At 41.1% G+C, this 115,343-nt stretch carries 95 protein-coding genes, 7 tRNA genes and 1 rRNA gene (2 of these 103 cut by a window edge); 13 read left to right on the top strand and 90 right to left on the bottom strand.

From position 1 onward, the window contains the following. Positions 1-506: the 3' portion of a M48 family metallopeptidase gene (locus tag FXV78_RS06790; RefSeq protein ID WP_004842770.1), read on the top strand. It extends 43 nt beyond the left edge of the window; 506 of the gene's 549 nt are visible here — the last part of the coding sequence; its start codon lies off the left edge, out of view; the stop codon is at positions 504-506. Positions 507-703: 197 nt separating this feature from the next. Here the strand turns inward: FXV78_RS06790 and FXV78_RS06785 are convergent, their stop codons facing one another. Both FXV78_RS06785 and FXV78_RS06780 read right to left on the bottom strand, forming a co-directional pair. Beyond that, complete coding sequence (locus FXV78_RS06785) at positions 704-895, bottom strand: DUF6472 family protein (protein ID WP_009245703.1); 192 nt, start codon at positions 893-895, stop codon at positions 704-706. A gap of 1 nt (position 896) precedes the next feature. Then, positions 897-1,478: a Maf family protein gene (locus tag FXV78_RS06780; RefSeq protein WP_004842774.1), complete on the bottom strand. Its 582-nt coding sequence runs from the start codon at positions 1,476-1,478 to the stop codon at positions 897-899. 148 nt (positions 1,479-1,626) lie between these two features. Here FXV78_RS06780 and FXV78_RS06775 point away from each other — a divergent pair, with 148 nt between their 5' ends. Together FXV78_RS06775 and yaaA are read left to right on the top strand one after the other, a co-directional pair. Continuing rightward, positions 1,627-2,214: an HD domain-containing protein gene (locus FXV78_RS06775; protein WP_004842776.1), complete on the top strand. Its 588-nt coding sequence runs from the start codon at positions 1,627-1,629 to the stop codon at positions 2,212-2,214. Beyond that, positions 2,211-2,990 (top strand): peroxide stress protein YaaA, encoded by a 780-nt coding sequence (gene yaaA, locus FXV78_RS06770; protein WP_004842777.1) that lies wholly within the window; start codon positions 2,211-2,213, stop codon positions 2,988-2,990. Before FXV78_RS06775 ends, yaaA begins: the two co-directional genes overlap by 4 nt. Before the next feature lie 7 nt (positions 2,991-2,997). On the opposite strand, the gene FXV78_RS06765 is transcribed toward yaaA, so the two are convergent. Together FXV78_RS06765 and FXV78_RS18610 are read right to left on the bottom strand one after the other, a co-directional pair. Beyond that, on the bottom strand, positions 2,998-3,456 hold the full coding sequence (locus tag FXV78_RS06765; protein WP_004842778.1) for a superoxide dismutase family protein: 459 nt from the start codon (positions 3,454-3,456) through the stop codon (positions 2,998-3,000). 43 nt (positions 3,457-3,499) lie between these two features. Beyond that, positions 3,500-5,608, bottom strand: a complete 2,109-nt coding sequence (locus FXV78_RS18610; protein WP_004842779.1) for an amidohydrolase — start codon at positions 5,606-5,608, stop codon at positions 3,500-3,502. 192 nt (positions 5,609-5,800) lie between these two features. Here FXV78_RS18610 and FXV78_RS06755 point away from each other — a divergent pair, with 192 nt between their 5' ends. Together FXV78_RS06755 and glgD are read left to right on the top strand one after the other, a co-directional pair. Continuing rightward, positions 5,801-6,940 (top strand): glucose-1-phosphate adenylyltransferase, encoded by a 1,140-nt coding sequence (locus FXV78_RS06755; RefSeq protein WP_004842783.1) that lies wholly within the window; start codon positions 5,801-5,803, stop codon positions 6,938-6,940. Position 6,941: 1 nt separating this feature from the next. Further along, positions 6,942-8,057 (top strand): glucose-1-phosphate adenylyltransferase subunit GlgD, encoded by a 1,116-nt coding sequence (gene glgD, locus FXV78_RS06750; RefSeq protein WP_004842785.1) that lies wholly within the window; start codon positions 6,942-6,944, stop codon positions 8,055-8,057. 161 nt (positions 8,058-8,218) lie between these two features. On the opposite strand, the gene FXV78_RS06745 is transcribed toward glgD, so the two are convergent. The 45 genes from FXV78_RS06745 to FXV78_RS06525 all read right to left on the bottom strand — a co-directional run bounded on the left by FXV78_RS06745 (position 8,219) and on the right by FXV78_RS06525 (position 68,335). Further along, positions 8,219-9,268: an aldose epimerase family protein gene (locus FXV78_RS06745; protein ID WP_004842787.1), complete on the bottom strand. Its 1,050-nt coding sequence runs from the start codon at positions 9,266-9,268 to the stop codon at positions 8,219-8,221. A gap of 93 nt (positions 9,269-9,361) precedes the next feature. Beyond that, the gene (locus tag FXV78_RS06740) at positions 9,362-10,675 is read right to left on the bottom strand and encodes a sensor histidine kinase (RefSeq protein ID WP_004842788.1); all 1,314 of its coding nucleotides are present in this window, start codon (positions 10,673-10,675) and stop codon (positions 9,362-9,364) included. Beyond that, on the bottom strand, positions 10,676-11,398 hold the full coding sequence (locus FXV78_RS06735) for a LytR/AlgR family response regulator transcription factor (RefSeq protein ID WP_004842789.1): 723 nt from the start codon (positions 11,396-11,398) through the stop codon (positions 10,676-10,678). A 110-nt stretch (positions 11,399-11,508) separates the two neighbouring features. Continuing rightward, on the bottom strand, positions 11,509-11,946 hold the full coding sequence (locus FXV78_RS06730; protein WP_039959656.1) for a hypothetical protein: 438 nt from the start codon (positions 11,944-11,946) through the stop codon (positions 11,509-11,511). Positions 11,947-11,959: 13 nt separating this feature from the next. Next, positions 11,960-15,070 carry a glycoside hydrolase family 3 C-terminal domain-containing protein gene (locus tag FXV78_RS06725; RefSeq protein ID WP_004842791.1) on the bottom strand — a complete coding sequence of 1,037 codons (3,111 nt, stop codon included), beginning with the start codon at positions 15,068-15,070 and terminating at the stop codon, positions 11,960-11,962. Positions 15,071-15,092: 22 nt separating this feature from the next. Then, positions 15,093-16,802 carry an MFS transporter gene (locus FXV78_RS06720; protein ID WP_023924461.1) on the bottom strand — a complete coding sequence of 570 codons (1,710 nt, stop codon included), beginning with the start codon at positions 16,800-16,802 and terminating at the stop codon, positions 15,093-15,095. Next, on the bottom strand, positions 16,780-19,365 hold the full coding sequence (locus FXV78_RS06715; RefSeq protein WP_004842793.1) for a family 78 glycoside hydrolase catalytic domain: 2,586 nt from the start codon (positions 19,363-19,365) through the stop codon (positions 16,780-16,782). Before FXV78_RS06715 ends, FXV78_RS06720 begins: the two co-directional genes overlap by 23 nt. Next, the gene (locus FXV78_RS06710; RefSeq protein WP_004842794.1) at positions 19,359-21,776 is read right to left on the bottom strand and encodes a glycoside hydrolase family 2 TIM barrel-domain containing protein; all 2,418 of its coding nucleotides are present in this window, start codon (positions 21,774-21,776) and stop codon (positions 19,359-19,361) included. Before FXV78_RS06710 ends, FXV78_RS06715 begins: the two co-directional genes overlap by 7 nt. Before the next feature lie 407 nt (positions 21,777-22,183). Next, positions 22,184-22,867, bottom strand: coding sequence for an RloB family protein (locus tag FXV78_RS06705; RefSeq protein WP_004842796.1), 684 nt, complete (start codon positions 22,865-22,867; stop codon positions 22,184-22,186). Continuing rightward, positions 22,858-24,066: an AAA family ATPase gene (locus FXV78_RS06700; RefSeq protein ID WP_004842797.1), complete on the bottom strand. Its 1,209-nt coding sequence runs from the start codon at positions 24,064-24,066 to the stop codon at positions 22,858-22,860. Before FXV78_RS06700 ends, FXV78_RS06705 begins: the two co-directional genes overlap by 10 nt. 206 nt (positions 24,067-24,272) lie before the next feature. Then, on the bottom strand, positions 24,273-26,198 hold the full coding sequence (glgB, locus tag FXV78_RS06695; RefSeq protein WP_004842798.1) for a 1,4-alpha-glucan branching protein GlgB: 1,926 nt from the start codon (positions 26,196-26,198) through the stop codon (positions 24,273-24,275). A gap of 148 nt (positions 26,199-26,346) precedes the next feature. Beyond that, the gene (locus tag FXV78_RS06690; protein ID WP_004842799.1) at positions 26,347-27,045 is read right to left on the bottom strand and encodes a polysaccharide biosynthesis tyrosine autokinase; all 699 of its coding nucleotides are present in this window, start codon (positions 27,043-27,045) and stop codon (positions 26,347-26,349) included. After that, complete coding sequence (locus FXV78_RS06685) at positions 27,042-27,791, bottom strand: CpsB/CapC family capsule biosynthesis tyrosine phosphatase (protein ID WP_004842800.1); 750 nt, start codon at positions 27,789-27,791, stop codon at positions 27,042-27,044. The genes FXV78_RS06690 and FXV78_RS06685 overlap by 4 nt, the downstream gene beginning before the upstream one ends. 99 nt (positions 27,792-27,890) lie before the next feature. Further along, the gene (locus tag FXV78_RS06680; protein ID WP_118048081.1) at positions 27,891-28,493 is read right to left on the bottom strand and encodes a hypothetical protein; all 603 of its coding nucleotides are present in this window, start codon (positions 28,491-28,493) and stop codon (positions 27,891-27,893) included. A gap of 49 nt (positions 28,494-28,542) precedes the next feature. Then, positions 28,543-29,082, bottom strand: a complete 540-nt coding sequence (locus tag FXV78_RS06675; RefSeq protein ID WP_004842802.1) for a VanZ family protein — start codon at positions 29,080-29,082, stop codon at positions 28,543-28,545. Between the two features lie 9 nt (positions 29,083-29,091). After that, entirely contained in the window at positions 29,092-30,090 is a 999-nt protein-coding gene (locus FXV78_RS06670) for an LCP family protein (protein WP_004842803.1), read from the bottom strand. Further along, complete coding sequence (gene srtB, locus FXV78_RS06665; protein WP_004842804.1) at positions 30,077-30,841, bottom strand: class B sortase; 765 nt, start codon at positions 30,839-30,841, stop codon at positions 30,077-30,079. Before srtB ends, FXV78_RS06670 begins: the two co-directional genes overlap by 14 nt. Positions 30,842-30,935: 94 nt before the next feature. After that, complete coding sequence (locus FXV78_RS06660) at positions 30,936-31,664, bottom strand: YveK family protein (RefSeq protein WP_004842805.1); 729 nt, start codon at positions 31,662-31,664, stop codon at positions 30,936-30,938. Positions 31,665-31,965: 301 nt separating this feature from the next. Then, positions 31,966-34,776 carry an AAA family ATPase gene (locus FXV78_RS18510; RefSeq protein ID WP_004842806.1) on the bottom strand — a complete coding sequence of 937 codons (2,811 nt, stop codon included), beginning with the start codon at positions 34,774-34,776 and terminating at the stop codon, positions 31,966-31,968. A gap of 245 nt (positions 34,777-35,021) precedes the next feature. Next, entirely contained in the window at positions 35,022-35,909 is an 888-nt protein-coding gene (locus FXV78_RS06650) for an Rpn family recombination-promoting nuclease/putative transposase (RefSeq protein WP_004842807.1), read from the bottom strand. Between the two features lie 231 nt (positions 35,910-36,140). Further along, positions 36,141-37,310, bottom strand: coding sequence for a non-hydrolyzing UDP-N-acetylglucosamine 2-epimerase (gene wecB / locus FXV78_RS06645; RefSeq protein ID WP_039959660.1), 1,170 nt, complete (start codon positions 37,308-37,310; stop codon positions 36,141-36,143). 11 nt (positions 37,311-37,321) lie between these two features. Continuing rightward, positions 37,322-37,837 carry an acetyltransferase gene (locus tag FXV78_RS06640; RefSeq protein ID WP_004842809.1) on the bottom strand — a complete coding sequence of 172 codons (516 nt, stop codon included), beginning with the start codon at positions 37,835-37,837 and terminating at the stop codon, positions 37,322-37,324. Beyond that, on the bottom strand, positions 37,837-39,039 hold the full coding sequence (locus FXV78_RS06635; protein WP_004842810.1) for a capsular polysaccharide biosynthesis protein CapF: 1,203 nt from the start codon (positions 39,037-39,039) through the stop codon (positions 37,837-37,839). The genes FXV78_RS06640 and FXV78_RS06635 overlap by 1 nt, the downstream gene beginning before the upstream one ends. Then, positions 39,039-40,085 carry a nucleoside-diphosphate sugar epimerase/dehydratase gene (locus FXV78_RS06630; protein WP_004842811.1) on the bottom strand — a complete coding sequence of 349 codons (1,047 nt, stop codon included), beginning with the start codon at positions 40,083-40,085 and terminating at the stop codon, positions 39,039-39,041. The genes FXV78_RS06635 and FXV78_RS06630 overlap by 1 nt, the downstream gene beginning before the upstream one ends. An 81-nt stretch (positions 40,086-40,166) precedes the next feature. Continuing rightward, the gene (gene neuC, locus FXV78_RS06625) at positions 40,167-41,315 is read right to left on the bottom strand and encodes a UDP-N-acetylglucosamine 2-epimerase (RefSeq protein WP_039959661.1); all 1,149 of its coding nucleotides are present in this window, start codon (positions 41,313-41,315) and stop codon (positions 40,167-40,169) included. Further along, positions 41,312-42,001, bottom strand: coding sequence for an acylneuraminate cytidylyltransferase family protein (locus tag FXV78_RS06620; protein WP_004842813.1), 690 nt, complete (start codon positions 41,999-42,001; stop codon positions 41,312-41,314). The genes neuC and FXV78_RS06620 overlap by 4 nt, the downstream gene beginning before the upstream one ends. Before the next feature lie 79 nt (positions 42,002-42,080). Continuing rightward, a complete protein-coding gene (neuB, locus tag FXV78_RS06615; RefSeq protein ID WP_004842814.1) occupies positions 42,081-43,121 on the bottom strand; it encodes an N-acetylneuraminate synthase in 1,041 nt (346 codons plus the stop codon). Beyond that, complete coding sequence (locus FXV78_RS06610) at positions 43,118-43,750, bottom strand: acetyltransferase (RefSeq protein ID WP_004842815.1); 633 nt, start codon at positions 43,748-43,750, stop codon at positions 43,118-43,120. The genes neuB and FXV78_RS06610 overlap by 4 nt, the downstream gene beginning before the upstream one ends. 27 nt (positions 43,751-43,777) lie before the next feature. Then, on the bottom strand, positions 43,778-45,181 hold the full coding sequence (locus FXV78_RS06605) for a glycosyltransferase family protein (protein ID WP_004842816.1): 1,404 nt from the start codon (positions 45,179-45,181) through the stop codon (positions 43,778-43,780). Positions 45,182-45,359: 178 nt separating this feature from the next. Continuing rightward, positions 45,360-46,421: a glycosyltransferase family 4 protein gene (locus tag FXV78_RS06600; protein WP_004842817.1), complete on the bottom strand. Its 1,062-nt coding sequence runs from the start codon at positions 46,419-46,421 to the stop codon at positions 45,360-45,362. Between the two features lie 7 nt (positions 46,422-46,428). Continuing rightward, a complete protein-coding gene (gene tagD / locus FXV78_RS06595; RefSeq protein WP_004842818.1) occupies positions 46,429-46,827 on the bottom strand; it encodes a glycerol-3-phosphate cytidylyltransferase in 399 nt (132 codons plus the stop codon). A 27-nt stretch (positions 46,828-46,854) separates the two neighbouring features. Further along, the gene (locus FXV78_RS06590; RefSeq protein WP_004842819.1) at positions 46,855-48,414 is read right to left on the bottom strand and encodes a CDP-glycerol glycerophosphotransferase family protein; all 1,560 of its coding nucleotides are present in this window, start codon (positions 48,412-48,414) and stop codon (positions 46,855-46,857) included. 12 nt (positions 48,415-48,426) lie between these two features. Continuing rightward, a complete protein-coding gene (locus FXV78_RS06585; RefSeq protein WP_004842820.1) occupies positions 48,427-49,950 on the bottom strand; it encodes a lipopolysaccharide biosynthesis protein in 1,524 nt (507 codons plus the stop codon). A 244-nt stretch (positions 49,951-50,194) separates the two neighbouring features. Then, positions 50,195-51,367: an O-antigen ligase family protein gene (locus FXV78_RS06580; RefSeq protein WP_004842821.1), complete on the bottom strand. Its 1,173-nt coding sequence runs from the start codon at positions 51,365-51,367 to the stop codon at positions 50,195-50,197. Next, positions 51,364-52,458, bottom strand: a complete 1,095-nt coding sequence (locus FXV78_RS06575; RefSeq protein WP_004842822.1) for a glycosyltransferase family 4 protein — start codon at positions 52,456-52,458, stop codon at positions 51,364-51,366. The genes FXV78_RS06580 and FXV78_RS06575 overlap by 4 nt, the downstream gene beginning before the upstream one ends. A gap of 9 nt (positions 52,459-52,467) precedes the next feature. After that, positions 52,468-53,538 (bottom strand): GNAT family N-acetyltransferase, encoded by a 1,071-nt coding sequence (locus FXV78_RS06570; protein WP_004842823.1) that lies wholly within the window; start codon positions 53,536-53,538, stop codon positions 52,468-52,470. Continuing rightward, positions 53,528-54,688 carry a glycosyltransferase gene (locus tag FXV78_RS06565; protein ID WP_004842824.1) on the bottom strand — a complete coding sequence of 387 codons (1,161 nt, stop codon included), beginning with the start codon at positions 54,686-54,688 and terminating at the stop codon, positions 53,528-53,530. The genes FXV78_RS06570 and FXV78_RS06565 overlap by 11 nt, the downstream gene beginning before the upstream one ends. Before the next feature lie 13 nt (positions 54,689-54,701). Then, on the bottom strand, positions 54,702-55,448 hold the full coding sequence (locus FXV78_RS06560) for a polysaccharide deacetylase family protein (RefSeq protein ID WP_004842825.1): 747 nt from the start codon (positions 55,446-55,448) through the stop codon (positions 54,702-54,704). Beyond that, positions 55,448-56,572: a glycosyltransferase gene (locus tag FXV78_RS06555; protein WP_004842826.1), complete on the bottom strand. Its 1,125-nt coding sequence runs from the start codon at positions 56,570-56,572 to the stop codon at positions 55,448-55,450. The genes FXV78_RS06560 and FXV78_RS06555 overlap by 1 nt, the downstream gene beginning before the upstream one ends. Then, entirely contained in the window at positions 56,569-57,378 is an 810-nt protein-coding gene (locus tag FXV78_RS06550) for a glycosyltransferase family 2 protein (protein ID WP_004842827.1), read from the bottom strand. The genes FXV78_RS06555 and FXV78_RS06550 overlap by 4 nt, the downstream gene beginning before the upstream one ends. Before the next feature lie 32 nt (positions 57,379-57,410). After that, the gene (locus FXV78_RS06545; protein WP_004842828.1) at positions 57,411-58,601 is read right to left on the bottom strand and encodes a glycosyltransferase family 4 protein; all 1,191 of its coding nucleotides are present in this window, start codon (positions 58,599-58,601) and stop codon (positions 57,411-57,413) included. 3 nt (positions 58,602-58,604) lie between these two features. Then, positions 58,605-60,671, bottom strand: coding sequence for a sugar transferase (locus FXV78_RS18445; RefSeq protein ID WP_004842829.1), 2,067 nt, complete (start codon positions 60,669-60,671; stop codon positions 58,605-58,607). A gap of 56 nt (positions 60,672-60,727) precedes the next feature. Beyond that, the gene (locus FXV78_RS06535; RefSeq protein WP_004842830.1) at positions 60,728-62,800 is read right to left on the bottom strand and encodes a polysaccharide biosynthesis protein; all 2,073 of its coding nucleotides are present in this window, start codon (positions 62,798-62,800) and stop codon (positions 60,728-60,730) included. 347 nt (positions 62,801-63,147) lie between these two features. Then, entirely contained in the window at positions 63,148-65,922 is a 2,775-nt protein-coding gene (locus tag FXV78_RS06530) for a P-loop NTPase family protein (protein ID WP_004842832.1), read from the bottom strand. A gap of 1,087 nt (positions 65,923-67,009) precedes the next feature. After that, positions 67,010-68,335, bottom strand: a complete 1,326-nt coding sequence (locus FXV78_RS06525) for an IS1380-like element ISRgn3 family transposase (protein ID WP_004842833.1) — start codon at positions 68,333-68,335, stop codon at positions 67,010-67,012. A gap of 477 nt (positions 68,336-68,812) precedes the next feature. Here FXV78_RS06525 and FXV78_RS06520 point away from each other — a divergent pair, with 477 nt between their 5' ends. Both FXV78_RS06520 and FXV78_RS06515 read left to right on the top strand, forming a co-directional pair. Beyond that, complete coding sequence (locus FXV78_RS06520; protein WP_105084838.1) at positions 68,813-69,604, top strand: RpnC/YadD family protein; 792 nt, start codon at positions 68,813-68,815, stop codon at positions 69,602-69,604. Positions 69,605-69,912: 308 nt separating this feature from the next. Continuing rightward, positions 69,913-70,740, top strand: coding sequence for an RpnC/YadD family protein (locus tag FXV78_RS06515; protein ID WP_105084837.1), 828 nt, complete (start codon positions 69,913-69,915; stop codon positions 70,738-70,740). Between the two features lie 79 nt (positions 70,741-70,819). Here the strand turns inward: FXV78_RS06515 and metG are convergent, their stop codons facing one another. The 8 genes from metG to FXV78_RS06475 form a co-directional block, all read right to left on the bottom strand. Further along, positions 70,820-72,799, bottom strand: a complete 1,980-nt coding sequence (gene metG / locus FXV78_RS06510; protein WP_270188580.1) for a methionine--tRNA ligase — start codon at positions 72,797-72,799, stop codon at positions 70,820-70,822. 331 nt (positions 72,800-73,130) lie between these two features. Continuing rightward, on the bottom strand, positions 73,131-73,652 hold the full coding sequence (locus tag FXV78_RS06505; protein ID WP_004844743.1) for a transcription repressor NadR: 522 nt from the start codon (positions 73,650-73,652) through the stop codon (positions 73,131-73,133). Positions 73,653-73,685: 33 nt separating this feature from the next. Beyond that, positions 73,686-74,540, bottom strand: a complete 855-nt coding sequence (gene nadC, locus FXV78_RS06500) for a carboxylating nicotinate-nucleotide diphosphorylase (RefSeq protein ID WP_004844742.1) — start codon at positions 74,538-74,540, stop codon at positions 73,686-73,688. 36 nt (positions 74,541-74,576) lie between these two features. Then, positions 74,577-75,764, bottom strand: a complete 1,188-nt coding sequence (locus tag FXV78_RS06495; protein WP_004844741.1) for an L-aspartate oxidase — start codon at positions 75,762-75,764, stop codon at positions 74,577-74,579. Positions 75,765-75,811: 47 nt separating this feature from the next. Beyond that, on the bottom strand, positions 75,812-76,717 hold the full coding sequence (gene nadA / locus FXV78_RS06490) for a quinolinate synthase NadA (RefSeq protein WP_004844740.1): 906 nt from the start codon (positions 76,715-76,717) through the stop codon (positions 75,812-75,814). A gap of 145 nt (positions 76,718-76,862) precedes the next feature. Continuing rightward, positions 76,863-77,618 (bottom strand): hypothetical protein, encoded by a 756-nt coding sequence (locus FXV78_RS06485; protein ID WP_004844739.1) that lies wholly within the window; start codon positions 77,616-77,618, stop codon positions 76,863-76,865. A 44-nt stretch (positions 77,619-77,662) separates the two neighbouring features. Beyond that, positions 77,663-78,349: an ABC transporter ATP-binding protein gene (locus tag FXV78_RS06480; protein ID WP_004844738.1), complete on the bottom strand. Its 687-nt coding sequence runs from the start codon at positions 78,347-78,349 to the stop codon at positions 77,663-77,665. Further along, positions 78,346-78,708, bottom strand: a complete 363-nt coding sequence (locus FXV78_RS06475; protein ID WP_004844737.1) for a GntR family transcriptional regulator — start codon at positions 78,706-78,708, stop codon at positions 78,346-78,348. The genes FXV78_RS06480 and FXV78_RS06475 overlap by 4 nt, the downstream gene beginning before the upstream one ends. Positions 78,709-78,934: 226 nt before the next feature. Here FXV78_RS06475 and FXV78_RS06470 point away from each other — a divergent pair, with 226 nt between their 5' ends. Together FXV78_RS06470 and FXV78_RS06465 are read left to right on the top strand one after the other, a co-directional pair. Beyond that, a complete protein-coding gene (locus FXV78_RS06470) occupies positions 78,935-80,239 on the top strand; it encodes an AAA family ATPase (protein ID WP_004844736.1) in 1,305 nt (434 codons plus the stop codon). Then, a complete protein-coding gene (locus FXV78_RS06465; RefSeq protein ID WP_004844735.1) occupies positions 80,239-80,871 on the top strand; it encodes an RloB family protein in 633 nt (210 codons plus the stop codon). The genes FXV78_RS06470 and FXV78_RS06465 overlap by 1 nt, the downstream gene beginning before the upstream one ends. 55 nt (positions 80,872-80,926) lie before the next feature. Here FXV78_RS06465 and FXV78_RS06460 read toward each other — a convergent pair whose 3' ends face one another. The 10 genes from FXV78_RS06460 to FXV78_RS06415 form a co-directional block, all read right to left on the bottom strand. Further along, the gene (locus tag FXV78_RS06460; RefSeq protein ID WP_004844734.1) at positions 80,927-81,889 is read right to left on the bottom strand and encodes an NYN domain-containing protein; all 963 of its coding nucleotides are present in this window, start codon (positions 81,887-81,889) and stop codon (positions 80,927-80,929) included. Beyond that, entirely contained in the window at positions 81,865-82,434 is a 570-nt protein-coding gene (gene yfcE, locus FXV78_RS06455; RefSeq protein WP_004844733.1) for a phosphodiesterase, read from the bottom strand. Before yfcE ends, FXV78_RS06460 begins: the two co-directional genes overlap by 25 nt. A gap of 29 nt (positions 82,435-82,463) precedes the next feature. Continuing rightward, positions 82,464-83,720: a Wadjet anti-phage system protein JetD domain-containing protein gene (locus FXV78_RS06450; RefSeq protein WP_024853612.1), complete on the bottom strand. Its 1,257-nt coding sequence runs from the start codon at positions 83,718-83,720 to the stop codon at positions 82,464-82,466. Next, positions 83,720-87,076, bottom strand: coding sequence for an ATP-binding protein (locus FXV78_RS06445; RefSeq protein ID WP_004844731.1), 3,357 nt, complete (start codon positions 87,074-87,076; stop codon positions 83,720-83,722). Before FXV78_RS06445 ends, FXV78_RS06450 begins: the two co-directional genes overlap by 1 nt. Further along, positions 87,027-87,671, bottom strand: a complete 645-nt coding sequence (locus tag FXV78_RS06440; protein ID WP_004844730.1) for a DUF4194 domain-containing protein — start codon at positions 87,669-87,671, stop codon at positions 87,027-87,029. Before FXV78_RS06440 ends, FXV78_RS06445 begins: the two co-directional genes overlap by 50 nt. Further along, on the bottom strand, positions 87,668-89,032 hold the full coding sequence (locus FXV78_RS06435; RefSeq protein ID WP_039960188.1) for a Wadjet anti-phage system protein JetA family protein: 1,365 nt from the start codon (positions 89,030-89,032) through the stop codon (positions 87,668-87,670). Before FXV78_RS06435 ends, FXV78_RS06440 begins: the two co-directional genes overlap by 4 nt. A gap of 186 nt (positions 89,033-89,218) precedes the next feature. After that, complete coding sequence (locus tag FXV78_RS06430) at positions 89,219-90,778, bottom strand: MFS transporter (RefSeq protein ID WP_009245925.1); 1,560 nt, start codon at positions 90,776-90,778, stop codon at positions 89,219-89,221. A gap of 143 nt (positions 90,779-90,921) precedes the next feature. Further along, positions 90,922-92,859, bottom strand: a complete 1,938-nt coding sequence (locus tag FXV78_RS06425) for a glycoside hydrolase family 2 protein (protein ID WP_009245926.1) — start codon at positions 92,857-92,859, stop codon at positions 90,922-90,924. Between the two features lie 179 nt (positions 92,860-93,038). Continuing rightward, entirely contained in the window at positions 93,039-94,331 is a 1,293-nt protein-coding gene (locus FXV78_RS06420) for an ATP-binding protein (RefSeq protein WP_004844726.1), read from the bottom strand. Positions 94,332-94,355: 24 nt separating this feature from the next. Next, a complete protein-coding gene (locus FXV78_RS06415) occupies positions 94,356-95,054 on the bottom strand; it encodes a LytR/AlgR family response regulator transcription factor (RefSeq protein WP_004844725.1) in 699 nt (232 codons plus the stop codon). A 276-nt stretch (positions 95,055-95,330) separates the two neighbouring features. Here FXV78_RS06415 and FXV78_RS17825 point away from each other — a divergent pair, with 276 nt between their 5' ends. Further along, the gene (locus tag FXV78_RS17825) at positions 95,331-95,489 is read left to right on the top strand and encodes a hypothetical protein (protein ID WP_009245927.1); all 159 of its coding nucleotides are present in this window, start codon (positions 95,331-95,333) and stop codon (positions 95,487-95,489) included. Between the two features lie 149 nt (positions 95,490-95,638). Beyond that, positions 95,639-96,430 (top strand): HD domain-containing protein, encoded by a 792-nt coding sequence (locus FXV78_RS06410; RefSeq protein ID WP_004844796.1) that lies wholly within the window; start codon positions 95,639-95,641, stop codon positions 96,428-96,430. Here FXV78_RS06410 and FXV78_RS06405 read toward each other — a convergent pair. Continuing rightward, positions 96,411-97,022, bottom strand: coding sequence for a nucleoside recognition domain-containing protein (locus tag FXV78_RS06405; RefSeq protein WP_004844795.1), 612 nt, complete (start codon positions 97,020-97,022; stop codon positions 96,411-96,413). The genes FXV78_RS06410 and FXV78_RS06405 overlap by 20 nt on opposite strands. Before the next feature lie 3 nt (positions 97,023-97,025). Further along, the gene (locus FXV78_RS06400) at positions 97,026-98,780 is read right to left on the bottom strand and encodes a DUF885 domain-containing protein (RefSeq protein WP_004844794.1); all 1,755 of its coding nucleotides are present in this window, start codon (positions 98,778-98,780) and stop codon (positions 97,026-97,028) included. 107 nt (positions 98,781-98,887) lie between these two features. On the opposite strand from FXV78_RS06400, the gene FXV78_RS06395 reads away from it, so the two are divergent. Next, complete coding sequence (locus tag FXV78_RS06395) at positions 98,888-99,418, top strand: spore maturation protein (RefSeq protein ID WP_004844793.1); 531 nt, start codon at positions 98,888-98,890, stop codon at positions 99,416-99,418. A gap of 56 nt (positions 99,419-99,474) precedes the next feature. Then, positions 99,475-100,134 carry an ABC transporter ATP-binding protein gene (locus FXV78_RS06390; protein ID WP_004844792.1) on the top strand — a complete coding sequence of 220 codons (660 nt, stop codon included), beginning with the start codon at positions 99,475-99,477 and terminating at the stop codon, positions 100,132-100,134. Between the two features lie 64 nt (positions 100,135-100,198). On the opposite strand, the gene rsmI is transcribed toward FXV78_RS06390, so the two are convergent. From rsmI to FXV78_RS06285, 21 genes are all read right to left on the bottom strand, one after another. Then, complete coding sequence (gene rsmI / locus FXV78_RS06385) at positions 100,199-101,044, bottom strand: 16S rRNA (cytidine(1402)-2'-O)-methyltransferase (RefSeq protein WP_004844791.1); 846 nt, start codon at positions 101,042-101,044, stop codon at positions 100,199-100,201. Positions 101,045-101,065: 21 nt separating this feature from the next. Further along, complete coding sequence (locus FXV78_RS06380) at positions 101,066-101,764, bottom strand: tRNA1(Val) (adenine(37)-N6)-methyltransferase (protein WP_004844790.1); 699 nt, start codon at positions 101,762-101,764, stop codon at positions 101,066-101,068. Then, complete coding sequence (locus tag FXV78_RS06375; RefSeq protein WP_004844789.1) at positions 101,754-102,659, bottom strand: PSP1 domain-containing protein; 906 nt, start codon at positions 102,657-102,659, stop codon at positions 101,754-101,756. Before FXV78_RS06375 ends, FXV78_RS06380 begins: the two co-directional genes overlap by 11 nt. Before the next feature lie 4 nt (positions 102,660-102,663). Further along, complete coding sequence (gene holB / locus FXV78_RS06370) at positions 102,664-103,659, bottom strand: DNA polymerase III subunit delta' (RefSeq protein ID WP_004844788.1); 996 nt, start codon at positions 103,657-103,659, stop codon at positions 102,664-102,666. 131 nt (positions 103,660-103,790) lie between these two features. Continuing rightward, on the bottom strand, positions 103,791-104,876 hold the full coding sequence (locus tag FXV78_RS06365) for an ABC transporter ATP-binding protein (protein ID WP_004844786.1): 1,086 nt from the start codon (positions 104,874-104,876) through the stop codon (positions 103,791-103,793). Between the two features lie 19 nt (positions 104,877-104,895). Next, positions 104,896-105,618: an HAD family hydrolase gene (locus FXV78_RS06360; protein ID WP_004844785.1), complete on the bottom strand. Its 723-nt coding sequence runs from the start codon at positions 105,616-105,618 to the stop codon at positions 104,896-104,898. Then, positions 105,611-107,110, bottom strand: coding sequence for a CehA/McbA family metallohydrolase (locus tag FXV78_RS06355; protein WP_225084493.1), 1,500 nt, complete (start codon positions 107,108-107,110; stop codon positions 105,611-105,613). Before FXV78_RS06355 ends, FXV78_RS06360 begins: the two co-directional genes overlap by 8 nt. Before the next feature lies 1 nt (position 107,111). Beyond that, entirely contained in the window at positions 107,112-108,413 is a 1,302-nt protein-coding gene (locus FXV78_RS06350; protein ID WP_004844783.1) for an ABC transporter substrate-binding protein, read from the bottom strand. Positions 108,414-108,478: 65 nt separating this feature from the next. Further along, positions 108,479-109,315 (bottom strand): carbohydrate ABC transporter permease, encoded by an 837-nt coding sequence (locus tag FXV78_RS06345; RefSeq protein WP_004844782.1) that lies wholly within the window; start codon positions 109,313-109,315, stop codon positions 108,479-108,481. Between the two features lie 15 nt (positions 109,316-109,330). Continuing rightward, a complete protein-coding gene (locus FXV78_RS06340; RefSeq protein WP_004844781.1) occupies positions 109,331-110,212 on the bottom strand; it encodes a carbohydrate ABC transporter permease in 882 nt (293 codons plus the stop codon). Next, on the bottom strand, positions 110,202-111,485 hold the full coding sequence (locus FXV78_RS06335; protein WP_039960210.1) for an MATE family efflux transporter: 1,284 nt from the start codon (positions 111,483-111,485) through the stop codon (positions 110,202-110,204). Before FXV78_RS06335 ends, FXV78_RS06340 begins: the two co-directional genes overlap by 11 nt. A gap of 155 nt (positions 111,486-111,640) precedes the next feature. Then, entirely contained in the window at positions 111,641-112,234 is a 594-nt protein-coding gene (locus tag FXV78_RS06330; RefSeq protein WP_004844779.1) for a nucleoside/nucleotide kinase family protein, read from the bottom strand. Then, on the bottom strand, positions 112,227-113,651 hold the full coding sequence (locus FXV78_RS06325; protein ID WP_004844778.1) for an aminotransferase class I/II-fold pyridoxal phosphate-dependent enzyme: 1,425 nt from the start codon (positions 113,649-113,651) through the stop codon (positions 112,227-112,229). The genes FXV78_RS06330 and FXV78_RS06325 overlap by 8 nt, the downstream gene beginning before the upstream one ends. Positions 113,652-113,902: 251 nt before the next feature. After that, positions 113,903-113,975 (bottom strand) — tRNA-Lys (locus FXV78_RS06320). Positions 113,976-114,010: 35 nt separating this feature from the next. Then, a tRNA-Phe gene (locus FXV78_RS06315) sits at positions 114,011-114,083 on the bottom strand. A 20-nt stretch (positions 114,084-114,103) separates the two neighbouring features. Continuing rightward, positions 114,104-114,177 (bottom strand) — tRNA-Met (locus FXV78_RS06310). A gap of 25 nt (positions 114,178-114,202) precedes the next feature. Further along, positions 114,203-114,275, bottom strand: a tRNA-Thr gene (locus FXV78_RS06305). 29 nt (positions 114,276-114,304) lie between these two features. Further along, a tRNA-Tyr gene (locus tag FXV78_RS06300) sits at positions 114,305-114,386 on the bottom strand. A gap of 12 nt (positions 114,387-114,398) precedes the next feature. Next, a tRNA-Val gene (locus FXV78_RS06295) sits at positions 114,399-114,471 on the bottom strand. An 8-nt stretch (positions 114,472-114,479) separates the two neighbouring features. After that, positions 114,480-114,553 (bottom strand) — tRNA-Asp (locus FXV78_RS06290). A 65-nt stretch (positions 114,554-114,618) separates the two neighbouring features. Beyond that, a 23S ribosomal RNA gene (locus FXV78_RS06285) occupies positions 114,619-115,343 on the bottom strand (it continues 2,167 nt past the right edge of the window).

Here is a 115,343-nt window from a genome sequence, read left to right as displayed (position 1 = left end):
AATCCCTCGCAATTCAGATTACTGCACAGGCGACGGTCCGTGTCCGGGTACCCAAAAACTGTCCTGCCCCGACCATTGATACATTTCTTTACGAAAAGCAAGCCTGGATCCTAAAGCATCTGGACTCGGCATCTCAGCGTCTTGAGCAATCTTCTGAAAAACCTCAGATTTCTGAAAATGACCGGAAACGATACATCCAGCTTGCACGGGATATTTTTACACGCAAGACAGAATATTATGCCCGTATCATGGGCGTCACCTACGGCCGTATCTCCATCCGGGAACAGAAAACCCGCTGGGGAAGCTGCTCCAGCGCCGGAAATTTAAACTATAACTGGCGTCTGATCTTCGCTCCGGAAGAAATCGTGGACTACATCGTTGTACATGAACTCGCCCACCGTCTGGAAATGAATCACTCAAAAGCCTTTTATAATATTGTAGAATCCGTACTGCCCGATTACCGAAAAGCACAGAAATGGCTGCGGGAAAATGGCGGAAGTTTGTGAATATATGTAGCTTTCATAAACAAATCATTGTAGCGCAGCGAGGAAATACACTTGATTTTGGCTGTTAGGCTGTTATATGTGAGCCAATTGGCGAACATATCCAACAGGCGTTACAGCCACTTCAAGGGATTTCTTCGGCGGAGCCTGATTTGTGTTGAAAGCTACATATCTTTTGCGGACTTTTCGCATAAGCTCTCTCACATTTGCTTCCTCACCACCCGGTATTCATCCCCCACCTGATAATACGGGCACTCTCTGAAATCTCCCTGCACAAATCTCACCATCTCATCTTCATCCAGATCCTGCGTACAGACATAGCACTCATAATCGTCATCATATTCATAATTCATGCAGCTTTCGCAGTTTGCCGCTGTTTTTCTGCCTCGCATCTTATACCTCCCCCAGTTCTTTTAACACCTGATATACGTAAGAAACAGGAAGTCCTACGACATTGAAATAGTCCCCTTCGATCTTCTCAATGAATGCGGAAAATCTCCCCTGAATTCCGTAAGCCCCGGCCTTATCCATAGGTTCTTTGCTCTCTATATATTTCTGGATTTCTTCTGTGCTCATCGGATTGACAGAAACTTTTGTTTCCACTGCGTGGCTGATCACCGTTTTTTCTCCGTTTTCATCAAAATCCAGAACCGCAACACCCGTATATACCTGATGTGTATCTCCCTGCAGTGACCGGATCATCTCAAAAGCCTCCTGTTCATCCTTTGGTTTTCCCAGAATTTGTTCTTCATGCACAACGATCGTATCCGCACCGATCACGATCACATTCCTTGCCGGGATCTCGGATGCCACATTTTCCGCTTTCATCAGCGCCAGCTCTTTTACAATCTCCTTTGGAACCGTATTTGTATACACTTCTTCCTTATTGCTGACACGCACTTCAAACGGAACCCCGATCTGTGATAAAAGCTCTTTTCGCCTCGGTGAAGCTGACCCTAAAATTATTTTCTTCATACTAAAAACTCCTTGTTGTACTTTGTTGTTGATAATAACACTTTTCTGCCTGTTATGGTAGACTTTCCATCCGAAAATATCGTATGATAATTATTGTTTACATCAATTATAACCTTTTATTTTGAACTTTTCACAAGGAGGAGATTCTATGGAACATCTCAACGAATACCTGGATTTTATCCGCACCGTAGAGGGGATCAAATCTGTCACCCGCACTGCCTGGACCAAAACAGGACGACAGGAAAGTACGGCAGAACATTCTTTTCGTCTTGCGCTGCTTGCTCTGACTCTGATCGATGAATTTCCGGAGCTGGACGCTAAAAAAGTGCTTTCCATGTGTCTGATCCACGATCTCGGAGAACTCTATGCCGGAGATATTCCTGCAATTTCCAATACGGATCCCCTTGCAAAATCCAAACAGGAATACCTTGATATTTGTCGGATCTTCCAGCTTCTCCCCGAGCCAAAACGGTCAGAATTTCTTTCCCTGTGGAACGAATACAACAACTGCTCCATCCCGGAAGCACATCTGGTAAAGGCACTGGATAAAGCAGAAACGATCCTGCAACACAATCAGGGAAAAAATCCACCGGATTTTGATTATGCATTCAATCTCACTTACGGAGCCTCCTACTTCAAAGGCGATCCGCGGCTGGAGGAATTAAGAAGCATACTGGATGCAGAAACAAACGTTGTCATAGAGCATACACAAGAAAAGGAGAACCACCATTTATGATTCAAATCATCATTTCACCTGCGAAAAAAATGAATATATGCGAAGAATTTCCCGGCACTGCCACCACACCTGTTTTTGCAGAACAGACAGACCTTTTATATCAGACGCTAAAGCAGATGTCATTTGAAGAATTGCAGAAACTTTGGAAATGCAGTGAAAAACTGGCACTTCAAAATACAAAAAAACTGTGCGAATTTACACCGGCTGACGCTGTCACTCCCGCTGTTCTCGCCTATGAAGGGATCCAATACCAATACCTCGCACCGGGCATCTTTTCTGATACACAGTGGGACTACGTAAACCGGCATCTGAACATTCTTTCCGGATTTTATGGTGTCCTGTGCCCTTCAGATGCTGTCATTCCCTATCGTCTGGAGATGCAGACCAAACTGGAAACTGAGAATGCCACTGATTTGTATCATTTCTGGAACAATCAGCTATATCAGGCATTGTACTGTAAATTTGAGAAAGACTCTCCGAAAGAGCTCATCAATCTCGCTTCCGCAGAATACAGCAAAGCAGTACTTCCTTATCTGACAGAAGACGTACACTGCGTCACCTGCGTTTTCGGCGAGTTCGTTCAGGGAAAAGTAAAGGTGAAAGCCACGCTCGCGAAAATGGCGCGGGGAGAAATGGTCCGCTGGATGGCAGAACACCAGATTCAGACTGCAGAAGATCTGAAACAGTTCACCGGACTTGGATTTGCTTTCGAAGAGTCTCTATCTTCCGGGACAGAATATGTGTTCCTAAAAAAGGATATCTGCCCGGAAGATTAGGCTTTTCTTATTCTGCCTTCATTTCCCGGATCTCTCCGCACGCGATCATAGCGCCGGAGTTTCCGGAAGGCTGGGTTGTCATATCATCCGGATGTGCGTGTATGATAACCGCTCTTCCGATCACATCCTCGGGATGAAACCGGTCTGTGTAAAAGATCAAAAATGCATTTCCGTCATTTGCCAGAAGTGAAGGCATATCTCCTGCATGCTGCGGGTGCATGGCATTTGTCGGATTGTAGTGTCCGTCCGCCTGTGCAAAGGATTCCGCTTTTGTTCCCTGACAGGTTCCCTCATGAATATGAAATCCGTGAAACGCATTTCCGTCAGGCAGATTGCGGATATCGGCTGCCACGATCGTTCCATTGTGAACTCCGAAAAAATATACCATTCCCCGGATTTTTGGAAATTCCGGGCTTCCTTTGATCTCTGCAGCGGCATCCGGAATGGTCTGTATCTCTGAAAACATCTTACCACCTCCCGGATTACCATATGCAGTTTTTGAAAAATTGTTATTCCTGATGCGCTCTCCATGCTTCTTTCAGAATCTTTGGATCTTCAAGAAGACCAAGCACCCCTTTCGCCATACATTCTGCCACATACAGCATTCCCTTCTGCCCGATGCTCATTCCGGACTGTGCGGCTGCACTCCAGTGATGCAGCGGTGTACCCTTACACATCGTAGCAGCACTGAGCATCACAGTCGGCACGGTATGACTGACTTCCGACACATCCGTTCCGATCGCCAGCAAAACAGGTTGATCTTCCAACGGTTCCAGACCTCCAAAATAATTTCCGTCATTGATCAATCCCGCTTCTTTTGTGATGGTTTCTGCAAACTGCAGTTCTTCTTTTGTATATTCCGGGAGTGAAGTTTCTGTCATCGCCTGATAAAAGGCTTCTGCCAGCGGACGGTTCACTTTCATTTCCTGATTGCTCGTCACAAGCTCGATCTCCACTCTCGTTCCGGTCATCAAAGCCGCACCCTTCGCACAGTCATCCACTCTGTTCGATGCATCCTCTGTCCTGGAACGTTTGGATGAACGGATAAAGTAATTCGTAGAAGCAAAATCCGGCACGATATTCGCCGGTCCGTCTGTGTTCGTATATGTATAATGAATCCGAACATCATCCGCCACATGTTCCCGTAAATAATTCACTCCCACATTCATCAGTTCTGCCGCATCCAGTGCACTTCTGCCAAGCTCCGGATGTTTGGACGCATGTGCTTTGACTCCGTAAAATTTGTAATTCTTCATGTCCTGCGCCTGCCAGATATCATAACTCACCCGATTCCGGTCAAAAGGATGCCAGGTGATCGCCGCATCCAGATCATCAAACACCCCCGCTTCATTCATCTGGATCTTTCCGATGATGATTTCTTCTGCCGGACAGCCATATACCCGGATTGTTCCGGAAAGCTGCGCTTTTTCCATCCGCTCTTTCAAGGCACAGGCTGCCCCTGCGCAGGCTGTGCCAAGCAGATTGTGTCCGCATCCGTGCCCCGGCGTTTTCAGCGGCTGATACGTGCAGACCGGCTCCTGGCCAAGACCCGGAAGAGCGTCATACTCTGCCAGAAATCCAAGTATCGGTTTTCCTGTTCCCCACTCTGCAACAAATGCGGTCTGAAGCCCTGCGATTCCTTTTGTGATACGAAATCCTTTTTCTTCCAGATAGTCAGAAAGACAGGCTGAAGATACGACTTCTTCTTTGGAAAGTTCTGGATGCCGAAAAATGTAATCTGCTGTGTTAACCAGTTCTTCTGTGTGTTCCTGTATCCATGTGTGAATATGATCTGCTGTATTTGCGTCTTTTTCCTCGCCTGTCCATACCCCAAGTCCGCTCCCAAGCTTCTCCCCGGATAGCAGATATTTTCTGGCTGCTCTCTGCAGGCTGGTGTCCTCTGCATAGTTTCGGGGATCCGTCTCCAATTCTCCGAAAATCCTCTCTTCTGCCTCTCTCCCCTCAAAATCAACCGCAACAATATGAAACAATGTCTGGAGCTGCAAAATATTAGATTCCGGCTTCATAATTTCTTTGAGCCCCGGATATAAAAGCCAGGAATGACAAAGATATACCTGCTTCTCCTTCCAGAATTGTTCTGCCTGACGAAATGAATCCAGACAGGCATCAAGCTCCAGCTTCTCTCCCTGCGGGATATGCACGCTGATCACGGGATCTCCTTTGTGAACCGATATCCCGTCTGTCTGTATCTCCCATAAAGACGGGATCCTCTCAAATTCCAGACGCCCAAGCCGAAACAGACTCATATCCAGATGTCTGCAAAACCAGTCGTACTGCGCAATCCCATATTCTCCATACGCTTTATAACAATTTTCACACCACAATGTCAGATCATAAAACGTATCCCGGTAAACCCGTCTGGAAATCCCCTGTTCACAATACCGATCATAAACCTCACAGGCCATTTTTGAAAAACAATATAAAAATACCAGCCGGAAATCTTCTCTTTTTTTCACTGCTTCATAAAACAAATTCACATCTCTGAGAAATAACTCCCGCAGCTTCTCATATTCCCCTTCTGTGATCTCCAGCTTTTCAAGCTGCCGCACAGCGTCCGGCATCAGGGATATTTCCTCCCAAAATTCCAATAATTTCATTGTGCACCTCCGTTTTTTGTTTTCCTCTGTTGATTCTATCTGTCAGCATACTTCATTCTTGTGGTATTTGCAATTCGTTTTACGTCTTCCCTTTCTCAATCAGATATATATACAACATTTTGCACATAATCATAGAAAAATCTACTAAAAAATTGTATAATATATAAAAGTTTATGAAAGAGAGGATTCACTATGAAGCAAAATAATATGTTAGCAATGATCCTGGCGGGCGGACGAGGCACCCGCCTGCATGACCTGACAAATAAAGTGGCAAAACCCGCGGTTTCATACGGCGGAAAATACCGTATCATCGATTTTCCACTCTCCAACTGCGCCAACAGTGGAATTGATATTGTCGGTGTGCTCACGCAGTATGAATCGATCTTGCTGAACAGCTACGTTGCGGCAGGCAGACGCTGGGGACTGGATGCCAAAGACAGTGGAGTCTATGTACTGCCTCCACGTGAGAAAGCAGATTCCAATCTGGATGTATATCGGGGGACTGCAGATGCGATTTCCCAGAACATCGATTTTATTGACACCTACGCTCCGGAATATATTCTGATCCTGTCCGGTGATCATATTTATAAGATGAATTATGATGCCATGCTAAATTATCACAAAACCTGCGGTGCAGATGCCACGATTGCTGTGATCGAAGTACCGATCAAAGAAGCAAGCCGGTTCGGGATTATGAATACCGATTCTACAGGACGTATCGTAGAGTTCGAAGAAAAACCGGAACACCCAAAAAGTAATCTGGCATCCATGGGGATTTACATTTTTAACTGGAAGCTGCTTCGCAAAATGCTGCTGACAGATATGAAAAATCCGGATTCCAACCACGATTTCGGAAAAGATATCATTCCTACGCTGTTAAATGATGGGAAAGATCTTTATGCCTATAAATTTGAGGGCTACTGGAAAGATGTTGGAACAATCGACTCTCTCTGGGAAGCAAATATGGATCTTCTGGACAAAAATAATGCTTTGGATCTCAACGATCCCGCATGGAAGATCTATACGGAAGATCCGACAACACCTCCTCATTATATCGGACCAAACGCCGATATTAAACGCTCTTTCATTACCCAGGGCTGCATGATCGACGGTGAAGTCAAAAACTCCGTGTTATTTACCAGTGCCAAGATCGATACCGGCGCCAGAGTCATTGACAGTGTACTCATGCCGGGAGTGATTGTCGAAGCAGGAGCTGTCGTACAGCGCGCCCTGGTCGCTGACGGAGTGCGGATCGGGAAAAATGCCGTAGTAGGCAGTCCGGACAGCGAACATATCGAACTTGTTGCAAAACGTGTGAAAGGAGCAGAATAATATGAGCAAGGCATTAGGAATCATCAACTTTTCCGGAAACCACATCTGGGTAAAAGGACTGCAGTCTTACCGTCCGATCGGTGCCATGTCCTTCCTCGGAAGATACCGTGTCATCGATTTTCCGCTTTCCAATATGAGCAACAGCGGCATTGACCAGATTCAGGTGTATATTAATCAAAAGCCCCGTTCTCTTACCGAACATATCGGAACCGGAAGACATTACAATATCAACTCCAAACGTGGAAAAGTCCGAATCCTCTTTTCTGAAAACGGAATTGAAAACAGCATTTATGACAACGAAATTGCAGCTTACATAGAAAACATAGAGTGTATTGAAAATACACCTTGCCCGTACGTGATCATTGCCCCGAGTTACATGGTATACTCCATGAACTTTGATTCACTGTTACAGAGCCATATCGACTCCGAAGCGGATATTACGCTGCTGTATCATTCTGTTGACAATGCAAAGGATCACTTCTTAAACTGTGATCTTCTGAATCTGAACCGCCAGAAAGGTGTTCTCTCGATTGAAAAAAACAGAGGAAATGCAAAAAACAGAAATATCTTCATGGATACTTATGTAATGAAAAAAGAACTGTTTATCGACCTGATCAAAAAAGGGCATGATATGTCCTCTATGTACACACTGCCCCAAGTCATCAATATAGAATGCAGCGAACTGGATATCCGCGGAGTTTCCCACCGTGGCTTCTTTGCCGCCATTACAGATTTGAAAAGCTATTACGAAGCGAATCTTTCCCTGCTCGATTTTAAATCCGCCTTCAGTCTGTTTGATGATAACTGGCCGATCTATACAAAAACGACAGATTCCTGTCCGACTCAATATTTTGAGACTGCAAATGTAAAAACCTCTTTCGTATCCAACGGATGCCTGATCGAAGGCACTGTGGAAAACTCTGTGATCGGACGTGGATGCATGATTAAAAAAGGTGCTGTTGTAAGGAATACCGTTCTCCTTCCGGGCGCTTATGTAGGAGAAGACGTTCATGTGGAAAATCAGGTGGTAGACAAGCGTGCAAAGCTCTTACACGCCAAAGAAATTATTGCAAATGTAGACAATCCGGGATATATCAAGAGGAATGATACCGTATAAAGTAAAGCAGGATGCTTAAGGATTTATTCCTTGTCATCCTGCCTTATTTTTTCTTTTATCAAAAAATAATCTGAATTCCATTCGGTTGTAAAATTAAATCTGCAAGTTTTTCGCTGTCCAGAGAAATATGCAGAAAATTTCTGCCGGGAACTTTTATGTGATTATCTCACTCCAAACTGATATATTGTCGTGGTGTCGTATTTTTCTCCTTTTTTCAGTACCGGTGACGGGAAGCTTTCCTCATTCGCCGCATTCGGATAATACTGTGTCTCCAGACAGAAGCCGGAGTTATCGTGGTAGATCATGTTGCGTTTTCCTCTGACTCCCTCCAGGAAGTTTCCGGTATAGAACTGCACACCCGGAAGATCCGTATATACTTTCATGGTAATTCCGGACTGCTCTCCTTCCACCTCTGCAATCTTGCGCAGTGTCTGATCCCATCCATCGATGACAAAGTTGTGATCATATCCCTTGACCAGACGCATCTGATGATAGTCGGATGCCAGCTCTTCTCCGATCACTTTTCCTTTTGTGAAATCCATCGGTGTACCTTCCACCGGCCAAATCTCTCCTGTCGGAATCGAACCGGTCTCTTTTACCGGTGTAAACGAAGATGCCTGCAGTCTTATCCAGTGACGTCTTACGCTGCCGCAGTTATGTCCATTCAGGTTAAAGTAAGTGTGGTTCGTCATATTCACGATCGTTGTCTGATCAGATTCTCCTTCATAGTGGATCTTCAACTCATTTTGATCTGTCAGGGTATAGGTCACGGTAATCGAGAAGTTCCCCGGATATCCCTGGTCTCCATCCGGGCTGTCCAGATGAAAAGAAACACTGTCTTCCTCCTCTTTCACACAATCCCAGAGGCGGAACGCATAACTGTCCGGTCCACTGTGCAGGTTATTCTCTCCCTCATTTTTCGGAAGGTGATACTCTGTCCCATCCAGCACAAATCCGGCGCCTTCTGTCCGGTTTGCCCCCCGTCCGACTGCTGCCCCGAAGAAAGTTCCGTTCTCTTCATAATCCGATACTTTGTCATATCCAAGCACAATATCCTTGCGCTCTCCCGCAAAATCTTTCATCTCCACGGATACGATTGCCGCTCCGAGACTGCTGATCTTCACACGCATTCCCCGAATGTTGCGCAGCGTATAGGCAGTTACTTCTCTTCCATCTTTTGTGGTTCCAAATATTGTTTTTTCGATACTCATAAGCTCTCCTGTCCGGCATCTTTTCTCTTCCCCAATGCCTGTCCTGTTTACTTCATATTGTAGCTCTGTTTTGCCTGCTCCGCAAACACTTTTTCAGGAAAGTGGAATCAGGATCCGCAGTTCAAACCAGTTCTTTTTCAAATCCGTTGTCACAGAACCTCCGTATTTTGCCGCAGTGCTTTTGATACTCTTCATGCCAAACCCATGAAAGCGCCGGTCTTTCTTTGTAGTGACCGGAATTCCATTTTCAAACTGTAACGACTCCTCACAATAATTTTCACACCGGATCCTGAGAAAATTTTTCTGCTTTGCAACCGACAGATGGATCAGTCTTTTTTCCTGTTCCCTCAACTTTTCCACACTTTCGATCGCATTATCCAAAATATTGCCAAATAACGCACTGATGTCCATATCTTCCATAAAATTTAATACACTTCCATCCGCCACACACGTCAGTCCGATCCCATTATTCTGACAATACAGACTTTTACTTGTCAGAACAGCATCCAACACTTTGTTCCCCGTCTTATTCTGGGCTTCATAAATCTTGATTTCTTTTTCCATCTTCTCCAGATACTCTACCGATTTTCGGCTGCCCGCTTCCGATTTCAAAAGTGCGATCTGATGCTTCAAATCATGATACTTCTGATTGACAATCTCGATGCTCTCCTGAGAAAGCTGATAATTTTTGTACTGCATCTGTAAAATATTCTGCAGCGTGTCCACCTCAAATTTCATCTGCAGCTCCCGCACCTGAATGTGGTACGCATAGAGAACCGCCATTCCACTCATATCTACCAGGGTCCGGATAATAAACATTTCCGCTGCAAACTGACTGCTGAACGGACTGTCCTTATCAATATAACTAAGGTTACTGACTGCAAACACCGCAGCTGTAATAATCAGAACCGTAAACAGCTCCCGACGATTGATATGCATTTCTTTGCCGCCTTTTTGCAAATACTTTTCCAGCAGATATAAAATTCCAAATATGACCGCATACACGATCACAAGGAGCACCCACTGGACACTTTTCACATGATTGATCTGAAATGTCTTCACTGCATAATAATAAATCTGCCAGCCGAAAGATGCGGCAAATTCTCCACTGATAAACGCTCGCGCGCAATAATAGCCAGCCTCGGCAAGTGAAAACTGACAGCATCGGTAAATATAGATCAAAAACAGAGAAACCGACACCAACATACACGGAAGGAACAAACTGGTCCTCACACCATCTGTAATCTCCATAAACCCCACGATTGCTGCCAGAAATATCAAATGTGTCACATATCGTTTTATACCCTGGATTCTCTTCTCATTCGTGCAGGTCACAATGAACGCTGCCAGCCAGTATGCCAGCGAATAATAATATCCCGGAGTATTGATCATTTCCTGCACACTCATCTATTTTCCCACCCCATTCATAAAATCATTGAGCGCATTTAAAAATGCCTTCTTTCTTGCGCGGCTTACCTGAATACAGTCTCCATTCACGGTGATGTCACTCCCCTGAAAATTTTCCACAAAATCCAGATTCACCAGATAACACCGGTTACACCGGAAAAACCGCTCCTCTTTCATACCATCCGCCAGACTTTCCTCTGCATCCCGCATCGTGCCTTTTGTTCTGTAATCCTGCCCGACTGTGTGATAGATCAGATCATGATCCTGCACTTCCACATAGCAAATCTCCGAAAGATCCAACTTCATCATACCGCCCTTCACTGCAATCGTCAGATATTTCTTCTCCCGCTTTTTCAGTCTCGTCAGTGCACGGTCGATCCGCTGCGTAAACGCAAAATAAGAAACTGGTTTTAATACATAGTCCAGGGCATCCACCCGGTATCCCTGTATCGCATACTGCGGCATATTTGTAATAAAAATAATCACAACTTCGGTATCCATCTTCCGGATTTTTTCTGCAGCCGACATGCCGTCCATAAATTTCATTTCCACATCCATAAGGATAATATCGTAGTCTGCCCGATACTCTGTTACAATATCTTCCCCATCCGAAAATGTCTGTACGCTGATCCTCTCTTTACTCTCCTTCTCGTATTCTTTCAAGTAAGAAAGCAGCTGCTCTGCATACGCCGGATCATCTTCTACCAGTGCAATTCGAATCATTGTTTCGTCTCCTCTCAACTGTTTTTATCGGTTGTTTTTTCTTAGTATACCAAGCCTGTTTTCAAACGTCAAAATAAGGGTGCCTGTAATAAGACACCCTTCACTCTTCTCTATTTTTCCTCTCTTACTGTTCTGAAAAATGAAGAGATAATCGTCATGATAACTGCTGCCAGAGTACATCCCATTCCGATGATCGCACTGGACAAATCCGCCATAGTCTGCGCATTTCTTTCAAATGATAAAATAGTCGCAATGCTGTTCACTCTCAGGCGGACAAAAAATACAAATCCTGCCATCAAAAGCACTCCCGCCAGAATCGGAAGAATATCCAGTACCGGCATTTCCGGCGACTTTTCCTGTCCGGCCACAAAAAGAATTTCCAGAACCACTCCTGCCACAAGACATCCTACAACTCCCCAGCTGATTCCAAGATTGGAAAAATATGCCGTGTTGCAGTTGATCACATAAAATACGATTCCTGCTGTTCCGAGAATTAGTGCAAGCAGCATCAGATAAAAGCCTGCAGCCTGTTTTTTGATAAAATTCATAACATACCCTCCCCTAACTGTTTTTACGTCTCTTGGCATCTCTTATATACATCGCAGCTGCTGCCAGTGTAAGCAGAGCCAACACTGCCGATGTTGCTGTCAATGCATTATCATACCATGTACGCACATCCTTAATCTGTGAAGTCTCATTCAATCCATCCATTGCGTTGGAATTTGCAAGCGCATAATTCTGCCACATCATAACATTTTTCAGATCCTGCATCATAGACGCATCTTTGCTGACCGCCTCTGTGGTCCAGTAATTCCATTTTGCTGTTACAGCTTCCATATTACTGTCACCAGTATTGCAAGTCATCGTTACACCACAGTGTACCGCTTCTTTTAACACACTGTAGTTTGCATCCTGGATAAAGTCTTCTGACATCAGCCCCTGGAATCCCCATTCTTTGCGGAGAATATTCATCAGCAGACCATAATGTGCATTCCCTGCAGTACATCCGATTCTGTTAAATGTTGTCATCATACCAAGTGTCTGTGCATCTTCCACACTTGCCTGTGTTCCACGCAGTTCATTCTCACGTGCTTTCTGCTCTGTCATAAATGTTGCAATACCGGAACGGTTGATCTCTGTATCATTGAATGCAAAATGTTTCGGCGCTATGATACATCCGTATTCTTTTCCTGCTGCAATGTAAGCTGCTGCCTGATATGCTGTCAAAATCGCATCTTCAGAATAATACTCATGGTTTCTTGCATTGTAAGGTGTACGGTGAAGGTTCGTTCCTGCACCCCAGAGGATTGGAAGATTTGACCAGATGGAATAATTTCCGGTCACAGCTCCGTACTCTGCAGCCATCTCTTTACTAAATGTCTGCGCAATCACTGTTTCATTACTCATTGTTCCGAATTTGTAATTCAGATTCTTGTCATCCGGATCGATGACATACGGATCTGCGGAATCTGTATCTGTATTTGCGTACTGTCCCAATGTATAAGAATTAAATCCGTTCGGTCCGTCATTCTGTACTGCCTCCGGAGACACGATCGATACAATTGATTTTGTACTGGTTCCACCAAATCCAGTACGGATCATCGCTTCTTCCAGTGTGATCTGATCAATCAAATCTGTCCATTTTTCATTTGTCAAGTCCGTCTCACCTTTCAGGCTTGCAAGTGTCAGCCCATTGTCCTCGCCAAATGTAACTTCATCCGGATTTCCCTGTTCCTTGATCTCTACCAGATTATTTTTCATCACTTCGATCATTTCATCTGTCGCTGTCAGATCCTTGTATGTTTTTGGCCATGTTGCCTTCCAGTCACTTCTTGATAAGTATGTTACTGTATCTGGCATATAGTAGTTCAAATCCATGTCCTGAAGCTGATTTTCTACCGCTGTTCCGTTTTTCGAATACGCAAATGTCTCAGAGTCGAATGTATCCAGTGTCCATTTCTTCACATTTGCTGCATTTCCTGCATCCGTCATTCCGTTCGCCTTTGTCATACCCTGTGCTGCCAGCACATTGTTGACCGCCTCATGAGAACCATTTCCGACTGTAAAATAATAGTCTCCTGCATCCAGGATCCAGTTTCCTTTTGTTCCTGCCGCATTGTCACATGTGCTGTCCCAGCTTGCCATATCCTGCGCATCTGCTGTAATCTCGACAGTAACAGATTCTCCCGGCTGCAGCACACCTGTTTTTTCATAATCCAGAAGCTGTACCGCTGCTTTTTCTACCGCATGTTCTTTATCATATTCCGTATACGGAAGAGACGTATACAACTGTACCACATCTTTTCCTGCCACATCTCCAGTATTTTTTACAGTTACTTTGGCTGTCACTGTCTTATCTTCCAGATTCACATCCAGACTGTCCAGAGTCTGAGAAAATGTTGTATAAGACAGTCCGTATCCAAATGGATACGAAACTTCATCTTCATAGTTCCATGCTTTTCCATTGGAACTTCCGGTCTTGTCAGAAGCATTTCCCTGTCCCAATACTGTATCCGCATATCTTGTCTCGTAATATTTATATCCTGTATAGATCCCTTCTGCTTCTACAATCTCGGAATTGATGGAATATGCAGAATCCGCATTTGTCCACTCATAGTTCCCATAATTCTGCGCTGCAGGAGAGCTTGAGTTATCCACTGCATAAGTATCCGCAAGATGTCCGGACGGATTCACCTCTCCACTGAGTACATCTGCTACACCATAGAAGCCATAACCTCCCGGAAGTCCGACTTCCAAAATCGCATCTACGCCTGTATTGTTTTTGATCTCTTCAATTTCCATGGCACTCGCATTATTCAGCATCACGATCAATTTTCCATTGTTTTCCTTTTTTGCATTGACTGCTTCATCGATGATTGCACGCTCTGTGTCAGAGAGTCCCAGCGGATCCGCCTGATTCAGATCCTGTTCTGGATTCACCCCATCTTCTCCCGGTGTATAGTTGGCATTTTCTCCTGCTGCACGGGCAAGTGTCACAATCATGACATTGTAATCCGTCATACTCTTTTTCCAATTTGGTTCTGCCTCATCCAGCGTTGCTGTCTCAGGTTCCAAACTGGTAAATACTCCAGTTGTAGCCGGTGCTGTTGCACGATAATAGGTTGTCACACCCCATGGAAGAACTGCCTCTGATTTAAATTCTTCCTTTAACCCCTGATACATCTTTTTTAATGTCGGATTCATCTCAAATCCCTTGGATTCAAACGCTTCCAGCATATCTACCGTATCTGCATCCGTTCCCTTATTTTCACTGAGAGTACTTCCAAAATCGCCTCCTTGTACCGGATAATAACTGCTGAATCCAAGTAAAGAGATTTTCTGCGTTTCCTCCTTGGAAAGCGGCAACGCTGCATTCTCATTTTTCAACAAAACAGAGCCCTCTTCATTCATGCGTTCTCCCAGATCTTCAATGGAATCCAGAAGCTCTGTTGTTGAGCTGTAATCCGACTGAAATGTGTAATCCTCTGCACTTACATCTTCAGTCACCATTTTTGTACTCTGAGTGCCCAGAAACTTGTCAATGTCCGTACGAAACCCGTCTATCACCAGAGTCGCTGACATAGACAGCGTCAGTAAAGATGCTGTTGCCGTAGTTACACCGCGCCAGATGCGGCGTTTTGATTTTGTTTGTTTTTCCCGTTTCTCGCTCATAACGTTCCTCCTCTTTGACTCTTTATGAGAACTGGCTTTTTTGTTTTTTTCGAGCCTTCGCTTCTGCTTTTGCTCTCTTCTCTGCCAGTTTCTTCTGATAGCTTGCTTCCTGCATTTCAAAATCCAGGCCTTTTTTCTTACAATATGCTTTGAGTTCTTCGATTCTCGCCTCTTCTGCCATGCGCTCCGCCTCTTCCTGTTCCATGCGAAGTCTTTCTGCTGGTTCGATCCACACTCCTCCGGCTTCTAACACCGCTTTTTTCTGATGCTGCAGAATCGTCTTCTGATCTTCCTCAATATGCTTTTCTACTTTTAAGAAACACATCAGGATTACGATCACCGCATAACAGATGATCTCTGCCCCCAGATAACACAACGCCAGCATGGACTGCACGCCTCCGTTCTGAACTGACGCAGAGGCATCATATCCGGTGGCTGTAAGCAATGCATTGATCAGACCATTCCCCAGTCCTGTCATTCCCACCATGATCGCTCCGTACACAGACATCGTAAATCCATCACTTCGAAATCCATTTTTTGCCTCCAGATGGTCCAGTACATCAGACAAAAGAGCCAGTGTCACATACATTGCAGGAATCGAACCGATTCCTTTTAAGATCACACCAATACATACAATGGTAAAATTGTGAATATCCAGAAAGCTGACCAGACCTCCCACAACCGAAATTGCCAGACCAATAGTCACTGCTTTTTGTTTTCCCAGTTTATTTGCGATCGGCCACGCCAGAACCATTCCGATTGCTGTCGGAAGTCCTCCGATCAGCCCCAGTGTTCCCATTGCCGTTCCCGCAGCCGCTTCACTTGTGATTCCGTCAAACATCCAGCGGGAGTAATAACTCATGGAACCGTTCTTTACCAGACCTCCAAACTGGAACAGCAGAAAATATAAGATAATGATCCACCAGTAACCGTTTGACACACAGGCTTTGAGCTGTTTCATCATCGGAAGCTTTTCTTCTTTGATCGCCAGCTTCATATTTTCTTCTGTCACTCGCTCCCGTGTGAAATAATATTCCAGCAAGATCGCCAGAAATGTCACAACACATAATACGATCATCACGAGCCGCCAGTTCTGATAACTCTGTGCGGTATCAATAGCGCCGTCTTTTTCCACAAAGAGAAAACTCTGCAGCAGCATCGGCACTAAAATACTTGCCCCGATTCCTACAGCAGCCACACCGGATGCATTGGAAAATGTTGCCAACATTCCCCGGTGATCGGAGTTTCTCGTAGACAGGGCCACCATAGAGCTGTGCGCTGTGTAGAAAAACGGATACGCTACTGCATAGTAAAAGTTATAGGACAGCGCGATCCAGATCATCTGAGTCGATGGACTCCCATTTTGAGGTGTTAAAAACAACAGCGCGATCGCAATTGTCACAAGGGGCGCCGACAGCAGCATATACGGTCTCGCCTTCCCCTGAGATGTTCTGGTATTATCAATCAGACGCCCTACCAGAAGATTTCCAAGAATCACAAAAATGACAGAAACCATCGGAAGAACCGCTGAAAAAATCCCAAATTTTGCCGTATCCGTCCATCCAAGCACATCCGAATAGTAGCGGTTTAAATACGCCCCGAAGATTGCATTTGAAATAAATGCGCAAAACGGACCGAGAAAATACCCCAGTATCATTTCTTTCGGCTTTACATTTGCCGAAGTGATTTTTGTCCGCATCAGCGGGTTGTCAAAAAACTGATTCTTTTCCATTTCGGTCATTCCTTTCCCTGATTGCTTCTTTTAACGTATAAGTACCACTTCCCAATACCTTCTGTGTATTTCCCGGCATCACCAGTGTACATGTTGTTCCGACCGGAACCTGCACCTGGATCGTAAACATTCCATCTTCAATCTTCCACTCACTGGAAACTGTTCCATAGGCTGTGTTGACACTTCCCTTTGCCCATTTCAGATTTCCTCCCGTCAGCGGCTGGATCCGGAAAGAGCGGTATCCGCCCTCTGTGGCCTCGATTCCGGCAATCCTGCGGTACAAAAAGTCTCCCACTGCACCACTTGCATAGTGATTGAAGGAAACCATACCTCCGGTCCCGTCATCTTTTCCCGTGTTGCAGGTGCCGTCCTCCCGAAGTGCATCCCATCGTTCCCAGATGGTCGTTCCTCCGACTTTCATCTCATAGAGCCAGGATGGACAGGTATCCGTAAGGAGCATTTTAAATGCCTCTTCCTCATACCCATTGTCTGCCAGCGCAAACAGAACGTACGGCGTTCCCGGAAATCCGGTCGTAATGTGATACCCGTCCTTTTTCACCAGACGCGCCAGATTTGCCGCAGTCTTCTTTTTATCCTCTCCGGAGAGCATCTGATAATACAGAGGCAGCACATATGCTGTCTGAAACTCTTTCTTTACCGTGCAGTCTGCTTTCATCAAAATTTCCCGGTATGCCTCCCCGGTCTCCTGACTGAGTTTCCGGTAATACTTTGCATCCTCTTCCTGCCCCAGAATATCCGCGATCTTTGCCAGAATCCGGCTGGAATTTGCCATACATGCGGTGGCGGTCCATTTTCCTCTTCCCATCCACTCCCACATGCCGACACCCGGTGCACACCAGTCTCCATAATGATGCAGAAGCTTCCAGATCCTGCGGTGTTTTCCCGCAGAAAACAGCTCTGCCCAGAATTTGCATGCCTTCAGATATTTTTTCATCACCGGATACATCCGCTCTAAAAGCCCTCTGTCTCCGCGAACCAGATATTCCGCCCACGGCGCCAGGATACAGACATCGCCCCAGTGATCCACCGCCATCGGGATCATGATCTCCCACTGCAGCGGTACCCGGACAAGCGGCACCGTAACCGGAATCCCGCCGCCTTTATTCTGCTCTGCCTTCACGTCCAACAGCCATTTCTCCAGAAAACGGCTGATATTAAAATTGTAAGCTGCCGTAGGCGCAAACAGTGCAATATCTCCCGTCCATCCCATTCTCTCATCTCTCTGCGGACAGTCTGTCGGGATATCCACAAAATTGGACTTTGCTCCCCAGCGAATACTGTTCTGCAGCTGGTTGATCAGTTCATTGGAGCAGGAAAAGTTTCCGTTGTCTTCCACATCCGAATAGAGTGCCAACGCGGTCAGTTCCAGTTGATCCTCTTCAATTCCACGCACACCCACATAGCGGAAGCCCATATATGTCATTTTCGGAGAATAGGTCTGCTCTCCATCTTTACAAATATAAACCGCTTCTTGCTTTGCAGTTCTTAATGGTTCTGTATACAACTCTCCGTCCATCAGAATCTCCGCGTGACGAAACTCCACTTTTTGTCCCTGTCTGCCACGAATTGCCGCGTGTATCACCCCTGCAAAATTCTGTCCGAAATCATAAATCAGCATACCGCTCTTTGCTCTTGTAATCTGTACCGGACGAAACTCTTCGTGTGCACGTACCGGCGCTCCATACTGTGCCATGATCTTTGGATGAATCTTTACCTGTTCGAAGCTTGCTTTTTTCCAGGAAATTTTCTCCAGATCCACGGTGGCATCATACACTTCCCCGTTGTAAAACTCTGTCTCTTTATAATTTCCTTCTTCCGTTACTTCCCACTCTTCATTTGTCCCGATTGTCTCTCCCGTTCCATCGGTATACAAAATCCGCAGCTCTCCAAGCAGCGCCTGTCGCTTTGCATACACTCTGTTCCGTCTTTTATAGGTGAAAGAGCCAACTGCCCAGCCACCGCCGACCACAGCAAGCAGCTCGTTTCGATCATTCAGCATATCTGTCACATCATAAGTCTGATACTGCAGCTGATTCCGGTAGGACGTAAATCCCGGTGCAAAATAATCCTGTCCGACTTTCTCTCCATTTAACAACAGCTCATAAATTCCCAGCGCCGTTACGTACAGTCTCGCACTGGCAATTTCTTTTTCACAGGAAAACCTGGTTCGAAATGTCATCGTCTTCGGAGAAATCTTCGCCTCCTTAAACCGATACTCTCCGTCCGTAATCCACCGTCCGGACCAGATTGTATCCATACGTCCCGTCTCAAATTCCGTGCTGGCCCAGGCACGCTCTCCCGCGTCATCCTCTGCTTCCACCCGCACCGCATATTTTGTAAACGGCTGTAATCTGCTACCCTCATACGGCACTGCGATCTGGCAGTCTGTTTCTTTCTTCCAGTCTCCTATCGAAATCACTGCTTTTTTCAATGTTACATTTTGTCTGTCACTTTCCAGACAATAGGAAACTCTCGGCTGCGGATTATCCGTCACACATCCTGTTTCCATATTTTCTACTGTCAGTCTGCTTATTTTCAGCATTCTTCCACCTCTTCTTTATTTCTTACCGGAATCTGTAACGTACAGGCATACTTCCCGTCTGACACCTTCAGATCAACCGTGCCAGTCTTTCCGGCCCGAACCACTGCCAGAGCCTCTCCAAAATACGTATCTGTTTTCGAAGTACGATATCCGCGCTCATTGTACGGGCATCCGTTTCCAAGCCCCAGAAGCTCTCCGTTTTCTACATGCACTTCCAGCGTTCCCCGTTTCAACGGTTTGACTGTCCCGGTTTTATCTGTATACTGCAGTCTCACAAAACACAGCTTTCCGGCTTCCGTCTCTTTTTCTTCCGGGATTCCGGTTAAAATCGTTTCCTTCCCCGCTGTATAGAGCACATTTCTCGCAATCTCCCGGTTCTGTGCATCATAAGAAATCGCTTCAATGATTCCTTCCTCATAGATCACATCAAAGGAAGTTCTGCAGTCATTTTTCATCTTCTTACTTCCAACCGACTTTCCATTGATAAACAGCTCGACCCTGTCTGCTCTTGCATACACTTCCACCTGTGCCTTTTTCCCGGAACATCCATCCCAGGACCAGGACTCAATGGCATTGCTCATCTTCCATGCTGATGGCGAGTGCTTCTCCCCGGTGTGATTAACCGGGCAAACCGCGATCACCGGCTTTTCCATCAGTTCAAATGCCGTCTTCGTATAGGCAGCCTCGGCCAGTGGTTTTCCGGTCAGATCGATCCTTCCACTTCCTGCAGTGATCCATCCTGCTCCATGTGAGAAATCCGGCGCATAATCACTGTATTCCCACGCACCGACACCGACTTCTCCCATATAGTCCATTCCTGCCCACACAAAATCTCCGATGATCCTCGGATGTATTTTCGCCATCTCCCAGAAAGCATACGCGTCAGAACAAAATGTCTCGCTTCCCAGGATCAAACGCTTCGGATATTTTTTCAGATCTTTTCCATAGCGGTAGATACCATAGTTGTATCCTGCAATATCCATATTGGCAAAAGCATCTCTTGTTTTTACATCACAGCCGTGAAGCGTTGCTCCGATCTTCATCGTCTTACTTCCAAGAATCCCTGCCAGATTATTGAAAAATTCACTTCCTACTGCCTTTTTCTTCCCGCCCGATCGGCTTGCTTCTTTCTTCGCCTTCTTGTCACTGTAAACGCCGAAGCCAATGGAACTTAAGAAGTTAAAAAAGATATTGATCCCGCAGGTTACCGGTCTTGTTGCATCCAGACTGTGCAGATATTCTGTCATCTGTCCCGTGAGACGGATTCCTCTCTCCTGGGCCGTCTCAGAAACCTCATTTCCTGTAGAATATAAGATCACCGAAGGATGATTGTAATCCTTTTCGACCATATCTTTTAAATCCTGCTTCCACCATTTTGCAAAGTGATTTACATAATCATACTCCGTCTTGTGTATATACCACACATCCACGAATTCATCCATGACCAGCATCCCCCGCCTGTCACAGGCATCCAGAAGTGCTTTGGAACAAGGATTGTGGGCAGAGCGGATGGCATTGTATCCATTTTCCTTTAAAATTCGAATCTTCCGTTCCTCTGCCTCCGGATAACAGCAGGCTCCCAGCACACCGTTGTCATGGTGGATACACGCACCCCTCAGGATCACCCGTTCACCGTTCATCAAAAATCCGTTCTCTGCGCTCCACTCAATCGTACGGATTCCGAATATTTCCTCTGCTTCATCTTCTTCAAACCGCACCCTGCATGTGTATAAAAACGGAAACTCAGTACTCCACAATTTCGCATCCGGAATTTCCAGCTGCATCTGAAAATTTCCATCCGCAGACTTCTTCACGCTTGCGACCGGCTCCTGACCGGATACCAAAGACTCCCCTTCGAAAATTTCCAGTTCCAGTTCTCCCGATGCAGATGTCTCAACCTTTACATCGATCACTGCCGGATGGATACTGACTGTGGAAATCTTTACCCCATTGATGCCGATATGCTTCTTTGGCAGCATATATAACGATACAGGCCGGTATATTCCTGCTCCCGAATACCATCTGCTGTTTGGCTGATCTGCATTGCGGGCAATGACCTGTATCTGATTTTTCATTCCAAAATGAAGAAACTCATTTGCCTCTACGTAAAAATTTGTATATCCATACGGACGAAATCCTGCTCTTTTCCCGTTGAGATACACTTCTGCATTGCGGTAGACTCCCTCAAATTCAAAGACAAGTCTGAAATCCTCATATTCCTGCGGTACAGAAAATTCTTTCTCATACACATAGTCAAATCCTTCAAACCAGCCGATGTTAATGCCTCCCAGGCTCTCCTGCGTCCGCTTTTCATCCAGCATTGCATCATGAGGGATCGTAACCGGTTTTCCCTTTCCCGAATCTCCGGCGTGTCTGCATGTCCAGCCGTCATTAAATGCAATCTTTCTCATTTCTTCTTACGTCCTTTCCTTTTCCATGGCTGAATCATACCATTTTTTCGCGAACAGTAACGATTTCTTACGTGAACGGTCTGTTTTTCATCGTATTTTGCAGCCCTGTTTTTGTCTATTTTTTATAGATTTATCACTTTTTCAAGCTTCTTAACTATTGATTTTTTAGTATATTTCCTTGTTTTTTGTAATTTTTCAACAATTTTAAAGTTGTTTTTCATGGATTTAAGCCCTTATTTTTGTGTATTTTTAATAATTCAAATCAAATAGATATTCTATAGTGGCTCTGTATTGAAGTATGCTTTTTATCTTGCCAGCGTAAAATAAAAATTTTGCGACCGCCAGACACACATAAAAATATCCATGAGCAAATCAAACTAAGATTTCCCCATGGATATTTTCCCTTACTACTCTTCTGCCAAATACGGTTTTAATATTTCAATCAATTCATAAACTTTTGTTCCAGGTGCTGCTTTAGATGGTAATTTTCCCTCATTTGACGCATTCAATCTTTTTGCATTTCCTATTGTATATTCCATATACGGATGTAAGATTTCATACATATCTTTACGATTTTTCTCATACTCACCAGCGCCAATTTGTTTTAAACACTCCGTTAGCTTTGGCCAATATTCTTCTCGATGAATATCTGACTGCATATATGAAAAATGTAATAAAAACCATAATTCTATACACTGATTAGACCAAACGGCATGAAACGTTGTTTCATCATTACTATCTGCATCACAAAATTGCAAAACAGAATCTATATGATCTGCCGGAAAATCATCCGTATCATAAACAATCCAAACATGTTTGTATACATTTGAACTTTCTTCCGCACGAGTTTTCGCTTTCTGAAATAAACTAATCGTATTATCACCTTCACCATATACATCTAACTTTATCTTCTCTGGATATTTCTTATTTATAACATCCTTTATTGAACCAAAATATTCAGGTTCTGTATCTGTTCCTTCTGTTACAATAAGGTGATACTCTGGCTGAATCTTGATAGCTCTATCCAATCTCTTTTTCATCCATTTTTTATCTAAATCACTTTTTTTCGGAGGTTTTAGGCTCAAATCCACTCACCCCCACTCAACATGTTCTGCAAATAAGGATCTGCACCATACCTACCTTCCAAATACTGCTTATCATATGCAGCTGTATTGTTCACTCTTTCATTGTCTTCCCGTCTAATTTCATACAAGGAATAAACTTGGCTGCTATGGTTTTCATCCAAAGCTGCAAACCATATTTCATCTCTTCTGAATACTGTGTTTTTCATTGTAGCAATATCATGAGACGTAAATAAAAGCTGAGCTCCATATTTATTGATTTTTTTATTCTTAAACATAGATATTACGTATCGCAAAAGCTTAGGATGCAGCTTTGCATCTAACTCATCAATAATTACCAGACGTCCTTCCTGTAATGCTACAAGTATAACCGGAAGCGCTGCAATCAACTTTCTTGTTCCATCAGATTCATGATTAAACGGCAATTCATATTTCTTACCCGAAATTGTTCGTACAGTATATAACTGCTCTTCCTTTTCATCATATCTATAATCCTCTACATCAATGCCCATTTCGTTCAGCAACATAATAATCTGATTCTTTGTCTGTTCATTATCAGATACCATAATCTGCAATTCTGCAACAGGGTTCGCATAATTACGAATGATACATGACTCAAACCACTCTTGAACCTCTGTTATCACAGGTATATTATAATTAATTGCCAAAAAAGATAAAAATGGCATTTTCTCATTCACTTTGGTATTTACATTCTCTTTACTTAAAATAGTTCCTAAAGTAAGTTCTTCACCATCACGATAAAAAATACGTGCAGGCTTTTTACCTCCTATTGTTTTTCGATCCAATGTTTCTGCTGATATTTCATCTTTTAAAACAGCTAAATAGTAACGGTACTCATATTTTTCTGTACGAAAGAAAATTTCAAACTCAGTAGGCTCATCTTTCGATTCACTATCAAATAAAAAAGGCTCTGCGACAACCTTTTGCTGCATAATGACCCTCTTTCTAGTACTTCCTAAATCATGAATCGGTCTCACCACTGTTGTAATAAGACAAGATAACGCTCGGATCAAATTCGTCTTTCCGCCGCCATTTGGTCCATAAATAACACTCACAGGCAAAAGATCACTACACTTATCTTTCACAATCAAATTATCTTTGAATTCCGGAATTGCAGTTGCCTGCAAATCAAAAACAGTTTCATCTCTATATGACTTAAAATTCTGAAACGAAAACTGACATAGCATTTTTATCGCCTCCTTTTTACAGCCAGTATAACACTATTTTTTCCATGTTTCAATTTTTATATTCAATTTCATAAAAAATATTTTTTATTTTTAATATAAAATTCGTATTTTAAGATTTTATTTTACTTCCTCAAACAAAATACGACAGAAGAGCTTCTTTTTTCGCTCTCCTGTCGTATTTTATCTCTTTGTGCTCAACGCTATTTTCAAAACTCAAACACTGCCACTCCATATGGCTGCAGCGGATATGCGATCGAATACTTCTGACCATCGCATTCCTGCTTCACCGGCTTATATACCTTCGGACGCTCCACACCGTTTCCACCGTATTTTGGATCATCACTGTCCAAAATCAGCTTCAGCTGCTTTCTGCGCGGCACACCCACCCGGTAATCCGGACGTTCCATCGGCGTAAAGTTGCAGACAAACAACAGATTCTTCTTATTATCTCTGGAGTGTCTCACAAAACTGAAAATACTGCGGAAGGTATCGTCCTTATTGATCCATTCAAACCCTGCCGGATCCGTATCCAGTTCATACAGCGCCTTATTGTGTCTGTACAGGTGAAGCAGATCACGGTACCAGTTCTGGATCTGCTGATGCGGTTCCTCTGCAAGCAGATACCAGTCAAGCTCCCGCTCTTCGCTCCACTCCCGAAGCTGCGCAAACTCCTGTCCCATAAACAGCAGCTTTTTGCCCGGATGTCCCGTCATAAATGCATACGCCGCTTTCAGATTGGCAAACTTGTCAAAGCCAAGTCCCGGCATCTTATTGAGCATCGAGCACTTCAGATGAACCACTTCATCGTGGGACAGCACCAGGATATAATTCTCACTGTACGCATACTCCATGGAAAAGGTCATCTGATAATGCGCCCCTTTCCGGAACAGCGGATCTAATTTCATATATTCGGTAAAATCATGCATCCAGCCCATGTTCCACTTCAGACTGAATCCAAGACCGTCATCCTCCGGCGCACCTGTCACCTTCGGCCACGCGGTAGATTCCTCTGCGATCATCATAGCACCTTGATTTCTTCCCAGAACCACACTGTTCAAATGCTTGAAAAACGCGATCGCTTCCAGATTCTGATTGCCGCCGTACTGGTTCGGCACCCACTGCCCGTCCTGCTTTCCATAGTCCAGATACAGCATTGATGCCACCGCATCCACACGAAGCCCGTCCACATGATAATGCTCGATCCAGAATAATGCATTGGCGATCAGGAAATTCTGCACCTCCGGCTTGCTGTAGTCGAAAATCTTCGTCCCCCAGTCCGGGTGCTCGCCCTTTCTCGGATCTGCATATTCAAATGTCGGCGTTCCGTCAAAGTCCGCCAGCCCATGCGCATCCTTTGGAAAATGCGCCGGTACCCAGTCCAGGATCACGCCGATTCCATTCCTGTGCAGATAATTGATCATATAGGCAAAATCCTGCGGTGTCCCGTAACGGGAAGTCGGCGCATAATATCCTGTCACCTGATACCCCCAGGATCCGTCAAACGGGTGCTCCGCAATCCCCATCAGCTCCACGTGGGTATACCCCATCTTCTTCACATAATCTGTAATCGAATGAGCAAATTCACGATAGGTATAAAATCCCTCATCCTCTGTGCCCGGATGACGCATCCAGGAGCCCATATGTACCTCATAGATCGCCAGCGGATTCTCCTTTTGATCCCACTTTTTCCGCTTCTGCAGCCACTGCTCGTCCGACCACTTCAAATTCGAAATATCGGTCACTCGGGAAGCCGTACCCGGACGCCGCTCCGCATAATTTGCAAACGGATCCGCCTTAAAAATCCGTTCTCCTGTCTGTGTCTCGATACAGAATTTATACAAATCCCCTTCCTGCGCTCCCGGCACAAAACAAGTGTAGATCCCAAGCGGCTCCTGACGATGCATCTCATTCGCCCCAAAATCCCATGCGTTAAATTCACCTACAACGGACACTCTCGCTGCATGCGGCGCCCATACTGCAAAATAGACACCTTCCTGCTTCTTCTGCACGGCCTTGTGCGCTCCCATCTTGCGGAAGATCTCATAGTGCGTGCCCTGTCCGAAAAGATACTGATCTAATTCTCCGATTTCATATGGCTGTAATTTCTTTTGTACGGTTTTCTGTCTTCCCATAATCCCACCTCACAGCTGCTGTTTTTTCGTATAGCTTCATTATACTTTATCTACTTTTAAAAAGAAAGTGAAAAACGACAGAATGCCGAAGAAATTCGTTTAACACGAAATTTCTTCGGCATATTGTACGAAAGATGTCGGATATTGTCTATCCTTCTACTTTCGCAGCTTCCTCATACTTCTCATACTTCTTATAGTATTTTCTATAGTATCCCCTGCTCTTACGCTCCACTTTATTCAGAACAACTCCCAGGATCGGGCATCCTGCTGTTTCCAGCTTTTCTTTTGCCTCAAGAGCCAGCTTTCTCTTTACCGCTCCAGATTCAATCATCATAATTGCAGCATCCGAGCATTTTGCCACAATTGCAGCATCTATAACCATTCCAACGGGAGCGCAGTCAATAAAAATATAATCATAAATGTCACGAAAAGAGTTCAATGTATCTTTAAACAGTTCTCCGGACAACAATTCTGTCGGATTTGGCGGAACCGGACCTGCAAATAAAATATGAAGTCTGGAACTCTCTGTCGCATACACTGCTTCTGATAGACTGCACTGTCCTGACAGATAATGAGACAGCCCTTTGTCTACAGAACCGCTTTCCAACATATTGACCATCACTGATTTTCTCATATCCGCATCAATTAAAAGAACGCGTTTCCCAAGTTCCGCAAGAGATTTTGCCAGCTGATAAGTAATCGTAGACTTTCCTTCTCCGGAGAAACTGCTTGTCATCACTATCACTTTTTTATCTACCCCGGAAAATTGAATATTGGTACGAAGTGTATTCAATTCTTCTGTCATTGCATACGACATTTCTCTTTTCTTTAAAGTTACTCGCTTCATTGATTTCTCCTTTTATCTTGCATTTTTTTACTCTTTTTAATAATCTTGGCTGGGTTTTTAATAAATATCTGTTCTGCCATCTGCTGTCCGTACTTCTTACTCACATACTCTGCACATGGGAGAAGATCCGGCTTCCGGTGCACCTGATCATGAGCATCGGAAGCAATGTAATGTACTTGTTTTTTTTGTATCATCTTGTGGCAAAATTGCTTCTGCCACCATCCGCTTTTTCCCAAAACATTCGCTGACGTAAGCTGTATCTGTGCCCCCATATGCACTAGTTCCTGCACAAGTGCCGGCGTCTTTGTCAGACATGGATATCGCTCCGCATGGGCTATGATCGGTCTGTATCCGGCAGCAAGAAGAGCGTAAACCTGATTCCGAATAATCTGATAATTATGACGTCCGGAAAATTCCACCAAAACATACTCTGTTCCAGCCATTGTGGGACGTAGTCCCTTCTTCAGATCCTCCACCATATGAGCATTCGTATGGTATTCACACCCCAGATATACTCGCATCCCGGAGCGTGATCTTCTGGTCATCTCATCAATTCTTTGAAACTGCCGCTCAACCTCTTTTTGCGGCGTCTCAAACATCCCCGCCCTGTAATGCGGTGTAACGATCACTGACTGTACCTGATTTCTATATTCTAACTGTAATATCTTCGCTGCATCATACAAATCCCGGGCTCCATCATCAACTCCCGGGACGATATGACAATGCATATCAATCAATCCCTGCATCGCTGACTGCCTTTCTTTTGAATGCCAATATTTTCCATAATAAAAAAGAAATCCTCTTCTGACCTGTTATGCAGAAGAGGATTAAACTTCTATGTGTGACTACGCTCTTTTCTTTCTGGATAATCCAACTGCGCCACAAGCTGCTACTACTGCAACTGCTCCAAACAATACAACCATAGAATGTTCTCCTGTCTGAGGAGATGTTGTAGAAGCGGATGTACTCTTATCCACAACAAACGCAACCGGTGATAAAGAATTAAATGTTGCTGTAATAGTTCCCTGTCCTGCTTTGGAATCTACAACTTCCCATGCTTTTTTCTCTGTATCATAGTGAAGTACAGCAACTTTTGTACTCGTTGTCACTCCTGGTACGTTAAATCTGATCGTCACCGGAAATACTGTTCCGTCCGCAACTGTAACATCTTTTACATCTACAACAGACATTGTATCTGTATATGCACTTCCCAAGAGTGCTTTCAGTGTCTCCGGTTTTCTGACATCTGCTACTGCACTCTGATACTCTGCCGGAACTTCTGCCAGGCTTGCTGTAATCGTATTTCCATTTCCATCCACACCATTATCTTTTGTATCAACTGTAACAACTCCGGATATATTTGTCGATGGTGCTGCAAATGCTGTCAAACTTACTGATAACGCCAATACCGCTGCTGCCGCAACGCTCACTAATCTTTTCAATCTCATGATGCTTTCCCCCTTGTCCTGTGGAATCTTTTTATACTTTTTTAGAATATCACTGAAATCTGGATTTGTAAACCCTTTTCCACAATTTCTTTGCAATCTGATATATTCCATATCCTGCCATCATTCCTGCCGCATTTGTAATCAGGTCATCCAGCTGAAACAGGCCTCTTCCCGTCAGCATCTGCAGCGTCTCGATCAGCAGACTCCCTGCGAATCCAAGCAGGAAGCTGCGCTTCCAGTTCCGGATCTGCTTCCACATCCAGGGACATAAAATCCCTGCCGGCAAAAACAATAATACATTTTCGATCAACTGAATCGTATAATCCGAAGATTCCTCCAGAAGACTGAAAAAAGTCAGATCCACCCTGTCTACAATTCCGGATTCCCGCGAAAACAATGTCAGATGTCCGACTACGACCACATAAATGATCATAAGACTGCTGTTTATAATAAAAGAAACTCTGCCATACTTCTTTCTGTTATACAAGATCATGATAAACAGAAACACTACTGCAGCTGCCAGCCCATAAGGAATATAAGCACACGCATCTGCGACATCTCTTTCTACACTCCTTAAAATCGCTTTCATTCATATCCCCTATGATTCTACTTCTTTGTAAAAAATATTGACGATCATCTCCTGCAGACTGGCATCATCCACATGAAATTCGTCGTGTTCTTCTCCTGCCCGAACCTCCCCCGGAACTTTTAAAATCTCAGGATTCATGTCATACGACGCTACCTTTTCCAGCATATCCAGACTTAAATCTGTCGTAATATACGGCTGTCCCACCTGCCAGAACTGACGCAGCATGGAGTTGCCGCCATCTTCCGTAGATTTCACTTTCTCCAGAAGCGCCTGTACAAACTGAGTCTGCCGCTCCATACGCTGTTCATTACTTCCAAGAACAGATGTATCACGGCTTCGAATATATTTCTCTGTAAGCTCCCCATTCAGTGTTATCGTACTTCCCTGGACAAATACAGGATCGATCGCGGTGTAATCTTCCGGAACAGTCATCGTTACTCCGCCGATCTGATCCACGATCGGAACAATTCCTGACATATTCAGCGACAGATAATCATGAATCGGAATATCATAGAGCAGATTGGATACTGCCTCCCTGGTTAGCTGACAGCTTCTTTTTTCTCCGTCCCCATACGCATACTGGGTTGCGATCTGAGCCGTCTCGGTCGCCATATAGTCCCCATCAATACCGTAAATCTTCACATCCGCCATAGAATCTCTTGATATTTCCAAAAGCGTAGTTGTCTTTTTGTCTGTATCTAACACCAACAGGACCAGACAATCAGACTGGCCACTCCGCCCGGTGTTCTCCTTAACTGTCACTACTTCATTTTTATCCACTCCCATAAACAGCATGGTGCGCAGATCTGAATTATACTTATACTTTTTCCCGTTGTATGTGATATAAGAAGAACCGTCCGTACTTTCAGGTTCTGCTGATACCTCTTCTTTTTCCTTATCCGCCTTTTTATTCTGCATCCCGGCATAAACCGCTCCTGCTGCCGCTATAACAGCGATCACTGCCAGAATGATGATCACAATTTTCGCTTTATCTTTAGTCTTCTTCACTGATTAACACTGCCTCCACTAAAAATCGTTTGTCATCCTGTCCCGTCATACAAGTACTAAGTGTCAGAATCCTGCTGTCTGTATTCACAGAAACATCATCCCGGATGACATTGCCCAGATTTCTGGAATTGTAAATAGAATCCAGAAATGCCTGTCTCTGATCTGCAAACGCATAGTCAAAACTATGAAGAATGTGTCTGTCATCATATACAACTGCCGCAAAAATCTGATATGTCAACTTCTTCTCCGGTGTATAGATCACCACATTCGGATGCTGCTGCATATACGACGCATCCGCATAGTTGTGCAGATTTTGAAACATACTTCCATCTTTCATGTCATGCCCGTAGATCACGGTATTAAAATCCGTAAATTCCTTCGTGTTCCAATTCTCTGTATAAATAGATCCCGGATATCCCTCCTGGCCTTCAATCGTATGATTCAGATAATACTCATTGTCCGTAGCACTCTGCGCAACGGGATAATTAATATTCGTCCCGTCAATCTGGATCCATGCATAAATATCCGGATTCTGAGCCTGAAGCTGTGCAAAATCAATCGGGATCTCCACATGTGACTCCTCTGTCTGTGGTTCCTCCTCTTTGCTCTCCTGTTTCACAACCTCTTTCTGAAGTTTCTTGTAAACCTTCTCATTTTTATTCTGCGTAACATAATAGTATCCGATATAAAACACACTTCCAATAATCACACAAATTAAAATACCAATCAGAATCTTTCTGGATTTTTTCATAGACTTTGCCCTTTCTTTAATATATGGAAAAAGAAGCAGTGCAAGTATGTTCTCCCCGGAACACCCTCCTGCAATGCCTCTCCTGTTCTATCTCTTATGCCTCTGATGATGCACGTCTTCTCTTCTTTTCCTTTGGAATTGATGCCAGTGTATTCAGCTGCAGATATCTTCTTACGTCCTCTTCCGACTTGATCGTATCATCCAGTAAGAATAATAGCGTAAATACTCCCACTGCAAGAACTGCTCCGATCAGTCCACCCATGATCATATTCTTCTTTACATTCGGACTGACTGGATAATTTGGCTTTTCTGCCTCTTCCACACTACTTGGCTTATCAATCACCATAACCTCTGAAATACGCTCTGCAACAGCATCTGCCGCCGCATTTGCAATATCTGCCGCAAGCTGTGCATCTGAATTCGTGGCAGTCATCCTCATCAAACTTGTTCCGGACGGATTCTCTATCGTGATCATCCCCTGCAGCTGCTCCACAGAGTAATTCAAATCTTTATACTTATAATCTGCTTTCAGCTTCTCCTCAATCTTGTTCATTACCGGACGGCTCTTCGCCAGTACAGAAAAGTCCGCAGTAAGCTGCTTGCTCAGTGTCAGATCCACACCGGACATACTCACCGAATTACCAAGAACATAAATCGTAGATGTCGCCTGATACTGTGGTGTGACAAACAACTTCGTATACCCTCCGACTGTCACAGCACCAATGACCAGACACAGAAGTATCACCCACGCTTTTTTCAATAATACATGAAATAATTCTATCAGATCGATCTCCATCTCATCATTTCTCATCTGTTCTTCCATCACTTATTCTCCCATAACCACATACTTTGACCTTAATCCGCTTTAGTATAACATATATTTTTTTATTCTGAAACCGTATTATTGAACAAATTTCCAGAAAAAATTTCCAGAAAAAATTTCCATTATCATACATAAAAGCGTAATTTCCGAATATATTATAATCATATCCCAACGCAGAAAGGTCTTATATGGAACGACTTATCACAGGCGGCATTGCCTTACTTCTTATTATCGCAATTGAAATTATACTATACTGCAGACTCGTACGCGCCTCAAAAAAAGAATATCATGACGATTCCCTTTAACACTCTCTCACAATCCGACACATTTCATCAAACTGATCTTCCATCTCCTGCACCAGTCTGAACTGTGTACGGGCACGGACCAGATTGTGCTCCGGATATGCGGTCTTGAAATACGTATCTCCCTGCAGAAAATCCATGAGGAACCGGATTCCGCATTCGAATGTCATCAGTCTTGCACCCCACGGAAGACTCTCTAACTCCTCCGGTGTCAGGACATCTCTTGCCATCTCCAGATACCCTTTCACATACAGTTCATACAGATTGATATCAAAATGGACCTTGTCCAGATCACGTTCATCTTCTTCCGCCGTAGATGCGCCAAAACGGATCGAATCTCCAAAATCATTGGCTGCCAGTCCCGGCATGATCGTATCCAGATCAATAATACACAATCCCTTTCCGGACTCTGCGTCAAATAAAATATTATTCAGTTTTGTATCATTGTGTGTCACACGCAGCGGCAGAACACCTGCTTCCATCCTGCTCATCAGAGCTCCGCAGTCTTTTTCTCTCGCCAGTGCAAATTCAATCTCCGAACGGCACAGACGGGCGCGGTTCTTCACATCTCGCTCTACGGCCTGTGCAAACGCTTCAAATCGTTTTACCGTGTCGTGGAAATTCGGGATCGTCTCATAAAGACTCTCTGCCGGATACTCACCCAGCTGCTTCAAAAAATGACCAAAGCTTCTGGCTGACTGGTAAAACTGCTCCGGACGCTCCACCATCTGATAGCACACAGAATTGGCGATAAAATTCGCACAGCGCCATGGCTGACCTTCATCATCCTCAAAATATGTCTCCCCGCTCTTCGTCTTGATGTAGGCCAGTGTCTCACGATCCGGATCTCCGCCTTCCCGACGGATCACATCCCGTAGAAACTCTGTCACTCCGAAAATATTCTCCATTACCTTACCAGGCTCTTTGAACACATTGATATTGATTCTCTGCAGTACGTATAATGGCTTCTCTGTGCCGTCTTCCATCGGCATATATACTGCGTACGTCTCATTGATGTGCCCTTCCCCAAACGGTTTTACATAACTGCACTGGGGACCGAATCCAAATGCATACAGTGCATCCTCAAGCGCTCTGCTGTCCACACCTTCGATCTTTCTCCTGGTAGAGAAAATGACTTCTCCTGCCTCTACCTTCTTCTCCTGCTCGATCGTACAGTTTGCTTTTACCACACTTCCAAGCCCCACATGCGCTCCGGCGCATACCACCGAATCATGATCCACAACTGCTCCGCTGTTGACAAGCGCCGCCCGATCCACATGGGTATGCGTATTCACTACCGCGCGCTGCATAATAAAACATCCAGGTCCCAAAACCGCACTTGGACTCACAATTGCAGACGGATGCACAATCGATGGCACATCATATCCTGCCTCCAGCAATTTGTCTGTCCAGAATAATCTCGTATGATTATTCCCAAATGCCGCCACTGCCATCTTGTATTCTCCATACTTGGCCGTATAGTCGCAGCACTTTCCAACTACGTCCTTTCCAAACGCCGCATCGTCAAGAAATACGATCTCCTCATACCCCAGCTGGATCGCTGTTTCCTTCACCATCTGCCCGAAGCCACCTGCTCCGAGAATCAATAAACTTTTCATATGTCCCTCTCCTCGCTCTTTTATGATATTACGTTCAAATTCATCCTTCCAATCCATGGTACTAATAGCATTCACATATTCCTTGGAAACCTCTTTGTTTGGAATACTCACTGATTCTAAGATTCCATCATAAGTCAAATATCCTAAATGCACCAATAAAGTCAGAATATCATCTCTGGTAGCAAAAGTAGTCATATCATTACTGAATGTTCCCGTATTAATCCGAATACTCTCTCCTGCCAGCATCCCGACTATCGCATCTTTCAAACCATCCATATTCATCTGAATATAAACTTTTAACGCCTCATAAGTTTCTGTCTGATTCCAATAAGTTCCGAATTTGTGGCGAAGCATTGCTTCCACAACAGATTTTGGACTGTACATAGAATAGCAAATATCTCTGTCCTGTTTGTGCGTAATCAAACCATACCCGTCATACCACGCCTTTGCTTCTTCAAAATCCATTCCATATTCCATGCAAAGATTTTTTACTTCATTTTCTGTAAAACCAAAATACGCAGCCAGCTCCCCCGGTTCTGTCATAGAATATTCCGTAAACATATTCAATGCCGAATGGGAACCATATTTCTTAATTGGCAAAATCCCCGTCATATAAGCAAATGCTACATTATCCTGATCTTTCAGCCACGCACGCAAAAAATCCAGATACTTTTTCTGGGCTTTCTGATCCTGCTGATACTCACGAAACAAACAATCCCATTCATCAATCAAGATTACAAAAGAACGTTTTGTGTGAGAATACACATCCTGCATTGCAAAGACAAGATCCTCCTCCCGTACATATTCCGGATATTTCTGCTTTAAATCAGACAGAATTCTTCTTTGCATTAATGTAAGCATCCCTTCCACATCATCTGATCTGCTTAAAAATTCCTGCATATTAATCTTCAGCACATCATACTGATTCAAATGTTTTCGGTAAGACTTACACTGACTGATGGAAAGTCCTTCAAATAATTCCTCTGTATCATCCCCGCAATCATAATAGGCTGCCAGCATATCTGCTGCCATTGACTTTCCAAAACGCCTCGGACGACTGACACACATAAACCTCTGTTGTGTATTCACATAGCGATTTGTCACATCTAACAGTTCGCTTTTATCAACAAATATTTCGGAATTTAAAGACATTTTAAACCCTGCTGCTCCTGGATTTAAATAAATGCCCATGGCATATCATCCCCTTTCGTCCTCTAAAACCGATTCCTTCCTTTCAGTATTTCCACACTTTCTAACTCTCATTATAACAGATACCATATATTTATGCTAATCATCAAACTACAAAATATAGAATTCCTCTGCTCTTCTTTGAATATCTGCCCGAAACGGCATTGACTTGTTCCTTTTTATCATCAGCCCCGGCCAGAACAGCCACGGCTGATGATATTAGATCGGATATTCTCCGATGTAGATTCTTATTTTATCTTCTTTGCAAATTCTTCCACAGATTTCGATTGGAATGCCATCCTGATCCACTCTTTCAGTACATCCAAATCACCTTGTTCTTCAATTTGATCCGAAAGTACTTTAGGAACCGTTCCAAGATTCTGCAAAAATAAGAGTAACGTATCCTTACTCTCAGAAATTCGCCCCTCTGCAACTCCTTCAGCACGCCCTTTTGCAAATCCGGCAGCCCGTTCTTCTTTCAGCATCTCTTCAAAAATCATAAAGCGTTCCTCCATCTCCCGACTTCCCTTAACGTTGCGGATAAACTTCTGTAACTGCTCCACATATGGGTCGTGAAACTCCTTTTCGCTTCCCTCAAGATCCTCTTTCATGTACTGCAGAAATGTGACCAATTCTCCCGGAACTTCACTTTCGTTCTTTCCACGGGTATTTAAAAACACAGTGGTTCGCCCATCTTCCAAATCCACATTTTCAGATTCCTGACACGTTGTCCGAAAGGTATAGCGATACTGGTCTTTTCCAAATGGATCAAAATCACAGATAAAAATAACATAGGTATTCGGAAGTTCCGTATAATCTTCTCCGGTCAGCAACATCTCCATGTCCATCTGACTCTGATAATAACGGCTTCTCTTTCCAAGTGCCGGCTTTCTCTCCACCTGCATTTCCACGTTATAACGCGTCTGCTTCTCATCTTTTGCATACACATCCAGGCGAACACCTTTATACTCCGGATGATACACTATGCTTTTTTCTTTGCTGACATCCACTCGATCGATCTGTATCTCCAACACTCTTTCTAAAAGACCTTTGCAATTATCTTCGTCCATCATCACTGCGCCGAACATAAAATTATCTTTGATCGTGAGTTCCTTTAATCGTTTTGTTCTTCCCATTTTATTCCTCCATTGGCAGAGGAATTCTATAAGATGATTATAGCAAACCCGGTTATGAAGTCAATACACTTTTCTTAGCTTTGATAAGACGCTCCTCCGGATAAGTGACTTAGTATCCAAACAAAAAATCATCCAAATCCTGAAGTGCTTCTCTCAATTCTTCAATCAGAATTCTTGAGTATTCTTGCATATCGATGATTCTCCTTATATAGTGAACAGTTTTTCACACTCTTAAAACTTTCTCCACACCATTTTATTCACGACTCCTGTATAGCTTTGAATGATCTTCACAACTTTTGTAGACACATTTTCTTCTACATAATCAGGTACCGGGATTCCATAATCTCCATTTTCATTCATCGCTACTGCTGTCTCCACAGCCTGTACCAGTGAATTGCTGTCGATTCCGGCAAGTACAAAGCAGCCTTTATCCAGCGCTTCCGGCCTTTCTGTGGAAGTACGGATGCAAACCGCAGGGAACGGATGACCTACGGATGTAAAGAAACTGCTTTCTTCCGGCAGTGTTCCGCTGTCTGATACTACGGCAAATGCATTCATCTGCAGGCAGTTATAATCGTGGAATCCTAACGGTTCATGCTGAATGACACGTTTATCCAGCTGAAAACCGGATGCTTCCAGTCTCTTTCTGCTTCTTGGGTGACAGGAATATAAGATCGGCATATCGTACTTCTCTGCAATCTTGTTGATTGCCTCAAAGAGAGATAAGAAGTTCTTCTCTGTATCAATATTCTCTTCACGATGTGCAGAGAGCAAGATATATTTTCCCTTTTCCAATCCCAAACGGGCATGTACATCGGATGCTTCGATTTTTTCCAGATTATCATGCAGCACTTCTGCCATTGGAGAGCCTGTCACATAAGTACGTTCTTTCGGCAATCCGCAGTCCGCAAGATAACGGCGGGCATGTTCTGAATATGCCATATTTACATCTGAAATAATGTCTACAATACGGCGGTTTGTCTCTTCCGGAAGACACTCATCTTTACAACGGTTTCCTGCTTCCATATGGAAAATCGGAATATGAAGACGCTTTGCCCCGATCACGCTCAGACAACTGTTCGTATCACCCAGAACCAGTACTGCGTCCGGTTTTATCTCTGCCATCAATTTATAAGATTCGGAAATAATATTTCCCATGGTCTCTCCGAGATCTGCACCCACTGCATTCAGATACACATCCGGATCATCCAACTCCAGATCATGGAAAAATACACCGTTTAAGTTGTAGTCATAGTTCTGTCCGGTATGCGCCAGAATGGTATCAAAATAGTTCCGACACTTTTTGATCACTGCTGCCAGGCGGATAATCTCCGGACGAGTCCCTACAATGATCAATAATTTCAGTTTCCCATTATTCTTAAATGTCACTTCTGTTTTCATTCTATTCTCCCTCACAGCGGGTATGCTCGCAATGGAACCACTTCGCCCGCCTCAATTTTTGTTGCTCTTGGAATCCGATTTTCTGCCTTGATCACAGTCCCCGGAGAAATATGTACGCCTTCTTCGATCACACATCCATGGTCTACAATCGAACCACAATTGATAATACAGCCCGATTGGATCCGACAATCTGTGTTTATGATCGCAAGCGGCAATACAACTGTCCCGGCTTCCACTTCTGCAGTTGGACTTACATAAGCTGTGGCATGTATCAATCGCGGAAGTACAATCTGTGCATCAGATAACTTTTCCATCCAATCCAGGCGCATTTCATTATTTCCAAATGCCGGATACATCTCTGTATTCCCATCGGCAAATTTCAGAAACTCTGCACATGTCCCTAATATCAGATCTGACTTTTCCTGACCGTCATCCAGAAAATAAATCTGCTCATATTTCCCGGACTGCCTTGCAATGTCCGCAACTGTCTTTCCGTATCCACCTGCTCCTAAAATAATCAATCTCATCAATTTTTCACCCTTTCAAAAAATGTATCCGGATGATTCGGATCAAACTGTTCGTTTGCCCACATCACTGTTACAAGGTTTTCTATTTCTGACAGATTGATAATATTGTGCGTATAGCCCGGAAGCATATGGATTGCCTCAATCTTCTCTCCTGACACTTCAAATTCAATCACTTCATCTGTACCAATCTTTCGCTCCTGGATCAATCCATGTCCAGATACTACAATAAAGAATTCCCATTTGCTGTTGTGCCAATGTTCTCCTTTTGTAATTCCCGGCTTCGAAATATTCACAGAAAACTGTCCGCAATTTGCTGTTTTCAACAGCTCTGTAAAACTTCCTCTGTCATCCACATTCATCTTAAGAGGGAAGCTGACTTCCTCTTTTGGCAGATAGGACAAATATGTCGAATATAATTTCTTTGCAAAAGAATTATTTGGAATTTCCGGCATAAGGAGAGATTTCGGCTGATTTTTGAACATTTCCAGTAAATCTACAATTTCTCCCAGTGTTGCCTTGTGGGTTGTCGGCACATAACCGTACTTTCCGGATTCATCTGCCACCGGATCCAGCTCCTGATATTCACAGTGATGTTCTTTTCCTTCCAAAGCATCCAACATCTCTTCCACCAGATCATCAATATAGAGAAGTTCTAATTCTGTCGCTCTGTCATTCACCTGAATCGGAAGATTGTTTGCGATGTTATTGCAGAATGTAGCAACTGCACTGTTGTAATTCGGTCTGCACCATTTTCCAAAAAGGTTCGGGAAACGGTACACCAGCACTTTTGCTCCGCACTCTTTGCCATATTCGAAAAATAACTCTTCTCCTGCCAGCTTGCTCTTTCCATAATCAGACTGTCCATAGCGTCCGATCAGCGTTGCCTGAATGGAACTGGAAAGCATCACCGGACAGGTATTGTGATACTTTTTCAATGTGTCCAACAATTTCGATGCAAATCCAAGATTTCCATCCATAAATTCAGACTGCTCTTTTGGCCGGTTCACCCCCGCAAGATTGAAAACAAAGTCTGCTTTCTCACAATATGTATCTAACAGAGATTCATCTGTATCAATATCATATTCAAAGATCTCTTCGATTGTAAGATCTCGTGTTCTGTTTTTACCATCTTTGATGCAATATAAGTTGGCTGCAAGGTTTTTTCCAACAAAGCCTTTTGCTCCTGTTATAAGAATGTTCATTATCGATTCTCCCACTCCGCTAATTCATCTCTGATATACTGCAGTGTCAACAACTTCTCTTTTACTTGCTCCACATCCAGTAATTCTGTGTTGCTGGAATTGAATTCTGTTAATATGTTTCTCTCCACATCACCTTCTTTGAAATACTTATCGTAATTCAAGTCTCTCTTATCACATGGCACACGGTAGAACTCACCCATATCAATCGCATTAGCACATTCTTCATTTGTAAGTAATGTCTCGTACATTTTTTCACCATGACGAATACCGATCACTTTAATTTCATGTCCCGGTGCAAACAATTCTGTTACTGCCTTTGCTAACACCTCAATCGTACATGCCGGAGCTTTCTGTACTAAAATATCTCCGCTTGTCCCATTTTCAAAAGCAAATAACACTAAGTCTACTGCTTCTTCTAAGCTCATAATAAATCTGGTCATAGAAGGTTCTGTAATTGTGATTGGATTTCCTGCTTTAATCTGTTCGATCCAAAGAGGAATTACAGATCCACGGGAGCACATAACATTTCCGTAACGAGTACAGCAGATTTTTGTTTTTTCCGGATCTACTGTTCTTGATTTGGCTACAATGACTTTTTCCATCATTGCCTTACTTGTTCCCATTGCATTGACAGGGTACGCTGCTTTATCTGTAGAAAGACAGATTACAGATTTTACACCTTCTTCGATTGCTGCAGTCAATACATTTTCTGTACCAAGAACATTTGTCTTTACTGCTTCAATCGGGAAGAACTCACAAGATGGAACCTGTTTTAAAGCTGCTGCATGGAAGATATAATCTACCCCGTGCATTGCATTCTTTACAGAGGCCAAGTCACGAACATCCCCAATAAAGAACTTAATTTTATTTGATGCTTCCGGCATTTTTGCCTGAAATTCATGTCTCATATCATCCTGCTTTTTCTCATCACGTGAGAAAATACGGATTTCTTTGATATCGGTTTCTAAAAATCCATTGAGAACAGCATTTCCGAAAGAACCTGTTCCACCTGTGATCATCAATGTTTTATCTTTAAATACACTCATAATATCTTTTCTCCTAAAAATAAGTAATTATCTAAACCACTTTTGCCAATGCTAATATGCCATACATACACCCAAAATCAACTATATATCATAAAATCTTTTTGGTTCGCTTATATCACTTTCAAGTCCAGATAACAATTCTTTGGTTTTTGTATAATAATGACAAGCTGTATCTTTTTGATAATAAGGATTAACTATCTTTTCTATGTTTGTATTATACGATAGTACATTTTCTATTGCCTCTCCTATATCAGTAGACTCACATTTAATATCAATTACGCTATTTCCACGTACTCTCCCATTCTGTCTGTCTCCAATATTAATCGTATAAATTCCTAAACTTGGTGCTTCAATTATTCCAGAAGAAGAATTTCCTATTAAACAAATTCCTTTTTTTAATAAATAATGGTATGCATCTGGATGAAGGTTTTCAAAATACAATGTATTATCATTTTCTTCAACAAATAATTTAATGGTATTTCTAATTATGTCAGAATGAGTGTCTGCATTTGTTCCAAGAAATACAAATTGATAGTCTTTAAATTTAGAAATCGCACATAAAAGTTCTTTTATCTGCTCCAAAGTGCTTCTATTAGTAAGTGTTTCCGGATGGAATAGTATCACAAAATATTTTCTCTCTGGTAAACATTTCACAAAATCAGGCACATTTTTTTCATCCATATATAAACAATTCTCTGCTCCAAGCGCACCTAAATAAAATACCTTATCCGGCTGTTCTCCAAGCTGAATAACTCTTTTTCTATATTCTTCAGTGGCTGTAAAATGATATAAACTCATTTTTGTTATTGCATGACGAATAAATTCATCATAGTTACCGTATGTAGCTTCTCCTCCATGAATATGTAAAATAGGAAGTTGTTGCATTGCTGCAGCTGTTGCTACTGACAGCATTTCATATCTATCTCCTAAAATAATAAGTAAATCATATCTATTTGTTGCAAAATGGTCTGCAAATCCTTCCATTGTCTGTGCCATAGTGTGAAGGATCATTTTATTTGATGATGAATCTAAATCCACTTTGATTTCTGCTGCAATGTCAAATCCATCTTCATAAATTAGTTTAACTTGATTACCATATGTTTCACTAAGAAGTGCACCAGTAACCAATATTTTCAAATCAATATCGTCATCTTTATTTAATAGATCAAGGTATCGACGTACAATTCCATAATCTGCTCTTGATCCTGTTACAAAAGCTATTTTTTTCATAAGACTTTCTCCTGTAATTTCTTCTTCATACATAAATTTGCAAATTCATAGTCCAAAGAAGTATCAATATCAATTGAATCAAATGTATTCATGATATACGCCATACTTCTAGCGCCAAAAAAATGTTTGTGGTTTAAATATTCCTTGGGTTTACCAATGAAAATTGCACCATTTGGGGAATATTCTTTATATGCCTGCCTCCGGTAATTTGAAAAATCAGTATCAAAATATTTTAAACTTCCATCCTGTTCAATTGGTCTCACGAGAACCGAAGAATGCTCAGCCTCCTTTACTGAAACAAGGAAATCATATTCCTGCATACACTCTTCAAACATTTCACAAGCCTTTTTTATATGTAATTCATCTCTCATCGGGGAAGTAGGCTGTAACAATACAAAATAGTCCACTATTTCTACTTTACTTAACACGTCAGCTATTACCATATAAGATGTTGCTTTATCATTAGATAATGCCTCTCCCCTATATAATACCTCCGCACCATATTGCTCCGCTATTTCTCCATATTTTTTAGAATCTGTTGAAACAATCACTTTATTGAAAACTTTACTTTTAAGCGCTGCTTCTATTGAATATGCAATTAACGGCTTCCCACATAAATCAATTATATTTTTATCTTTCAATCCTTTCGAGCCGGAACGAGCCGGAATAATTGCAATTTTCTTCATGATTAAATAATCTCCTTTTCAAATATCTTGAAGTATGCTATGTCCTTCTTCTGGACAAATGCAGACCATGCCTTACTTTTTAACACTCCTGCCACTCAAATCCGGAAACTGTGATCAACTCATCTTCATTAAAATCTCGTTCTGCAACTTTGCCTAATACCTCATACCAATATAATGGACTAATTCCATTTCCAGGTCTTTTACATGTAATATTATCTTCCGTAAAAATTTCACCCACCGATATTTTCTTCAATGCTACAATAGACTTTCTTGCTACGATTTTATTCTTTCTTTCAGAATCTGTCACAATTTTTTTATCACTTCCCGCCATCACTTCAACTCTTCGAACATTCTGAACTAATTCTTTCAATTCATTCGGTGTTGCTGACGCCTTATGATCTGGTCCTTCGTAATTCTTGTCCAATGTGAAATGTTTCTCTATTAAATCAATTCCTAAAACAGCGGCTCCAATTGCAGCTGTATATCCAACCGAATGATCTGAAAATCCAATTTTAACATTTGGAAAATGCTTCTTTAAATCATTAATTGCTAATATATTCACATCTTTATCTGGTGTAGGATACTCCGTATTGCAATGAAGAAGAATGATATCACATTCTTTTGTTCCTGCATTTACTAAAATCTCAATACAATTTTCTATTTCCTCTATAGTTGCCATACCAGAAGAAAGCATAACTTTTTTTCCTTCCCTCTTAATAGCTCCTATTCGATTCAAATACGGCAAATTTGTAATCTCTCCAGAAGGTATTTTCCATAAATTTTGTCCAATAGAATCTAAAAATTCGACTGATCCAATATCAAACGGAGTAGAAAATACTTCTAAACCTATTTCTTCCGCATAAGCCTTTAATTCTAAAAAGTCTTCATGAGACAATTCTAATTTTGCAGTCATTTCTAACTGTGAATCTGAGGTTCCAGTTGTAATTTTCTGGTATTCTGCTTTTGGTGCATAACAAGATATCAAGTCCTTTGCCTTAAAAGTTTGGAATTTAACAGCATCCACACCACAATCTTTTGCTGATTCTACCATTCTTTTTGCTAATTCTTTACTCCCGTTATGATTACAACCAATTTCCGCTACAATAAATACATGTTTCATCCTAACATTGCTCCTTTATTAATTACTTTTGCTGGAACCCCTGCCACGGTTACACCATTCTCCACATCTTCAATAACTACTGCACCTGCACCAACAGTTGACCACTCTCCGATTTTTAGTTGTCCGATTGTCACCGAACTGCTACCTATAAAGCTTCCTGTCCCAACCTCGACATCACCATTAATTACAGTGTTCGTTGATAAATTCACATGATCTGAAACTAAACATCCATGCTCAACAAGAGCTCTTGTGTTTATAATACAATCATTTCCAACTACAGCTTTACTATTTACCACAGCAAACTTTCCAATAAAACACCCTGTCCCTAAGGTTGCTTTTGATGAAACTATTGCAGATCTGTCTACCACATTAATTAAACGCAACTTTCTCTTTTTTAATGTGTCATACCATCTTTTTCTATTTTTATTATTTCCGATAGCAATAAAATAAACATATTTCTCAGGATTTTTTAATTCATCAATACTGGCTGCTAAAATTGGTATATCCAAATGTCTATTCTCATTTGTATATTCATCAACAAATCCAACCAACTCATAATTAAAATAATCAATCGAATCTATTACTGATTTTGCATATCCACCCGCTCCAATCAGTATTAATTTCTCCATCTTTACTCCTCTTTTCAATTTGACATCTTACATGTACTTCAATGTTTGATCCTTCAAATAAAATAAATATTCTCTATATTTTTCTGTATCAACCAATTCATTTGGCAATATATCATTAGTTATTTTTACATCGAAACCAAAAATTTCTTCTGGTTTATATCCTTGATAAGGTAATAAAACTGTCGGTGTATCAAAAAGTGCAGCTTCATATAGCGTTGTAGAATTCGCAGTCAAATGTAAAAAACTTTTTCCTAACAACTCATATAATGGTGTGGTGTTATCAAAAACTTCACATTCAGGAATACTTTCTTTATATCTATTTTTTATCCCATTGTTTTCTCTCGGATGTAATTTAATAACTAATTGATATTTTCTCCATTTATCATCTGTCTCCAACTGTTTTTGAATGCTCTGCAAAAAAGGGATCATCTCACTATAGTAAGTTGCCCCTTTCACATCCTGCTCAAATGGCTGCGATGTAAATAAAATATACTGCCGCTTTTCGTTATTTTCCCCAAATTCCTGCTTATACTTCAGAATTCTCGGATTTCCTATTACCTCTATTTGTTCTTCAGTAAACACTGATTTTTCCATCAAAAGTTTTTTTGTTGCTTCGCCATAAAGAAGCATTGTTCTATCAAAAAATCGTTTGCACTTTTTATTCGCATCAGAAGGATATATATATCCTGGATGAAATGCTGTAATAATTCCATGTTGTAATTCTATTGCTTCAAATTGCCCTGAAAGAATTGGAATAATATTTTCTCTGGCACTCCCCCAGAAATCAATAGCATATTGTATATTATCATAGTTCTTAAAGAGTTTCGCAAATACTCTTTGAGAAATTGCAGTCGATGCATAAGATACCGGCATTTCACGAAGTAATAATGAAATAACTTTTTTTTCATAAGAATTTTCTGGCTCTTTAGCCCTTGCAAAAAAATGTTTTAACTGCTCTCTGCAGTCATTCTCCAATTTAACAGCTTCCTTTCTATGTAATTTCCCATAAAATTTATATAGTAATATATAAAAATCTAAGGGACAATATCTATCTTTTCTGTCATCTTGAAAATAAGCTATATCATATAAGTCTGTTCTCGATGGCCATTCAAACACCACCCCATCTGGATATTTATCCATTAAGTACTCTGCTGCCAAATTTCTCCCATAATCTCTACGAAACATAGTTGATGTAAAAATTAATGTCTTTGCTTTTTTTAACTTTCTAATTTTCCAAAAACTATCCCAAATACGTCGCAGATAAATTTTCCCTTTTTCCACCTGATATTCTGCTTCATTATTATTTGCTTCTCCTGATAATATCAAAGATACTGAATCACGAAAACATGTATAAACTGGCACACCATTCCATTCTATTTCATATAAAAAAGAATATTTTTTTTCAAAATCATATAGCTTTTCTAATCCCATACATCCTCACTCGGTACTTATTATTAAATATAGTCTTTCGAATCAACATTACTATTTTTTGCTGGAACACCTACAACTGTAATTCCTTGCTCCTCAACACTCTTTGTCACAACAAAATTCGCACCTATTCCCCCTGTATCTGCTACCGTAATATTTCCTACAATCCGTGCTCCAATTACTATAATACTCCCATTTTTTGAGATTTTTCATATATTTTCTCAAAATATTTTTCATATTGCTTAATCACATTTCCCCATGTATATGGCTGAATACTTTCATAAGCAGCTTTAGACATTTTCTGATATGTTGTTGGATCATCTAATAAAAATTGAATCTTCTCCTGCATTGTTTCTAAATCAGATACTGCAAAACCATTAATTCCATCAGTTATAAAATCCACATTATAATTTTCATTAATATAAATACTCGGAAGTCTCATTTGAGCTGCTTCTTGAATAACTTTAGGCAATCCTTCATACTCCGATGTCATAAGTAACAAATCGCATTCTTCCATTTCTTGATACACCTGACTATTAGGAATGCGTCCATAAAATCTAAGATTATTTATATTTTCACTCATACAGATCTTCTTCATATCTTCCAACATATCTCCATCTCCAATCATTTTAAATTGAAGATTTGAAAATGTTTTAGCAATATTCACCAGATATTGTGGACGCTTATTTGCCTTCACATTTCCCACCCAAATAATATTCTTTAATTTGTTTTTTTCATCTACTTTTTTTCCAATCGGTATCGTACCAAGAGGAATTACTTCACTTTGAATCCCCCAATATTTTTTTACACTATCAGCAATACAGTTACTAATTGAAAAAAAACTTGTCATATCTTTTATATAATAATCTTTAAATTGTTCCGTGTTGTTAGTGCTCTCAGTGATTACTCCCTCAACAGATGATATACATATTTTATTTTTATGTTTTTGAGAAAACCTTTTGTCCGTTTTCTCCACTTTAGGTAAATAATAAACATCGTAATTTCCCAAAAGCATTGTTAGATATTTACTCCAATACCATATGAAACGATGATGAATTAATTTATGTAAATGTATATCTTGATCCTTATATACCTTTTTATCGATTGCCTTTTTATTTGTGTACATCGTATGCACTTCAAATTTTTCTTTATCCAAATATCTTGCAATATTATCACAATTCACATTTTGTGCATTAGGGAAATTCACATAGCCGCCTAAAAAAATTTTAATTTTTTTATTCATATTAATTTTATTTACCTTTTTTCTTTAGTTCTTCTTTAATCTGTGTACTGGAAATTTCAGGTGTCCTCGGTAAATATACAACATTACATAAGTCCTTCAAAAAATCAAATTTTCCTTCCCAATCATTCCCAATCACAAATGTATCTACATCATATTTTTTAACATCTAAAATTTTTTGTTCCCAGTTCTCTTCTGGAATCACCAAGTCTACATATCTAACAGCCTCTAAAAGCTTTTTTCTTTGTTCATATGTAAAATAACATTTTTTTCTTTTTTCATCCCAATTAAATTCGTCTGTTGATAAAGCAACTATAAGATAATCTCCATATTCTTTTGCCCTTTTAAGTAAATTAATATGTCCATAATGGAGTAAGTCAAAAGTTCCATATGTAATTACACGCTTCATAATTTATTTTACACACTCTCTTTCTTTTTATAAATAATTAGGCCACTCTTCTCGTTGAGCCTTTACTGCTATAGGTACATGTGTTGTCTTTGAATAAATATGACCAATATCTGTTGCACCCCATAATCTTTTTTGTTCCCTTTTCATATAATATAAATGCTTTTTTGTATTAACTAAAGCACTAAATAAGTAGATAATCCGTTCTTTTATAGTAAGTTTACTATTTGGATATAATATCAAATAATTAATTTTATCAAAGCAGGTAATATTACTGAATCTTTTATTACTACGCTTAGGTATAAATACAAATCGGAAGTTTTTATTTTTTATTTTTTCAGCCATCTTTAAAAGCATTTCATCTGTAGTTAAAAAATCAATAATATATAAATCTACAGGCATTCTTCCTATTGCTTGCTCCGGAAAATTCATTAACAACTGTATAGCTTCTTCTGTGGATTTCAAAGAATCAAATGGACAAAATTGTTTCTTAAATTCTGTATAAATAGTACTCTCTTCCGTTTTTATATATTGCTTTAATTCTTCATATGTAAATGCAATTGGAAATGGCAATTGATTTGCAACCTCACTATACATTCCCCTACTTTTATAATATTGTTCTTGATCATATTGGTATAAAATAATTTTTTGATCTGAATTTGCAAAATCAAAAAACACACTAGAATAGTCCGTAATCAATATATCCATACCATTTAGGAATTCATACACTTCTATATTATCTGGCATATTTAAACAATATTTAAATTTAGCTCCTTCTTTTTGCATGGCAGGATGAAATTTCACAAATACTTTATACGTTTCACCCAGTTCTTTTGCCAGTCTCTCCATTTCACTAACTTGATCTACATCATCAATACCATTGGCAGTTCCTCTCCAAGTTGGCATATAAAAAATAGAAATTTTTCCTTCCAATCCATATCTTTTCTTAATTGATTGTCTTTTATTTTGATCAAAAAATATGGAATTTCTTGGATATCCTTGCTCCTTTATTTGCCCATGCATAATTCCTCTAACCATATAATCATTTTCATAAACATTTCTAGTTAGTTTGTTCGGTGCAAGCAAATAATCACATAGTAAAAAATTTCTTTGAGCATTATTGCATTCAAATGGATCATTTTGTATATTTCTTCCTAAACATTTTAACGGCGTCCCATGCCATGTATTCAAATAAACTTGTTCTGTTTTTTTTATGAAATTCATATTAAAAGATACATTATTAACTAAATACTTACAATGTGATAAAACTCTTCTATATTCGTCTGAATGTATTTTAATAACTTTTACTCTGTTATCATATAATTTAATATTGTTAAGATATTCTTTTAATTTTTCTGGACACTGGTGTGAAATATATAAATCATACTTTTTATATTTATTATTCAAAAAAATTTCTTTAAAGATGTAATATGGATTTCCTTGAAAATTTAAACCACCAAATGATTCAAATAGAATTGATTGCTCCCATACTACTTGATCTTTAAAATAATTGCCATATTCCCAATATCTACTCTTAAAATCTTGTTTGATCCCATTTAATCTGCTATTTATACTTTTCACTATATTCATAATAGTTCCTCTTTACCTTATTCTAATCTTAGCAAAAATTTCTTTTATAAAATTTCTCTCAAAATGGTTCATTGTTACTAAATATATATATATAATATAGCATAATGAAAAGCATATTACTTTCATAAAAAAGCTTACCCAATTATAATCCGTAATATAATAATTAAATACAATTCCCACCAACAAAATCGGAATAGTCTTTATACATTGTCCACCTATGCTTTTCCAATATTGTTTTATATTTAAACCGATCTTTGACTTATAATACCAATTCAAAATCATTCCGCTTGTCAAAAATGTTGTAATTCCTGTACATGCTGCACATCCTAAAGGTCCATATTTTATTCCTGCAGGTATACTCATGCAAACATTCAAAATTGCACATATAAGATACAATATTGCTCTAAATTGGTGCTTGTTCATTGCTTGCATAATTAATACACCTATACTTTGCATATTAGGTATTGCCGCTGGAATAATTAGAACTAAAACTATTGCATACGCTATACTATAATCTTTTCCAGCCCACAAAGCGATAAACTCTCTCCCAAACAATATAAACCCACTAATTAACAACATTACAAAATAGCACTGAATACGCCCAATTTTAATAAGCATATTTGTCATTTCTTGCATGCTCTCACCTTTTACAATTTTTGATGTCACCCTTGGAAAGAATACACTTGAAATTGTCCCTGGCACTTGCTGAATATATGTATTTAACAAATATGCAACTGAATAAACTGCAACTGCCTCTTCTCCAGAAATAATTCCAAGTATCACATTATCTGTATTATTATTTAATTGACTTACTATAGATCCCAAAAAAACAAAAAAAGAATAGCTAAGAACTTCTTTTAAAATATCAAAATTCATTTCTTTTCGTTTTAGATTTATATTAATATGTAATACTTTTTTTACATAAATTACATTTGCTAAATTAAGAAATTGCTGCAACACTAATGTTACTATTGATAAAGCAATCGCTTTATATCCCCAAAGAAGCAACGGGATCATTACTACGGGTTTCAATATTGTATAAATTAAATTTGTAATCTTAATAAAAGAAAATCTTTCATAAGAAGTAATAATCGAACTATATGGTGTCATGGTAAAGGTTAATGCAAGATTTACAACCATAATAATAATAATAATACGAAGTTGTTTATATCCTTCACTTCCTGTACTTACAGTGTAAAATTGATCACAAAAAAGGCATAGTACTCCCCCTATAATCACTATAATAATTGCTAATAGAGAATAAATATACAAAAACAATCCATAAACAGACTCTGCTTTCTTTTCATTTCCTTCTGCCCTGTATTTTGATGAATATCTTATAACTGCATTGCCAAATCCAAATTCTGTTAGACCTAAATAGCTAACTGCGGCTTGTCCCATATTATACAACCCATATTGCTGTGTGCCCAATGAACGAAGTAAAAATGGTGTATAAGTAATAGATACTATTATTCCAGCAAACATCGTTATATATGAAAGAATAATTCCCCATTGCAAATTTTTTTTATTTTCCATCTATATCTCCTTAACAATAAAGTATTTTTCATATCCTAAATGTAAAACATAATTTCTCAACCATAAATAAGTAAATTCAAAAATCATACAAAATTATATTGTTAATTTCATCAATAAGTTAAGATCTTTGCCTTCTTTACTCATTAAAACAACTATTTATACTTTATCTATTAATATTTCATAAATCAAATGACAACATTTCACGAAATAACAGAAGCAACCTCACCTTTCCTGTGATTTCAATCTATATATCAATATCATTATCATATTCATAAAGCCACATAAGTAACCCCCAAAATACAAAGCCTTCCGTACTGCCTAATGATGTCATTGCTGAACCACCAATAAAACATATCAGCATATTAATACATATCCAAATAACAATAAAAACTGTAATATGTTTTGTTTTTCTATATACCTTGATACCGTTACAGATAATAACTACATAATGTAACAAAACAATAACCAATCCAATTATCCCAATTTCAATAATAGTAGACAAATATGAGTTATGAAATGCAAATCCATAATCTCCATATCCCGGAATATTACCTAAATATTTTATCGAATTTAATTCCTGATTTACTCCATATCCCCATCCAAATAATGGTTTTTTCATCCATAGAGAAATTCCAGCTTCCCAAATTGCTCCTCTGCTACTCCCCTCTTCAATTAAGCGCTGAAATCCTGGCAATTGATACAATAAATTCATGATAGATGGTATATTGATACTCGCAAATAGAACAATCGGTAATATCACAAGATATTTTATCTTGCTTTGGAATATCAAAATAAAAAATACTGCAATATTTAACAAAATACACAATGTGTATGTTCTTGAACCAGATGCAATTGCCGTATATACTGACATTATTGCCGTTATACTATATAAAACCTTCCTATTAAAAGTTTTTTCGATTTTTAAATAATAAACAGAAAAAACAAATGCAATATTAGACCATAACCCCAATGAATTAGCATTCCCTGTTATTCCTGTTGCCCGAACTGAATTTCCTATAACGGTTGCAAAAAAATTAGCAATCTCATAAATGACAAACATCTTCCCCAAATACCAGGGAATATTTATAAGCGTATTATTGTATCGCTGACGTTTATAAAACATATAAAAAAAACATGTCATAATTAAATAAGAAATTACTCTTCCAAGTGAATATTTGATATTGATACTATATACTGAAGCAATTAAAAACATGGCTGCAACAGCTGGCCATAATGCACCTTTGGGATATGCTATTTTCCCCATTTCTTTTGAAATAAAAGCTAAAAGAATAATTGGATATACCCACCTCAATAAATGCGCATAGGGAAGGTTAAATGTAGAATCCAATGAGATAAAAATTAGTACAAGAAAAATATAATGGAATTTGTAAGCAATCCCTTTTTTCCCAGTTATCATTCTTGCACCCCCTGTAAAATTTTTATCCAACGTTCTCTATAAACTTTATGATTCCATCTTTCATTAATACTAAAGTCTTTTTCGTTTGAGCTATTATTTAACCAATATTCTAATTTTTGTTCTAACTGTTGGATATTTCCTGATTCAAACACATCTCCATTTGTATTTTTTTGAATCAAATCGTCAACTGCTCCTACTTTATCACTTGCAATAACAGGTGTATAACATGCTAGCGCTTCATTTACAACTAGTCCCCATTGTTCAAATTTTGATGGAAGGACAAATACATCTGCTAAACAATAGTACTCTGCTAATTCTGGCATTAATTTATAATCTTGAAAATACACATTTTCTATATGGCATTCTTTACATTGTTTTTCCAATTTAGATTTAAGCGTTCCTTTTCCAATTAATAAACAACATACATCACTATATTTCTGACTGATTCTACTAACTGCAGATAATAACAACGAGATATTTTTAACATCTTCAAATCTTCCTATATACAGAACTACCCTCTTATCCTTAAATCCATGTTTTTCTTTATAAAATTTTTTATCATGCTGTCTAGCAATTGATAAAAATTGATCCAAATCTACTGTCATTGGCAAAATATATATATTATTTCTTCTCATTCCATAATATTCAAACAATTTCTTTTGTCGTGTACCGCCTGAAAATCCATAAGCATATTTGCCATGAAATATATATTTTAAATAAATATTTTTTATTGTTCTTTTTATATAATTATCTGGTATATGCAGTTGTGTGTCGGTTTCTATTGCATATGGAATTTTCTTACACTTTGCATATTGTATCAAAAAAAATCTAATAGCATCTGAATATCCATTAATCTCAATAAAGTCATACTTTTTATGTAAAAGTATTGATATCAATTGTTTCAATTTGCACATTATACTACCGGATAAAACCTTTGCATTAAATGGCAATTTATCATTTGTTCGATGCCCACTAATGCTTTCAGTACAATATACATAATCACACGAAATAGCTTCACACTTTTCGTAGACATTTCTTATGCGCGCTATATTATAAGATGTAACTTCTACAAATAAAATTAGTACGTTCATTTTTTCCCCTTATTTGCTATGCTGCTTATAAAATTTATATAAAAACTCATTATTATAAACTAAATTTCTTATAAATTTTCTTCCTTTTTGATAACTTGTATATTTCATTTTTTTCCACCATGATGAAAAAACAATCACCTCATAATTACTTGAAACATTACAATCCCATTGTTTTTTGTAATCATATGCACCACGCATCATATCAACTACAACAACATTTTTTTTATATGCTCGTTCTATAAGACAATATCTGACATAGTGACCTAATTGGAATTTTCCAATTTTCTTAAATGCAGTCAACCAAATATAATCATTACCACTAAACTCAAAGAAAATCAAAAAAGATACCCTATTTCCCTCATACTTTAATGTACTAATGTTTAGTAATCCTGCTTGATTTAACGTTTTTACAATAGGCCTTGCCCACTCCAATGTAGACACTCCTATTCTATCACTCTGTCTATCATCATAAATATCAGCAATATCATTCCATAAATCATCATTATACATTTCTATCTGAAATTCTATATCAGCTTTTAAACAAGGCTTTATGGCTTTTTTCCGAAGACTGCTGCTGATAGCTTTAAGGTATCCTTCAAAATTTTGATATTCTTCTAAATTAAGATTAGCTGTATCAACCTGTTTTCTCACTAGGGAATGAGGAATATCTTCGATAATTTCTCTAATAATCCCTAACTGATCACCTTTTTCCGGCAAACATTTTAAAACTATATCTAAACTTCTTTTCTTTGCCAAGTCACAAACATGCTTAAAAAACAATTGAATTATTTCTCTTTTTCTTTCCGCACATATAAAAGCTCCATAGTCAAAATGTTTGTCGCCTATAAATTCAATAGATTTGTTTTTTATCACTAATGGCGCAAATCCAAACACATCTTTTCCTTCAAAAGCCTCCAAAATTAACAATTCACATTCTCTATTCTCTACTAAATACCACCAGTTATAATTCCAATCCCACGTTTGAAATGGAGACTTTACTTTCATATTATTAATAATTGTACCCCAATTTTCTTTTAAATCACAAAATTTTTCCTCTTGATCTATTACTCTAATTTCCATGAATATTCCTCATCACATGTGTATAAATATGTTTTAACCTTCTTGCAGAATCTGACCATGTATAGTGATCTTCAATAGTTCTTCTAGCATTTTCCGATATAATAGAATAATTATTTCCTTCTAACAATAACATCATCTTATCATAAATCTCATGATGACTCCTTCCATGAACTAAATATCCATTAACACTATCTTTTATAATTTCATCTATTCCATTGTCATAGCAACCTATAGTTGGCACCCCGCTTGCCATTGCTTCCAAGTAGACACATCCCAAGGCTTCATACCACGATGGCAAACAAAATAAAAATGCGTTTCTCATTAATTCCGCGACTTTTTCATAGGACACATATCCCAAAAAATCAACCGATTCTATAATGCCCAATTTTTTTGTTAATTCTTTTAATTCTTTCTCTAGTGGACCTCTTCCTGCAATCTTTAATCGAATATCCACGATTCCTGCTTTCTTTAATTCCGCAAAAGCTTTTATTGTATCATCATGACCTTTTAATGCTATTAAGTTTCCTGTAGCAAGAATGTATTTCTCTTCGCTTTTTTTATCTGTTGGATAGAATTTATCTATGTCTACACCATTATAAACTACTTTCCCCTTTTCCCGAATATCAATACGTTTTTGTATACAATCCAACACCTTTTGGCTTACACCTATCACTGCCTCCGCCTGTTTATATACTTTCTTGCAAACTTCTACAATTCTTTGACAATTTGGCGCATCTTTATAACTCTCATCAAAAAAAACATCTAAACCATGTCCATGAACTATAAAAGGAATACCATATTTGTTTGATAACCTTAACGCTGCATCACCTGCTGGCAATGGTGCATCAGCATGGATTATATCATATTTTCTAAAATTAATTCCTGAAAGCAATAATGATACATACAATGATCTTCCAATTTGTTCATATCTTTTCACACCAGGAAATTTGAAAAAACGAATATATTGGATTTCAACACCTTCATAATTCCACGTTCTTTTTTTATATTCCTTATCATAAATTGTCATTGGTACTACTACATCCACATCTACTCCTATTTGTTTCAATGCTTTCACCTGTTCATGACAAAAAATACCTTTCTGCGGATAATCCGGAGTTGGATACATTCCTGAAATATATAATACTTTCATACACTCATATTAATCATTCAATATCATATTGTTTGATTCTTTCTCCTTTTAAATTTGCTATTTTAAGTCTTAATTTTTGGATTGGTCCCTTCCAATTCATTTTGCCTTGAAGCTTCTTTTCAAAAATATCCAAAGAATCTTCATTTGATATTCCTATTCTTGGCAGTAATTTATTTCTTAAGTTCTTTTCTCCAGCATGTCCATAAAAAGATGCAAAGACAAATTTATAGTTCCCATTTTTCTTTAATAGTTTTATGCTCTTTTTATCATATTTCCCATATGGCATGCAAAAGCTATTTACATATACATTTAATCTTGTTTCTAATAATTCTTCACTTTTTCTTATTTGTCTTTTCATAGATGCATCATCTAAAGTACGTATATCTACATGATCATGCGTATGTGCCGCTACAGAAAACTGCCCTGTCTCACATAATCCTTTTAACATTTTCCAAGTCATAAAATGAGGATTCTGCTCTTCTATGTATTTAGTCGGAAGAAATATATTCCCTTTAATGTTATATTTCTGCATAATTGGCACTGCATTTTTATATACCGACTGAAATCCATCATCAAATGTAACTAGAACAGCTTTTTCCGGTAAAAATTTTTCCATATCTTCAAACAATATTGTTTGATATCCATGTTCTTTTAAATATTTCATTTGATTTTCAAAATGCTCTTTTTCTACCTTTTGATAACTATATCCTTTGCCATTTTCTACAATATCATGATAATAAATAATAATTAATTTCTTCATCAATTTCCTCTTAACTCAAAAATTTCACGATACCCTGTCTTCATTTTTGATTGTTCCACTTTATATTTCGCTAACTCTACAGCATGGTCTACCATTTCGTTTTTATCCTCAATACTCATACTCAGATATTCTGTCAAGGCTCTTGAAAAAGCTTCTTGGGTTCTCGATACAACATATCCAGCGTTCCAGGATTCCACTAAACTCCATGGTGTTCTATCACTGATAATTGGGATGCAGCCTACTGATAATGCTTCAAATACTACATGTCCATAATTTTCACTTTTGGTTGGAAGGACAAGAATATCCTGAGTAGACAGCACACTCTGTACTTCTTCTGAAGGCACATCCCCTTTATATGTCCATGATATTTCTATTTGTTTTAATTTTTCCTCACAAGTATTCCAATATTCTTTCTCTTGAATCGGTCCAAAAATCGAAAATTCTATATTGTATCCTTGAATCTGTAAGAGCGCATCTATAAGGATGTCTAATCCCTTATGTTCACAAATTCTTGAAAGAAAACAAATTTTTATTGTCTTTTCCCATTTTTTTGTTCTTCCAGGCACCTGAGTTCTTGGGAGATCCTCTGCTACAATATATTTACTTTTCTCTCCCATTACTCTTTTTACATCTTCTGCTTCTAACTCTGATGTTACAGACCACGTAGTCTGATTGAATAAATGCAACATCTTACATCCCGCAATAAACACATTCTTTTTTAATGATTTTTGGGCTAAGGCTTCCTTTGAGAAAACTCCCATAGATGCGATTACTACAGGGCTTTGGATTTTTTTCTCTTTTTTTAATAATAGTGTTTTATATCCATATTCTGCATAAAAACTCGTCAAATATATAATATCTTTATCTTCCGCCAGATTAAGAAGCAATTTTTTAGTAAAACCACCTGGTTGAACATACCATACCTTTGCTTTTCCAACTTTATTCCAAGTATCTCGTTCAATATCGGTATAAGGTTGCGTCTCTCCTTGATCCCGGTCAAAACATGCGATATAAAACTCATATTCATCACCTAATGCGTCAGTTAAATTAATTAATGTCCTTAGCGGTCCTCCATCTTTATATCCTGGTAAATACCTTCCCGCCAAAATTAGTATTTTTCTCATTTTGACTCCCTTGTATGTTCAATCTCATATAATTTCGCATCTACTATAAATCGATACCAATATGCTTGAAGATAAATGTATATCTTCCCTTCTTTTCCATCCAAAAATCCCAATTGTCCATAATAACGATACCAATAGTAAACTCTTGCTCTCAAAAACATGGGTAATTTATAATAAAACCCTCGTTTCTTTTTCTGTATTACATTTCCACCAGTATCCTCTCGTTGTGTTTCATACATCTTCAATTCCAATTGACTATACCAGATATGTTTATTGAGCCATGCATCCAATCCCTTATAATCATAATGGATTAAATCTCCTGATAATTTTTCTACCTTTCCATCAACCAGAATATGCTCATCCATCAATTTATTCTCTACACGGCCTTTTCCATATCGAAACATTCGCAGAAAATATGGTTTATGTGTCCCACCATGTCGAATCCATCTTCCCATAAAATAAACTCTCCAACGCATTTCATACCCATCTATTCCTTCGGAATGTTTCACTTGTTGTTCTATTTCCTCTGCAAGTTCATGAGATATCCTTTCATCTGCATCTAAACGAAACACCCATTCTGTTTGAATATTACAATGATCTAATGCCCAATTAAATTGATTTGCATGTCCACACCATTCATGATAGTAAGTTTCTGTCCCCAGTTTTTTTGCGATATCAACTGTATTATCATCACTTCCTGAATCTACTATAATAATGCGATCCGCAATTTGCTTTGCTGACTTTATGCTTGCTTTTATATTTTTTTCTTCATTTTTTGTTAATATAATTACAGTGATGTTCGCCATTCCTACTCCCCTTACTTTTTTTAGTCTTTCATTTATCTCAAATACTCTTCCATCTCATCCATAAGCATTTTCTTTTCAAAATTGTCCAAATAGTATCCTCTGGATTTCTTTGCCATCTCTTGTAAATCTTTTTCCTTCATTTTTTCAATAATCTGACACAATCCATCCACATCTCCAATCTCACTGCAAAGACCACACTCTGCTTCTTCTACAACACGCTTTGTCTCTCCAGATGCAGATGCAATAATCGGCATTCCACATGCCATATAAGATTGTAATTTTGCTGGAATTGTTTTCGTGAATAATTCATTATCCATAAAAGAAACAAAAGCTGCATCACAGCAAGCTAAGAACTCTGGTATTTTTTCCTGTGGCTGTCTGTCAATCATTATAAACTTATCTTGTACATCTAACCGATTTATTTCTGCCAAAAAGTTTTCTTTGTTTCTTCCATCACCTACAATTACAAATTTCACATTTTCTAATTTCTGTGCTGCTTTTGGAAGTATTTCCAAACCTTGTGCCTGCCCGATATTTCCAGTAAAAATGATTTTGAACATCTCATCATCTGGAATTTCAGGAGTATATTTCTTTTCTACCGGACAGTAGAATTCTTCTGCGTATTGTGGCCAATAACTCACTTTATTTTTATCCCTGCAGCGCTTTTGTATCTCTTTTACAAAACTTGGAGAAGTCGCAAAAATATGATCACAATGCTCATATATATAATCCACCATTTTTCCGATTGGCTTCAGCACGAGCGGACTATGAATTCCTGTTACAATCTCTACATTTTCTGGCCAAAGATCCTGCACATAAAGATAATGAGGAATTTTATGCTTTTTAGCATACCACACACCTATCAATGCTTGCGTCATAGGTGATACTTCAAATGTAAATACATAATCTGCCTTGATTTCTGTCAGGCACTTCCAAATATAACCTGAAATTACAAATGACAGATAATTGCAGGCAAGACCAATCGAGTTATTTCCTCTCGCAGTCAACGGAATTCGTACAATTTTTACGCCATTCCATTCCTCCGTTCTTTTATGCGCCAAATCATATCCTTCATAATATTTTCCTTGTGGATAATTTGGAATTCCTGTCAGTACCGTTACTTGATATCCTCTTTTTACCCATTCTGAACAAATATCATTGATTCGAAATGGTTCTGGATAAAAATACTGACTTACTACTAAGATGTGCTTTTTCTTAGACATTTTCTATTCCTCCAGATGGGTACCTTCTGTTAAAACAATTGATTTTCTCAGACTGTTCACCCTATAGTTTTCCTTATATTCACTCATACTCATCTCATAGGAAGAATCTCCAAATGCCTTTGTTGTTAATTCTCCAATTTTGCCTGGAACTTTTTCCAATACCTTTACAAACAAATCCACAAAAGGAATCATAATGATTCTATGTCCTTTTACTTCTGCGATCATCTGTACCATATCAGAAGTATTTGTATACTCTCCATTTTGTGGGAAGAAAACACCTGTCTCTTCATTGTCAATCATCAATTTCACAAACTGACATAAGTTATCAATGTGTAACATCGATCTTTGGTTCTTTACAATTGGAAATACAGGTAGCCTAGATGCTAATTTTGCTAACTGTGGATAATTCCCCTTTGACCCTTTTCCATAAATCATTGGTGGGCGTAATACTACCACCTTAAAACCATCTGTTACCATTTCTTGTAATTTTTTATCTGCCTGCAATTTGCTATCACCATAAAAGTTCAATGGTTTTGGTTCTGTTGAAGATGTAATAATGCGTTCTTTACATCCAGAATACACAATCATGGAAGACATAAATATAAATTGTTTCACATTTGATCTTTTTGCTTTCTCCGCTACTTCTAAAGTAAGTTCTGTATTTACTTTATAGTAAAGTTCTTTTTGTTCTTCTGTTATTGCACCTACATCTGCATGAGCAATACCTGCCACATGGAAAATCACGTCATACTCAGAAAAATCCTTATCTCTCCATGAATTATTCAACATATCTAATGTATCTACTTCGTATTGATCACGATCTTTTAATAACCACTGCTCCACCGATTCACCTATATAGCTTCCTTTTCCTGTGATCAGTATCTTTTTTTTACAATTCTCTTGCTTGATTATATCTAATTCTATATCCTGCTCTTCCGAATTATCCTTCACAAAATAGTCTGACATTTTTACTCTGCGTTTTACATTTATAAATATAGTTGCAAAAATTTCAGAAACTCCAAAAAAAATTACAACACGTTTTAATATAGACTTTTTCTTGTCTATTTCTTTTGATTCCTTTTGAAATTTGATTGCCTTTACAAGAAAAACTAATATTCCTGTTGCAATTGCGCTCGCAACTCCTATCACTATCGCTCCAATTTTTATCTGTTCATTCATTTTCTCCGGAGAAACACTTCTATCTGTTTCCATACCAGCTTTACTCATTTCTCCAGTTCCGCCTTCTACTACTCCATCCGAGTTCAATACTGACCCTATTGTTCCAAGAAAACACTTTATATCCATCCAAATTCCAAGTTTTTCCACATACTCTCCGTCCAGCTTGGCCTTTACCGGAATTTCCAGTTCATCTCTTCCGTTGATCTGTGCCCAGCCTGTCAGTCCCGGTTTTACATCATTTGCATTGTATTTCTCACGTTCTGCAATCAGCACATCCTGATTCCAAAGAGCAGGACGAGGACCGATGACAGACATATTTCCAATAAAAATATCCCAAATCTGTGGCAGTTCATCCAAACTGTGTTTTCTCAAAAACTTTCCAACTCTTGTAATATACTGATCCGGATCTCCCAACATATGCGTAGGTACGTCATGTGGAGTACTCATCTTCATACTGCGAAACTTATGTATCTTGAAGAATTCCTTATTCTGACCAACTCTCTTCTGTGTAAAAAGTACCGGTCCTGGATCATCAATTTTAATCGCAATTGCGATTGCTGCATAAACAGGAGACAACAGTACTAAACCACCAAAAGAGAGCACAATATCTATGGCTCTCTTAACGTATCTATCGTAAATTCCCTTACTTTTTTTAGTCTCTCCGACAGCTTCTAAGTGTCCTCTGACTCCATCTGCATTTTCTTCATCATTTTCATCTTCCACAAAAATGACTTTCTTTCCCTCCAAAGGATTCTTCTGTTCCACTTCTTTTTCAAAAACAGAATCTCCTTTTTTCTTTTTTGCAATAATATTTAATCCTATAAAAGCTGTCCCTGTTCCGATTACTGCAATTTTAATAATGTTTCCAATCTTTTTCTTATCGATTGACATATATGCTTACTCCCGTTTACTTCTTCAATTAACTATTCCCTGTTCCTACTATGCTGTTACGCCAACTTCTGCTGAGCTTCACTTTCTTCCCCCAGCAGTCTCTCATACACTTCACCTTTTTTCTCACTTCCATGTTCTCCCGCCGGGTGATAAGTCGTTACAACTTCCGCCACTTTTTCACGGATATCCTCTGCATTTGTATATGCCATATCCATCAGCGTTTGAAGCTCCTTCAAAAACGTTTCGACTTCAAAAGGAATCGGACATCCGATATGGATCAATTCATTTCTTGTTTTCTTCAGCCCTTCCTCTGCCATCAACTTCTCTTCATAAAGCTTCTCTCCCTGTCTCAAACCTGTATATTCCACTTTGATATCAATATCAGGCTTCATACCGGACAGCTTGATCAGGTTTCTTGCCAGTGTATCGATCTTCACCGGACTTCCCATATCCAGCACAAAAATCTCACCGCCGTGGGCATACGTTCCTGCCTGCAGCACCAGACTGACAGCCTCCGGAATCGTCATAAAGTAACGGATAATATCCGGATGTGTAACCGTAACCGGGCCGCCTGCTTCGATCTGCTTTTTAAACAGCGGGATTACAGAGCCATTGCTTCCAAGTACATTTCCAAAACGAACAGCTACAAATTCTGTCTTAAGATTTTTCGGAATCCCCTGTTTTATCATTGACCCGTCTTCATCATCTGCATGCGCATACAGAATCGGCAGCTTTTCCGGTGTACCTTCTTTGATCATGCGGTCAAAAGACTGAATGATCATCTCACACAGCCGCTTACTTGCTCCCATGATATTTGTCGGATTAACCGCCTTATCTGTACTGATCAATACGAATCTCTGACAGCCGTTCATCATGGCTGCGTATGCAGTCTTGTAAGTTCCGATCGCATTATTTTTGATGGATTCGCACGGACTGTCCTCCATCAACGGCACATGCTTATGCGCTGCCGCATGGTACACAACATCCGGTTTATATGTTTCAAACACCGCATTGATCCTTCTGGAATCCCGGATAGAACCGACCAGGACAACCAGATCCAGTTTTGGATACTTTTTCTTCAGCTCCTGCTGAATATCATATGCATTGTTCTCGTAGATATCAAAAACAATGAGCTGCTTCGGATTATATGATGCAATCTGACGGCAGAGCCCGGAACCGATACTTCCGCCCCCTCCTGTCACCATCACTTTCTTCCCATTGATAAACTCGTGGATTTCTTCCATATTGACCTTGATCGGATCACGTCCAAGCAGTTCCTCTACAGCAACATCCCGCAGAGCACTTACTTTTATCTCTCCGGTAAGGAACTGATAAACTCCCGGAAGATTCTTCAGCTCACATCCGGTCTCTTTACAAATATTTAAAATATCGCGCTTCTCCTGTGCCGTAGCACTCGGAATCGCCAGAACGATCTTGTCAATCTTATAGCGCTCGACACAGGACATAATGTCATCCCGTCCTCCAACGATCTGAACACCTTCAATGTATCTGCCCCATTTATTCGGATTGTCGTCAATGATACAACAGACAATATCCTTCAGTTCCTTTGCCGTCTTGATATCACGCAGAATGATCCTGCCGGCCTTTCCGCCTCCGATCAGAAGCACCTTTTTTGCCTTGGCACGCTCTTCTGTCGTTCTGCGCTTGTCCCGTTCCAGCAGGACAAACCGATATGCAAACCGCACTGCCAGTGTCAGTCCGAACTGAACCAGGATTCCAAAGAAATAGTACGATATCGGCATTCTTCCAAAGAAAATGCTCATCCCTGTGCAATGGAATATAAAACTGATGCCTGTTGCAAACACCATTCGTATCAGCTCATTATAGCTTGCAAATCTCCAGATACTGTTGTACAGATGCATACGCCAGAATACAAGCAATGAAAAAATCACATAGATTCCGATAAATTTGACATAGCTGCCCAGATATTCTTTCGGTATCAAAGAATATCTGCAGTCAAACCGGAACCACAGCGCCAGAAAAAATGCAAGAATAATCGCAATCGCATCATAACCTGCCAGCGCCATGGATACGACCTGCCAGTGTTCGATTCTTTTCTTTCTAAACTGAACCGAATCACTTTTCGTTTGATTCAAATTTTTACTCACAAAATCTCCTCCCGTTTCTCTCCATTCTCAACTTTTTCGAATATTTTTCCTTCCCCAAACCCGTAATCTTTATTAAATTTTTATAAAGATACGCTATCGATTTCATTTTATTACAATTTCCGCCATTTTTCAACAGTGCTCGACGTTTTGTACAATAATTTCTCGCTTTTAAGTAACCCTATGCTATATGTAGTACATTTGCATTTGTTTTCTGTAAAAAAATTGTAATAGCACTTTCGTATGATTTCTCTTTCCTGACTATTTTCTTTAAGATTTCCCGATTGTCTCCTCGCTTTTTGTATAAAATCGCAAAAAAAGTGGAAGAAATCGCTCTCTTCCACTTTTCTCTAAATATTAAAATCTTTTTCTGTCAGAATAATTCTGTCTGCATCATCTGTATTCTTTCCAAGAACTCGCTTCACAAGCTTCTTGGCGGATACCTTTTGTGAATGCGACATCGCCTCATCCATAATGTCTTTTACTTCCGCAACTGTCACTGCGTGATCTTCTCTCTGCATCGCATCGATCCGGCTGTACAGTGCCAGGATTCCCATCTCATCGATACGATATCCATTCTCCTGTGCGTAAGTCTGACCAAATGTAACCAGCTCATCATTTACAAAGATCGGCACTTCCAGTCTGCTCGTAAATTTCTTTCTGAATTCTCTGTTTGAGGAAAGTATACGGTCAAGCGGCTTTCTCTGCTCTTCCAGCACGATCAGCATCTCTCCGGTATCTTTTTCCATCGCTTTGTTCAGCTTCGCAACTGTTCTTTCGCTTAATTTTCCTGCTTTTTCAATGATCAGTGCTCCGCCGTACAGCTTAGCAATGATATCACTGATCTTCTTCTTATTCAGTGCTTCTCCAGTGATGATCGCAACTCTTCCCTGACGGATCTTTCTCTGCTTCTGGATCGCCTTGACCACATCAACCGCAAGAACCGTCTTTCCGTTGCCTTTGTTTCCGACGATCAGCAGGTTGCCTGTATTGGATGTACCTCTTCTGTTCGTACAATTGCGGTCCTGCTCCAGAACATCCACCAGCTGCTCGCTCATGCCGCGCACCGGAACAAAGTAGGAGAACAGCTTCTTCTGTTCTTCTGTCAGTCCTGCTCTTTTTGCACCCTGTCCGGACAGATCATAGCGGCTGTGTACCAAAAATCCTGTATCGGAAATCGATAATGCATCTGCAATCTCATCCATCGGAAGTGGTGCAGTCTTTCCTGTCGCGATCAGCTTCGCAGTCTCTTTTCTGCTCAGCGGTGTCGTAGAACTCAGAATATCCGACTCAACAGGCTCTTCATCCGGGATCTCACGATCGTCCGGTTCATCACTCAGCGTCGGCTTGAACTCTTCCTGCAGCCCTGCTGCAATCGATTCGTAATCGTCCTCATAATCATCATCGTAATCCAGTTCTTCTTCGAATTCCTCTTCCAGTTCCTCTGCTGCGTCTTCTGTCAGAAGGTCTTCATAATCTTCTGCACTGTCAACCTCCAGAGTCAGCTCTTCTGATTCCATTCTAAGCTCTTCTGTTGCTGCCTCCTTATTCTCAAGAGGTTCAACAGGAGTACTCGTGTGTACCGGAATCTCCTCACTCTCTTCTTCCGGAATCACACCTTCAATCTCATCGATCATCCTCTGAATATCCGGGGATAAGATCGGGCTCTTTGGCTTGCGCTCGATCTGTTCTATATCCTCTTCGTTCACTTCTGGAACTTCTTCCGGTTCAACACTGCCCTCTGCGGCTTCCCACTCAGCAAGAATATCATCAATATCAAGTATATCGTCAACCGGCTCGTCTATTCTCTCATCCTCTTTGATTTCTGTTTCTTCTAATTTAATAGATTCTTTTTCCATATCTTCCTTCTCAGCCTCTTCTGCTACTTCAGGTTCCTCGATTACTTCCACATCTGCTGCATCTGCCACTTCCGGTTCTGCCAGCTCTTCTAATTCTTTCAGGTCAACTTCCTTAACTTTCGTCTCGATCGTCTCCTCAATAATCTCTTCTACAGGTTCTTCCTCTGTCACTTGATCCAGCAATTCCAGATCTGATAATGACTCAATCTCTTCCAGTGCTTCTGCCAGATCTGAGCAATCATCTTCCCCTGTACTCTCCTCGTCATCACCTTCCACCGGTTCTGCGTCCTCTTCTGCCAATTCTTCGATGTCTTCTTCGTACTCTTCCGCATCCTCTTCTGAAAGTTCCAGCTCTTCCTGCTCCTGCGCTTCTTCTTTTTCTGTATGGAACAAATTCTGAAGCGCCTCGCCAAGCTTCATCGTATCACCCAGCTTCTTCTTCGGCGGCTCCGCTTTTTTCAGCTGCTCTGCCACTTCCTCCTCACTGAGTTCGGCATTCTCCGGCTCTGCGATCTGCTCAGAACGCTCCAGCATATCCTCTGTATAGCGGGCAGCTTCTTCCTGCTCTCTTCTCCGCTTTTCTTCTTCCTCAGCTTTTATTCTGCCCAGATCGATCAGTTTTTCTGCTGCTCTTTCTGAAGATTTTTCTGCTTCTTCCAGCCTTCTGTCATACTTTTCCTGCTGCAGTGGAGTCAATGGCTTGTATCGCATCTTCAGTTCCATGGCCTTGTATACATACTTGCCTTCGCTGAACCACAGAATCAAATCATCACACTCTTCCAGACATTCGGCTGTCATCCCGGCTTCTTCATATCTCTTGGCCAGCTCGTATGCCCACTCTTCGACATACTCTGCTTTTTTGAACTGCTCCAACGCACGGATCTGCTGCTCGATCGGAGCTCTTCGTGCTCTCAACAGGCGGTATCTTAGGATGTACTGATTCGGATCTTTTGGCGCAGCCTGTACGTATTCATCACAATAGTCGATTGCCTCTTCCAGATTTCCAACCTTTATCGCAAGAGTGCACAAGCGATATAATATCTTTCTGCTCCCCTCTGTTCTATGATAGGCAGCTCTCAGAACTCCAAAACTCTTACGGTAATCTCTGATCTTTTCATATATATTGCTGACGTTTAACAGCATATTTACATTTCTGACACGCTTCCAATCAATGCTGTCAGCAATCTCAGCGGCTCTGTTGTATGCACCGTTTTCCATAAGTTTTAGCATCTGTTCTGTCTTCAACTTATATTCATACTTGTCCACTATGCTCACCTCATTATACTTAGTCTGTACCTTACAGGTATCTTTCTCTTCATTGCCTAGTTTGTTCTAGTTTACCATATGACTCCCGTAATGTCAAAAAAATGCACCCTCAATTGACATTGAAGATGCATTTTACATTTTATTCAAATTTTTCATATTCTATTTTATAAATCGAAGGAACTTCTCAATTCTGTTCCTGCAAGACCTCTACCTATGTTAATTGATATAGCAGTCTGTTCACTAAGACTGGCTTATATGAAACCTCCTGTTCTTCAATTTAACAATATCTATAACCTAAATCCGACTCGGTATCGGTATCATCCTATCATGAAAGTCCTCTCTTCAGTTATTCTCTCTATAACCTTTCGGCTGCTGCAGTATCATCTGACGATATTCCAACATCCTATTTGATTATTCTTTCTATAACTGGGGGTGCTTCATATAAAACTGATATTCCTTATCCATGTTTCTTTACACATGTTCGGGAACTTTGGCTACATGTGGTATCTATATTCAATACGTCTGTAGATGTCGAATCTTTTCATTTTCATCCAGCTTTACAATCTCTTCGATTTGATCTTTTCATTCACTTTTACTGGATCTTATCTTTCGTGGTAAAGGTCTCTTTCACAGGAACCTGCATCTACCGTACCACTGACATATTGAAATGTAACTGATGATATACTGTCCATTGGACCTCTGCCTCCTTAGTTCGTTTATTTTTAATCTAACAGAACGACTGCTTACTAAATTAAGAATCGCTCTTTAGTTAAATATCCTTTTGAGATGTGTGTTTGTTGTATCTCTTTTGGATTGACTTAATAATAACACTATCTCTTTTATTTGTCAACACACTTTTTTATATTTTATCGAAATAATTTTTAAATTATTACTTTTTATCAGAATTTTCTGAATATTTATCCTAAATTATTCACGGAACAGTATCTGAAGCGATAACTGTGCCATGAATCTAAAAATTGATCCATGCAGCCATAACATCACTCAATTAACCCGTCAAAAGGGTATAAAATCCCTGTGGCAGAGTTCAGAGTGCAATTGTTAAGCTATCAAGGTTCGTTAATAGTTGCTATTCCAGCTGTACATTCAGCTTACCGATATTTGAAAGTGTCTCATAGAATTCATTCTTATAAGGGCAGCTACTGCACAGCTTGAATGTGATATATCTTGCTGAACGAATTATTTTTGCAGCAATCTTCAGCAGTTTTAAACGGACGGTATCTATGCGTTGTTTTCGCATGTTTGCTGATAACGCCAATCGTCTAAACCAATTAAATATGTTATACGCAAGAGCGTGTACCTGAAGTCTGTTGGCATTTACGATTCTAGCATGGCTACTTACAGAAGCGAAATCAAAACCAGATTTGCTTTCTTTGATGAAGTTTTCCATCCGTCCTCTTTTGCAGTAAAATTTTATGAGATACTCTGGTGAGGAATCCATGTTTGTGACAACAAATGTGTACATGTAAACCATCTGGTTTTCCGGCTTTTCAACCTTGCAAACCACACGCCTTTCATAAGGCCATGGACCTGCTTTGTACATGAATTCACCATAAACTACCGCATAATCAACTTTGTTATTCCTGGTGATTTCATCAAGCTCATCCACAAGATGGGATGCTTTTTCACGGAGAATACCATTCTCCTTCAGCCGGATGACATAGCTTGTGCCATTTTCCTCGCACTGCTTGTAAAGGTCAGGCGTAGCAAAACCGCTGTCACCCCGAAGCAGAATTTGGATTGTTGGATAATCATTCAGATATTCATCAAGTATCAGTTGCAGGAAGTCAACCACTCCAGTGCAGGAATACTGTGTTCCATCACGAAGTTGGATTTTTATCAGATCCCCAGTCATTCCATCATAACAGACAAGTGGATGGTATCCATTGCTCCGATAATGAAAGTTAAAGGCTCTGCCTTCCTGTTTACCGTATGCATCAAGAAGAGTGGAATCCAGATCCAGAATAACAGCCTGTGGCATCTGAATACTGTAAACTCTTTTTCGAAGTATTCTGCCAATCGTAAGGAATTGGTTTAAAGTATCTTCATCCATACGGTTAAAGAATCTTGATACCGTAGGTTGTGATGCTAAAGCATCTTTATTTAGTACTGCTTTAAATACTGGGTCATTTGTAAGTTCATCTGAAGCATCATCTTCAAAATAACCTGCAATAATCATATAGATTATCTGAAGGAGATTCTCCTTGTCAGTGTGATATCTAAATGATGCAGAATCATTAGTCTTAAATGAGCGACTGAAAAGTTTATCAATGTCAAGTTTACTTACGAATTCTTTGATAAGAAGCAGGCCTGCATCGGAGGATAAATCTCCTCCATCAAAATTTATTTTAATCTGTCTATTGCTTTCTAGTGATAAGGTGTTTACAATACTCATGAAGGGCTCCTTTGTTTGTATTATTAATGGCTTTGAACACCTTAATTTTACCACAAACGGATGCTCTTTTTTTATTCACTTGATAAGTGAAAAGCAATATTCAATTAAAATATAGTAACTATGTGGCTTTCAGCCACTTTCACGGCTACGCCGTGAATAATCCAGGTTTATTTTGTATAATCTGCGTATTGTTATTATAATCCGAACCAGATATAATGAATTTACTTTTTAGCTGTCGTCTGTACAGCATTGGCTTCTGATTTTAGAAGCTGTCTGTTTTCCGGCGTTTCGCCAGATTTTCAGTTATTTTTAACCGAACATAAGAATAAGAAGATTGCATCTACAGGATAAGTTTTTTATAATGGAGGAAAGTACATGAGAAAAAATAAAAAAAGAAATCACCAGAAACACCCTGTCCCGAATCACAAATATAAGGATCGGCTTTTTCGCCTGGTTTTCAATAACAAGAGGGATCTTTTGGACCTATACAATGCATTGAATAATACCTGCTATGAAAATCCGAATGATCTTGAAGTTAATACACTGGAGGACGCTGTTTATCTCTCTATGAAAAATGATATTTCATTCCTGATCGGCGGGACACTGAATCTCTATGAGCATCAGAGCACGTATAATCCAAATATGCCATTGCGCGGACTGATCTATCTCGCCAGGTTGTATGATGGATACGTCGAGACGGAAAACATCAATTTATACAGCAGCACTTTGAAGAAGCTGCCGATTCCTCAATACTTTGTGTTCTATAACGGCACAAAAGCACAACCGGATGAGACGATTCTTCGATTGACGGATGCGTTTGAATCTGTATCCGATAATCGGCAGCCTTGTCTGCAGTGCACCGCAGTGATGCTGAATATCAATTACGGACATAACCTTGCGCTTATGGAAAAATGCCAGCGGCTGAAAGAGTATTCTATTTTTGTGGATACGGTAAGGATTCAGTGTAAGAAAACGAGTGATCCGAGGCACGCTGTCACGAAAGCGGTGGACATCTGTATTGAAAAGGGAATTCTTCGGGATGTACTGGTGAAGCATAAAGCGGAGGTAATCAGTATGGTTCTGACATCATTTAATCAAAAGGCTTATGAGAAAGATTTATATGAAGAGGGCGTTGAGGAGGGCATTAATCTTGGACAAAAAGAAATTGTTCTCCATATGCTTCATTCCGGCAACTCTCCGGAGCAGATTGCTCAGCTGACCGGAATTGATGTTGAAGTTGTAAAACAATGGATTGAAAAAGCAAAATAAACTATCTTTTTTCAAGGGGCTGCTTTTCTGCTCTGCAGATTGCCCCTTGGTTTCACATTTAGCTGTCGTCTGTACAGCATTGTCTTCTGTCTTTTAGAAGCTGTCTGTTTTCCGGCGTTTCGCCAGATTTTCAGTTGATTTTAACCGAACACAAGAATAAGAAGATTGCATCTACAGGATAAGTTTTTTATAATGGAGGAAAGTACATGAGAAAAAATAAAAAAAGAAATCACCAGAAACACCCTGTCCCGAATCACAAATATAAGGATCGGCTTTTTCGCCTGGTTTTCAATAACAAGAGGGATCTTTTGGACCTATACAATGCATTGAATAATACCTGCTATGAAAATCCGAATGATCTTGAAGTTAATACACTGGAGGACGCTGTTTATCTCTCTATGAAAAATGATATTTCATTCCTGATCGGCGGGACACTGAATCTCTATGAACATCAGAGCACGTATAATCCAAATATGCCATTGCGCGGACTGATCTATCTCGCCAGATTATATGATGGATACGTTGAGACGAAAAATATCAATTTATACAGCAGCTCTTTAAAAAAGCTGCCGATTCCTCAATACTTTGTGTTCTATAACGGCACAAAAGAACAACCAGATGAGACGATTCTTCAATTGATGGATGCATTTGAATCTGTATCCGATAATCGGCAGCCTTGTCTGCAGTGCACCGCAGTGATGCTGAATATCAATTACGGACATAACCTTGCGCTTATGGAAAAATGCCAGCGGCTGAAAGAGTATTCTATTTTTGTGGATACGGTAAGGATTCAGTGTAAGAAAACGAGTGATCCGAAGCACGCTGTCACGAAAGCGGTGGATATCTGTATTGAAAAGGGAATTCTTCGGGATGTACTGGTGAAGCATAAAGCGGAGGTAATCAGTATGGTTCTGACATCATTTAATCAAAAGGCTTATGAGAAAGATTTATATGAAGAGGGCGTTGAGGATGGAATTAAGGAAGGGATTAAGGAGGGGCTTGATCTTGGTCGTACTCAAATGGCTCAGGAAATTGCCTTACGTTTATTCCAGTCCGGCAACTCCCTGGAGCAAATTGCTCAGCTGACCGGGATTGATATTGAAGCTGTAAAACAATGGATTGAAGAGGCTAAATAACTTTTACAAAAGCATATCCCCCGGATCTCAGGCTTCTTTCTCCTGAAATCCGGGGGATCTATTCATTTTCTCTATTTTCTTAACAGATTTCAGCTCCTGCCGGCATTGATTTTTCCGGTGTCATCAGTGCAAGGTTGCCTTCTGCATCTTCTGCGCATAACAGCATTCCTTCTGATAATACGCCTGCCAGTTTTGCAGGTTTCAGATTCACGAGAACCATGACTTTCTTTCCAACCATTTCTTCGGCTGTGTAATGACCTTTGATTCCGGATACGATCTGTTTTACCTGGCTTCCGATCTTCACCTGTGAGCAAAGGAGTTTTCTGGATTTTTTCACTTCTTCGCAGGCAATGATCTCTCCGACCTGGAACTGCATTTTTCCAAAATCGTCAAATGTGATCTCTGGTTTTGCTTCGATATCGATCACATCTTCCTCTTCTTTTTCTTCTTCAACCGGTGGATGCAGCTCTTCTACTTTTTTCAGAACTTCTTCCAGATCCAGTCTTGCGAAGAGGATTTCCGGTTTTTCTGTTACATGACCATTTCCGAGCTGCTCCAGAATCTTTTTGCTGGTGGATGGCATGAAGGATTCCAGAAGTTCTGCACCGCGGGAAATGCTCTGAATGAGGTTCCAGAGAACTGTTTCCAGACGGTCTTTTTTCGCTTCATCTTTTGCCAGTACCCATGGCATTGTCTCGTCAATGTATTTGTTGCAGCGTTTGAAGAGATTGAAAATTTCTGTCATTGCATCTGCCACACGCAGCTCTTCCATCTTGTCTTCGACTGCTTTTGGTGTGCTTTCTGTCACTGCCTTCAGATCTGCATCAACCTCTTCTGCCACACCTTTGTCTGTTACAGTTCCGCTGAAATATTTATTTGTCATGGAAACGGTTCTGTTGACCAGATTTCCCAGTGTGTTGGCAAGATCAGAATTCATGCGCTCTACCATCAGTTCCCATGTGATAACTCCATCATTTTCAAATGGCATCTCATGAAGAACAAAGTAACGAACTGCATCAACGCCGAAGAAATCTACCAGTTCATCTGCGTAAAGGACGTTTCCTTTGGATTTACTCATTTTTCCGTCTCCCTGAAGCAGCCATGGATGTCCGAATACCTGTTTTGGAAGCGGAAGATCCAGTGCCATCAAAAAGATTGGCCAGTAAATTGTATGGAAGCGAATGATATCTTTTCCGATCAGATGCAGATCTGCCGGCCATAATTTGTGAAACTGCTCCGTGCTGTTTCCATCGCAGTCGTATCCGATTCCTGTGATATAGTTTGTAAGCGCATCCAGCCATACGTAAGTTACATGTTTCGGATCGAAGTCTACCGGGATTCCCCATTTGAATGATGTTCTGGAAACACACAGATCCTGCAGTCCCGGAAGCAGGAAGTTGTTCATCATCTCGTTTTTACGGGATACCGGCTGAATGAATTCCGGATGTGTGTTGATATGCTCGATCAGTCTGTCTGCATATTTGCTCATTTTAAAGAAGTATGCTTCTTCTTTCGCAGGCTGTACTTCACGTCCGCAGTCCGGACATTTGCCGTCTACAAGCTGTGATTCTGTGAAGAAAGATTCACATGGAGTACAGTACATTCCTTCATAGTGCCCTTTGTAAATATCTCCCTGATCGTACAGTTTTTTAAAGATCTTCTGTACCTGTTTTTCATGATCTTCGTCTGTTGTACGGATAAATTTGTCATAAGAAGTATCCATCAGATCCCAGATTTTCTTGATTTCTCCGGAAACATTGTCTACGAATTCTTTTGGTGTTACTCCCGCCTCTTCTGCTTTGAGCTCGATCTTCTGACCATGCTCATCGGTTCCTGTCTGGAAAAATACATCATATCCCTGACTTCTCTTGTATCTTGCGATCGCGTCAGCCAGAATAATCTCATAAGTGTTTCCAATATGCGGTTTGCCTGATGTGTAGGCAATCGCTGTTGTGATATAATATGGTTTCTTGTCTGCCATCTCTCTTCTCTCCTTCATAAAAAATCCCGTCTTCCTGCTGCCAAGAAGACGGGTGAATACCGTGTTACCACTTCTGATTTATCTCAGCCTCACGGCTGAAACCTCTGTGAGTGCTGCCAAAAACACTCTCTCGCTGTAAAGGGCGAACCCATCGCAGTTCACATCATGCTTGCTGCGCCGCTCGGGAGCCATGTTCGATCATCTTCCGTTCATCCCTCTCAGCATCGGATCCTTTCTCGGATCTTCCGGGAATTCTCTGTAAAATTTCGGATAACCTACTCTCTCCGTCTTTGCATTTTCCGTATGATTTTTCTACCAGATATGTGTATAAAATACACACTTTCTCGTTGAAAATCGTATCACAGCCGGAATGATAAGTCAAGATTGCACCTTTTAAAAATTTGTCTTATTACGATCCAGCGGCCACTTCGACCAGAAATTTTTTCTGCCGTAATGCCTCTTCGATCAGATCCAGTGTCTCTTCGGAATCTGCCTCGATCAGATGATAGTGATAATTGGAGGTAATATTTTTCAGAGGACTTGATTTTCCCCGCTTAATATCCTCTACAAATTCCATCACTTTTCGTCTGGATGTGATGTTAATCTCTGCCTCCATGTGACCGTACACCCTGTGATTGACCATCACGTTCACCACTTTTCCGCCCAGATCCACTACCGTACACAGCTCGTCTTCCAACTCTTCATCCGTGTGATTCACTTTGAAGATCCGGTTCACGGAATGTGGAGTATTCAGAAGATATCCCCTGTTTGTGGATATGATCTCATGTCCCGCTGCCCGGATCAGTGCGATATCCTGCACGATCACCTGCCGGCTGACATCAAATTCTTTTGCAAGCTGCGCCCCAGATACCGGAATACTGCTTTTTTTAATCTGATTTATGATTTGATCTCTGCGTTCAGAACCTGTCATAAATACTGTTCCTCTCTTTCTTTTTCTGCATCTTTATTCCACTGCATGCAGATTCTTTAAAGAAATATCCAGGATCGGAGCGGAGTGTGTCAACGCACCGCTGGAAATATAGTCAACTCCGATCTCTGTCAGACGCGCGATATTTTCTTTTGTCACATTTCCGGAGCACTCTGTCTGGGCTCTTCCGTCGATCAACTCCACTGCTTTTTTCATATCCTCCGGTGACATATTATCCAGCATGATGATATCTGCGCCGGCTTCCACCGCTTCTTTTACCATGTCCAGATTTTCTACTTCTACTTCAATTTTTCTTACAAACGGTGCATACTCTTTTGCCATCTGCACCGCTTTGGTCACACTTCCTGCTGCTCCGATGTGGTTATCTTTTAACAGCACACCGTCAGAAAGGTTGTAACGGTGGTTGTATCCGCCGCCTGCACGAACTGCATATTTCTCAAAAATACGCATATTCGGTGTTGTTTTTCTTGTATCGAGGAGTTTGATCTTGCTTCTTTCCAGAAGTTTTGCAACAGAATTGGTATAGGTCGCAATTCCGCTCATTCTCTGAAGATAGTTGAGCGCAACTCGTTCTCCGGAAAGAAGGACACGGATGTCTCCTTTGACTTTTCCCATCAGCTGCCCGTTTTTCACTTCTTCTCCGTCTTTGTAATATAACTCTACCTTCGTGTCGGGATCCAGAAGGGTAAACACTCTCTCGAACACTTCCAGTCCGGCAATAATTCCATCCTGTTTGCAGATCAGGTCTACTTCACCTGCCACTGCCTCTTTCATCACTGAATTGGTTGTCACATCTTCACTGGAAATGTCTTCTTTTAACGCTTCTAAGATCAGGTGATCTGCCTGAAGCTTCATTGTAATCTGATTCATCTGGTTTCTCCTTTATTTTTCATCTATTCTTTCATTTTATACAGCCTGTTCTTTTTCCAGACACCATTGCTCTTTGATAAGATTTGCCGCCCTTTTTGCAAATACAAGACTCTCCAGAAGAGAGTTGCTTGCCAGACGGTTCGCTCCGTGCACACCGTTGCAGCTTGTCTCTCCCACTGCAAACAGCTGCGGCATGGACGTGTGGCTGTTCTTGTCTACCCAGATACCGCCCATAAAATAGTGCTGCGCCGGAACGACCGGAATGCACTCTTTTGTAACATCATAGCCTTCCTCCAGGCAATGCTCGTAAATATTCGGAAAATGACTCAATATCGTCTCTTTCTCGATCGGCGCCATGGACAGCCACACAAAATTCGTTTCATCCTTTTCCATCTGTTCCCGGATTGCCTTTGTCACCACGTCTCGCGGAAGCAGTTCATCTACAAAACGCTCCATGTTTTTATTATAGAGAAGTGCGCCTTCCCCACGGACAGATTCGGAGATCAGGAATCGTCTGCCCGGCTTTTCCGAATACAATGTAGTCGGATGGATCTGTACATAATCCAGATGCTCCAGACGAATGTGATGTTTTTTCGCTACTTCCAGTGCATCTCCTGTCAGATGAGGGAAATTTGTGGAATGCTGGTACAGCCCGCCGATTCCTCCACTTGCCAGAATGGTATAATCTGCATAAATAGAGGACTCTTCACCACTTTTCGTCTTCACGGTGATTCCCGCACATTTTCCGTTTTCCTCAAGAATGTCTGTCATGGTCGTATATTCGTAAATTGTTACGTTATTCTTTTCCCTTACCCGCGCCAACAGCTTACTGGTGATCTCTTTTCCTGTCACATCTGCATGAAACAGAATTCTCGGTCTGGAGTGTGCCCCCTCTCTTGTGTAGGCAAACGCTTCTCCGTCCTTTTCAAATTCTACTCCATATCCTACCAGATCTTCAATGATTTTTCCAGAACTGCGGATCATAATATCGACAGATTCTTTCCGGTTTTCATAATGACCGGCTCTCATCGTATCTTCAAAATAACTGTCATAATCCTGTTCATCCCGGAGTACACAGATTCCGCCCTGTGCCAGAAATGAGTCACTGCTCTCGGCATCTGATTTCGTGATCATGATGATTTCTTTGTCATCCGGAAGATTCAATGCAGAAAACAGCCCTGCAACACCTGTTCCAACGATAACAACATCTGCTTTTTTATTCATAATACTCTCTTTCCTTTCGGCAGGCCTCTCTTTTTATGAAAGACACTCTATTTTGCCAGCTCCAGCATTTTTTCCAATGGTTTTCTGGAGTCAGTTCTCAATTCCTCACTCAAATGAACTTCATTCTCTCCTGTTTTTAAGACGTGAAGAACCTTTTCCAGTGTGATCAGCTTCATATCCATACAGACAGGCTCTGTCTCTGTAAAATAAAATTTCTTATCCGGATTGTCTTTTTCCAGCTTGTAGCGGACGCCGTTTTCGGTACAGATGATAAACTCTTGTTTCTCACTTTTCGTTGCGTAGTCGATGATTCCGGAAGTACTTCCTACATAATCGGAAATTGCAAGCACTGCCTTTGGACATTCCGGATGCGCCAGTACCTCTGCTGCCGGGTGCTGTGCTTTCGCTGCTTTGATCTCCTCAATCTGCATGTGTTCGTGAATCGGACAGTATCCCTCGTTGTATACAAAATTCTTTTCCGGTACCTGCTCTGCAATAAAATGTGCCAGGTTCTTGTCCGGAATAAAGAAAATGTTCTTGTTCGGAAGTGCTTTTACGATCTTCACCGCATTTGCTGATGTAACGCACACATCAGAATGTGTTTTCAGCTCTGCTGTAGAATTGATGTAGCATACAACCGCCAGATCTTCATATGTATCCCGCATTTTCTGAATGGTTTTGGCATCTGCCATATGTGCCATTGCACAGTCTGCATGCATATCCGGCATCAGAACTGTTTTCTCCGGGTTCAGTACCTTCGCACTCTCTCCCATGAAAGACACGCCACAGAATACGATGGTCTGCTCTTTCAATCCAACTGCAACCTTACTCAGATAAAAAGAATCTCCGATGTAGTCCGCAATGTCCTGAATCTCCGGTCTCACATAATAATGTGCCAGAATAACTGCATTTTTTTCCTGTTTTAATTTCTGGATTTCTTCCACAACTGTCATATTGTATTCCCTCACTTATCCTGAATTGTTAAATTTTTATCGTTAATTGCTGACAATTATAGCACAAGACTTTACATGTGACAAGACAGTTGTGAAATTAAAAAAGAAGATACAATCCGATTTAACAGACTGTACCTTCCATATTTTATACACTTAATTTCTTTTCAGCCAGAACACTGGAAATCACAAATAGTATAATGCATGCAACAATATAAAATGCGCATTCTCCAATTCCTATATAGAGTCCGCTATGGATTCCCATAAGTCCGTATTTGGCAAACAGATTGTAAATATATTCCACAATTCCATTGATCACAAAGAACAAAATGAATGAAACAATGCCCGCAAATCTGGAATTGATCAACACCGTTCTGGATACAATGACTGCCAGAAATCCGGTTGCGATCACACAGGTCCATGCAAGGAAGAAAAACAGAAAGATTGCCATAAGTGTGATCCAATCCATATTTCCCTGGAAAAGCCACTCTGCACCAATGCGAAGCCCTTTAAAAAGCTCTTCCCATGCATCCATTTTTGCAATCAAACTCAAAATGCAGGCTATTGCTGCCAGCACGTATGCTGCTGAAATAAAGAAAATCTGTAAAATTGCTGCAATGTACTTTGCTCCCAGGATCTTCCAGCTTTGCATCGGCACCATCCAGAGCATATGACTCTGCTTTGTTTTCAGGTCACGGTTCAATATCAACAGACTTTCAATTCCCATATAGAAAAATACAAACATTCCGACAAACATTTCCAGCATTACACTGATTCCAACTGTATTCCCGTTCTCTGTAAAGGTTCCAACTACAACTGCCAGTAAAAACACCAGAAGCAGCGCCAGTATGATGTTTCTGGATGTCTGCTGTTTTTTCAGCTCATATTTGATCAAGCGTCCCATTTTGTTTCCTCTCTTTCTCTTTTCTCATTCTGCCTTTGTTCTTCCTACATGATCTCCAGATAAATATCTGCCACGGATTTTCCACTTTGCATCCGTTCTTCTTCCACTGACATCCGACGCACAACTTCTCCATCTTTGATAAAGATTGCCTCATCGATAAAACTTTCGATCTCATCGATCATATGTGTGGAAATTACAAAGGTATTTTTTTCATTTGCTGACTCCAGGATCATCCCGAGAATCTCTTCTTTTGCTTTATAATCAATTCCATTGAACGGCTCATCCAGAAGATACAGCTCTGCTTTGCGGCTCAGTGTTGCGATCACCTTCAGCTTTGCTGTCATACCGGTGGACAGTTCTTTGACCTTCATCTTGCCTTCCAGGGACATCCTTCTTACCATCTCGTGAAATTTCTTCTCATCAAAATCCGGGAAGAAATCTTTATAGTACTGTCCGACTCCGTTCACATCCAGAAAACTGTAGAAAAACGGCTCTGTAGACATGTAGGCGATCTCTGCCTTATCTCCATAGAACCACGGATGTTCCTTGAACAAAATCTCTCCGGATGTAGGCTTTGTCAGACCGGAGATGATCTTCATCCATGTGGTCTTCCCGCTTCCGTTCTCCCCGAGCAGACCATAGATCTTTCCGCCTTCCAGTTTCAGCGAAACTTCATTCAGCGCCTTTTTTGTGTAAAATGATTTGCTTAAATCACGACATTCTAAAATCATCTTCTCTCCTCCTTGTAGTCTGCAATTTTTGAGATAATATCATCTTTTTCAAATCCAAGATCCTGCATCTCATGCATAAAGCTGCTCAACAATTCTTCTGCCATTTCTTTTTTTATCGTCTCGAACATCGTCTCTTCCTCCATCACAAATGTTCCAATCCCCCGCTTTGTATAACAATATCCATGAGTCTCCATCTCTCTGTAGATTCTTGCTGCAGTGTTCTGATTGATCTTATAAAGGACCGCCAGCTCTCTGTTGGATGGAAGCTTCTCTCCGGGAAGTATCTTTCCCTGTATCATCTTTTTCTTCAAGTCGTGAATGACCTGCAGATAGATTGGCATCTCTGCATTGTAATTCATCTTCTTCCTCCTTCCGCCTTGTGTATCAGTGCTATAGTTAGATAGTACACTAGGTTTTTAGTTTTGTCAAGAGGGTTTGGAGGAAATATGAAAAAGAGAACTGAGAAAGTGACAGCAAAACCTATTTAAATAAATCAAAGAGAAAAAATCATAAATTTAAACAAAATCATTTGTATTTCTCTCAAAATATGGATATACTGTTTATATACAGGAGGTGTACCATAAAATGTTAATTAGATTTAAATTCCAAAATTACCGCTCATTTCGTGATGAAAATATTTTATCTATGGAAGCAAAAGGCAATTCTGAATACAAAAATTGTCTGATCCCCTATAAGAAAAAAGGACTCCTTCCTGCGACTGCTGTTTTTGGAAAAAACGGTGGTGGAAAGAGTAATGTTATTCGTGCATTCTGGCTAGGAGTTCAATTCATTCGAAATGCACAGAAAACACAGCATGAAAAAGCAGAAATTCCAGTACGGGCTTTTGCCTTAAATGACTACTCTGAACAATGTCCTACCGGTTTTGAATATGAATACATCCAGAACGGAGTAAAATATATCTATGGCTTTGCCGCTACAAAAAAAGAAATTTTTAAAGAATACTTATATGCATCACCTAAAGGACAAAAATCAGAAATATTTACAAGAGAAAAGCAGCTGTTTTCCTTTCCGGCAAATGGAGAAAAGAAAAAGAAAGAGATGATTTCTGAAGCAGTTGCTCCCAATCAACTGTTTTTTTCTATTGCCTGTGTAATGAATTATCAGCCATGTATTGCTGCGATGAGATGGTTTCGAGAGAATATTCATTTTTCAAAAGATTATACGGATATCCCAAGACAATTATTGGAACATGCGGAAAATCCAAACATGTTAAAATCGATTGTGACCTATGCGAAACAGGCAGATGTCGGGATTGAAGATATGTCTTTTGAAATAAAAAATGAAGAAATATCTACTTCTGATCCACTTCCAGATAATTTACCAGAAGGTATGATAATGGCTTTGAAACAATTCTCAGCAGCCTTGAAAGATTCTTCAGAATCTGCGGAAATGAATCTTAAAATCGGAGAGATTAAAACATCTTCTTTACATCATGGAATTAATAAAAACGGACAACTCGAATTGTTTTCCCTGGAATTATCTGATGAGTCTGATGGGACCAGGAGATTGATGTCACTTGCCCCTGGAATCGAACAGGTTTTAAATCAGGGGGGCGTTTTACTTGTGGATGAAATTGACAAAGAGCTTCATCCTTTACTTGCTGAGTTTATCATCTCAAAATTTCAAAGTCCTGAAACAAATCCAGGGCATGCACAAATTATTTTTACAACACATGATACCGAATTATTAAATATGGAAATTTTACGTAAAGACCAGGTATATTTTGTAGATAAAAATAAACGAAGTGGTGTATCCGAATTATTCAATCTAACACACCTTCCGGTTCGAACAAATGATAATATTCGTAAAGCATACCTTGTCGGAAAGTATGGTGCAATACCAGATGTAGATACCGTGGAGGTTGAATAATGAAACGAAAAATCAAACCGCTTATTTATGTTTTTTGTGAAGGTGAAAGTGAAATAGAATATGTCAACTTCTTGAAAGAAAAATATGAAGATGTAGCTGTGATTCAAAAACCGGTAAAAGGATTATTTTCTACTGCAGATAAAAAATTCAAAAAAGAAGCTAAATATCGAAATAATGCGGAAGTCACAGACGAAATCTGGTTCTTCTTTGATGTCGATGATGGACAAACAGGAAGTTGGGATAAGAATAAAAAAATAATTTCTGTTTTACAAAAACTAAGGAAAAAGCCCAATATACGAGTACGTCTTCTAATGACAACAGGATGCGTGGAATACTGGTTTTTACTGCATTATAAAAAGATATGTCCATCTATTCAAAATGTTGCTGAAAAAGAAAATGTTATGAAAATGCTGTTGAATGAATGTCCTGGTTATACAAAAGGAAATCCAGTTATGACTAGAAAAATAGCAGAAAATTTAAACACAGCTATGATCAATGGTGACTGGGTGTTAGAACATATTGAAGGCTTGCCGACATTAGAAGATAATGACGTAAGAAACCGTTGGCTATATCAATCCACTTTAACGTTTACAACTGTACAGGATGCAATCAAATTTCTGGAAAATTTATAATCCATAAATTTGTTCTTAGTAAAACCAGGGGATTCCAATGGCCCCTGGCTTTACTCTATCTTCTTAACACTGCCCACTTCTGCTCTCCGTCATCCTTTAAATCTACATCCGGAAAGCTTTTGATATACTGCTGAAACTGCGAATATCCATAATCTCTCACTTTAAAATTCCCGAACTTATTTCGAATCTTATTTCCGAGAGTTCCCAGAGATACTCCCTGACATCCCGCCTGTTTCAACTGGTACATAATATATTCTTCAATACGTTCCTGCTGACTTTTATCTTCATACAATGTCACGGATACTTTTGTTCCATCCTGTAACAGCTTCAGTTTTGGAAATGTTTCCAGAAACTTGGACAACAGACTGTATCCATATCTTCGCACATCGAAATCCGGGTACAGTTTGACCAGACGGCTTCCGACCTCTCCAAGTCCAGTCTCCTTATCGTTGTTTTGATTTTCTGTAATAATCTTCACGACCGCTTCTTCAATCTGACTCTTGGAGACTGCACCGGCAGACTCTTTTTTGGACTCTTTTCCTACAACTGCATGTGCCGCTGCTTTTTCCGGTTTTTCAAGCATGCTGTCTTCTAACAGCAATTCCAATACGGTAAAAATATCACAGGCTTTTCGAAACGGCGGCGGTGTCTTATCTTCTCCCATTCCAATCACCATTTTTCCGCTTTCCCGAAGTCTGCTTGCCAGCTTTGTAAAATCGCTGTCACTGGACACCAGACAGAATCCTTCCAGCTCGCTTGTGTACAGCATATCCATGGCATCAATGATCATTGCCGAATCGGTCGCATTTTTCCCATGAGTATAGCTGAACTGCTGGATCGGTGTGATTGAGTTCTGCAAAAGCACCTCTTTCCAGCTGGAATTGTAGGTGCTGGTCCAGTCCCCGTAAATCCTCTTGTACGTGACATTCCCATACTTGGATAACTCATCCAGTATCGGTTTGATATATTTTGCTGAAACATTGTCCGCATCGATCAGCAACGCGTATCTCTCTTCCATATTTGATAACCCTCTCCCTCTAAATTTTTCCATTCAAACACACCATTCTCACAGATCATGTAGCTGTGTTCTGAATTTTCTTTTGGAATCGACACAGAACCCGGATTCATGTACATGACACTCTGATCTGCTTCCGTATGAATCTTTTCACATGCCGGTATATGTGTGTGTCCGTTCAGCAGAATATCCCCTGCTTTCAGCATCGGCAGCTTTCCCGGATTCCACACATGACCATGTGTTGCATAAATATTCTGTCCATTCAGATTCAAAAAACAATAGTCCGCCAGAATCGGAAATTCCAGAACCATCTGATCCACTTCCGTGTCACAATTTCCTCTGACACATAAGATTTCCTGTTTTCTTGCATTTAACATGGCAATGACTTCTTTCGGCGCATATTCTTTTGGCAGGTCATTTCTCGGACCGTGATATAAAATATCTCCCAATAAAAGGAGCTTGTCTGCTTTTTCTCTGTCGTAAGCTTCCAACATTTTTCTGCAGTAATATGCAGAACCGTGAATATCTGATGCGATCATTAATTTCATATGTGATTCCCTCTTTTCTCTGTATTATCTCAGCAGAGATCTACCTCAATAAAACTCTCCTGTTCAATCCCTCTGCCTTCCTGAATAATAAGTTCCAACAGCTGTTTGATCTGCTCATTTCCATCTTCCAGTTTTTTCAGTTTTCTTTTTGTCTCTTCCCGAATCGGATACGAATACTGCTGATGCTGTAAATAAGTATCTGCATCCATCTGTAATGGTTTCAAATCCGGGAAAACCTGATTTCTTTCGTATTGAAAAATGCGGATTCCGCCATAATCCAGATCCCCACTGTGATATACATCTATATGGCGCTGTCTCTTTTTCGAAATCTTATTTAGTTTATGTAAAATCCGGCAAACTTTCGGTCCCGGATATCCACCCACAAATAAATATAATGTTCCTTCTTCATAAGGCGCCATCACAAAATTCATTTTATTCTCAAAGATAATCACTTTTTGTATCTGTGGCTGCTCTGGTTCCAGCTCTGCATGCAATAATGATTCTCCCTCCAGAATTGTTCCATATTTCCAAATCTTCGTATTAACAGCGGCTGTTCTTCCTCTGTCATCTACAAAATACAGCAGCAATTCTCCTTTGATATACATACTCTGATAACAGTCTCGAATCAATACAATCTCTTCCAAAACTTCTATATCATCCAAAAGCTTTGTTCTGTCTGGATTGGTTTTTCTGGCCTGACGGATGACATATTGTTTCATCTCTTTCGTGAAATTTTTGGATCCCTCCAGAGAATTGCTCGCAAATACTTTCGCATAAGTCAGTTTCTGCAATTTATCCAGTTCCCGAAAGCATTTTGCATACTGCCGCACTTGTTTCAGTCTTTCATCCGGTTCCCAGTTTCCATTATTTTTCTCAGATTTTTCCAGAAGATCCACATAGTAGCTCCGGATCCATGGTTTTTGAACCACAGACATTTCTTTTCTCAAAAATTCCTGATACTTCCACAATCTCTGTTGTTTGGGAATAAACCTCGGTTTTACGTTTTCACGATACAACTGATAGAACTGATCTCTGTCTTCCAGATGAAACACCAGACTTTTGATATCGCTCCCTCGGATCAGCCAGTTGATCTTCACCAGTCCTTTTTCCTGCAGATCAATCGCTTCCTGTATTGCTTTTTCCCGTGAACAGCCTTGATACAAAGGTGGTATTTCACTGGCGCTTTTGGCGCTGTTATTCAATGTTTTTCTTCCGCATTTTTCTGTACGCCAGTTTGTTTCACCACTTTCCAGCAATTCCACAATTTTTCCCAATATCCACGTCATCATTCTTCCCCTTGCAGCTGTTCAAACTCCATTCGTTCAAATTCCTGTATTGAAATATGCCTTTTATTTGGATTGGCATACACAAATGTCTTGTCTACATTTTCCAGATAGTTCTGAATTTTATCATTTGTTGCACTGATAATCGCCTGAAATCCCAGTCCCCGGATCAGAGAAATACAACTTGCTACTTTCTCTGCATCCATTTTGGAAAATGCCTCATCCAGGACAACCAGACGCAGGGTTGGCGGACGCTTGATCTTCGGAGACAGATTGATTCTGTAAATCTGTGCAAAGCTTGCCAGAAGCGCGATGTAAAGTGGGTTCTGACCTTCTCCACCGGAATTTTTCTTGATCATCTTGCTCAGACCGATCCGCATATCCTTTTCTCCCTGCACGATCTGCTGCATATCAAAGGAAAGATACGTGCGATAATCTGCATATTTATCCATATTTTTTCTGGCTTCCTCCAGCTCTTCCCTGGTGGCATTCTCCGGCGGAATGAAAATCTCGATCAGCTCATTCATCAGATCTCCGTATTCTTCCTCATGCTCCATGGTAAACAGGTTCATCTGATTTTCCATGTGGTCACTCAACTGAGACGGATTGATATCCAATGCGTCATCCATAAACATCCGATAGAATCGTCCGTCCGGACCTTTGTTTTTCGTAATGACAAACTGATACTTGTCCTTTCCGAAATCCAGACGGCTGATGATCCGGTTCAATTCATCTTTTTTCTGATATGCCTCTTTGATTGCATAACGAATCTTGGATACAAAATCAACTTTAAAGTGTTCCACTGCTGCTCTCGCCTGTTCCTGTGCTTCTTCCCTGTATTTTTCCAGGTTATCGCACTCAAGATTTGAAAGCTGCTTTTCGTACACGTCATTGTCACGGATCGTTGCAGAATAGGTTCTGTTCGGATATTTTCGAAGATATGCACTCCTTGCTTCTACCAGTTTTTCATATGCTTTTTCCTGCGCATCTTCCAAAGGCTGTTTTTTCTTGATACGTTCCCGCATCAGGTACTCATAATTGCGGCTCTGTCTGCCCTCCAGATACTCCTGAAATTCCGGCTCATATTTTTCTCTGTCCTGCTGCCGGAATTCATTTTCTTTCTGCACTAACTGTTCATTAAAATCTACCTGCATGTTCTGGAATCGTTTTCCGTTTTCCTGATGATTCCAGATGGTTTTCTGAACTGCCTCAATCTCTGCTTTCTTTGCTTCCTGCTTCTGCTGGATTTCCTGTTTCTGCTGCTCCCACACCAGAACGGATTCCTCTCGCAGCTTCTGCATTGTATCCAGAAGTCTGGCCTTTTCTGCCTCCTTTGCCGGAATTTTCTGCAGATCAGACAGCCATTGTCTGTAATCCTCCAGAGGCTGTGTCAGTCCTTCCAGCTGAGAGATCCTACGGATTTCTTCCAGCATTTCCTGCAGTGGAATCCGTTCCTCCTGAAGACTCTCACATTTTTCTTCCAGACGGCGGATTCTCTGACGCATACTGGTCTCTCCGATATATGCCCTTCTCGTATAATTTTCCGGATTGATATGCTGCAGACGGAAACTGTGGTACAGCACACAGTCTGCAGTGATTCCGATCCGGTTCTGACGAAGCTCTTCGATACTTTCACATTTGATGACATTTCCGAGGAAGAAATTGATGTATGCCTGCACATACGGCTCTTTTGCGATCAGTTCCTGTGCCAGGGCTCCTTCTTTTACTTCCCATTCTGTCTCCTGTACTTTTTCTGTATCCAGAACTGCTGCCCGGAAAAATTTCTTCTTATCCATGTCCTGATAGATTTCCATGGCAGTTTTCGCGTACTTTGGTTCCACGACCAGAAGCAGCTTGTTGTTTCCGAGATATCCTTCGATGGCATTGTGCCAGCGTTCGTCCCGCACATCCAGAAGATCTGCCAGAATCTGCACATTGACAAACTTGCCGCACTTCTCATGCAGCCGGTTTCTCAACTCATATCTCGCTTCTTCCAGTTCTTTTGGATAGGCTTTTCTTCCCTGTTTCAGCTCTTTTAATTCTTCCCGTGCCGCTTTTTCTTCTTTTTTGACTGCGCGAAGTCTGGCATCCGTCTCCTGACGCTCTTCTTCCAGTTCTTCCCGGATCTGTGTCAGACTTATCTGCAGCCGTTCCAGCTCACCTTCCGTGATCTTTCCAGAAACAAACCGGTCAATATCCCACAAGGTCTGATTCGGCGTCACATCTTTTTCTTTCCACTCTTTGAGACCATCTGCAGTCTTTTTCCATCTTGCCTTACTGTTCTGCAGCCGTTCCAGGGCTTCGTTCAGACTCTCCAGGTCTTTTTCCATGGCTGCATAACCACTGTCCGCAATCTTCAAAATTATTGCTTCGTATTCTTTCTGAAGTTCTGCCTGCTCTTTCTCCAGATTGACTCTTTTCGCTTCCTGTCCTGCAATCTCCGTCTGTGTCTCTTTCATCCGGTCATTCAGTTCCTGGATCTTACTCTGCAGATGCAGGATTTCCAGCCTGGAAATCTGATAGGTACAGGACGCCGTCTCTTCCTGTTTTTCTTCATACTGCCGATAGGAACCCCGGATCTCCTGAAGATACCCGATTTCTTCCATGGTCTCTTCGATTTTCCCGCGCATTCTTCCATACTGCATCACACTTTCCTGCAGCTCTTCAATGTGCATATCCTGCTCCATACAGATATATTCTTTCACGAAATCTTCCAGTTTGATATTCATACGGAACGGAATGGCTCGCTTGAACAAACGAGGAAATTTTTCGATATCCAGACCACCCAGATAAATGTCATACATCTGTCTGCGGAATCTCTCATTGCTCGGACCACAATAATACTCTTCCTTTGAAAATGTCCGCTGCAGATATTCTTTGACTTCAAATGTCGTCAGGCAGCGCTTATCCGCCCGGTACTGATTTTCCAGAAGCCCGCTTTTATGCCAGAAAAACAGGCGATTGATCTCATTTGTGGCTGTCTCAACATCAAATACCACTCCCACACACTGCTTTTCTTTCGTATCTGTCTGCTCCAGCTCCAGAACGATCGTACTGGAGAAATTCTGGTTTCTCAAATACTGGGATTCGTTATTTTCCCCGATGTTCACCATTCCCCTTAAATATTCGATCAGAGAACGGTCAGAGTCGTCTGCTGCCGCCTTATTAAAAAATCCTCTTCCGTCTGTGTTCGCGTACAGTACGATCTGCATGGCGTCGATCACTGTAGACTTTCCACTTCCGGAATGTCCGGTAAAGAAATTGATTCCCTGATTAAGAGTAAGTACTTTTCTGTCTATGTAATGCCAGTTATTCAGGCAGATTTTCGAGAGCGCTTTGAACGCCTGTTTTGTCTCCACTGTCTTCCTCCTCGCTGAACGTCTCTAATAGTTCTCTGATATCATCTCCAAGCAGCACTGTATTGATGCACGGATAAATAACAAGTCTGCTGTTCTCATCCAGCTCCTCCATCACATCCACAGGTTCCACAATCTGATATTTTTTCAAAAATGCAACAGTCCTCCGCATCTCTGTCGGGGACGGCAGGCCGCTTAACACATGGAATTCTCCCGCTTTTCCGTTCACTGCTCCAAGAGTGGTCACGATATGGCTGCTGGATGACACTGCTGCCATCTGCTCATCATAGATCAGCTTTAACACCAGAATATAGATTGTGGCAAGTCTGGAGAGCTTTTCTCCCCATAGTGTCTCTCCCTGGATGTACATGACGCCCATATGCAGATTTTCCTGCAGTGTGATTCCGGCAACTGCAAAATATTTCTCCAGAAATTCCCTGTGCTTGCTGCATACACGGTACTCCCTGACCGGAACCATCCGCCCGGTCCGTTTTTCAAATTTTCGTTCCAGAAGAAAGGTCTGACGATATAATGTCTGGATCACATGTTTGATATCGTCCTGCTCTTCTTCCGAAAGCTGTTCGTAATATTCGATCATTGCGGTCTCCTTCGCACAAATTTTAATGCCGGATATTGATACTGTCCACTTTGGATGACTGTCTCCTCCTCATTCAATACCCGATATTTACTGTTCTTTCTGGTACTGTAGTCATATGCCAGGATCAGTTTTTCAAATGCTGTCTCTTCTGTAATATGAAGTGTTCCGGCGTCCATCACTTCGTTTTCCATATGCTCTTCGATAAAATCCTCAATCTCCTGTCTGCTGTAGCGCATCTGAATCCGGTTTAACTTCAGCACATCCTCCCGGTTCAGATCTTCATATTCTTCATCCTGTCCCATCTGGCTGATAAAGTCTGTCCTCTGTTTTCTTCTCTTATACAATGATTTTTCGGAAATCATCTCAAACAAAGACAGGTTCATCCGTTTTCCCGCTTCTGTAAGCAGCCTCTCCGGTTCTTCCTGCGCAGAAATTTTATTCAGAAGCTGCACCACCAACCCCTTGGTATCGGTCTCTCCGCTTAACAGATAATTCATCCGGCTCACGGTTGCCCGCACATATTTGGAATGCTCTCTGTCCATATTGGAGATCCTGTGTTCAATGTCATCAAAGCCCCGTTCGATCAGATCCAGCAGATCTAACACATCCTCTTTCGTATCTCCTGCTGCTTTTGCTTTCTGCCGGATGCTTTCAATCCATTCTTCATTTTCCCGCATATCCCGGAGACATTCTTTGATGTCCATCTTGTAGATATAAAAATTGTCTGAGGTCTTTAAGATATGATACTTTTTCTTGACAATTTCTTCCACATACCCGTCCAGATGCTCCCGCAAAAGTTCTCCGTAAGACTCCTGATCCAAAAGCCTCTCGAAAAACTTGTCCATATTATGAAGCATATCCTGCAGCGCTTTGTTCAGCTTTCTTGTATTGATCAGGGCCGTCCTGAGCATATTCAGATTTACTCTGGAATTATTCTGAAAGGAAAACAGTGTGGCATATACATTCTGAATATATAATTCTGTTTCTTCCAGCTCTTCGGACGTGAGTCGCTCAAATGCCTCAATAAAAACCGCCGCATAATCCGGTATCACAATATTTGTGGTCATCGTACTGTAATCTTCGATCTTCTTCAGCCATCCGGTCTTTAAAAGCCACCGTAAAATGCGGGATGCTGTCGTCTCCAACATGTCAAAGTCCGTCTCGTTCTCCTCCCGTTGAAGCAAAACCTGTTTCTGTGCATTCATATCACTCAATACCTGCACACAGATTTCTTTCGTCAGAAAATAATTACTGTACTGATATTCCTCATTGATCACCAACAGCGACTCCATGTAAATCTCCCGGTTTACCGAACGGAACAAACTCCAGAATGTGTCCGGGATCTCGTATCGTAACTGCATAATTTTCTCCGTATCTCGTTGATTTGTGTCTGTCATATTATAGCACGAAGTCGGTTTCAGGTACAAATAGTTCTGTAACACAATATGCCCCCTCCCGGGAGAACAGTCTTGTTATTTTAACTGCCTTCCCGAAAGGGAGCATATCTGATGAAAGGATATCCCTTCTATATGTTTACTTTTTCACTTTTAGTGTGCTTTAAATTCATCCGGCACCTGATCGATCGTCTGCCATTTCTGCATTGCGTTTTCTACGCTCATTCCTTTGCTGATCGCATCCTTACGCACTGCATTGATCGCCTGAATTTCTTTCATTCTTGCACCGGTCAGTTTATATCCGCGCATTGCGATCAGTGTTGCGATCCATGCAAGCATTGGAACAACACAGAATAAAATGATTACAATCGTATGCATTCCCTCTGAATAAGGGGTTGTTCCATCCGGAAGTGTTGACAGTCCGATGATTGTCACCGCAATTCCTACTACTGTAGATCCCAGAGAGCTTACCAGCTTATCCACAAGTGAGAATAAGGTTCCGATAATTCCCGGAATATAGCGTCCGGAACGGAATGTTTCGTAATCTGAACAGTCTGCAACCATTGGAATCGGCATATCTGCTGTTGCATAGTATGCTCCGTATCCGATTCCGAAGAAAAGGATAAACAGAATCGTATAGAGATTCAGGTTTGTCAGACTCAGATTCATCGCTGCAACTTCCGGTTTCCACAACAGAAGCAATGCTAAAACACCGATGTACATAACAAGTGCAACGCTGATATAGAGCATTAAAGATGCCTTCTGTCCTTTCTTCTGTGAAGTACGTACTGTCAACAGGAAGAATGGAACGGAAAATACATATCCGACGATCATCATCGGAAGATACAGACCTTTGTAATCTCCCATCATCGCTCCGTAAAGCATCGCCAGAACCGTCATATTCGTTGCGATCGAGAATGCAAGCTTACATCCTGCACCAGCGATCATCAGTCTCTGTAATTCTTTGTTTGCTTTTAAAATAGCTACATATTCTTTTATTTTAACTTTTTCTTTTCCGCCTTCTCCACCAAGTCCAAAGAATTCCGGACGGTCTTTTTCTGCAATACCGATAACAGCCAGTGCAGTCATGATCGCTGATACGATCATCGCCAGAGGAATCATGATATTAAAGAATTCTTCTGTTCTGTAATTTCCTCCGGTTACGATCGGCGCAAGAAACTGTACAAGCCCCATACCGATCAGGCTGGCAATCGTATTAAAGATTGTAAACAGAGGTCTCTGTTTCGGGTCATTTGTCAGACATGTCTGTCCTGAACGTGTAACCGATGTCTGGAATGTATATCCAACCATATTCAGTGCGTAGAACAAAATAAAGCATAAATAACGCAGCCACATCATATCCTCAGAAATGATACGGGTTCCAAAATACAGTAAAATTGAGGATACGATCATAATCAGATTTCCGATTACCATAAACGGTCTGAATTTTCCCCATTTGGTAGAAGTTCTGTCCATGATTGCTCCGATGATCGGGTCAATGAACGCATCTCCTGCACGCATCAATGTTACCATTGTAGTTGCAAACGCCAGCAATAAGCCAAGAACTCCGTTTGCATAATATGCAATAAAGTTCATTGTCAAAATATAATAGACATTTGTCGCCCCATTATTCATAGGGAAAAGAACAAGCTGATACATCTTTGCCCTGTTCAGAGCATTGACAGATGTTGCCTGAGTAGATTCCTGTTTCATATTATTCTCCATTCTCCCGCCCGGATGCGGCGGTCTGTCTCTTTGCCTAAAACAGCACCTCTGCTTTGTAAAAAGCAGAGGGCCATCCGATTTACTCGTTTCTTATTTCAATTTCTTCTGCAAGATTTGCAGTTGCTTTTTTCTTATACCCAGTTCTGGCTCTTTCCTTTGCTCTTTTTGAGCTTGTAATCCGGATTTGGCTGGCTGACACGGCGAATTGTGCTCGTATCTTTTGCCTGACCGGACACAGCTTCCAGACGAACTTCTCCGTTTAACGGAACCCGGAATTCAAAGACTTTATTGCCTGTCTTTTCTTCCAGCAGCTTGCCGTTTGCATATAATGCAACTTTTGTCTGGTTCGAATAAACCTTAACTGTAGTGACTGCTTCCGTTCTGTCTACGTAGCGGCTTCCGCAAAGATGTACAAAAGGCTCTTTGCTCCAGTACGCTTTGTAAATGTAGAAGCTGTCTTTTTTTACTTTCCGGTCGAATGTCATAAGTCCCTTATGATTCATTCCCGGCTCTCCACCCTGATCTCTCGCATCTGCCGCAAAATCGAACATGTTCCATACGTGGGTACTCCACATATACGGATGACGCTCAAAACATTTCAGCATAAATTCATGGTAGAGACTCTGATATTCTTCTGTATGGTCTCCTCTTCTTGGACGTGAGGAATGTAAATTCGGCATTCCTTCACAGCCATACTCAGAATATCCCAAACACCTGTTAGGGTACACGCGGTGGAAAAAGCTGATCCACCAGTCATTTAAAAACAACCCTGGAACATACCATCCCAAATACAAGTTCCAGCTTACTAAGTCAGACAGATGTGCTACCTTGTTGAAAGGACCGCACACTGCATAGCAGGCCAGTGTTGTAGGACGTATGGAATCCATTTTGTGACACAGATCATTGAGTTCACGGTGATTATCCAGCATATCCTTATTATCCTTTGTGGAAATCGTGATCTCATTGGATATTCCCCATGTAACGATACTTGGATGATTGTAATTCTGTACAATCAGCTCTTTCATCTGGCTAATGGTATTTTCCCGTCCGTTTGGCATATGTTCTGAGATGTATGGAATCTCCGCCCAGACAATCATTCCGTACTGATCACACAGATCATAGAAATACTGATCATGCTGATAATGCGCGAGACGAACTGTATTCGCCCCGATCTCACGGATAAATTCCATATCTTCTCTGTGGTGTTCTTTTGTTAATGCATTTCCGATTCCCTTCCGATCCTGGTGTCTGGATACTCCATGCAGAGGATAGGAGCGTCCGTTCAGGAAAAATCCTTTTTTCGGATCCACGCTGAATGTACGGACACCAAATGGAATGCGAACGTCGTCTTTGACTTCTCCGTCTTTCATCAACTCTACTACTGCTGTATATAAATATGGATCTTCTACTCCATCCCAAAGATGTACATCCGGTATCGTAACCGTCACATCTTTTCCTTCACCTTTTGCTACAGGATTTCCCTGTGCATCAATCAAAGTTACTGCTACTTTGGCATTTTCTGCCTTATGGAAACTCTCTACATGAACCTTTCCATCTTTTCCTTCTACTGTCGGCGTTACCATTACACCGTCTCCGCCGTAGTAGTCCATCTCAAAATGTTCATTTGATACAATACGAAGAAGAACATCTCTGTAAATTCCACCATAAAATGTGAAATCTGCTTTTTGAGGATATACTCTGTCGTTGACACTGTTATCCACTGCTACTTCTAACTTGTTTTCTTTTGTTAAAAACTCTGTCACATCTGCACGGAATGTGGAATATCCGCCGTCATGACTCATCACCTTCTGACCGTTTAACTCCACCTCGGCAGAGGAATTTACTCCCTGAAACTCCAGATATACTCTCTGGGTCTTGCTGTCAAAATCCGGGGCTGCAAATGTAGTGCTGTAGTGACAGGTTCCTCGATAATAGTCATTTCCTCCATCCTGTCCGTCCACTGCATTCCAGGTATGCGGTAAATCCACTTTGACCGCTTTTCCGTCACGCCCTGTGAACACCCAGCCTTTCTTCAGTTCAATTTCTCTTCTCATTTTACTGGTTCGCATAGTAATTACTCCATGTTTTTTGTTATTTCTTACACTTCTCAATTTATTTCGAAATGATTATATCTGCAATAATTTGCAAATACAACCGTTTTTGTTCAGGTGGTATTTCTTATGGAGTAAGTGGGTAAATTTTTTACAAAAAAGAGCCTGGCTCACTGACCAGACCCTTTGTGTCTCTTCTACTTTTTGTTGGAATCTCTTTCAAGAGGAAGCATAACGTTGAAATAAAAACATCCATTTTTTACCTCTGTTGTCAAATGTCCCTCATATTTTTGAATGGTATGGAGCATGCTCTTCATTCCATATCCGTGATATCCGTTCTTCGCCTTTGTCGTAAGCGGAAGTCCATCCTCAAACTTCACTTCTCCGCACATCGGATTGACTATCTGCAGCATCAGAAAGCTTTGTCTTTCGTACAGCATGATATCAATCACTCTTTTTTCTTTGCTTTCCAGCTTTCTCACCGCTTCAATTGCGTTATCCAGAGCATTTCCAAACAATGTATACAAATCTACCGGATTCATAAAAGCCAGCAGAGATCCATCTGCCACACAGTTGATATGAATCCCGCTATTTTCACAGATCAGACTTTTTTCTGTCAAAATGGTATCCAGAATTTCATTTCCTGTTCTCACAATAGCACTGTAGATCTGCACGGATTTTTCAATTTTTTCGAGATATGTTTCCCTCTCTTTTTCATCTTTGACAGCACGTATCGCCTGTACCTGATGCTTCAGATCATGACATTTGTGATTGATCAGCTCTATCGTCTCTTTGGACAGCTGATACTGCCCTTTTTGTTGATGCCAGAGAAGCTGAATGGTTTCCAGCTCTTTTCTCATACTGCTCTTTTTAAACAATGCACTTTGCAGATACAATAAGGTGATACAATAAAACTGCAACACAATGTTGAATAAAGCAGCCCCCGGATCGACCTTTGCGTAAATAAACAAATTTTCTGACATAATACAAAACACCCATGCAGAAACCATCTGTCTCGGGCCAATCTGATATTGCCCCTTTTCCGGCATCCAGCGAGCCAGTGTCAGTCCTATGGCCACATTTACTGCCACCGAAAATAAAATTTTCAAAAGCCAGTTTCCCAAATCTCCCAGCAGTGGACTGCAAAGTACATAGCTGGTTTCCAGTACCAGCAAAAATGTCATCGTTCCCCATACACCACAATACCAGAGGCCAAATCCCTTGCCCTTCACACAACTGTAAAAAATCAGAACCGCACTAAAATACGTGATAAATAAAAGGGGCACCTGCCCCCAGTAGCTCCAGTCTGTAAGATTTTCTATCAAATAATATACTCCGGACAGAATTAAAACACATACTGCTCCCGACAGAATCAGTCTGACTTTAAAATGTGTCTTTCTTCTCAGCGGAAGCAGAAACACCAAACAGGATATCCATAAATTAATCCCATACCACAGGCTCTCCATTCCCAGCTTTAGATTTTCACTCATCGTTTCCCTCTTCCCTTTCCTGCATCAGCCTCCCAGAAAATCTACCACTGCACTCAGAAATGCAGGTCTGTTTCTCCTGCTGATTTCCAGCTCATCTCCACTCACAACCGCAATGTTTTTTCTGATTTCGGAAACATACTTCAAATTCACCAGATAACACTGATTGCATTTTGCAAAATGCCAGTCTTCCAGCTCTTCCTGCACGTCCTTTAATGCTCCGCGAATCGTAAATACTCCTGCTTTCGTGTGATAGTGGAGCATCCGGTTCTGGATCTCTACATAATAGATCTCTCTGCTGTCCAGAAATTTCGCCCCATCCGGAAGATTCAGACAGATCCTTTTTCCTTCCCGGTTTTTCACTCTTCCCACAGCTCTTGTAAAACGCATGGAAAAGGTATAATAGTTGAGCGGTTTTAAAATGAAATCCAGCGCATCTACTTCGTAGCCCTTGATCGCATACTGCGCCATATTCGTGATAAAAACAATCACTACCTCCTTATCCAGTTCCCGTATCTTCTGAGCCGCCTCCATACCATTGAGATGAGGCATTTCGATATCCATCAGAAGAATGTCAAATTTGTGATAATTCTGAACCAGCTCTCTGCCGTCCGGAAATGCTGTAGTCTGAATCTGGAGATCATATTCCTTTGCATATCTGCCCACCATCTCCTGTATCAATCCACGATATTCAGTTTCATCTTCTACAACAGCTACACGCAGCATCCTCTGCCTCCTTTGCTATAAAATGTCATTTCCTGACTTGGTTTCTTATAAGAGTATTATTATACCATAATCTTTTTTGAAGATGTACCCCCTAAATATTGCCGGCAGGAATTCGTTTTCATCCCACTTGACATCTATCGGGAAACCCGTCACAATAAAGGTATACCCATCTAGGCATCCCGTAATACATGCCTGCGGCGGGCGGACTTTGTCCGATAAGGTATCAAAAACGATTTAGATGCGTGGCTCACATTTCTCAGCGAGGATAATCCGGAAATGATCGTCCAGCTAATCAAACAATATCCGAAGTTTATTCCTATGTACCGGGAGATTTATGAGCTTTGCAGGAATGTGGAGAAAGTTATGGGATTGTTTTCAAAAGAATTACAAATATTGGATAAGAATACCGTGCAGTACATGATCGATCAAATGTAGGATACGATCGATGAACAACAGAATACTATTGCTCAAAAAAATGAGTTGCTTGCATCTCAGGAAGTTCTTTTGCAACAAAAAGAAAAAGAACTTGAGCAGCTTAAGAAACAGTTAGAAGAACAACGTAATTTGTAAGGAGTGCCACTTTTATGGATTTTTATACCGCCAAAACCCAATTCAACAATTATTTAAAAGACTACGACTGCCACAATGACAAAATTTGTCTAAAAATCGTACATACCTACGGTGTTGTCAAAGAAAGTGCCGATATTGCCGCCCGTATGAAATTATCTGAGGAAGATACGTCCCTCGCCAAGATGATCGCACTGCTGCATGATATCGGACGTTTTGAACAGTTGAAGCAATTTGACAGTTTTCTCCCTGACACGATGGATCACGCAGCTTACGGAGTCAAAATTCTGTTCGACAATGCGCCTCATCAAAATCTGATCCGTAACTTTATTCCAGAATCAGATTTTGACGAAATCATCCGTATTTCCATTGCCAAACACAGTGATTTTAAGCTGGATGGAATTTCCGATGCACGTACTTTACTTCATGCAAAGATCATCCGGGATGCCGATAAACTGGACAACTGCCGTGTAAAACTGGAAGACAGACTGGAAACTTTTATGGATACTTCCGCAGAGGAAACAGGCGCCTCTGCGATTTCTCCAAAAGTAAGAGATTCTATTTTACGTCATGAATGTATCCTGTCCTCTGACCGGGTAACACCGATGGATTACTGGATTTCTTATCTTGCTTATTTTTATGATATTAACTTCCGGGAAAGTCTGGATATCATCGAAGAGCAAAACTATATTCCCAAAATCATTGCCAGGATCCCTTATACCAATCCGGAGACAAAAGAAGTGATGAAACGCGTGGAAGAAGAATTGATCGAGTATGCCCGGATCGGACTTATCTCTTCCTGTCCATAATCTTACAATACACCATCCCGGCCAGCGTACTCACTGTTGTCGCCACAATCCCCGCACCTACAATTGCCGCCGGATTCACACTTCCATACTGACTCCGGTAGGCGATCACATTGATCGGGATCAACTGCAGCGAAGAGATATTCATGATCAGAAATGTGCACATTTCATTGGATGCCACGCCGGGCTTTCTTGCCTTTCCCGGCGCTCTTTTCATCCTTCTTTCCTGTTCTAATTCGGCCAGTGCCTGCATTCCCTGAAGTCCGGCAGGCGTTGCCGCCCAGCCAAGCCCCAGAAAATTTGCAATAAAGTTTGTTGTAATATACTGATTCGCCTGATGCTCTTTCGGAATATCAGGAAACAAAAATCGGATCAGCGGTCTCATTTTTTTCGATGCCATCTCAATAATTCCCGCCCGGGACGCAATTTCCATGATTCCCATCCAGAATGCCATCACTCCCACCATTGTAATACACAAGGTTACTGCATCTTTTGCAGAATCCAGAGCTGCATTCGTGATATCGGGCATTTTTCCGGTGAATGCACCATATATGATTCCGATTATAATCATTCCTGCCCACAGATAATTCAACATCTTTTATTTTTCTCCCTGCCACATATATTTTTCTACCAGTTCAAACGGTGCCGGTCCTACATCCAGTACTGCCTTATGAAATTCTTTCTGGGAAAAATTCTCGCCTTTTTTTTCGACCCATTTTTTCTTTAATTCCAGAAATTCTACATAGCCGATATAATACTTCAGATAATTTCCCGGAGATCCAATGATCAGATCATAAATCTGATTTACGATCTCCGCACTTCCGACTCCATATTCTTTGAAAAATTTTACAGTATCCATCCGATTCCACCCATCATAATGAATGCCCATATCTGCCAGCGCATACAATGCCAGCAAAATGGAACTGTTTTTCTGAAGCAGAACCGCCTGCTCTCTGGTAAGAGAATCTGCCAGATAGTAGGAACCCATTTCCGCATACGTTGCCCAGCCTTCTACATATCCGCCAAAATTGAAAATACTGCGCAGTGGATCCGGCTTTGTCGATGCGTAATAAACCGTCTGATACAGATGCCCCGGATACCCCTCATGGGCCAGTGTTGTATACAGTGTCAGCTTATTACCCATCTGGGCCTGATTGACATAGATGACATTTTCTTCTGTGTCATCCAATGCCGGTATCATATAGAATGCCGGACTTAGATGTGCTTCCATGGCTTTTGGCACATATTTTACTTCTACACTCGTCTGGGGAAGTTTTGGGAACGTCTTCTGAATATCCAGACTCAGGCTGTTTAATATTTCTTTTGGATCGGTAGATTCCATCACTGCTGTTTCCTTTGCCTGTTCTGCTGTCAGTCCGATCACAGCTTTCATTGCCGCCAGATCATCTTTCATTTGATTCTTTGTCAGTTTCTGTAATTGAGGAACTGTTCTTGCAGATCCTGTGGACGCCTGCACTGTCAGTTCATAATATTCTTTTCCGTTTGGCAGATAACAGAGTCCTTCTTCGTTCTTACCGGAATCTTTCAACTCCACCACGGTTTTAATCAGCTGCTGATAGGCCGGCAACACATAGGTCTGCAGCATATATGCATTTTTCTGGATATAATCACTTTTCTCCGATTCGGACAGATCTGTAAGCTTCTGGATCCGATCAACAAACGTGGAAATCAGATAGTTGGAGTCTCCCATATCAATGAATGCCTGACACTGTTCAATTACGGTGTCCGCCGTATAGCTTGCCATAAAAAGCCCTTTTTGTGCCTTTTCCTGTTCAAATGCGATCAGGGAATTAAAATAATCGGGTGTTGTTTTCATCAACTCCAGATAAGCATCCACATCTTCTTTGCTTTGAAACTGATATTCTGACAACAGTACCGGAATCTGTGTCTGCACACCGCTGACTGTCCCCATGGGCTCTTCATACAGCAGATAATCACTTTCTTTTTTAGATAACTCCAGATAATAATCCAACACATCATATGTAAGCCTGTTTTCCCTTGATAATTTCCGATAGGAAAATCGTTTCAATGCCGCCTGTGTATTTTCTGTGGAAATTTTTCGGGTTCCTTTATCCGTATTAAAATATCCGAATGTAACCGGGGAATCCTGAATCCCATACTGACCGGGATCTTTGAGTGTATAATGCAGACTGACCGTATTTGACGCCACTTCCTGACAAAATAAGGTTTCGGTAAACTTTCTGAACTTTTTATTCTGGATTTCTGAAGACTGCCCGTGACATCCTGACAATATCACAGACAACAGCAAAGTAAGAACAAGAATGATCGAGATGACTTGCTTTTTTGTGCTCTTTCGCAAACGATCTGACATGGCAAACTCCCAAAATCGATTTTGTTTTATCTTATGAGTTCTTGAGGGATGTTATTCTCTGAAACCGCATATAGATTTAAAAATCTGATTTTATTTTGGAGTCAGCCATGAATCTTTTTCTCTACCTCACCAATTTTATTGTCCCGTTTCTGATCCTTGCCATCATCGTCTATGGACTTCTGATGAAGATCAACGTCTATGAACATTTCATCAAAGGTGCCCGAAACGGATTTTTAACCGTTCTCAAGATCATGCCCACACTCATCGGACTTATGGTGGCAGTGGGTATTCTCCGCGCTTCCGGGTTTCTGGAGATGATTTCCTCCTGTATCGGGCAGTTTACTGCTGCCATTGGATTTCCCGGAGAACTGGTTCCTCTTACGGTTGTCAAAATGTTTTCTTCCTCAGCCGCTACCGGACTTCTTCTGGATCTCTATAAAGAGTTTGGTACGGATTCTCTGATCGGACTGATCGCATCCATTTCCATGTCCTGTACAGAGACCATCTTTTATACTATGAGTGTCTATTTCATGACCGCAAAGATCAAAAACTCCCGCTACACACTGACTGGAGCGCTGATTGCCACCTTCGCCGGACTTGCAGCCAGCGTGGTCCTGTCTCAATTCATGCTGCAATAGATTGTTTTGCAGGTTTGAATATGGTACACTGATGTTAGACATAAGGAGGTGTTCTGATGGCGAGTATTACTCTTGAAAATCTGAACAAGACATATCCCAACGGATTTGTATCTGTCAAAAATCTTTCTTTGCATATAGAAGACGGAGAGTTTGTTACCTTTTTCGGACCAAGCGGCTGCGGAAAATCCACCATACTTCGCATGATCGGTGGTATGGAGGATATTACATCCGGTGAAATCTATCTCGGAAAAGATCTGCTCAACGATATTCTGCCCCGTGACCGTAGTCTTGCCATGGCGTTTCAGAATTATCAGCTCTATTCTCACTTAAACGTGTATGACAATATCGCGCTTGGACTGCGCCTTCGCAATCTTCCGCGGCAGATTATTGACAGCCGTGTGAAAATGGCAGCACATTTTTTCAATATCACGGACATTCTTGAGAAAAAGATCCGGGTGATCAATGAGGCGCAGAAACAACGCGTTGCACTTGGACGTGCTGTTGTATGCAAACCAAAAGTCCTTCTGGTCGATGAAGATTTTGCCCGACAGAACGAACATCGCAGAAAAGAAATGATGCGTGATATCCGGCGCATCAACAAAGAGCTTGGCATTACAGTCCTCTATGTAACTAACAAGCGGGGAGAAACTGAGATTGCAGGACAAAAAGTAATCTCCATGAGAGACGGAGAGATTGTGGATATCAAAAAAATCTGAATCACATAAGCTCATCGTACAAAAAAGGAACGCAGAAATCTTTCCTGATTCCTGCGTTTCTTTTTTATTTTCTGCTTTCCAGATATTGGTAAATATCCCGCTTGGACACTCCCCTGTCCTTTGCGACAGCTTTCATTGCTGATTTCTTATCCATTCCCTGTTTTGTGTATACTTCCATGTGATCTTCAATGGTCATTTCTTCCCACTGTTTTCTCTCCTCTTCCCGGGCTTCTTCCCGGCTCTTCCCCTCGATCACCAGAACACATTCCCCTTTTGGAGGATTTGCCTCATAATGAGCCACTGCTTCTTCCAAAGTCACTGCAAGAGCTGTCTCATGACGTTTTGTCAACTCCCGGCATACGGTAATCTTCCGGTTTCCAAGCCGCTCCAGAAACAATTTCAGAGTCTTTACAAGACGATGAGGTGCTTCATATACGATCATAGTCCTCGTTTCAGTCTCCATCTCCTTTAAAATCTGTTCCCGCTCTTTTTTATCCGATGGCAAAAATGCTTCAAATGCAAATCGTCTGGTAGACAGCCCGGAAATTGTCAGCGCCGTAATACAGGCTGCTGCCCCCGGAAGAGATGTTACCGAAATTCCGGATTCATAGCACATCTTCACGAGTTCCTCTCCGGGATCCGAAATTCCGGGCGTTCCGGCATCTGTGATCAAAGCGATATTCTGTCCTTCCAACAGCTTTTCTACCAGCTTTCTTCCTTTTTCGTATTTATTGTATTCGTGATAACTGGTCATTGGTGTCTGTATCTCAAAATGATTTAACAGCTTGATACTGTTTCTTGTATCCTCCGCTGCGATCAGATCCACTTCTTTGAGTGTACGGATCACACGAAAAGTCATATCCTCCAGATTTCCGATTGGAGTTGCACACAAATATAACGTTCCTGTCATGCTGTTTCCTTTCTCTCACCCTCACCGGGTATACATAATTATAGGCGGTTCGATCGTTACCCTCGGTTTTCCGCCTCGAAGACCTTCGATCAGCACCATCGTAGGTTCCTTATCAATATAAGGATGCACAAATCGGATCCGCTTCGGTTCGATCTTATATTCACTCATCTTCGTCAGAATCTCTGCCAGACGAAACGGTTTGTGTATCATATAAAACCGCCCTTTCCCGTCCGCAAGTAATTGTTTGCTCTCTCGTAAAATATCATCCAGAGTACATAAAATCTCATGCCGTGCGATCGCTTTGGCATCTCCCGGATTCTGCAGACCATGCTGATTCAGCATATACGGTGGATTGGTCACGATCACATCAAAAAAAGTCGGCTTGAATAACGCTGCCGCCTCTTTGATATCTCCCTGCACAATCTCAATTTTTTCCTGCAGATGATTCCACTCTATACTTCTTCGCGCCATATCAGCACTTTCTTTTTGAATCTCAAGTCCGATAAAATGCTCTCCCCGGGTCTTTGCAGACAATAAAATCGGTAAGATCCCGGTTCCGGTTCCCAGATCCAGAACCTTCTCCCCCGGTTTGACCTTGGCAAAATCAGAAAGCATCACCGCATCAATCCCAAAACAAAATCGTTCCGGATCCTGGATAATCTGAAGCCCATTAAGCTGCAGATCATCCAGACGCTCTCCGGATTTTAAATTATTTGTCATCTAATCTTGACGCTCCTTCTCCCTTTTCCAGTTCCGCGAGCTTGCGCATCTCTTCTTTTGAGACCTTCGCTTTTCGCTTACGCGGACGGAATTTTAATTCTTCCGCCTGATATTCCCTGATTTCTTTTTCATCGTTTTCCAGATTTACAACTACTTTCACCAGTTTTCTCAGAACACTTAAGGAATGGACCGTTCCTGTCAATCCATCTGAAGTCGTAACCGTATCTCCTACTGACGGAAGCTGGCTGTTTAATTCTTCATAAGTCTCTTCCTCGTTCGTCAGACAGCACATCAGCCTTCCGCACACTCCGGAAATCTTGGTCGGATTCAGGGACAGATTCTGCTCTTTTGCCATCTTAATGGAAACCGCAGCAAACTCGGACAAATACGTGTGACAGCATAATGGTCTTCCGCAGATTCCGATTCCGCCCCGGATCTTCGTCTCATCTCTTACACCGATCTGACGCAGCTCGATCCGAATGCGAAATACTGCTGCAAGATCTTTTACCAGCTCACGGAAATCGATACGCCCGTCTGCTGTGAAATAAAACAGCACTTTATTGTTGTCAAATGTATATTCCGCATCGATCAGTTTCATCTCCAGACCATGCTTTCTGATCTTTTCCAGACAAATCTGAAATGCTTCCTTTTCTTTCTCTCTATTTTTCTCTTCTGTCTTCTGATCCTGCTCTGTGGCGATCCGAATGACAGACTTCAGCGGCTGTATCACCTCTTGATCTTTTACTTTTCTGGTTCCGATCACAACCTTTCCATACTCTACACCGCGCGCAGTCTCCACAATCACGTGGTCTCCCTGTTTGATCTCAAACTTTCCCGGTGAAAAATAGTAGATTTTTCCGGCTGTCCGAAACCTTACTCCAATCACTTTTGTCATTCTATCAGTTCTCCTTTATTGTCAATAAAAGCAATTCCATCGTCAGTTCAAAATTGACATTTGCTTTTAGTCTGGCCTTTGCCTTTTCAATTCCGTCCAGAATATTCTCGATTCCCTCGTAAGAGCTCTTGCTTGCCCGGTCCTTGATAAATCTGAGCTGATCAGAAAATACGACCTGATCCACATTCTTTGTGGCTTTATAGATCAGCACATCCCGATACCATACCGAGATCACATCCAGATAGTCTGTGATATTCATCTTATAAGAAACCACTCGTTTTACGGCTGCCTCCAGCGCATCCACATCCATGTCATTGATCTCACGCAGCAGATGAACTGCCTCTTCCTTGATCTCATTAAAATGCTCTGATGTCGCAAGCATGATCGCACGTCCCATATTCCCCTGCGCAAACGCCACGCACACATCTGCTTTATAATCCGGAATCTCCATCTGTTCCATCAGATATTTTTTGATCAGCTGATCTTTGATATTTCTCAGCTTCAGCATTACACATCTGGAACGGATCGTCGGAAGAAGAATCTCCGCATTCTCTGTCAGAAGCAGGATCACCGCATAAGCCGGCGGCTCCTCGATCGTCTTCAACAGCGCATTCTGCGCCTGTACACTCATCATATCTGCATCTGGTACAATATAGATCTTATATTTGCTGCTGTATGGCTTGATCACAATATCATTGTTGATCTGCTCTCTGATGTCATCAATACTGATCGTATTTGGTTTTTCGTGTGTCACCCTGATAATATCCGGCTGATTATTCGATGCTGCCTGTTTGCAGGACTGGCACTTTCCGCATGCGTCTCCGTCTTCATCCCGGTTCTGACACTGCAGGCTCATAGCGAACAAATTTGCCAGAAGTCGTTTTCCGGAACCTTTTTCCCCATTCAAAATATATGCATGGGAAACCTTATCTGTTTTTACCGCATTTTCAATATACTGTATTATATTTTTGTGTCCAACCACGTCTTTAAAACTGCTCATATCATCACCTGCTGTCTTTTCTTGAATTCCTTCGGTTACTGTTTCAGTATAGCATAATTTTGATGTAAGATATACCCAGATTCCTGCAATTGCACAAAAAAAACAGCAGAAGTCTCCTTCCGCCGTCTTTCTTATATTCTGATCCCGGTGTCACCGTCAAACAAGTGCAGTTTATCATTTCTGAGACAAAAAGAAATCCTGTCTCCCCGTCTATATGGTGTGTCTGCATTTGTCCTCAATGCCACATCCTTCCCTTCGTATGTAAAATAAAGATAGGTTTCTGCACCGAGCATTTCATACACCAGAACCTCATGCTCTGTTCCTTCCTCTGTAAGTACCAGATCTTCCGGACGCACACCTACTGTGATCACCTCACCCATATATCCCTTTCGGAAAACTCGTTCGGCATCTTCTTCTGTCAGATTGACCGCAAAATCTCCAATCTGAAGATAGGTTCCATATTCTCCGCCTCTGCAGCATTTCCCCTGAAAGAAATTCATAGGCGGCATTCCGATAAAACCTGCCACAAATGTATTTGCCGGACAGTTGTAAAGTTCTTCCGGTGATGCGACTTGCTGAATCACTCCGTCTTTCATCACTACAATCTTTGTTCCAAGTGTCATCGCCTCTGTCTGATCATGCGTCACATAAATAAACGTCGTTTTCAGCTTCTGGTACAACCTCAGTATCTCCGCCCTCATCTGTGTTCTTAATTTTGCATCCAGATTGGACAATGGCTCATCCATCAGGAAAATTCTTGGATTCCGTACAATTGCACGTCCCATTGCCACTCTCTGCTTCTGCCCGCCCGAAAGTTCTCCCGGCTTTCTGTCCAGAACCCCTTCGTGTCCAAGAATCTTTGCCGCTTCCTCCACCTTCTGTCTGCATTCTTTTTTCGGTACCTTTTTCAGCCGGAGGCTATATGCCATATTCTCAAATACGGTCATATGCGGGTACAGTGCATAATTCTGAAACACCATTGCAATATCTCTGTCGCATGACTGTACCTGATTCATCATTTTTCCATCGATCAGAAGCTCCCCGTCGGATATTTCCTCCAATCCTGCGATCATCCGCAGCGTTGTCGATTTTCCACATCCGGAAGGACCTACGAAAATCACAAACTCCTGATCCTTGATCTTAAGATTAAAATCCTGTACCGCAACTACTTTGTCTTCATATTTTTTATATACATGTTTCAACTGAATCTCAGCCACAGCAATGCCTCCTTAATATCTATATCTGTTCCAATAATTGCGGAAGTTCTCCCACAGAATTTAATATATAATCTGCTTCCCCGCAAAAATCTGCTTCCTGACTCACTCCGCTTAAAACACCAATGGCAACTCCCCCGTTTTCTCTTGCAAAACGAATGTCATTATATGTATCTCCAACCACTGCGATTTCCTGCGGCTTCAGTCCGAATTTTTTCTGAAATTCCAGAAACATATCTGCTTCCGGTTTCGGGCGCAGGACACCATCATCCGCTCCCACATAATCAAATTTTTCCAGTACCTCCAGCCGTTTCAGACAGTTTTTTGCAGACGGCACAGTATCTGCTGTTGCAAGTCCGATCCAAATGTTTCTCTGTTTCAGCGAATCAAGGACTGCTTTAATGTCCGCTGTTTCCACATACTGTGCCTGACTTTCCGTCACATATTCAGCAAACAGCCGCTCCAGCTGCATCCTCACTTTTCGGCTGTCCAGATAAATCTGCTCCCTTGAAAGTTCATCCGTAATATCCAGAGCAATTTCTGAATAGGACTTATACGCAAGCCCGCCATAAGGATCGATTTCTCCATTCTCGATTCCCATAGCATAAAACACACGTTCCTTTACTTCCTCCGAAAGCTCATTTTCTTTTAAAAACTGTATTACGACCGCTTTTGCCGCACCCAGCCATAAGGAAAAAAAGTCAATCAGAGTTCCATCTTTATCAAATAAAATTCCTTTAATCATCTGTTAAACCTTCTGTCTCTCCTTTGATTTCTCCGAAAGTGGTCCTCTCCGGCTCTTTCTTTCCTCGAAATACCGGATTTACATATCCCAGAAATTCTTTTTTCTTTGTTCTGACTTCCAGTCTGATCCACTGCCAGGAAGTATTTTCCAGAATCAAGTGTGTCTCTACATGATATTTTCCGTTTTCAGACGAACTGACCGACAGTTCCACATAATTTCCATTCATCACAAGAAATGCTTCCGGTTCTTCTGTCAGTCCCAAAATTTCCGCCCGATATGTAATCTCACACTTCTTTGCAGTGATCTCATCTCCCGGAAGACAGTTCTGACCATCCACCTTGATTTTTGGCTCTATTTTGCAGAATCTGGTCACACACAGATGTCCCTGCCTTACTGCATTCATCAGATTTTTCGGACTTAATCCGTCACAAAATACCCATGTTGCGGGATCTCCCACCGCAGACGGAAGGCTTGCCCCTTCATAAAATTCATCCTCCAGATTGTGAGAATCACTTCCTCCCACTCCGAACACACGAATTCCTTCATTCCATACTTGATCCAAAAAACGAATTGCCATATCATTAGATCCTGGTCCATCCGGATACGTCGGATCATTGATGATCTCCATACAGTTGATATCCCGCAGGTCTGTATTTTCAAACTGCCACTTCCAGATGGTCAGAAACGGATGATTGATACTGCGAATCCATCCTTTTTGTTTTGCTTGTGCTATCGTCTGATCCATATACGTATCTATGACCTCTTCTCCGTTATGCTTCACGATCTCCAGAATTTTCTCCGGCATTTCCGTAATTCCAAACAGATTCATGTGTCCTTTATCTGTCGTTACCTCAATTCCGGGAAGCACACAGAGTGAAGTCTTACACCAGCCGGTATGCATCAGATTATGTTCTGTCGGCACATAAAAATCCAAACCGCTTTCCTCTGCTCTTTCAGAAGCATGCCCGATCGTCTCTTTTCCGTCAGACAACCTCGTATGCGTATGAAAATCACCCTTATACCATCCGGATTCCGGACAAAATACGTTCTCCCAACGATAGCTTTTTTCCGAGACATGAAGTCCGTTTTCCCCCCAGCATTCTCCGCCGATCGGATCAGAAACCACATCTTTCCGGTCCGAAACTGTCAGTACAATTTCTCCGGTTTGTTCTCCCAGCTTCTGCGCAACATATTCTGTAAAAATACCGATTCCGATTTTCCATGTTCCGGGATAAATCTCTCCCGGAACACCTCCTATCGTTGTATCTTTTGTACTTTTTCCGATTCCCGGGTTCTGCTGCCCATATCCCAGCAGCTTCTGAAACCGAATTTCTTTTTTGGGATCTTCCAGAAACAAGAATGCCATATACCGAAATTCTTCGGGCATTTCTATCATCATCTGAATGTGTTCTGTTCCTTCTGGAATTTCAATCCATTTTTCCTGAATATTTTTTTCTTCTTTTCCGATTTTAAATCTAATCTGATCTCTCATTTTATAATGCATCCAATGCTTCCTGTGCTGTTTTCTGTGCTTCATCCAGAGCTTCCTGTGCAGGTACGTTTTCCAACTCTACCTTATCCGCTGCAATTGACAGGGCATCCAGAATCTTTCCTCCTGTCGGATCCTGAAGAGCCGGTGTTCCGTGAGATGCCTGCTGAAGCGGAACCAGTGCCTGAGGATTTTCTTCTGCATAAGACTTAAACTCTTCTACTTCCTGTGTAGACTCACGTACTGCCACATATCCTGTGCCCATGGACCATTTTGCCTGATTTTCCGGAGTTGTAAAATATTTCATAAACTCATAAACACCTTCTTTTTCTTCATCAGAAGAATTCTGAAGCATCACAAGCTGCAGTGCATCTGCCGTTGGTGCTGAAGGGTTGTCGTTAAATCCAGGCTGTTCCATGGCTCCCACAATGCTAAAGTCCAGATCTGCCTGATCTCCGGAAGAACCTGTATAACCGCCTGCTTTATTCTGCAGAACGTCGTCAATCGTCGTGTACCAGTATTCCCAGCCCTGTCCACCGGAATTTACTTTCATGATCTTGTCATCGTGAATCCATGTACGGAAGCTCTCCCATACCTCTACCCATTCGTCTGAATTGATCATCACTTTTTTCCCATCCTCACTCAGAAGAGAGGCTCCGTTGCTGAGTGCTGCATCAATCAGATTTCCTGAGCCCCACATTGGCTCCCAGCCCACAAAGGAACCATCAGAAGCTGTCATTTTCTCTGCTGCCGCTGCAAGATCCTGCCAGGTCTTGATCGTTGCCGGGTCAATTCCCGCTTTTTCAAATGCCGCTTTATTGTAGTACATCACCTGTGTTGTACCATATGCAGGCAGTGCAAACAATTTTCCGTTCTCATCCTCCCCCTGCTCATAAAATACCGGCAGATAATCATCTTTTTCAAAGGAATCATCTTTTTCTACATACTCATTGATGTCTGCAACCAGATTTTTTTCAGAAAGATTTCTGGATTTATCTGTATCCAGAAGTGCCATGTCCGGAGCTTTCTTTCCTGCAATCCCTGCCTGCAGTTTTTCATAAGTCTCTGTATAATCCGCCTGTGTTGTTGTCTTAACTTCATATTTGTCCTGAGACTCATTGAATGCATCTACAATGTCCTGAAATACATTGACTGCTGTTTTTCCCCCGGAATACCAGAGATCCAACTGAATTTTTCCATCTGCCGTCTTTGTCGTTTCTGCAGCCTTTGCATTGTTTCCACATCCTGTCACCAGGGACATTCCAAGTACACAAACTAATAATGCTGATACAATTCTCTTTTTCATTTTCTTTTTTCTCCTTCATGCATCGTATGTCATTTTTTCTTTGCTTTCTTTATGTAAAAAAGGAATTATCCTTTCATACCCGTATCTCCGCCGATTCCATTGATAAACCACTTTTGCGTAAATGCAAACAGAATCAGAAGCGGCAGTACGATCAATGTACTTCCTGCCATGACCAGGGGCCATTCTGTTCCATAAGCACCGCCTTCTATAAAGAATTTTCTCAATCCCTGTGACACCATCATCTTCTCATCCGCATCTGTGATTAGAGAAGGCCACATATAACTGTTGTAGCAGGTAATAAAGTTCATCAGTCCAAATGTGATGAACGAAGATTTTGTCATCGGACACACGACCCGCCACAAAATCTTCCAGGAGCTTGCCCCGTCGATTCTTGCTGCCTCGATTAGTCCCATTGGAACCTGCATAAATGCCTGTCGAAGCAGAAAGATTCCGAAAATGCTGACACAGTTGGAAATGATCAGCCCTGTAAACGTGTTCAGCAGATTCCAGTTTGCCAGAATAATATAGCTCGGAATATATGTTGCTGCTGTCGGAAGCATATAAGTTCCCATGATGACTGCAAACAACGCTTTCTTGCCTTTAAAATTCATAAAAACAATCGCATAGGCGATCATCGCACCTGTTACGATCTGCAGCGCCAGCGTGATCACTGATACAAACAAACTGTTGCCGACATATCGAAGAAGCGGTGATTCAAAAATGACCTGGTAAAAGTTATGCCACTGGAATTCTGCCGGAAAAAATGAACGGACATCCATAATCTCCGCCTTTGTTTTCAGTGCACTTAAAATCATCCATACAAACGGAAAGATTGTGAAAATACTGAAGATCAGTAAAATCATTCCTTTTCCGAGTTTTTCGATTCCTGTTCTTATCTTCATAATCTGTCCTTCTTTCTAATAATGCACCCATTTTTTCGATGCACCGAACTGTACTGCCGATAATACTACGGTGATTATAATCATCACAATCGCCACCGCAGTTGCCTGCCCCATGTTAAACTCTTCAAATCCAAGCTGATAATACATATACAGCAAGGTTCTTGTGCTTCCGGACGGACCTCCCTGAGTCAGAATCTGAATCTGATCATATGCCTGCAGTGAAGTTACCATCGTAATAATTACCAGGAAAAACGTAGTCGGAGAAATACACGGAATCGTAACATCCCGGAATCTCTGCCACCTTTTTGCTCCATCCAGCCCGCTTGCCTCGTACAACTCTTTCGGAACCTTTTCCAATGCGGAAAGATAAAAGATCATCGCATATCCCAGACTCTTCCACACAGTCACAATGATCACAGCGAGCATTGCTGTGTCTGAACTTTTAATCCACTGTAATTCGGGGAGATGCAGAAATCTCATTACCGTATTTGCAATTCCCGTATTCGGATCGTAGATCCAGGTCCATACGATCGACACTGCAACAGTCGGCGTGATCCATGGCGAAAACAAAATAAATTTGATGATCCCGCTTCCTTTAAATGCTTTCTGCATCAAAAGAGCCAGCATCAGACCAAGTACGATCGTCGGAATCAGCGTTCCCAATGTAAACACAACTGTGTTCCAAAGTGCATCGTAAAATCTGGCATCCTGAAACAACGAAATAAAATTATCAAAAAATACAAAATTGTAGTCCGGAGTCATATAATCCCAGTCTGTGAAACTAATATAGACAGATCGCAGGATCGGATAAATCCAAAATACGATCAGAGGAATTAATGCCGGCAGAACAAAAAGAGTCACACTGCCCAGTTGCCTGAATTTTACTTTATTCTTCATTTTTTCTATCCTTTCTTATCAACCCGTAAATCCCTGTCATAATGCCTGCCGTTACCGGGAGCGCCAGCCAGATTCCTCTGATATCCCAGACAGCCGGAAGCAAAAACAAACAGATTGGCGAAACTGCCAGGCTTTCTATATAAGTCATGAACACCGCTTTTTTCGTCTGCATGACTGCATTGAGACAGGATACATTCAACTTTGCCGTTCCCGTTAACAGAAATGCAAATGAACTGATCAGCATCCCCGAAGAAAAGCACTGCTTTGACTCTGCTGACAGACCAAACCATCCTCCAATATACGGAATCATACAAATCGTAACTGCTGCCGCCGTGATTCCAAAAATAATTTCTGCGGTGTAAGCGATTCTTTTTACTGCTCTTACCTCCATCTCCTTTTTCGCACCATGATAAAAACTAATCAGAGGCTGTACACCTTCTCCGATTCCTGTCAGAAAATACTGAACAGGAAATACAATATAAGAAATAACCGCATAACACGCCACCGCTGCATTTCCACCATAACGAAGACACTGCAGATTTGTAAAAATAAGTGCCGCTGTCGGCGCAAGTGATGTTCCAAATGCCGTGATTCCAATCTTGAAAATATCTGCAGCATATTGTCTGTGCCACAACGGTCTCCATTTTCGATAACCTGTTTTCCACAGGATCGCACATCCTGCCATAACTACCACGGCCTGCGCCGTCACCGTTCCAAATGCGGCTCCCTTGATTCCCATATTCAATCGGAACATCAGATAATAGTTCACCAGAATATTGACTGCAAATCCTGCCGCCATGCTGAGCATTGCTCCCAGCGACTGATTCATATTTCTCAAAAGAGGCATGATTCCGGTTCCTGCCACCTGAAGGATACTTCCGGCAATAATGATCGCCGTATACTTGATTGCTTCCGTCTGAACACTTCCCGCAGCTCCCAAAATTTCTAAAAACGGTTTCTGTACCAGAGACAGCAAAATCGTTGCAAGTATACCTGTACCGATCAGAAGTGTCATTGTAAGCTCAAACAAATTTTCACATACCTTCTGCTCTCCCCGCCCTCTGTAATGAGAGTACAAAACACTTCCTCCCGTTCCGATTCCAATTCCGAGCGCAGTGATCAGTGCCGGGATCGGCCACGCAATATTGATCGCTGCAAGCCCTGTATCTCCCGCTGCCTTTCCTACAAAAATCCCATCCACAATGCTGTACATTCCTGACATGGTAAACGCCAGTACGGTAGGGAATGCCTCTTTTATTACTTTCTTTAACATCAAACTGTTTCCTTTCTTAATGGCACGTTCGTCATTATAACGTTCCTTTTTTAATATCACTTCAATTGCAAGTTAAACCCTTGTAAAGCAAAAAAAGAGAAACAAACGGCAAATCTGCCCGCCTGCTTCTCTTTTTATCTTTTTCCTGTTTTCTTTTAAAGCGAAGTCATTTCTTCCCGAATCAACTCTGTAATTTCACTCAGACATTTTTCCATCTTCAGATTTTCAAATCTCCTTACAATGCCTGCTCTTTTCAAATTCTCTTCGGAGAAATCCTCTGCATCTGCCAGAAAACGTCTGCACATCTCCGCATATTTGGGTTCCTTCTGCTGTCGTTCCCTGCAAAGCGCTCTCTCCAGCCTCAGCCCGTCCTCTACCTCAATGTAAATCGGAATCAGCTGTTCTTCTCCAAAATACTCCCGCATCCCATAATAAGATTCCAGAGTCCCTATCACAAGATAATCATACTTCTGGAGATCAATCTGCCCGTCATCTGCTGTAAAATATGTCCATATTCCACACTTTGTATTATAAGAACGTACTTCTATGACACGTTCCTTCTCCTTAAGTTCGTTCAGCCTTTCTTCGTCCACAAAAAAATATTCCACACCATCGGTCTCCCCTTCCCTGATCGGTCGGGTCGTATAAGGAGTAATCCGCTTTAACTGCGGCAGTTTTTCTCTTATTTTCTTATAAATCGTATCTTTTCCGGAAGAACTTTTCCCCATAATATAAAAAATTTTACTCATTTATCAACACCTCGATATAGTTTTCCACATTCATTCCTTCCACAGAAAACCCTTTGTTCTGATAATCTACTAACATTGCAGCTGTTTCCTTAGTGATCCGTTCCCCCGGAACGATCAGCGGAATTCCCGGCGGATACAAATACGCATATTCCATGGAAATAAACCCCGCTGACTCCTGCCAGCTCATGCTCCTTACTGTTTCCATTCTTCGCATTCCTTCTACCTCAAAGCTCGTGAAGACCTGTTCCTGACGGGGCAGATAATACCTTTTCTCTTCCTCTGACTTTTTTTCCAATTCCTCATCAATCTCAAACAAAGCACTGAGCAGCCGATCCATTCCTTCTTTTGTATCTCCAATCGAAGTCATGGCAATCACATAAGATCCTGCAGCCATTTCCATCTGCAGATGATATTCTAAAAGCAATCTCTCATATAACATTTTCCCTGTAAACACTCGATTCTCTTTCTTAAGAATCGTATCTTTTACAGACAGCACCAGTTTGGATCTGTCGAATTCTTCTGTCTCCATCAATCTGATATGCTTTAATTTTTTCAACTCTCCCCTTTTGCTTTCCAGATTCTTCACATAAGTCTCAAACAACACATCCCCCTGCTCTGCCACCGTCCTCAGACATTCATCCATACTTGCCATCAACACATAAGAAGGACTGCTTGTCTGAAAAATATGCAGATAATTCCGAATCTTCCTTCGATCGATCCGTGTCCCATTCAAGTGAATCAGTGCTGTCTGCGTCAATGCCGGAAGTGTTTTATGCAGACTGTGTATTACAACATCTGCTCCCTTTGTATTTGCATTCTCCGGAAAATAAGGGTGAAATCCAAAGTGTGCTCCGTGTGCCTCATCCACAATCAACGGAATTTTTTTCTGATGTACAATTTCAGAAATCCTCTCAATATCCGACAACACCCCGTCATATGTCGGTGATGTCAATACCACAGCCTGAACCTCCTTATGTTCCTCTAATAACCTCTCAATTTTCTCAGGAGACACAGCCATATTCAGTTCCATTGTCTCATCAAATTCCGGATAAATATATACCGGACGCAATTCATTTAAAAAAACAGCATGATAGACCGACTTATGACAGTTTCTTGCCATTAAAATCTTTCCGCCTTTTTTAGTACATCCCATTACCGCACTTAAAATACCCGCAGTACTCCCATTAATCAAATAGTGCGTCTCCTCTGCATGATACATGGACGCTGCCCTGACTTCCGCTTCCCTGATGATCTCCTCCGCATGATGAAGATTATCAAATCCTTCAATCTCTGTAATATCAATTCCATATGGTAAATTCGCTCGTGTAACATCCGAATTACGTTTATGCCCAGGCATATGAAACCCATAATAATCCGACTTCCCATATGCTTCTAATTTTTCATATAAGTATTCCATAAATTTTTCTGCAAATGCTTATCCTTCCAATTTATTTCTATCCGTATCACTTTCGCTTTTATTATATCTTCTGTATACCTGTGTTGTAAATTAGATGTTATCCACATCTATTTCCGATTCAAATAAATATTCCAACATATTTCAGACTTTTTCACATATTATGTCTGTGCTGAATCTTTTGCATAGCATAGGTGTAATCAAAATATAAGTTAATATAACAAAAAGAACAAGCAAAATCGCTTGTTCTACAATGAGCGTGCGGGGATTCGAACCCCGGACAACTTGATTAAAAGTCAAGTGCTCTACCAACTGAGCTACACGCCCGTATTCAATTATTTCATTACTCTTGGCAACGAAAATGCCCAGAGCCGGAATCGAACCAGCGACACGAGGATTTTCAGTCCTCTGCTCTACCAACTGAGCTATCTGGGCATAAGACTTAAAAGTCTAAATTGCGGGGGCAGGATTTGAACCTACGACCTTCGGGTTATGAGCCCGACGAGCTTCCAGACTGCTCCACCCCGCGATATTAAATTCTTCTCATAAGAGAAAGCCGATGATCGGACTCGAACCGATAACCTGCTGATTACAAATCAGCTGCTCTGCCAATTGAGCCACATCGGCAACTTAACTGAGTCCTTACGGTACTCAAATGGATGGAGAAGGATTCGAACCTTCGAAGGCGTTGCCAACAGATTTACAGTCTGCCCCCTTTGGCCACTCGGGAATCCATCCTTATTTAATAAGTGGGGCCTACAGGGCTCGAACCTGTGACCCTCTGCTTGTAAGGCAGATGCTCTCCCAGCTGAGCTAAGACCCCATCTTAAACGACCCAGAAGAGACTCGAACTCTCGACCTCCGCCGTGACAGGGCGGCGCTCTAACCAACTGAGCCACTGGGCCATATTGAAGATATATTGTACCTTCAAAACTGCATACAAAGAATCATCCATTTCCTATCACCTTGCTTGGTTATGCCCTCGACCTATTAGTAACAGTCAGCTCCATGCGTTACCGCACTTCCACCTCTGCCCTATCTACCTCGTCGTCTTCAAGGGGTCTTACTAACTTGACGTTATGGGATATCTCATCTTGAGGGGGGCTTCACGCTTAGATGCCTTCAGCGTTTATCCCGTCCCGGCTTGGCTACTCTGCTATGCATTTGGTAATACAACAGATCCACCAGCGGCCAGTCCACCCCGGTCCTCTCGTACTAAGGGCAGCTCCTCTCAAATATCCTACGCCCACGCCGGATAGGGACCGAACTGTCTCACGACGTTCTGAACCCAGCTCGCGTACCGCTTTAATGGGCGAACAGCCCAACCCTTGGGACCTACTTCAGCCCCAGGATGCGATGAGCCGACATCGAGGTGCCAAACCACTCCGTCGATGTGAACGCTTGGGAGTGATAAGCCTGTTATCCCCAGGGTAGCTTTTATCCGTTGAGCGATGGCAATCCCACTTTATACCACCGGATCACTAAGTCCTACTTTCGTACCTGCTCCACCCGTCGGTGTCGCAGTCAAGCTCCCTTCTGCCTTTGCACTCTTCGAATGGTTTCCAACCATTCTGAGGGAACCTTTGAGCGCCTCCGATACCCTTTCGGAGGCGACCGCCCCAGTCAAACTCCCCACCTGACATTGTCCCCCAGCCGGTTCACGGCTGCTGGTTAGAAATCCAATACTACAAGGGT

Origin of the sequence: Mediterraneibacter gnavus ATCC 29149 (assembly GCF_008121495.1) — a bacterium.
GTDB classification, from domain to species: domain Bacteria; phylum Bacillota; class Clostridia; order Lachnospirales; family Lachnospiraceae; genus Mediterraneibacter; species Mediterraneibacter gnavus.
The sequence above is the reverse complement of the archived record's forward strand: the minus strand, read 5'-3'. Positions and strand labels throughout refer to the sequence as shown.

Coding starts and splice junctions, on each gene's coding strand:
- FXV78_RS06685 (WP_004842800.1), bottom strand. CDS start 27,791: ATGCAGGGATTGATTGATATGCATTGTCATATCGTCCCGGGAGTTGAT.
- FXV78_RS06630 (WP_004842811.1), bottom strand. CDS start 40,085: ATGAGTGTATTTAAAGATAAAACATTGATGATCACAGGTGGAACAGGT.
- FXV78_RS06610 (WP_004842815.1), bottom strand. CDS start 43,750: ATGGAGAAATTAATACTGATTGGAGCGGGTGGATATGCAAAATCAGTA.
- FXV78_RS18445 (WP_004842829.1), bottom strand. CDS start 60,671: ATGTCAATCGATAAGAAAAAGATTGGAAACATTATTAAAATTGCAGTA.
- FXV78_RS06565 (WP_004842824.1), bottom strand. CDS start 54,688: ATGAAAGTATTATATATTTCAGGAATGTATCCAACTCCGGATTATCCG.
- FXV78_RS06450 (WP_024853612.1), bottom strand. CDS start 83,720: ATGACGTGGATATTGGGAAAAATTGTGGAATTGCTGGAAAGTGGTGAA.
- FXV78_RS18510 (WP_004842806.1), bottom strand. CDS start 34,776: ATGGGCATTTATTTAAATCCAGGAGCAGCAGGGTTTAAAATGTCTTTA.
- FXV78_RS06590 (WP_004842819.1), bottom strand. CDS start 48,414: ATGAATATAGTGAAAAGTATAAATAGCAGATTAAATGGGATCAAACAA.
- FXV78_RS06585 (WP_004842820.1), bottom strand. CDS start 49,950: ATGGAAAATAAAAAAAATTTGCAATGGGGAATTATTCTTTCATATATA.
- FXV78_RS06375 (WP_004844789.1), bottom strand. CDS start 102,659: ATGACAAAAGTGATTGGAGTAAGGTTTCGGACAGCCGGAAAAATCTAC.
- nadC (WP_004844742.1), bottom strand. CDS start 74,540: ATGAATCAGATTACAATGAAGCTTCAGGCAGATCACCTGATCTTAGAA.
- FXV78_RS06430 (WP_009245925.1), bottom strand. CDS start 90,778: ATGAAACAGGAATCTACTCAGGCAACATCTGTCAATGCTCTGAACAGG.
- FXV78_RS06560 (WP_004842825.1), bottom strand. CDS start 55,448: ATGAAGAAATTAATTATTATTTATTATCATGATATTGTAGAAAATGGC.
- FXV78_RS06640 (WP_004842809.1), bottom strand. CDS start 37,837: ATGAGATTGATTATTTTAGGAGCAGGTGGATACGGAAAGACAGTTGCG.
- FXV78_RS06745 (WP_004842787.1), bottom strand. CDS start 9,268: ATGAGTATCGAAAAAACAATATTTGGAACCACAAAAGATGGAAGAGAA.
- FXV78_RS06480 (WP_004844738.1), bottom strand. CDS start 78,349: ATGATTTTAGAATGTCGTGATTTAAGCAAATCATTTTACACAAAAAAG.
- FXV78_RS06495 (WP_004844741.1), bottom strand. CDS start 75,764: ATGAATAAAAAAGCAGATGTTGTTATCGTTGGAACAGGTGTTGCAGGG.
- FXV78_RS06700 (WP_004842797.1), bottom strand. CDS start 24,066: ATGCTATGTCAGTTTTCGTTTCAGAATTTTAAGTCATATAGAGATGAA.
- FXV78_RS06740 (WP_004842788.1), bottom strand. CDS start 10,675: ATGAGTGTGCAGGAAATGATCAATACTCCGGGATATTATTATTCGCTG.
- FXV78_RS06440 (WP_004844730.1), bottom strand. CDS start 87,671: ATGATCGAATATTACGAACAGCTTTCGGAAGAAGAGCAGGACGATATC.
- FXV78_RS06325 (WP_004844778.1), bottom strand. CDS start 113,651: ATGGAATACTTATATGAAAAATTAGAAGCATATGGGAAGTCGGATTAT.
- FXV78_RS06340 (WP_004844781.1), bottom strand. CDS start 110,212: ATGAAGAATAAAGTAAAATTCAGGCAACTGGGCAGTGTGACTCTTTTT.
- FXV78_RS06730 (WP_039959656.1), bottom strand. CDS start 11,946: ATGAATTTTATCAAAAAACAGGCTGCAGGCTTTTATCTGATGCTGCTT.
- FXV78_RS06660 (WP_004842805.1), bottom strand. CDS start 31,664: ATGGAAGAACAGATGAGAAATGATGAGATGGAGATCGATCTGATAGAA.
- yaaA (WP_004842777.1), top strand. CDS start 2,211: ATGATTCAAATCATCATTTCACCTGCGAAAAAAATGAATATATGCGAA.
- FXV78_RS06420 (WP_004844726.1), bottom strand. CDS start 94,331: ATGAGTGAAAATCTAAAGCTGGGAATGGAGAGCCTGTGGTATGGGATT.
- FXV78_RS06405 (WP_004844795.1), bottom strand. CDS start 97,022: ATGTTGAATTATCTGTGGGCAGGAATGATTATAATCGGAATCATATAT.
- FXV78_RS06780 (WP_004842774.1), bottom strand. CDS start 1,478: ATGAAGAAAATAATTTTAGGGTCAGCTTCACCGAGGCGAAAAGAGCTT.
- FXV78_RS06350 (WP_004844783.1), bottom strand. CDS start 108,413: ATGAAAAAGAGAATTGTATCAGCATTATTAGTTTGTGTACTTGGAATG.
- FXV78_RS06675 (WP_004842802.1), bottom strand. CDS start 29,082: ATGAAAGCGATTTTAAGGAGTGTAGAAAGAGATGTCGCAGATGCGTGT.
- FXV78_RS06345 (WP_004844782.1), bottom strand. CDS start 109,315: ATGAAGATAAGAACAGGAATCGAAAAACTCGGAAAAGGAATGATTTTA.
- FXV78_RS06765 (WP_004842778.1), bottom strand. CDS start 3,456: ATGTTTTCAGAGATACAGACCATTCCGGATGCCGCTGCAGAGATCAAA.
- FXV78_RS06470 (WP_004844736.1), top strand. CDS start 78,935: ATGTTAATTAGATTTAAATTCCAAAATTACCGCTCATTTCGTGATGAA.
- FXV78_RS18610 (WP_004842779.1), bottom strand. CDS start 5,608: ATGAAATTATTGGAATTTTGGGAGGAAATATCCCTGATGCCGGACGCT.
- FXV78_RS06415 (WP_004844725.1), bottom strand. CDS start 95,054: ATGCTGCGTGTAGCTGTTGTAGAAGATGAAACTGAATATCGTGGATTG.
- FXV78_RS06460 (WP_004844734.1), bottom strand. CDS start 81,889: ATGGAAGAGAGATACGCGTTGCTGATCGATGCGGACAATGTTTCAGCA.
- glgB (WP_004842798.1), bottom strand. CDS start 26,198: ATGGGAAGACAGAAAACCGTACAAAAGAAATTACAGCCATATGAAATC.
- FXV78_RS06570 (WP_004842823.1), bottom strand. CDS start 53,538: ATGGAAATTAGAGTAATAGATCAAGAGGAAAAATTTTGTGATTTAAAA.
- FXV78_RS06775 (WP_004842776.1), top strand. CDS start 1,627: ATGGAACATCTCAACGAATACCTGGATTTTATCCGCACCGTAGAGGGG.
- FXV78_RS06550 (WP_004842827.1), bottom strand. CDS start 57,378: ATGGCGAACATCACTGTAATTATATTAACAAAAAATGAAGAAAAAAAT.
- FXV78_RS06600 (WP_004842817.1), bottom strand. CDS start 46,421: ATGAATAAAAAAATTAAAATTTTTTTAGGCGGCTATGTGAATTTCCCT.
- FXV78_RS06525 (WP_004842833.1), bottom strand. CDS start 68,335: ATGAGTATTGTAAACACCTTATCACTAGAAAGCAATAGACAGATTAAA.
- holB (WP_004844788.1), bottom strand. CDS start 103,659: ATGAGCAGTTTTAAAGACGTGGTTGGACACAAAAATATAATACAGTAT.
- FXV78_RS06410 (WP_004844796.1), top strand. CDS start 95,639: ATGGATTTTTATACCGCCAAAACCCAATTCAACAATTATTTAAAAGAC.
- FXV78_RS06710 (WP_004842794.1), bottom strand. CDS start 21,776: ATGAGAAAGATTGCATTTAATGACGGCTGGACATGCAGACACGCCGGA.
- yfcE (WP_004844733.1), bottom strand. CDS start 82,434: ATGAAATTAATGATCGCATCAGATATTCACGGTTCTGCATATTACTGC.
- FXV78_RS06335 (WP_039960210.1), bottom strand. CDS start 111,485: ATGTTAAAGAAAGTAATAAAAGAGGCATTCCCTACCGTACTGGCGTTT.
- FXV78_RS06475 (WP_004844737.1), bottom strand. CDS start 78,708: ATGAATTACAATGCAGAGATGCCAATCTATCTGCAGGTCATTCACGAC.
- neuB (WP_004842814.1), bottom strand. CDS start 43,121: ATGAAACATGTATTTATTGTAGCGGAAATTGGTTGTAATCATAACGGG.
- FXV78_RS06650 (WP_004842807.1), bottom strand. CDS start 35,909: ATGGGAAGAACAAAACGATTAAAGGAACTCACGATCAAAGATAATTTT.
- neuC (WP_039959661.1), bottom strand. CDS start 41,315: ATGAAAAAAATAGCTTTTGTAACAGGATCAAGAGCAGATTATGGAATT.
- FXV78_RS06720 (WP_023924461.1), bottom strand. CDS start 16,802: ATGGAAAAGAATCAGTTTTTTGACAACCCGCTGATGCGGACAAAAATC.
- FXV78_RS06725 (WP_004842791.1), bottom strand. CDS start 15,070: ATGAGCGAGAAACGGGAAAAACAAACAAAATCAAAACGCCGCATCTGG.
- rsmI (WP_004844791.1), bottom strand. CDS start 101,044: ATGACAGGAACGTTATATTTGTGTGCAACTCCAATCGGAAATCTGGAG.
- FXV78_RS06620 (WP_004842813.1), bottom strand. CDS start 42,001: ATGAAGAAAATTGCAATTATTCCGGCTCGTTCCGGCTCGAAAGGATTG.
- FXV78_RS06355 (WP_225084493.1), bottom strand. CDS start 107,110: ATGAGAGATCAGATTAGATTTAAAATCGGAAAAGAAGAAAAAAATATT.
- wecB (WP_039959660.1), bottom strand. CDS start 37,310: ATGAAAACAGAAGTGACATTTAAGAATAATGGGAAACTGAAATTATTG.
- FXV78_RS06395 (WP_004844793.1), top strand. CDS start 98,888: ATGAATCTTTTTCTCTACCTCACCAATTTTATTGTCCCGTTTCTGATC.
- FXV78_RS06575 (WP_004842822.1), bottom strand. CDS start 52,458: ATGAACGTACTAATTTTATTTGTAGAAGTTACATCTTATAATATAGCG.
- FXV78_RS06360 (WP_004844785.1), bottom strand. CDS start 105,618: ATGATTAAAGGAATTTTATTTGATAAAGATGGAACTCTGATTGACTTT.
- FXV78_RS06635 (WP_004842810.1), bottom strand. CDS start 39,039: ATGAACATTCTTATAACAGGAGCAAAAGGCTTTGTTGGAAAAAACCTT.
- FXV78_RS06390 (WP_004844792.1), top strand. CDS start 99,475: ATGGCGAGTATTACTCTTGAAAATCTGAACAAGACATATCCCAACGGA.
- nadA (WP_004844740.1), bottom strand. CDS start 76,717: ATGACAGTTGTGGAAGAAATCCAGAAATTAAAACAGGAAAAAAATGCA.
- FXV78_RS06380 (WP_004844790.1), bottom strand. CDS start 101,764: ATGACAAATAATTTAAAATCCGGAGAGCGTCTGGATGATCTGCAGCTT.
- FXV78_RS06425 (WP_009245926.1), bottom strand. CDS start 92,859: ATGCGAACCAGTAAAATGAGAAGAGAAATTGAACTGAAGAAAGGCTGG.
- FXV78_RS06400 (WP_004844794.1), bottom strand. CDS start 98,780: ATGTCAGATCGTTTGCGAAAGAGCACAAAAAAGCAAGTCATCTCGATC.
- FXV78_RS06580 (WP_004842821.1), bottom strand. CDS start 51,367: ATGATAACTGGGAAAAAAGGGATTGCTTACAAATTCCATTATATTTTT.
- glgD (WP_004842785.1), top strand. CDS start 6,942: ATGAGCAAGGCATTAGGAATCATCAACTTTTCCGGAAACCACATCTGG.
- FXV78_RS06555 (WP_004842826.1), bottom strand. CDS start 56,572: ATGAGAAAAATACTAATTTTGGCGGGAAGGTATTTACCAGGATATAAA.
- FXV78_RS06605 (WP_004842816.1), bottom strand. CDS start 45,181: ATGGGATTAGAAAAGCTATATGATTTTGAAAAAAAATATTCTTTTTTA.
- FXV78_RS06680 (WP_118048081.1), bottom strand. CDS start 28,493: ATGAGATTGAAAAGATTAGTGAGCGTTGCGGCAGCAGCGGTATTGGCG.
- FXV78_RS06690 (WP_004842799.1), bottom strand. CDS start 27,045: ATGAAGCGAGTAACTTTAAAGAAAAGAGAAATGTCGTATGCAATGACA.
- srtB (WP_004842804.1), bottom strand. CDS start 30,841: ATGAAAAAATCCAGAAAGATTCTGATTGGTATTTTAATTTGTGTGATT.
- FXV78_RS06735 (WP_004842789.1), bottom strand. CDS start 11,398: ATGATTCGAATTGCACTGGTAGAAGATGATCCGGCGTATGCAGAGCAG.
- FXV78_RS06545 (WP_004842828.1), bottom strand. CDS start 58,601: ATGTCTAAGAAAAAGCACATCTTAGTAGTAAGTCAGTATTTTTATCCA.
- tagD (WP_004842818.1), bottom strand. CDS start 46,827: ATGAAGCGTGTAATTACATATGGAACTTTTGACTTACTCCATTATGGA.
- FXV78_RS06785 (WP_009245703.1), bottom strand. CDS start 895: ATGCGAGGCAGAAAAACAGCGGCAAACTGCGAAAGCTGCATGAATTAT.
- FXV78_RS06465 (WP_004844735.1), top strand. CDS start 80,239: ATGAAACGAAAAATCAAACCGCTTATTTATGTTTTTTGTGAAGGTGAA.
- FXV78_RS06485 (WP_004844739.1), bottom strand. CDS start 77,618: ATGGGACGCTTGATCAAATATGAGCTGAAAAAACAGCAGACATCCAGA.
- FXV78_RS06330 (WP_004844779.1), bottom strand. CDS start 112,234: ATGAGTAAAATTTTTTATATTATGGGGAAAAGTTCTTCCGGAAAAGAT.
- FXV78_RS06505 (WP_004844743.1), bottom strand. CDS start 73,652: ATGACAGGTTCTGAACGCAGAGATCAAATCATAAATCAGATTAAAAAA.
- FXV78_RS17825 (WP_009245927.1), top strand. CDS start 95,331: ATGATCGTCCAGCTAATCAAACAATATCCGAAGTTTATTCCTATGTAC.
- FXV78_RS06715 (WP_004842793.1), bottom strand. CDS start 19,365: ATGCTGAAAATAAGCAGACTGACAGTAGAAAATATGGAAACAGGATGT.
- FXV78_RS06755 (WP_004842783.1), top strand. CDS start 5,801: ATGAAGCAAAATAATATGTTAGCAATGATCCTGGCGGGCGGACGAGGC.
- FXV78_RS06435 (WP_039960188.1), bottom strand. CDS start 89,032: ATGCAGTTACGATACGAGATCCCGGACACATTCTGGAGTTTGTTCCGT.